86 protein-coding genes, 5 tRNA genes and 1 pseudogene (1 of these 92 running past the window's edge) are annotated in these 115,343 nt (G+C 52.2%); 82 read left to right on the forward strand and 10 right to left on the reverse strand.

The window, feature by feature from the left end; translation table 11 throughout:
* From BR86_RS0108780 to BR86_RS0108975, 35 genes and pseudogenes are all read left to right on the forward strand, one after another.
* A pseudogene (locus BR86_RS0108780) lies at positions 1-238 on the forward strand (group II intron reverse transcriptase/maturase); the annotation flags it as partial.
* Positions 239-469: 231 nt separating this feature from the next.
* The gene (locus tag BR86_RS15980; protein WP_154661374.1) at positions 470-628 is read left to right on the forward strand and encodes a hypothetical protein; all 159 of its coding nucleotides are present in this window, start codon (positions 470-472) and stop codon (positions 626-628) included.
* Positions 629-802: 174 nt separating this feature from the next.
* Positions 803-1,789 carry a diaminopimelate dehydrogenase gene (locus BR86_RS0108795; RefSeq protein ID WP_031473127.1) on the forward strand — a complete coding sequence of 329 codons (987 nt, stop codon included), beginning with the start codon at positions 803-805 and terminating at the stop codon, positions 1,787-1,789.
* A 111-nt stretch (positions 1,790-1,900) separates the two neighbouring features.
* Positions 1,901-2,044: a six-cysteine ranthipeptide SCIFF gene (gene scfA, locus BR86_RS15680; protein WP_074650131.1), complete on the forward strand. Its 144-nt coding sequence runs from the start codon at positions 1,901-1,903 to the stop codon at positions 2,042-2,044.
* A gap of 230 nt (positions 2,045-2,274) precedes the next feature.
* A complete protein-coding gene (gene scfB / locus BR86_RS0108805) occupies positions 2,275-3,660 on the forward strand; it encodes a thioether cross-link-forming SCIFF peptide maturase (protein WP_031473130.1) in 1,386 nt (461 codons plus the stop codon).
* A 241-nt stretch (positions 3,661-3,901) separates the two neighbouring features.
* Positions 3,902-5,413: an aminotransferase class I/II-fold pyridoxal phosphate-dependent enzyme gene (locus BR86_RS0108815; RefSeq protein WP_075034475.1), complete on the forward strand. Its 1,512-nt coding sequence runs from the start codon at positions 3,902-3,904 to the stop codon at positions 5,411-5,413.
* Between the two features lie 158 nt (positions 5,414-5,571).
* Positions 5,572-6,924: a sensor domain-containing diguanylate cyclase gene (locus BR86_RS0108820; protein WP_031473135.1), complete on the forward strand. Its 1,353-nt coding sequence runs from the start codon at positions 5,572-5,574 to the stop codon at positions 6,922-6,924.
* Positions 6,899-8,023 carry a sugar ABC transporter substrate-binding protein gene (locus tag BR86_RS14685; RefSeq protein ID WP_051684702.1) on the forward strand — a complete coding sequence of 375 codons (1,125 nt, stop codon included), beginning with the start codon at positions 6,899-6,901 and terminating at the stop codon, positions 8,021-8,023. The genes BR86_RS0108820 and BR86_RS14685 overlap by 26 nt, the downstream gene beginning before the upstream one ends.
* A gap of 123 nt (positions 8,024-8,146) precedes the next feature.
* Entirely contained in the window at positions 8,147-9,109 is a 963-nt protein-coding gene (locus BR86_RS0108835) for a DUF2232 domain-containing protein (RefSeq protein ID WP_031473141.1), read from the forward strand.
* Between the two features lie 221 nt (positions 9,110-9,330).
* Positions 9,331-9,804, forward strand: coding sequence for a LeuD/DmdB family oxidoreductase small subunit (locus BR86_RS0108840; protein WP_031473143.1), 474 nt, complete (start codon positions 9,331-9,333; stop codon positions 9,802-9,804).
* A 98-nt stretch (positions 9,805-9,902) separates the two neighbouring features.
* Entirely contained in the window at positions 9,903-11,153 is a 1,251-nt protein-coding gene (locus tag BR86_RS0108845) for a 3-isopropylmalate dehydratase large subunit (RefSeq protein WP_031473145.1), read from the forward strand.
* Positions 11,154-11,167: 14 nt separating this feature from the next.
* Entirely contained in the window at positions 11,168-11,662 is a 495-nt protein-coding gene (locus BR86_RS0108850) for a LeuD/DmdB family oxidoreductase small subunit (RefSeq protein WP_031473147.1), read from the forward strand.
* 1 nt (position 11,663) lies between these two features.
* Positions 11,664-12,938, forward strand: a complete 1,275-nt coding sequence (locus tag BR86_RS0108855) for a 3-isopropylmalate dehydratase large subunit (protein ID WP_031473149.1) — start codon at positions 11,664-11,666, stop codon at positions 12,936-12,938.
* 296 nt (positions 12,939-13,234) lie between these two features.
* Entirely contained in the window at positions 13,235-14,041 is an 807-nt protein-coding gene (locus BR86_RS0108860) for a LytTR family transcriptional regulator (protein ID WP_031473151.1), read from the forward strand.
* A gap of 197 nt (positions 14,042-14,238) precedes the next feature.
* Complete coding sequence (locus BR86_RS0108865) at positions 14,239-15,492, forward strand: 6-phosphofructokinase (protein WP_031473153.1); 1,254 nt, start codon at positions 14,239-14,241, stop codon at positions 15,490-15,492.
* A 326-nt stretch (positions 15,493-15,818) separates the two neighbouring features.
* Positions 15,819-16,481 (forward strand): HAD family hydrolase, encoded by a 663-nt coding sequence (locus tag BR86_RS0108870; RefSeq protein ID WP_038288383.1) that lies wholly within the window; start codon positions 15,819-15,821, stop codon positions 16,479-16,481.
* 172 nt (positions 16,482-16,653) lie between these two features.
* Complete coding sequence (locus BR86_RS0108875) at positions 16,654-18,285, forward strand: aldolase catalytic domain-containing protein (protein ID WP_031473157.1); 1,632 nt, start codon at positions 16,654-16,656, stop codon at positions 18,283-18,285.
* A gap of 75 nt (positions 18,286-18,360) precedes the next feature.
* The gene (locus BR86_RS0108880) at positions 18,361-20,280 is read left to right on the forward strand and encodes a thiamine pyrophosphate-binding protein (RefSeq protein ID WP_031473159.1); all 1,920 of its coding nucleotides are present in this window, start codon (positions 18,361-18,363) and stop codon (positions 20,278-20,280) included.
* Positions 20,281-20,445: 165 nt separating this feature from the next.
* A complete protein-coding gene (locus BR86_RS0108885) occupies positions 20,446-21,375 on the forward strand; it encodes an NAD-dependent epimerase/dehydratase family protein (RefSeq protein ID WP_031473160.1) in 930 nt (309 codons plus the stop codon).
* Positions 21,376-21,553: 178 nt separating this feature from the next.
* A complete protein-coding gene (locus BR86_RS0108890) occupies positions 21,554-22,579 on the forward strand; it encodes a glycosyltransferase family 2 protein (protein WP_081844205.1) in 1,026 nt (341 codons plus the stop codon).
* A gap of 81 nt (positions 22,580-22,660) precedes the next feature.
* Complete coding sequence (locus tag BR86_RS0108895; protein ID WP_031473164.1) at positions 22,661-24,847, forward strand: glycosyltransferase family 2 protein; 2,187 nt, start codon at positions 22,661-22,663, stop codon at positions 24,845-24,847.
* 32 nt (positions 24,848-24,879) lie between these two features.
* Positions 24,880-25,944 carry a glycosyltransferase family 2 protein gene (locus BR86_RS0108900; RefSeq protein WP_031473166.1) on the forward strand — a complete coding sequence of 355 codons (1,065 nt, stop codon included), beginning with the start codon at positions 24,880-24,882 and terminating at the stop codon, positions 25,942-25,944.
* Positions 25,941-27,944, forward strand: a complete 2,004-nt coding sequence (locus tag BR86_RS0108905; RefSeq protein ID WP_051684703.1) for an LCP family glycopolymer transferase — start codon at positions 25,941-25,943, stop codon at positions 27,942-27,944. Before BR86_RS0108900 ends, BR86_RS0108905 begins: the two co-directional genes overlap by 4 nt.
* A 28-nt stretch (positions 27,945-27,972) precedes the next feature.
* Entirely contained in the window at positions 27,973-29,379 is a 1,407-nt protein-coding gene (locus BR86_RS0108910) for an undecaprenyl-phosphate glucose phosphotransferase (protein ID WP_031473169.1), read from the forward strand.
* A 12-nt stretch (positions 29,380-29,391) separates the two neighbouring features.
* Complete coding sequence (locus tag BR86_RS15230) at positions 29,392-31,677, forward strand: LCP family glycopolymer transferase (protein ID WP_081844206.1); 2,286 nt, start codon at positions 29,392-29,394, stop codon at positions 31,675-31,677.
* A gap of 21 nt (positions 31,678-31,698) precedes the next feature.
* Positions 31,699-32,691 carry an ornithine carbamoyltransferase gene (gene argF, locus BR86_RS0108925; RefSeq protein WP_031473172.1) on the forward strand — a complete coding sequence of 331 codons (993 nt, stop codon included), beginning with the start codon at positions 31,699-31,701 and terminating at the stop codon, positions 32,689-32,691.
* Positions 32,692-32,718: 27 nt separating this feature from the next.
* On the forward strand, positions 32,719-33,678 hold the full coding sequence (locus BR86_RS16070; RefSeq protein WP_031473174.1) for a hypothetical protein: 960 nt from the start codon (positions 32,719-32,721) through the stop codon (positions 33,676-33,678).
* Between the two features lie 46 nt (positions 33,679-33,724).
* Positions 33,725-34,804, forward strand: coding sequence for a lysozyme inhibitor LprI family protein (locus tag BR86_RS14690; RefSeq protein ID WP_161767302.1), 1,080 nt, complete (start codon positions 33,725-33,727; stop codon positions 34,802-34,804).
* A 388-nt stretch (positions 34,805-35,192) separates the two neighbouring features.
* A complete protein-coding gene (locus BR86_RS0108940; protein ID WP_051684706.1) occupies positions 35,193-36,749 on the forward strand; it encodes a S1C family serine protease in 1,557 nt (518 codons plus the stop codon).
* A 74-nt stretch (positions 36,750-36,823) separates the two neighbouring features.
* The gene (locus BR86_RS0108945; protein WP_031473180.1) at positions 36,824-37,474 is read left to right on the forward strand and encodes an SGNH/GDSL hydrolase family protein; all 651 of its coding nucleotides are present in this window, start codon (positions 36,824-36,826) and stop codon (positions 37,472-37,474) included.
* 248 nt (positions 37,475-37,722) lie between these two features.
* Positions 37,723-38,844: an S-layer homology domain-containing protein gene (locus tag BR86_RS0108950; protein ID WP_031473182.1), complete on the forward strand. Its 1,122-nt coding sequence runs from the start codon at positions 37,723-37,725 to the stop codon at positions 38,842-38,844.
* A 22-nt stretch (positions 38,845-38,866) separates the two neighbouring features.
* Positions 38,867-40,633 (forward strand): efflux RND transporter periplasmic adaptor subunit, encoded by a 1,767-nt coding sequence (locus BR86_RS0108955; protein ID WP_031473184.1) that lies wholly within the window; start codon positions 38,867-38,869, stop codon positions 40,631-40,633.
* A 247-nt stretch (positions 40,634-40,880) separates the two neighbouring features.
* Positions 40,881-41,591: an ABC transporter ATP-binding protein gene (locus BR86_RS0108960; RefSeq protein ID WP_051684717.1), complete on the forward strand. Its 711-nt coding sequence runs from the start codon at positions 40,881-40,883 to the stop codon at positions 41,589-41,591.
* Positions 41,585-42,778 carry an ABC transporter permease gene (locus tag BR86_RS0108965; RefSeq protein WP_031473188.1) on the forward strand — a complete coding sequence of 398 codons (1,194 nt, stop codon included), beginning with the start codon at positions 41,585-41,587 and terminating at the stop codon, positions 42,776-42,778. The genes BR86_RS0108960 and BR86_RS0108965 overlap by 7 nt, the downstream gene beginning before the upstream one ends.
* 210 nt (positions 42,779-42,988) lie before the next feature.
* Positions 42,989-43,504: a signal peptidase II gene (locus BR86_RS0108975; protein ID WP_031473190.1), complete on the forward strand. Its 516-nt coding sequence runs from the start codon at positions 42,989-42,991 to the stop codon at positions 43,502-43,504.
* Here BR86_RS0108975 and BR86_RS0108980 read toward each other — a convergent pair.
* On the reverse strand, positions 43,446-44,327 hold the full coding sequence (locus tag BR86_RS0108980; RefSeq protein WP_051684719.1) for an acetate and sugar kinases/Hsc70/actin family protein: 882 nt from the start codon (positions 44,325-44,327) through the stop codon (positions 43,446-43,448). The two genes, BR86_RS0108975 and BR86_RS0108980, sit on opposite strands and share 59 nt — an antisense overlap.
* Positions 44,328-44,536: 209 nt before the next feature.
* On the opposite strand from BR86_RS0108980, the gene BR86_RS0108985 reads away from it, so the two are divergent.
* The 10 genes from BR86_RS0108985 to BR86_RS15235 all read left to right on the forward strand — a co-directional run bounded on the left by BR86_RS0108985 (position 44,537) and on the right by BR86_RS15235 (position 58,327).
* A complete protein-coding gene (locus BR86_RS0108985) occupies positions 44,537-45,826 on the forward strand; it encodes an HlyC/CorC family transporter (RefSeq protein WP_031473194.1) in 1,290 nt (429 codons plus the stop codon).
* Between the two features lie 406 nt (positions 45,827-46,232).
* Positions 46,233-48,659, forward strand: coding sequence for a protein translocase subunit SecD (gene secD / locus BR86_RS0108990; protein ID WP_081844213.1), 2,427 nt, complete (start codon positions 46,233-46,235; stop codon positions 48,657-48,659).
* A 203-nt stretch (positions 48,660-48,862) separates the two neighbouring features.
* Entirely contained in the window at positions 48,863-49,999 is a 1,137-nt protein-coding gene (gene tgt / locus BR86_RS0108995; RefSeq protein ID WP_031473198.1) for a tRNA guanosine(34) transglycosylase Tgt, read from the forward strand.
* A 39-nt stretch (positions 50,000-50,038) separates the two neighbouring features.
* Positions 50,039-50,314 carry a preprotein translocase subunit YajC gene (gene yajC, locus BR86_RS0109000; protein ID WP_031473200.1) on the forward strand — a complete coding sequence of 92 codons (276 nt, stop codon included), beginning with the start codon at positions 50,039-50,041 and terminating at the stop codon, positions 50,312-50,314.
* 319 nt (positions 50,315-50,633) lie between these two features.
* On the forward strand, positions 50,634-51,722 hold the full coding sequence (leuB, locus tag BR86_RS0109005) for a 3-isopropylmalate dehydrogenase (protein WP_031473202.1): 1,089 nt from the start codon (positions 50,634-50,636) through the stop codon (positions 51,720-51,722).
* Between the two features lie 120 nt (positions 51,723-51,842).
* Positions 51,843-53,510: a dihydroxy-acid dehydratase gene (ilvD, locus tag BR86_RS0109010; RefSeq protein ID WP_031473204.1), complete on the forward strand. Its 1,668-nt coding sequence runs from the start codon at positions 51,843-51,845 to the stop codon at positions 53,508-53,510.
* Between the two features lie 430 nt (positions 53,511-53,940).
* Positions 53,941-55,023: a 3-phosphoserine/phosphohydroxythreonine transaminase gene (serC, locus tag BR86_RS0109015; RefSeq protein ID WP_031473206.1), complete on the forward strand. Its 1,083-nt coding sequence runs from the start codon at positions 53,941-53,943 to the stop codon at positions 55,021-55,023.
* Positions 55,024-55,098: 75 nt separating this feature from the next.
* Complete coding sequence (locus BR86_RS0109020) at positions 55,099-56,271, forward strand: phosphoglycerate dehydrogenase (RefSeq protein ID WP_031473208.1); 1,173 nt, start codon at positions 55,099-55,101, stop codon at positions 56,269-56,271.
* Between the two features lie 132 nt (positions 56,272-56,403).
* The gene (locus tag BR86_RS0109025; protein ID WP_031473210.1) at positions 56,404-57,681 is read left to right on the forward strand and encodes a DUF1015 domain-containing protein; all 1,278 of its coding nucleotides are present in this window, start codon (positions 56,404-56,406) and stop codon (positions 57,679-57,681) included.
* 100 nt (positions 57,682-57,781) lie between these two features.
* Entirely contained in the window at positions 57,782-58,327 is a 546-nt protein-coding gene (locus tag BR86_RS15235; RefSeq protein WP_051684707.1) for an HAAS signaling domain-containing protein, read from the forward strand.
* Between the two features lie 195 nt (positions 58,328-58,522).
* Here BR86_RS15235 and BR86_RS0109040 read toward each other — a convergent pair.
* Positions 58,523-58,595, reverse strand: a tRNA-Gln gene (locus tag BR86_RS0109040).
* 164 nt (positions 58,596-58,759) lie between these two features.
* Here BR86_RS0109040 and BR86_RS0109045 point away from each other — a divergent pair.
* From BR86_RS0109045 to BR86_RS0109075, 7 genes are all read left to right on the forward strand, one after another.
* Entirely contained in the window at positions 58,760-59,476 is a 717-nt protein-coding gene (locus tag BR86_RS0109045; RefSeq protein WP_031473214.1) for an acyl-[acyl-carrier-protein] thioesterase, read from the forward strand.
* A 45-nt stretch (positions 59,477-59,521) separates the two neighbouring features.
* Positions 59,522-60,382, forward strand: coding sequence for a CvfB family protein (locus tag BR86_RS0109050; protein WP_031473216.1), 861 nt, complete (start codon positions 59,522-59,524; stop codon positions 60,380-60,382).
* Positions 60,379-61,467, forward strand: a complete 1,089-nt coding sequence (locus tag BR86_RS0109055) for a PucR family transcriptional regulator (RefSeq protein WP_031473218.1) — start codon at positions 60,379-60,381, stop codon at positions 61,465-61,467. The genes BR86_RS0109050 and BR86_RS0109055 overlap by 4 nt, the downstream gene beginning before the upstream one ends.
* Entirely contained in the window at positions 61,467-62,147 is a 681-nt protein-coding gene (gene ftsE, locus BR86_RS0109060; protein ID WP_031473220.1) for a cell division ATP-binding protein FtsE, read from the forward strand. The genes BR86_RS0109055 and ftsE overlap by 1 nt, the downstream gene beginning before the upstream one ends.
* Positions 62,144-63,052, forward strand: a complete 909-nt coding sequence (ftsX, locus tag BR86_RS0109065; protein WP_031473222.1) for a permease-like cell division protein FtsX — start codon at positions 62,144-62,146, stop codon at positions 63,050-63,052. The genes ftsE and ftsX overlap by 4 nt, the downstream gene beginning before the upstream one ends.
* Positions 63,053-63,064: 12 nt before the next feature.
* Entirely contained in the window at positions 63,065-64,468 is a 1,404-nt protein-coding gene (locus BR86_RS0109070; RefSeq protein ID WP_051684708.1) for a murein hydrolase activator EnvC family protein, read from the forward strand.
* A 263-nt stretch (positions 64,469-64,731) separates the two neighbouring features.
* Positions 64,732-66,165, forward strand: a complete 1,434-nt coding sequence (locus tag BR86_RS0109075) for a S41 family peptidase (protein WP_161767304.1) — start codon at positions 64,732-64,734, stop codon at positions 66,163-66,165.
* A 207-nt stretch (positions 66,166-66,372) separates the two neighbouring features.
* On the opposite strand, the gene BR86_RS0109080 is transcribed toward BR86_RS0109075, so the two are convergent.
* Positions 66,373-67,794 (reverse strand): NAD(P)/FAD-dependent oxidoreductase, encoded by a 1,422-nt coding sequence (locus BR86_RS0109080; protein ID WP_031473228.1) that lies wholly within the window; start codon positions 67,792-67,794, stop codon positions 66,373-66,375.
* Between the two features lie 452 nt (positions 67,795-68,246).
* On the opposite strand from BR86_RS0109080, the gene pth reads away from it, so the two are divergent.
* The 6 genes from pth (at position 68,247) to BR86_RS0109125 (ending at position 77,564) form a co-directional block, all read left to right on the forward strand.
* Complete coding sequence (pth, locus tag BR86_RS0109090; protein ID WP_031473230.1) at positions 68,247-68,858, forward strand: aminoacyl-tRNA hydrolase; 612 nt, start codon at positions 68,247-68,249, stop codon at positions 68,856-68,858.
* Position 68,859: 1 nt separating this feature from the next.
* Positions 68,860-72,504 carry a transcription-repair coupling factor gene (gene mfd / locus BR86_RS0109095; RefSeq protein ID WP_075034477.1) on the forward strand — a complete coding sequence of 1,215 codons (3,645 nt, stop codon included), beginning with the start codon at positions 68,860-68,862 and terminating at the stop codon, positions 72,502-72,504.
* Positions 72,446-73,345 (forward strand): tRNA modification radical SAM protein MnmL/YtqA, encoded by a 900-nt coding sequence (gene mnmL, locus BR86_RS0109100; RefSeq protein ID WP_031473234.1) that lies wholly within the window; start codon positions 72,446-72,448, stop codon positions 73,343-73,345. Before mfd ends, mnmL begins: the two co-directional genes overlap by 59 nt.
* Positions 73,346-73,545: 200 nt before the next feature.
* Positions 73,546-74,142, forward strand: a complete 597-nt coding sequence (locus tag BR86_RS0109105) for a histidine phosphatase family protein (protein WP_031473236.1) — start codon at positions 73,546-73,548, stop codon at positions 74,140-74,142.
* A 624-nt stretch (positions 74,143-74,766) separates the two neighbouring features.
* Positions 74,767-75,987 carry a tyrosine--tRNA ligase gene (tyrS, locus tag BR86_RS0109115; RefSeq protein WP_031473238.1) on the forward strand — a complete coding sequence of 407 codons (1,221 nt, stop codon included), beginning with the start codon at positions 74,767-74,769 and terminating at the stop codon, positions 75,985-75,987.
* Positions 75,988-76,196: 209 nt separating this feature from the next.
* Positions 76,197-77,564 carry an MATE family efflux transporter gene (locus tag BR86_RS0109125; protein ID WP_051684710.1) on the forward strand — a complete coding sequence of 456 codons (1,368 nt, stop codon included), beginning with the start codon at positions 76,197-76,199 and terminating at the stop codon, positions 77,562-77,564.
* Here the strand turns inward: BR86_RS0109125 and BR86_RS0109130 are convergent.
* Complete coding sequence (locus tag BR86_RS0109130) at positions 77,526-78,089, reverse strand: manganese efflux pump MntP (RefSeq protein WP_031473242.1); 564 nt, start codon at positions 78,087-78,089, stop codon at positions 77,526-77,528. The genes BR86_RS0109125 and BR86_RS0109130 overlap by 39 nt on opposite strands.
* Before the next feature lie 204 nt (positions 78,090-78,293).
* Here BR86_RS0109130 and BR86_RS0109135 point away from each other — a divergent pair, with 204 nt between their 5' ends.
* The gene (locus tag BR86_RS0109135; protein WP_031473244.1) at positions 78,294-78,929 is read left to right on the forward strand and encodes a GntR family transcriptional regulator; all 636 of its coding nucleotides are present in this window, start codon (positions 78,294-78,296) and stop codon (positions 78,927-78,929) included.
* Between the two features lie 109 nt (positions 78,930-79,038).
* Here the strand turns inward: BR86_RS0109135 and BR86_RS0109140 are convergent, their stop codons facing one another.
* Positions 79,039-81,414 (reverse strand): STT3 domain-containing protein, encoded by a 2,376-nt coding sequence (locus tag BR86_RS0109140; RefSeq protein ID WP_031473246.1) that lies wholly within the window; start codon positions 81,412-81,414, stop codon positions 79,039-79,041.
* A gap of 198 nt (positions 81,415-81,612) precedes the next feature.
* Here BR86_RS0109140 and BR86_RS0109145 point away from each other — a divergent pair, with 198 nt between their 5' ends.
* Positions 81,613-81,984 (forward strand): VOC family protein, encoded by a 372-nt coding sequence (locus BR86_RS0109145; protein WP_031473248.1) that lies wholly within the window; start codon positions 81,613-81,615, stop codon positions 81,982-81,984.
* 64 nt (positions 81,985-82,048) lie between these two features.
* Here the strand turns inward: BR86_RS0109145 and BR86_RS0109150 are convergent, their stop codons facing one another.
* Entirely contained in the window at positions 82,049-83,872 is a 1,824-nt protein-coding gene (locus BR86_RS0109150) for a CE1 family esterase (RefSeq protein ID WP_031473250.1), read from the reverse strand.
* 458 nt (positions 83,873-84,330) lie between these two features.
* Here BR86_RS0109150 and BR86_RS0109155 point away from each other — a divergent pair, with 458 nt between their 5' ends.
* The 7 genes from BR86_RS0109155 (at position 84,331) to BR86_RS16440 (ending at position 89,769) form a co-directional block, all read left to right on the forward strand.
* Entirely contained in the window at positions 84,331-85,833 is a 1,503-nt protein-coding gene (locus BR86_RS0109155) for a type I restriction-modification system subunit M (protein ID WP_031473252.1), read from the forward strand.
* A 132-nt stretch (positions 85,834-85,965) separates the two neighbouring features.
* Entirely contained in the window at positions 85,966-86,214 is a 249-nt protein-coding gene (locus BR86_RS16680; RefSeq protein ID WP_051684711.1) for a Fic family protein, read from the forward strand.
* Between the two features lie 511 nt (positions 86,215-86,725).
* A complete protein-coding gene (locus BR86_RS0109170; RefSeq protein WP_031473256.1) occupies positions 86,726-87,865 on the forward strand; it encodes a restriction endonuclease subunit S in 1,140 nt (379 codons plus the stop codon).
* Between the two features lie 122 nt (positions 87,866-87,987).
* Entirely contained in the window at positions 87,988-88,095 is a 108-nt protein-coding gene (locus tag BR86_RS16600) for a DUF3791 domain-containing protein (protein ID WP_465244938.1), read from the forward strand.
* On the forward strand, positions 88,092-88,262 hold the full coding sequence (locus BR86_RS15690) for a DUF3990 domain-containing protein (RefSeq protein ID WP_081844209.1): 171 nt from the start codon (positions 88,092-88,094) through the stop codon (positions 88,260-88,262). The genes BR86_RS16600 and BR86_RS15690 overlap by 4 nt, the downstream gene beginning before the upstream one ends.
* 507 nt (positions 88,263-88,769) lie before the next feature.
* Positions 88,770-89,534: a nucleoside phosphorylase gene (locus BR86_RS0109185; RefSeq protein WP_051684712.1), complete on the forward strand. Its 765-nt coding sequence runs from the start codon at positions 88,770-88,772 to the stop codon at positions 89,532-89,534.
* Between the two features lie 109 nt (positions 89,535-89,643).
* Positions 89,644-89,769: a hypothetical protein gene (locus BR86_RS16440; RefSeq protein WP_278245603.1), complete on the forward strand. Its 126-nt coding sequence runs from the start codon at positions 89,644-89,646 to the stop codon at positions 89,767-89,769.
* Between the two features lie 411 nt (positions 89,770-90,180).
* Here BR86_RS16440 and BR86_RS0109200 read toward each other — a convergent pair whose 3' ends face one another.
* Positions 90,181-91,695 carry a leucine-rich repeat domain-containing protein gene (locus BR86_RS0109200; RefSeq protein ID WP_031473264.1) on the reverse strand — a complete coding sequence of 505 codons (1,515 nt, stop codon included), beginning with the start codon at positions 91,693-91,695 and terminating at the stop codon, positions 90,181-90,183.
* 224 nt (positions 91,696-91,919) lie between these two features.
* On the opposite strand from BR86_RS0109200, the gene BR86_RS0109205 reads away from it, so the two are divergent.
* Positions 91,920-95,282, forward strand: coding sequence for a DEAD/DEAH box helicase family protein (locus BR86_RS0109205; protein ID WP_031473266.1), 3,363 nt, complete (start codon positions 91,920-91,922; stop codon positions 95,280-95,282).
* Between the two features lie 179 nt (positions 95,283-95,461).
* Here BR86_RS0109205 and BR86_RS0109210 read toward each other — a convergent pair whose 3' ends face one another.
* On the reverse strand, positions 95,462-97,591 hold the full coding sequence (locus BR86_RS0109210; RefSeq protein WP_031473268.1) for a hypothetical protein: 2,130 nt from the start codon (positions 97,589-97,591) through the stop codon (positions 95,462-95,464).
* Between the two features lie 387 nt (positions 97,592-97,978).
* Here BR86_RS0109210 and BR86_RS0109215 point away from each other — a divergent pair, with 387 nt between their 5' ends.
* The 3 genes from BR86_RS0109215 (at position 97,979) to BR86_RS0109225 (ending at position 102,147) form a co-directional block, all read left to right on the forward strand.
* Positions 97,979-98,857 carry an MBL fold metallo-hydrolase gene (locus BR86_RS0109215; RefSeq protein WP_031473270.1) on the forward strand — a complete coding sequence of 293 codons (879 nt, stop codon included), beginning with the start codon at positions 97,979-97,981 and terminating at the stop codon, positions 98,855-98,857.
* Positions 98,858-99,001: 144 nt separating this feature from the next.
* Entirely contained in the window at positions 99,002-100,324 is a 1,323-nt protein-coding gene (locus BR86_RS0109220) for an L-cysteine desulfidase family protein (RefSeq protein ID WP_031473272.1), read from the forward strand.
* Between the two features lie 362 nt (positions 100,325-100,686).
* Entirely contained in the window at positions 100,687-102,147 is a 1,461-nt protein-coding gene (locus BR86_RS0109225; protein WP_161767307.1) for a sensor domain-containing diguanylate cyclase, read from the forward strand.
* 285 nt (positions 102,148-102,432) lie between these two features.
* Here the strand turns inward: BR86_RS0109225 and BR86_RS15240 are convergent, their stop codons facing one another.
* Positions 102,433-103,380, reverse strand: a complete 948-nt coding sequence (locus BR86_RS15240) for a phosphatase PAP2 family protein (protein WP_051684713.1) — start codon at positions 103,378-103,380, stop codon at positions 102,433-102,435.
* Between the two features lie 49 nt (positions 103,381-103,429).
* Positions 103,430-104,371 carry an alpha/beta fold hydrolase gene (locus tag BR86_RS0109235; RefSeq protein ID WP_031473278.1) on the reverse strand — a complete coding sequence of 314 codons (942 nt, stop codon included), beginning with the start codon at positions 104,369-104,371 and terminating at the stop codon, positions 103,430-103,432.
* A 342-nt stretch (positions 104,372-104,713) separates the two neighbouring features.
* On the opposite strand from BR86_RS0109235, the gene BR86_RS0109240 reads away from it, so the two are divergent.
* From BR86_RS0109240 to BR86_RS15245, 11 genes are all read left to right on the forward strand, one after another.
* A tRNA-Val gene (locus tag BR86_RS0109240) sits at positions 104,714-104,786 on the forward strand.
* Between the two features lie 42 nt (positions 104,787-104,828).
* Positions 104,829-104,902 (forward strand) — tRNA-Met (locus BR86_RS0109245).
* Between the two features lie 293 nt (positions 104,903-105,195).
* Positions 105,196-105,268 (forward strand) — tRNA-Val (locus BR86_RS0109255).
* 50 nt (positions 105,269-105,318) lie between these two features.
* Positions 105,319-105,392 (forward strand) — tRNA-Met (locus BR86_RS0109260).
* 270 nt (positions 105,393-105,662) lie between these two features.
* Positions 105,663-106,121: a COG2426 family protein gene (locus BR86_RS0109265; RefSeq protein ID WP_031473282.1), complete on the forward strand. Its 459-nt coding sequence runs from the start codon at positions 105,663-105,665 to the stop codon at positions 106,119-106,121.
* Positions 106,122-106,466: 345 nt separating this feature from the next.
* The gene (locus BR86_RS0109275) at positions 106,467-107,453 is read left to right on the forward strand and encodes a diacylglycerol/lipid kinase family protein (RefSeq protein WP_031473286.1); all 987 of its coding nucleotides are present in this window, start codon (positions 106,467-106,469) and stop codon (positions 107,451-107,453) included.
* Positions 107,454-107,484: 31 nt separating this feature from the next.
* Positions 107,485-108,054 carry a 2-C-methyl-D-erythritol 2,4-cyclodiphosphate synthase gene (gene ispF / locus BR86_RS0109280; RefSeq protein ID WP_031473288.1) on the forward strand — a complete coding sequence of 190 codons (570 nt, stop codon included), beginning with the start codon at positions 107,485-107,487 and terminating at the stop codon, positions 108,052-108,054.
* A 327-nt stretch (positions 108,055-108,381) separates the two neighbouring features.
* Complete coding sequence (gene cysS, locus BR86_RS0109285; protein ID WP_031473290.1) at positions 108,382-109,797, forward strand: cysteine--tRNA ligase; 1,416 nt, start codon at positions 108,382-108,384, stop codon at positions 109,795-109,797.
* Positions 109,782-110,240, forward strand: a complete 459-nt coding sequence (locus BR86_RS0109290) for a Mini-ribonuclease 3 (RefSeq protein ID WP_031473292.1) — start codon at positions 109,782-109,784, stop codon at positions 110,238-110,240. The genes cysS and BR86_RS0109290 overlap by 16 nt, the downstream gene beginning before the upstream one ends.
* Before the next feature lie 380 nt (positions 110,241-110,620).
* Positions 110,621-111,358, forward strand: a complete 738-nt coding sequence (rlmB, locus tag BR86_RS0109295) for a 23S rRNA (guanosine(2251)-2'-O)-methyltransferase RlmB (RefSeq protein ID WP_031473294.1) — start codon at positions 110,621-110,623, stop codon at positions 111,356-111,358.
* 374 nt (positions 111,359-111,732) lie between these two features.
* Positions 111,733-115,343, forward strand: the 5' portion of a protein-coding gene (locus tag BR86_RS15245) for a chitobiase/beta-hexosaminidase C-terminal domain-containing protein (RefSeq protein ID WP_081844211.1). 763 nt of this gene lie beyond the right edge of the window; 3,611 of the gene's 4,374 nt are visible here — the first part of the coding sequence; it begins with the start codon at positions 111,733-111,735; its stop codon lies off the right edge, out of view.

Here is a 115,343-nt window from a genome sequence, read left to right on the forward strand (position 1 = left end):
TCACAGAATCCGTATGTGTATATGGAAACAATGGAAGAAGCCCAAGACAAAGGTGCGAAATCTGATTAAGATGGGTGTGCCCGAGGACTTGGCGCATATGGCTGGCAACAGTCGGCGTGGATATTGGTTTACCACACATACAGTCGCAGTCAACATGGCGATGACAAAAGAAAGACTGATAAACAGTGGCTTCTATGATTTAGCCACAGCCTATCAGTCTGTGCACGTCAACTATTGAAAGCGCCGTATACCGAACGGTACGTACGGTGCTGTGAGAGGACGGGAGCTAATCACTCCCTCCTACTCAATTTTGTTTCATTGGAAATTTCTCCGAAATTCCCATGAAAAAAAACTCCGCAGAAACAGGAAAAAGAGCGGTGACGGCCTTTTCAGCTCCGGCAGAAAAAACAGTTTGAGAGTTTAGATTCCGACAATCGTTACGATCTGTGCGGTGATCATTATTTCCATTATGAGTATTGCATTTGGAATCCTGTCCAGCCGGATGATCCGGAATATGACACAGGAGCAGCTGAAGACATCTGTCCAGACAAATATTCTGACACTCCAGAAGTATCTGGACGAAATGAACATCTATGCAGAATCTCTCGGAAAAGAGATCAAACTATAATGAAAGATTATTGAAAATGAGAATTCGGTATGACAAGCCGCCGGTTTTTGAAAAAAAATACATAAAAAAAACTTTGTGGGATGACAATCCCGCGGTATAATACTTTGCATGAAAATGTTATGAATCAGATCGCTGTCATAACCATGCAGCGGAACATCAGAGAAAGGAAAAAGCATGAGCATTCGAATTGGTATCATGGGATACGGAAACCTGGGCAGAGGAATCGAGATCGCCGCAAAGGAAGCATCCGATATGGAGATCGCTGCGGTATTTACCAGAAGAGATCCGTCTACCGTTAAGATTCTCACCGAAGGCGTTCCGGTTGTGAGCGTGAATGAGGCGGCAGACTGGAAAGACAGGATCGACGTGATGGTTCTCTGCGGCGGATCCGCAACCGACCTTCCGGTGATGACTCCGCAGTATGCAGAGATGTTCAATGTCATCGACAGCTTTGATACTCACGCGAGAATCCCGGAGCATTTTGCCAATGTTGACGCGGCAGCGAAGAAGGCAGGAAAGATCGCAGTGATCTCCTGCGGATGGGATCCGGGTATGTTCTCTCTGGCCAGAGTATACTCCAACGCCATTCTCCCGGACGGAAAGGATTACACCTTCTGGGGCAAGGGCATTTCTCAGGGACACTCCGACGCGATCCGCCGCATTGAAGGCGTTCAGGACGCGAAGCAGTACACGATTCCGGTGGAGAGCGCACTGGAGGCGGTAAGAAGCGGCTCCCAGCCGGAGCTGACCACCAGACAGAAGCATCTCAGAGAGTGCTTTGTTGTTCTGAAAGAGGGCGCAGATGCGGCAAAGGTGGAAAAAGAGATCAAGGAGATGCCGAACTACTTCGCCGATTATGATACCACCGTTCACTTCATCTCCGAGGAAGAGCTGAAGAAGAATCACGCGGAAATGGCACACGGCGGTTTTGTATTCCGCAGCGGCAGGACCGGCGCAAACAAAGAGCACTCCCACATCATTGAGTACAGCCTGAAGCTCGATTCCAATCCGGAGTTTACCACAAGCGTCATCATCGCATACGCGAGAGCGGCGTATCGTATGCATCAGGAAGGACAGACCGGCTGCAAGACCGTTCTGGATATCGCGCCGGCATATCTTTCCGAGCTGAGCGGTGAAGAGCTGAGAGCGCATCTTCTGTAATTGCGTGTAATTGTGTATTTCCGGGGAACGATTGACACTCGTTCCCCTTTGATGTATCATTATTCAGATAAAATATATTTCCGCTGGGTTACAGCAGAGAGGGGATAGACTATGAAGCACATCATGACATTAGACACACGTGACATGAACAAGAGCATGGAGAACGGCGGCTGCGGCGAGTGCCAGACATCCTGCCAGTCTGCTTGCAAGACAAGCTGCGGTATCGCAAATCAGCAGTGCGAGAAGAAGAACTAAGATATAATTTCGGTCGATAAGACACAGATTATATTATCTCCGGCGGAAGGCGGCGCCCGACGGGGAATGCTTCGCATGAAGATGCGGCGCCGATGAGAACATGGAGCACGAAGTGCGAAATATTCGCTTGCGCAATCGAGCAGGTTTTATCCTGCTCGATTGTTTCGAAACATTCCGCCGGCCGGGGCGTGGTATCACGCCCCGGTCGTTCTGCGTTAAGGAGAAAAAGTATGATTCACCAGTATAAAATGAACGGTTACAACATCGTTCTTGATGTATATAGCGCAAGTATTCACGTGACGGATGATATGGCCTACGATGCCATTCATCTTCTGGACGAGGGAAAGTCTGAGGATGAGGTGAGAAGCGAAATCCGCCGTATGTATCCGGATGCCTCCGAGGAGGATATCCGCGACACCTTTGAGGACATCGAGGAGCTGGTAAAGAACGACAAGCTCTTCACCAAAGATGTCTTCCGCCCGGCAGCGAATTACCTGAAAGACAGGGGGACCGTCGTCAAGGCGCTCTGCCTTCTGGTTGCGCACACCTGCAATCTGAACTGTTCCTACTGCTTTGCATCGCAGGGTAAGTTCCACGGTCAGCAGGGACTCATGAGTTTTGAAACCGGAAAAGCAGCCATTGATTTTCTCGTAAAGAATTCCGGCATGCGCAGAAACCTGGAGGTCGATTTCTTCGGCGGAGAGCCGCTCGTGAACTTTGATGTCTGTAAGAAGATTGTCGAGTACGCGCGCTCGATCGAGAAGGAGCACAACAAGAATTTCCGTTTCACACTGACCACCAACGGCGTCAACGTAACGGACGAGGTCATCGAGTGGGCCAACAAAGAGTGCTATAATGTCGTGCTTTCTCTGGACGGAAGAAAAGAGGTCAATGACCGCTTCCGCGTGGATGCGATGGGCAACGGATCCTATGACAGGATTGTGCCGAACTTCCAGAAGTTTGCGAAGGCCAGAGGCGATCAGAATTATTACATGAGAGGAACATTCTCTCATTTCAACACGGATTTCACAAAGGACATTTTCCATATGGCGGACGATCTCGGCTTTACCGAACTCTCCATGGAGCCGGTTGTGACCGATCCGTCCAGCCCAAGCGCCCTGACCGAGGAAGATCTGCCGGTTCTCTACGAGCAGTATGAGATCCTTGCAAAGGATATGCTTCGCAGAGAGAAAGACGGAAAGCCGATCACGTTCTATCACTATATGATCGATCTGGAGCACGGACCGTGTGTATATAAGCGTGTTTCCGGATGCGGATCCGGCACCGAGTATCTGGCGGTGACTGCATGGGGCGATCTCTATCCGTGTCATCAGTTTGTCAACGATCCGGAGTACAAGATGGGCAATGTCTATGACGGCGTCACCGAGACCAGGCTGGTAAATGAGTTTAAGTCCTGTAACGTCTACTCCCGACCGGAGTGCATGAACTGCTGGGCGAGAATGTACTGTGCCGGCGGCTGCAGCGCGAATGCGCTTCACTCTACCGGGGACATTCACGGAGTATACGAGTACGGCTGCAAACTGTTCCGCAAGCGTATGGAATGTGCGTTGATGATGAAAGTTGCCGAGGCGGAGATGAGAGCAGAAAAAGAATAAAGAAGAACATTTTCCAGTTCAGGATTTTTGGGGCTGCCGTGCGAATGTGCGGCGGCCTCTTTCTCTGCGGCGAAACAGGGGCCGCAGGCAGCGTTCGGGCAACCGGTTCTTTCCGGAATGCCGGGAGATGCGGACGATGGGCATCTCACAGAGGTATGGGAAACCGCGGACGATGGGCAGCCCGCAGAAGTCCGGAACCGTGTTATACTGAAGACAGAAAAACGGAAAGTGGGCGTGAAAAATGATCAATCCGGTAGAATATTCGACTCTGTTCAAACAATTAACTCAATATACAGCGCAGGGACTCTTCCCGTTCCATATGCCGGGACATAAACGGCAGACGGATTCTTCCATCCTTCCGTACGGGATCGATGTGACGGAAGTGCCGGGGACGGATGATCTTCATGATGCGGACGGAATTCTGAAGGAAGCGATGGACCGGACGGCGGAGCTTTGCGGTGCGGACCGGACCTGGTATCTGGTCGGTGGCAGTACGGCCGGAAATCTTGCGGGGCTTTCGGCAATCGCACCGAAGGGAAGCGAAGTGATTCTTGCAAGGAACTGTCACCGCTCGGTTTTTCACGCGGCGCAGCTCCGGGAACTGACGGTGCACTGGGCGGTGCCGGCGATGGAGAAGAATTACGGAATGCAGGGATCGGTGGAGCCGGAAACCATCCGACGTCTTCTGAAAGCGCATCCGGATACCAGGGCCGTTGTTCTGACCAGCCCGACTTATGAGGGGATTGTGTCGGATATTCGGCAGATTGCGGCGATCTGTCACGAAAAAGGAATTCCGCTGATGGTGGACGAGGCTCACGGAGCGCATCTTGGCTTTGGACACGGCTTTCCGGAGAGCAGCGTTCACTGCGGCGCGGATGTCACTGTGCAGAGTTTTCACAAGACGCTTCCGAGCCTGACGCAGACGGCAGTGCTTCATCTTAAGGGGAATCTTGTATCCCCGCAGGCGATCGGACGCTGGCTTGACGTGTATGAGACGTCCAGTCCCTCGTATCCGCTGATGGTATCCATCGACGCGGCCTCCGGGCTGATGCGGGAAAAGGGCGATCAGCTTCTGAAAAAATGGCGCAAACACCTGGAGGAGTTCCGCGAAAGCACGGCGGTCCTTCGGGTTCTGAGGGTTCCCGGAGCAGAGGAACTATCCGGGGCAGCCTGCTTCGGCCTGGATCCGGGGAAAATTGTGATTGACGGAAGAAACGCCGGGCTGACGGGCCGGGAACTGGCAGACCGGCTTCGGGAAAAGTATGGGATCGAGACCGAAATGTCCATGGGATCATACGTTCTTGCGATGACCGGGATGACGGATCCCGAAGAATCCTACCGGAAACTGGCGGCGGCGCTCCGGGAGACCGACCGGTGGGCGGAGGAGACGTTCGCTTTACCGCGGCAGCCGGAGGGAAGCGAGATCAAAAGCGAGGCGGGAAAGGACTGCGATGAGACCGGAATGCCGGACCCGCCGGCATTTCCGGAACCGGGAAAGGCAGTCCTGACCATCGGGGAGGCCGTAGACATCCCGGAATCCCGCTGCGCCGGAATCGAGTTTGTCCGCTCGGCAGGCGCGGTGGCGCAGGAATATGTGTATGCTTATCCGCCGGGGATTCCGTTTGTGATTCCGGGAGAGACAATCACGGAGGACGCGGTCCGGTATGCCCGGTGGCTGAAAAATGCCGGATTCCGGATTCATTTTACCGAATCGGGGGATGATTCGGAGAAAATCCGTGTCGTTCAATCATAAAAAGAGTTAAAATAGAAGTGGATCCTCCGGTATTTTTTTGATACTTGTTTATGTTTCGAAAAACAGGGACGAAAAAAGAAGTGAACGATCGTGCAGTTATGCACTGATTCCGAAATATCAATATAAGAGACCATTCGTTCAATATAATGGAGAAGACTATGAGAGTGACACCGATCGACTCGGAAAAGAAGAAAAAACGTTTCGAGATGAAAACTGCCCTGATAATCCTTCCCCTGATTATTATTCTTTTTATTCTTTTGATTACCGATTTGCTTCTGATCCGGTCCCGGCGGAAGATCGTAAACGAGCAGATCCGCATTTACGCAAATTATCAGATTGCGGACCAGCTGAACAAGCATCTGTTCTTCGGCACGATCTGGGGGACGATCATTGATCAGGACGGAGGGGAAGTAAAACATTTCTCCAAAACCACGGAGCATCTCCTGAAGAACTATGATATCAAGGGGATTGAGAGTATCTCGCTTGCTCAGGCCAATCATGTGGTTTATACCCATTCGCTGAACTCTGCCTATCCGGTGAAACGTGACATCTTTACCGATGCGGATCTGCAGGGTTACGTCATTCGCTCGAAATTCACCGGACTCCAGAGCGTTTCGCATATGTCCCGGATCGAGGGGACGGATCAATACCGTATGTATGTGCTGACGCCGGTTTATGTGAACGGCGATTTCGGAAAGAGAGAGTTCTGGGGCGTGACCCTGATTGCGATGCGGATTCCGGAGATTCTGGAGGGCATTGCACTGGACAAGATGAGCACGGATATTGACTTTAAGCTCAGCGGCGCGGTGGAAGGCTCGGAGGAGCACCAGGCGTTTATTGAGACCAAGCAGGAGGAATTCCGGTCGCCTGAGGTGTATTATTTCCAGGTTCCGAACGGTACCTGGAAACTCGAAGGCGAGTGGAAGGGCGGCTGGATCACGAGAACCGAGATGATTCAGCAGGCGTTGGCGTTTCTGTTTGTCGGTGCCGGTGTCGTGATTCTCCTGTCCATCAATTCGAGAAGAGCGATGCTTGCGAAGATCAGCATGCAGGATGAACTGACCGGAATCAACAACCGGTATTCGCTCCGGATTCATTTCCCGGAATATGTCGGAACAAAGAAGGATATTTTTGTGCTGTTTGTCGATGTCGACCGTTTCAAAGAGGTCAATGACACCTTTGGACACGAGGCGGGAGACCAGGCGCTGCAGGCGGTCGCGGAAAAACTCAGCGAGTTTTTCGGGGCGAAAAACTGCTACCGCTACGGCGGAGACGAGTTCCTTGTGGTGCAGAAGTCGGACAACGGAGAAAAACTGAAGGAAAAGCTCGCTTCATTCCGGACGGAACTGGATCTGACCGACCGGAACGGGCGCGGGATTCACATCACCTTGAGCGCCGGATGCTGCGTCGGAAAAGCGGAGAACGGAGATGCTCTGAGACGGCTGATGAAGGAGGCGGACGAGAAGCTGTATGAGGCGAAGCATAATGGAAAGAACCAGATTGATATGTAAGGCGGCTATCCTCTTCAGCGCGGCAGCGCTTCTGACCGGTGCCGGGTGTTCGGCACCGTCCGGGGCGGAACAGAATGCCGGGACCGGTGCTCCGGCGGCGGTGACTGCGGGGGACGGAACCGGAGCGGAATCCGGCGCGTCCGCGGAAATGCAGACGCCGGGCGGGGAAAAAACACGTCCGCTCTCGATCGATGTGGTGCTGAAGACCAATTCCTCGGAATACTGGGGGTATGTTCAGGTCGGCTGTCTGGCGTACGCAAAGGAGCATCCGGAGATTTCGATTTCGGTAAAGGGTGCTTCCGCCGAGACCGCAATGGAAGAGCAGGAGAACATCGTGCGGACGGACCTCATGGAAGACCGGTTTGACGCGTATGTCATCGCACCGCTGAATCCTGCGGAGATCGCGGAACTTCTGAAAAAGACGGATCGGCCGGTGATTGCACTGGATACACCGATTGATTCTGACCGTGTGCTGGCTTACTGCGGCACGGATAATCATAAGGCTTCCGGGGCCGGTGCCCTGGAGGCGGTGAACATGGCGAAAGAGCGCGGATGGAAGGAAATCCGTGCCGTCAATATTGCCGGTGTGGAAGGCGACCGGGTCAGTGAACTCCGGGCGCAGGGATACCGGGAAAGCATTGAGGCGGAAGGCGGTACCTTCCTGTCGGAGGAGACGGTTTACGCGGAATCTTCTCCCCAAAAAGCCGCGGCGGCCATGCGGGATATCATCAGGAGACATCCGGAAGGGATTGCGATCATCGCCTGCAATAACGATGACATGGCGACAGCCGCGCTGGCGGAATGTCTGAAAGCTCCGGCATACCGGAATACGGTGGTCCTCGGATTTGACGGGATCGGTTCGGCCTGCGAGCGCCTGCTCGAAAACAGCAATTATGAAAACTATGTCACGGTTGCGCAGAATCCGTACGAGATGGGTTATATGGCGGTGGAGGCGGCCGTCAATGCACTCAACGGAAGAGCGATCCGCCAGAGTTCGAACATCGTGGACGGAAGAACGTTTATTGATGTCGGATTTAATGTGATTACGCGCAAAAACGCGTACGGACGCATGGAAATGCTCCAGAAATTCTGGGAATGAGACTTCGGGAGCGGAATGCCGGACGCAATGGAAAAGCAACGGGAAACGTCTGGCATTTCCATGATATAAAACGCTTTGCGGACTTTGTTACAGACCGGACAGGACAGAAAACAGGATAGAAAAATGAACAGAACAACCGATACCATGAAACTGACCACCGGGGCTATGATCGTCGCGATCTTTGGCGTCTTTCTGGTCATCAATCTGCAGACAGGAGGCCTTCTGGCCGGAATTTTCACGTATGTCCTTCCGATTCCGATGGTGGCGTACGGCGCGAAGTACGGTTTGAAGAGCAGTGTTCCGGTGTTTATCTGCATGGCGATTGCCGCATTTCTGATCAGCCCGTTCACCACCTTCTTCTATGCGATCGCCGGCGCTTTCATCGGCCTCGTGTACGGCGCCTGCATTCACCGGAGGATGGACATGACGAAGGCGCTTCTGATCGTGATGGCGATCGCGGCGATCTCGGAACTGGCCGCAACCCTGTGTCTCAGTTCAGTGTCCGGGTATGATCTCGGGCAGCAGGTGACGGAAATGCGGTCCATGATGGATCAGACCTTCGGGTCGGCCGGCGTGGTGATGCCGGAGAATATGATGGAGGGGCATTTCCTTCTTCAGATGATGATCCTTGGCGTGGCGATGATGGGCGTGATGGAGGGATTCATCGTATCCCGTCTGAGTCTGATCGTGCTTCGCCGGCTTCGGATACAGGTTCCGGCGCCGACGCCGATCCGGGATATCTATCCGCCGAAATGGACCGGATATGTCGCGCTTGCCGCGTCCTTCGGATACATGGTGTCCTTTTCCCAGCCGCTCGCGGAAGGTCCGCTACAGGGAATGATCCAGTCTGTCGGCATGGTCGGGTATATGTATCTGATTCTCTTCGGCATGACGGCCATCGGACTTCTGGTACGACGGTATTGGGGAAAGGGAGGACTGCTCACGGTTCTGGCGTGCATGACCGGTCTGATGTTCTTTTCCGCCGGCGTGCTCGTCATGGGATTTTTCTATGTCTCCGCGGGATATCATAAGAATCTGGCAGAGGCAATCCGGAAGAAAGAAGAAGCGCGCGCAAATGAAGGATAATTCAGGGTATTCCTGCAGTGGTATAAGCTGCGGGAATACCTTTTATTTTATTTTTGCGTCAGCGGGAATCTTTCTTTACATTCCGGAACCGGTTGGGTATGATGTGAATAGTATTAGTCTGAGTTATAAATAAACAAGAAGAATATAAATATCAGATATATAAATTCATTCCCGGTATAAACGGTGAGAATCCGGCGAAGACTGGGCGAAGGAGGACAAGCATGGGAAAAGTATTTCTGTTCGGAAAGGATGTGGATACGGACCAGATCATCGCGTCGCAGTATCTGCTGTATCCGACGGTTGAGGAGATGAAGGAGCACACATTTGAGTCTCTGGATACGGAATTTGCAAAGAACGTAAAGCCCGGGGATTTTGTCGCGGCGACCGATAACTTTGGCTGTGGTTCCTCGAGGGAACAGGCGCCGGCGGTGCTGAAAGCGCTGGGCGTCAGGGCGGTGTTTGCGCGGTCATTTGCCCGCATTTTCTACCGGAACTGCATCAATATCGGACTTCCGGCCATTGTCTGTCAGGACCTCTGTGATCATGTAAAGACCGGCGATGAGATCGAACTGGATATGGCGAAGGGAACCGTGACGGCCGGCGGAGTGGCCTATGCCTGCACAAAGCTTCCGGAGCATCTGCAGAATATTCTGAACCAGGGCGGACTGATCGCGTCTTTGGATAAGGACGCATGAATGTGTTAACGGCTGCGAAGCAGGCGTGTCACATATTTTGCAATCCGGGTTATGAAGAATAAAAGGCTGTAACAGATAACACACGAGGAGTGACCATTATGGGAATGACGATAGCGGAGAAGATCGCGGCGAGAGCGGCGAAAACATCGGAGACAAAAGCCGGAGAGATCCACACGGTGGAACTGGATTATCTGATGAGCAATGACGGAACAACGCATCTGACCATCGATATGTACCGGAAACTGAAGCACCCGCGGATTGCGGACAAGGACAAGCTCGTATGGATCGTGGATCACAATGTTCCGTGCGACAGTCCGAAGACGGCGGCATCCCAGAAAAAGATGCGGGATTTCGCGAAAGAAAACGGAATCCGTTTCCACGAGGGAGAGGGAATCTGCCATCAGATCATGATTGAAAAATATGTCTGCCCGGGACAGCTGGTTTTCGGCGCGGACAGCCACACCTGCGCATACGGTGCGGTGGGAGCCTTTGGAACCGGCGTCGGGTGCACGGATTATCTCTACGGTATGGTGACGGGGCAGTCCTGGATCATGGTTCCGGAGACGCTCCGGTTCAATCTTCACGGTAGACTTCGCGACGGAGTGACCGCCCGCGACCTGATCCTCACGATCATCGGAAAAATCGGTGCGAACGGAGCAAATTACAAGGCAATGGAGTTTGCCGGCGACGGCATGAAGAATCTGACGATGAGCGACCGCATCTCGATCTGCAATCTCTGCGTGGAGGCCGGTGCGAAGACGGCGCTGATGGAGACGGATGAGATCACGCTCGAGTATCTGAAAGAGCACGGAGACCGGAAGCCGGCTGCGGCATTTGCCAGCGATCCGGACGCGGTCTTCGCCGGAGTCTATGAGATCGAGCTCGGCGAGATCGTTCCGGTAGTGGCAAAACCGCATTTTGTGGACAATATCGCACCGGCGGGGGAAGTGAAGGGCGTGGCGATCAACGAGGCATTTCTCGGCTCCTGCAACAACGGACGGATCGAGGATCTTCGGCTTGGCGCATCCATTCTCCGCGGCCGGAAGGTTTCCCCGAACGTCCGGTTCCTGGTGGTTCCGGCGAGCCGGGAGGTCTATCTTCAGGCACTCGAAGAAGGACTGCTTTCGGTATTCTCCGAGGCGGGCGCGATCATTATGAATCCGAACTGCAGCGTCTGCTGGGGGAGCTGTCAGGGCGTCATCGGAAAAGGAGAGGTGCTGATCAGCACCGGAACCCGCAACTTTAAGGGAAGAGCGGGAGACAAGGATTCGTTCGTCTATCTCGGATCGGCGGCGACCGTCACGGCATCGGCGGTGAAGGGGGAGATCTGCACGGCAGATCAGCTGTAAAAAAGGAGAAAATGATGGAACAGTTTACAGGAAAAGTGTGGGTCCTCGGTGACGACATCGATACCGATATCATCATGCCGACGGAATATCTGGCTTTAAAGACCATTGACGATATGAAACCGTATGCATTCTCACCGCTCCGCCCGGAACTGGCCGGTCAGATCGCCCCGGGGGACATCATTGTGGCAGGCAAGAATTTCGGTTGCGGCTCTTCGCGCGAGCAGGCGCCGGAGGTCATCAAGGCACTCGGCATCCGCGCGATCATTGCAAAATCCTATGCGCGGATCTTCTTCCGGAATTCCATCAACAACGGCCTTCTTCTGATCGAAAATGACGGGATTCAGAGCGACGTGAAGGAAGGCGATACGCTCACGGTGTCGGTCGGCGAGAAAATCGTCCGCGAAGGGAAGGAATATCCGATCACGGAACTGCCGCAGAATCTTCTGGATATTCTGGAAGCCGGCGGACTGGTCCGGGCGATGCAGAAGCTGAACGGAATCGAGGTGTGAGATGGGCGAGACGTTAATTGAGAAAATTCTTCGGGCGAACACCGGCAGGGAAACGGTGAAAGCGGGCGATATCGTGACCGTGAACGTGGACCGCTTGATGGTTCATGACATATTCATTCCCTTCGTCAAAGAGAAATTTGAGGAGATGGGATTCCGGAAGATCTGGGATCCGGAGAAAATGGTCCTGATCTACGATCATCTGGTGCCGGCGAGTCAGCAGGATGACACGAGACATTTCCATATCGGGGATGCGTTTGCGGAAAAATACGGTCTGACACATGTTCACCGCGCCGACGGCGTATGCCATCAGCTGATGACCGAGGCGGGGTATGTGAAGCCGGGCAATGTGGTCTTCGGCACCGACAGCCACACCACGACCTACGGCAGCGTTGGGGCATTTTCCACCGGAATCGGATATACAGAGATGGCGTCGGTTCTCGGAACCGGAAAACTCTGGATCCGCGTTCCGGAGACAATCCGCGTCAACATCACCGGAACCCTTCCGGGCAATGTCACCTCCAAGGATGTGATCCTGCGGATTCTGGGCGATATCCGCTCGGACGGCGCGACATACCGGTCACTCGAATTCGGCGGTGATACCGTTGATCATATGTCGGTGGCAAGCCGGATGACCATGAGCAACATGGCGGTTGAGGCCGGCGCAAAGTGCGGTCTGTTTGCCCCGGACGAAAAGACCTGCGAATATTGTGAGATACCGTATTCCGAAAAAGAGAAGGCCCTCCGCGCGGATGAAGATGCGGAATACGTGCAGGTCCTGAATTACCGTGCCGAAGAGTTCGTGCCGGTTGCGGCATGTCCGTCTCAGGTGGACAACATACGGAATATTTCCGATCTTGCGGGAATTCCGGTGGATCAGGTCTTCATCGGTTCCTGCACCAACGGACGGTTGGAAGACCTTCGGACGGCGGCGGAAGTCCTGAAGGGAAAGCATATTGCGCCGTTTGTGAAGCTGATCGTGACGCCGGCCAGCCGGAAAATCTATGAGCAGGCGGTGGAAAAAGGTTATATCCGCGCCCTTGTGGAGGCGGGAGCAATGGTTACGGCGGCGGGCTGCGGACTCTGCTGCGGCCGTGCGGGCGGAATCATGACTGACGGCGAGGTCGTGGTGGCGACCAATAACCGTAACTTCCTCGGACGGATGGGCACCTCGAAGGTCAACATTTATCTGGCAAGTCCGAGAACGGCAGCGGCCTGTGCGGCTGCCGGAACGATTGTCGTACCGGAGGAACGTTGTCAGACTCCCGCTCAGGAATAAAGGAGGGCAGTGCCGGCGCGCAAAATCTGCGGGGCTCCCTTTCAGGAATCAGGGGATGCGGGAGCCGGACTCCGCCTGCGGACTTGGTTTATGGGAGAACCGGGAATCGGACCGGTTTGCCGGCGTTTGTTTCATACACGGGAGACCGTGATTCGTCACCCGGAAAACTGTGGTTCATCACCGATGATAACAACAAAATCTTGCGGTACAAGTAAAGATTAGATTATATTAACAAAAGTTGTTATACAATATGAAAAGCGGGATGAATGTTTTTTGACTGAAGCGGGTGAATACAGATGAAGAACGAAGAAGCAGAGAAGATACTGGATCTTTCCAGACAGGTAATACGGACGTTCTGGAGCGGCCAGCCGGAGTTGTATCTGAATCATCTTCATCCGGAAGTGTCTTTTATCGGGCCTGCGGACGGCGTAAACGTGAACGGAAGAGAAGAACTGAAGAAACTGGCTCTGAAGATGAGCCGGTCCATGCCGAAGATCTTCATCAGCAGCGATCGGTATGAGATGCTGCATTATGACAGAGATGCCTGTATTGTGGCGGCGTATTACACGACGCACACGGATCCGAAAAGCCATCAGATTCTTCGGGAAAACAAGCGGTGCACGCTGGTATGGATCCGCGGGGGCGATACCTTTCTTCTGCTTCATGCTCACGTTTCGGACGGACATCATATGCTGCACGGGGATGAGTCTTTCCCGATCGCGGCCGGACAGGAAACGTATAATTACATGATGGAGCTGATGCGTCAGCGCGGTGATTTTGTCAAGATTACGGTGCGGGATACCGAAGGCGTGACGCATGTCATCTCGGAGAATGATATTCTTCTGATTCAGACGGAAGGAAATTACACGACAATCCGTTGTTTTGACCGCAATGTCCGGATCAAGCGTCCATTGAAATACGTGAGAGAACTTCTTCACACGGAGATTTTTGTGGAGGTGAGCCGGAATACGATGATCAACGGAGATTATGTCGAGCGGATCACCGGGGATATCGTGAGTCTGATTGACAAGACCGAGATCCGGATCTCGTCACGAAAGGTAAATTCGGTGCTGAAGGTCATCCGGAATCTGACCAATATCTGATGGGAATCGGACCGGCAATGCACGGTATTTTCTATGCGGGGGGACAGGGGCTGCGGCCGCTGTCCCTTTCTCTGTCCCTTTGTTCTTTTGACAGGGTTTTCTCTCTTGTGTTATTTTATGTCATGGAAATTTCTTTTTACAATCCCATGACATTTCAGGTTTTTTCCATTATGTTCAGCTGTAGGAGGATACGATATATGAAAAATCTGCTTGTAGCACAGTCCGGCGGCCCGACGGCAGCCATCAATGCGACCCTTGCCGGTATTATCGAGGCGGCGGTATGGAGTGATAAGGTCGACCGGATCTTCGGTGCCGATTACGGTATTCAGGGAGTGCTGGAGGAGAAATTCATCGACCTGACCAAAATCGGAAGCAATGAGAAAATTCTCGATCAGCTGAGCACGACTCCGAGTGCGGCACTCGGTTCCTGCCGTTACAAGCTGAAAGATCCGAAAGAGGATCCTTCCGAGTTTCAGAAAATTATCGATATTTTCCACCGGTTTTCCATTGCATATTTTGTATATATCGGCGGAAATGATTCCATGGATACCGTGTGGAAACTTTCCGCGTACATGAAGGCCCACGGCGTCGATGATATTACGGTGGTCGGCGCTCCGAAGACCATCGACAACGACCTTTACGGCATTGATCACTGCCCGGGCTTCGGAAGTGCGGCAAAATACATTGCGACTTCCTGTGCGGAACTGGAGCGGGAGATTCAGGTTTATGATACCCCGTATGTCATCATTGTCGAGATGATGGGACGCAATGCCGGCTGGCTGACTGCGGCCGCGGCGCTGGCGGAAGGTCGAAACGGCGGTGTTCCGTATCTGATCTATCTGGAGGAGAGACCGTTCTCGATTGAACGGATGATCGGCGATATCCGCGAAAAGCTGGAGACAAATCAGGGAATCATTGTGGCGGTCAGCGAGGGAATCCACGACGGGAACGGGAAATTCATCTCCGAACTCGGAACCCAGCATCAGTATCTGGATGCATTTGGACACAGCATTACCTCCGGTGCGGGAAAGGTTCTTGAGGAGGCGGTCAAGGAACACATCGGATGCAAGGTCCGTTCCATCGAACTCAATCTTCTCCAGCGATGCGCGGGTCACCTTCTGAGTGCAACGGACATTGAAGAGTCCAGAAAACTCGGCAGCAATGCCGTGAAGATCGCACTCCGGGGCGGATCGGGACGGATGTCGTCCCTGAAGCGGGAGCCGGGAGAGGAGTACAGCGTCATTTACACGGAAACGCCGATCACCGAGGTGGCAAACCGTGAGAAGAAGGTTCCGCAGAAGTGGATCAATGAAGCCGGAAACGGCGTGAAGAAGGAGATGATCGATTACCTTCTTCCGCTGATCCAGGGCGAGGAGCGGTGCCGTTATGAGGACGGCGTTCCGAAATACGTCATTTTGAAAAATTATGCAAAGACCGGAAGAATGAGCTGAGCTTCCGGCAATCCCGATTGCGGCGCATGGCGGAGACAGAGGATGCAGAAAAGCAGCCCCGGTCTTTTGCTGGGGGAAAAGCGCTGAATGGAAAATGTATAAATATATATTATAAATGTATATTCTGAGCAGACGGGCAGTTCCTTCGGGGACTGCCTGTCCTTATGCCGCCGCTCTGGTGCGGACTTTGTTTCTGTACAAAAGGTATGGAACGTGATAAACTATCCTTTATGGTGTCGTACTGTGCCCAAAAGAGAATGCGGGCTTCAGACGGCATCCGAGATGTACAGACAATACCGTTTGAGATACAGAAACAGGATAATCAGATGATAAAGGCAAAACAATACCGGGCAGTTATTTTTGATCTGGACGGAACACTGTTAAATACGTCCCGCGGCGTATTCTCCAGTGTCCTCTATATGGCGGAGAAGATGGGATATCCGGAACCGGATCCCGGCGTTCTCCGGACGTTCATCGGACCGCCAATTCGGGATTCGGTCAGGCGTGTCTGGGGAGTGGACGATGATGAGGCCGTGAGGGCACATCATTTCTTCCAGGAAGCCTATATCGGCGGCGATGCACTGAAGACGGACCAGTATCCGGGAATGATGAATCTTCTCCGGGCTCTCCGCGACCGGGGGATCCGGATCGGCGTCGCGACGCTGAAACCGGATGAGCAGGCAAGAAGAGTGCTCGGAAACTGCGGCATTGCGCCGTTGATCGACCATATCTGCGGTACGGACATAACCGGAATGGGATCGAAGGAATCCCGGATCCGCAACTGCCTGGAGGCGTTCGGAATTCCGGCAGCGGAGGCCGTGGAGATCGGCGATACGCTTTATGACGCGGAGGGCGCGCATGCGGCCGGAGCGGATTTTCTGGCCGTCCTCTACGGATTCGGACCGGATACCATCGAGGAATGGGAGAGCGCGGGGCCGGTCTTCTGCGCGAAGGACACGGACGAGATCCGGAATTATCTTCTGGGATAAGCGGAATTCTTCTCAGGGATGAGGAGATGGAGACGAAGTCCGCGATCTTCCCTCAGGGATGAGGAGATGGAGACAAAGTCCGCGGACTCACATCAGGGATGAGGAAGTGGGAGCGAAGTCCGCCTGCGGACTTTGTCCCGACAGTATGGAATGACGAAAGAAGGATTTGAAAGTGAGAGAACGAAAGCTTCTGGACTGCACGCTCCGCGACGGCGGATATGTGAATGACTGGGAATTCGGAAAAGAGAATATCGTAAACATTTTTGAACGCCTTGTCGGTGCCGGCGTGGACATCATTGAGGTCGGCTTTCTTGACGACCGGAGAGTCTATGACCCGAACCGCACGATCTTTCCGGACACGGAAAGCCTGAATAAGACATTTTCCAAACTCGATCCGGGAAACAGCATGGTGGTTGCGATGATCGACTACGGCACCTGCGCGATCGATCGGATCCAGCCGCAGAAGGACACCTGCCTTGACGGTATCCGCGTCATTTTCAAGAAGGCGAAGATGAAGGGCGCGATCGAATTCTGCGCGAAGCTGAAAGCGCTGGGTTATAAGGTGTTTGCCAATGCGGTCTCCATCACCAGCTACAACGACCGGGAACTTCTGGACCTGGTGGATCTGGTCAATGACATCGAGCCGTATGCCATGTCGATGGTGGATACTTACGGACTGATGCATGAAGATCACGTGCTGCATTATTTTTCGCTGATTGATTACAACCTGAAGCCGGGAATCATGATCGGCTATCACTCGCACAACAATTTCCAGATGGCGTACAGCAACAGCATTCAGGTGCTGAAGGCGCCGGCGTCCCATTCGGTCAATGTGGACGCGTCGCTCTACGGCATGGGAAAGAGCGCGGGCAATCTTCCGATCGAGCTGATGGCCATGTACATGGATACCAACATGGGCAAGAATTACGGCATGTCCCAGCTGATGGAGACCATCGACCTGAATATCATGCCGTTTTTCAACCGGACGCCATGGGGATACAAGCTGTTCTTCTACATCGCGGCTTCCAATCAGTGCCACCCGAATTACGTCAAGCAGCTCATGGAGAAGCAGACTCTCTCCCTGAGCCAGATCAACGAGCTCCTGCAGATGCTTCAGGGCGAAAAGAAGCTTCTCTATGACAAGGATTATATGGAGAATCTCTATCAGGAGTATCAGGGCCACGACTGCAGCGACGATCAGGCGCTGGCGGAACTCACGGAATACTGGAAGGACAGGGACATTCTCCTCATCGGACCTGGCCGGAATGTGGAAAACCAGAAAGACCGTGTGGACGCATTTGTCAGCGAGCATCATCCGGAGATCATTTCCATCAACTATCTGCCGCTTCATGTGAAGGCAAACTGCATCTTCATCAGCAACTCCAAGCGGTACATGATGCTGAACACTTCACTGGCGGAAATGCAGGAGGAAAACCGGGAGAGCAAGGAGAATTTCCGTGTGATCGCGACCTCCAACGTCACGAAGATGAGCGGACATTTCGATTACACACTCAATTATTCGACATGGATCGACCGCTCGGCGGAGATCGTCGACAACTCCTTTGTCATGCTGTTGCGCGTTCTGGCGAAATGCGGCGTGAAGAAAGTTTTCTGCGCGGGCTTTGACGGCTACAGCGAAGACGGAAAGAACTATTTCAATGCGGGAATGGATTACCGCAATGAGCGTGAAAAGAGAGATATCGAGAAGTCCCTGCGCACCAACCGCTATGTGGATTCCGTTCTGGCGGATCTCGCGGACCGGATGACGGTGGAATTTGTCACCGATTCCCGCTATCACGCATAAGGACGATACTGACAAAAAACGAACCATGAATTGCAACATATACGCCATTCCGGTTGTATATGAGGAGGATATTTCATGAAAATCAAACTTGCGAATTACCTGTCACAGAAACTGACAGAGATGGGAATTACCGAATGCTTTACCATCACCGGCGGCGGTGCCATGCACTTAAACGATGCGCTTGGCCATCAGAAGGGGCTTCACTGCACCTACAACCATCACGAACAGGCCTGCGCGATGGCGGCAGAGGCGTATGCGAGAATTCACAACAGAATTGCCGCAGTCTGCGTGACGACCGGACCGGGAGGAATCAACGCGCTGAACGGCGTTGCCGGAGGTTTTGTGGATTCGATCCCGATGATGATCTTTTCCGGACAGGTTCGCTATGACACCAGTTCCATGTCCACCAATCTTCATCTCCGCGCGATGGGAGATCAGGAATACGATATCGTCAAGTCCGTTGACCGTATGACCAAATATGCCGAGATGATCATTGATCCGATGCGGATCCGTTTCTGCATGGAGAAGATGTTCTTCCTTGCCATGAACGGAAGACCGGGTCCGTGCTGGCTCGACATTCCGCTGAATGTTCAGGCATCCATCATTGAAACCGATGATCTGATCGGTTTCGATGCGGAGGATTACAAGGCGGGCGGCACCGGATGGAGCGCTCCGAGCGGTCATGAGAGGGCGGAAGACTTTGCCGGTCACGGAGAGTACCGCGAGAAGTTTGCGCCGAAGGTGACCAGAGAGCAGGCGAAGGCCGTGATCGACCGGATCCGTTCTTCCGAACGCCCGGTGATCAATGCCGGCAACGGGATCCGCATCGCCGGCGCGCACGACATTTTCATGAAGGTTGTGGATAAGCTCGGCATCCCGGTGGTGACCGGCGCCGATTCCATCGACTGCATCTGGGATGAGCATCCGCTTTCCATCGGAAAAGGCGGAAATGTCGGCGACCGTCCGGGCAACTTTGCCATCCAGAACAGTGATCTGGTTCTGTCTCTCGGAAGCCGTCTGAGCTTCCGCCAGGTCGGCTACCGCTTTGAGACCTGGGCGAGAGCGGCGTATGTCATCTGCAACGATATCGATGCGGAAGAGCTGAAGAAGCCGACCCTTCATGTGGATATGCCGGTGCACGCGGATGTAAAGGATCTTCTGACCGTGATGGATGAGATTCTCACGGAAGAAGGGGACAGCATCCTTTTCGGCGCAAAGAAAGATGCGCAGGACAAATGGCTCCGGACCTGCCAGGAGTGGAAAAAGAAATATCCGGTTGTCACCGAGAAGCATATGAACGGCGGAAATGATCACGAGGCGAATGTGTACGCATTTGCGCATGTGATGAGTTCTCTGCTGGAAGAAGACCAGATCGTGGTGGTCGGCAACGGCTCCGCCAATGTTGTCTGCGGACACGGAAATGTCCTGAAGAAGGGACAGCGGTTTATCTCCAACTCCGGTATGGCATCCATGGGTTACGGACTTCCGGCATCCATCGGCTGCTGCATTGCGGATCACACGAAAGATGTCATCCTGATCACCGGTGACGGCTCCCTGCAGATGAATCTTCAGGAACTTCAGACGGTGATCGGCTATCATCTTCCGATCAAGATCTTTATGATCAACAATCAGGGTTATCACTCCATCCGTCAGACCCAGAAGAATTTCTTCGGGGAGCCGCTGGTCGGAATCGGCAATGATTCCAATGACGTGACCTTCCCGGACATGTCGAAGCTTGCGCCGGCGTACGGCTTCCCGTATGTCGCGATCCACAACAACGCGGAGATTGAGGAGAAGACCAGAGAATTCCTTGCAATCGAGGGACCGGCCTTCTGTGAAGTCTTCGTCACCATCGACCAGAACTTTGAGCCGAAGGCATCCTCCAAGAAGCTTCCGGACGGCTCGATGATGAGCGCGCCGCTGGAGGATCTGGCACCGTTCCTTCCGGAAGAAGAGATGGATGAGATCATGATCATCCCGAGAATCCGCAAGTAACTGCGGGGACAGACCGCGGGGAACAGACCGCCGGAACGGCGAAGAATAAACCGGATACCGGCGGCATTCCCCGGGCTACATGCCGGAGCGGATTACGGCGGAAAAACCGCAGACAGCACGGGTTAGACCGTGAACAAAACAGCAGTAAAGAGGTTACAGAGATACATGAGAATTGCAGCAACAGGCGCGACGAGCTTTGTCGGAATCGCCGCAGTAAAAGAACTCCTCCGCAGAGGTCACGAGGTGACCGCCATCCTGAGAGAGGGATCCGCAAAGAGGGATCTTCTCCGTGTCGACGGGGAATTTCCTGAGAAACTGACGATCCTCGAACTCGATCTGACGAAAGTCTCCGGTCTGCCGGAACTCGTCCGGGAGCCGGTGGATGTATTCCTTCATATGGGATGGCTCGGAGCGGGAAGTGATTCCCGAAAAGATCCGGAGATTCAGAAAAAGAGTGCGGAGATCGCGATGGATGCGGTTCGGGCGGCAGGAAAAATGGGCTGCAGAAGATTTGTCTTTACGGGAAGCCAGGCGGAGTACGGTCTTCATGAGGAGAGGATCACCGAGGAGACCGAGTGCAGTCCGAAATCCCCATACGGCGAGCAGAAGCTCTATGTGAGAGAACATGCGCCGGCTCTCTGCGAGGAACTGGGGATGGATTACGCACACGCCCGCATTTTCAGCACCTATGGACCGGGAGACCACCCGTGGTCGCTGATCTCCGGCTGCATCGACAAGTTCCGGGCAGATGATCTGATGGAAATGACTTCCTGTACACAGACATGGAATTTCCTCTATATCGATGACTGCGGCAGAGCGATCGCGGATCTGTGTGAGTATGAGGGAAGTCTTGCGGAACACGGCTGTGTCTACAATCTCGGCGGTCCGATGGATGAGACCGGCGAGCTTAAGAATTTTGTTAAAATGCTCCGTGACGCGGTCGGAAGCGGAACGGCAGTGTTCGGCATTCATCCGTACAATGCGGAGGGAGTCGTCAATCTGGATCCGGATATTACAAAAATGCGTGAGGTTCTCGGCTGGGAACCGGCGATTCATTTCGAAGAGGGCATCCGCCGCATACTCGGCAGGCGCTGACAGTAAGAAAATCTTATGTTGAATGTGTCTGCCGACCGCGTTAGGATTAGGAAGATAATCAGGGAAGGCCGGTCAGGACACAGGAACGCATGAAAGACTGCGAAAAAGAGTGTTCCCGGTTCGGAGATCCGGTCTGTAAAAATGGTTATTCAAAGATATCGTAAGAGGAGTTATTACAGTGAAGAAAATCAGTGTTCTGATACCATGCTATAACGAGGAGGAGAACGTTCGGCCCATCGCCGAGGCCGTGATCGGGACCATCACAAGGGACTGCCCGGCATACGATTACGAGCTTGTCTTTATCGACAACGATTCCTCGGACAGAACAAGACCGATTCTGAAAGAGCTGTGCACCGAAAATTACCATATCAAGGCGATTCTGAATGCCCGCAATTTCGGTCAGTTCAATTCTCCGTATTACGGTATGCTGCAGTGTACCGGCGACTGCGTCATCAGTATGGTGGCCGATTTCCAGGATCCGGTGGAAATGATCCCGAAATATGTTCACGAGTGGGAACAGGGATATAAGATCGTCATCGGAATCAAAGTCGGAAGCAAAGAGAATCCGGTCATGTACTTCCTGCGCAGCTGCTATTACAAGATGATCCGGAAACTCTCCGACGTGGAACAGATAGAGCATTTTACCGGTTCCGGTCTCTATGACCGGGATTTCATCAATGTTCTCCGCACACTGGAGGACCCGACTCCGTTCCTGCGCGGCATTGTGGCGGAACTGGGATACCGGAGAAAAGAGATTCCGTATATTCAGCCGGAGCGCCGGGCCGGTGTGACGCACAATAATTTCTATCGCCTGTATGATGCGGCGATGCTGTCCGTGACCAGCTACACAAAGGTCGGACTTCGGATTGCGACGATTTTTGGCAGCGTCTGCGCGGCCATCAGCATGCTGATCGCGTTCATTTACCTGATCCTCAAGCTGACTCACTGGAATGATTTTCCGGCCGGCATGGCGCCGATGCTGCTCGGCATGCTTTTCCTCGGAAGTGTGCAGCTGTTCTTCATCGGACTGGTGGGAGAATACATTCTCTCTATCAATTCGAGAGTGATGAAGAGACCGCTTGTCGTGGAAGAGGAGAGGATCAATTTCGGCGATGCGCCGGCGGATCCGTCCCACGGGGTCGCCGGGAGAAAGCTGGAACTCGGAACACCGGAAAAGACGGAGAAATCCGTACAGAACGGCTGACAATGCCGGTGGAACGCACCGGCATCGAACGGAAAACGGTGTGTGTTTCGAAAAAAACGATAAGAAGACCGGAGAGGTTAGATGAAATATAATGTTGATGTAGTGCGCATCCGTGAAAATGAGATCGAGCTCAACGGATGGGCCATCGGCCGTGATCCGTCGGAAGAGATCCGCTATCAGGTGGAAGATGCGGACCACGAGCCGATCGATCACAAGTTTGTGCGCACGCGCCGCGATGATGTGGCGGAGATCTATTTCGGCGAAGCCGTGGAAAAAGAACTTGGATTTGATATCCGCTTCCCTTATGAGAGAGGAAGAGATTATTATCTGGTCATCACCGACGGAAAGCGCAGAACAAGAATCAAATACAATGAAGAACTGATACGGAAGAGATCCAGCGTTGCGCACAAGAAGATGCGCCGTATCATGGATCTCATCAACATGGAGACGGTGAAGGTCTGCCTGGATTATGCGAAGGAAAACGGCATTCGCGCGCTGATTCAGAAATCCAGACACAAACTGGCCGGAATCGACAGCGATTATGATTACCCGGAGTGGTATGAACTGACCCGGCCGACTACTGAAGAACTCGAAGCGCAGCGGAAGGCGGAGTGGAAGATCCGACCGCTGTTTTCCGTGGTGATTCCGGTATACAAGACGCCGAAGAAGTATCTTATCGAGATGCTGGACTCGCTGCGCGACCAGACCTACGATCACTTCGAGGTCTGCATTGCGGACGGAAGCCCGGCGGGTGAGAGCGTGGAGAATGTTCTCCGGGAGTATGCCCGGAAGGACAGCCGGTTCCGCTATACCGTTCTCGGAGAGAACCGCGGTATTGCCGGCAACACCAACGCGGCGCTTGAACTGGCAAAGGGCGATTACATCATTCTGGCGGACCACGACGATACCGTGACGCCGAATGCGCTCTACGAATGTGCGAAGCTGATCAATGAGCATCCGGAGTGCGATATGTTCTATTCGGATGAAGACAAGCTGGACATGGACGGCGGTGCGCTGTTTGACCCGCATTTCAAGCCGGATTTCAATCCGGATCTTCTGTGCAGCGTGAATTACATCTGCCATCTGCTCTGCGTAAAGACAGCGCTTCAGCGAAATGCCGGAGGTTTCCGCGAGGAGTATGACGGCGCTCAGGATTACGATTTCATCTTCCGCTGCAGCGAGCAGGCAAAGGAGATCCGTCACATCCCGAAGGTGCTCTACCACTGGCGCTGCCACAAGGATTCCACCGCGAGCAACCCGGAGAGCAAGATGTATGCCTTCACGGCCGGCGCGCGGGCGATCGAGGCGCACTATGACCGCTGCGGCATTGCTCACGGCAAGGTCGAAAAGGGCGTGGACTTCGGCATTTACCACACGGTTCCGAAGATCACCGGCGATCCGCTGGTATCCGTGATCATCCCGAACAAGGATCACACGGCCGATCTGGACCTCTGCATGAGAGCTATTCTCGAGAGAGGAACCTACCGGAATGTGGAGTTCATCGTGATCGAGAACAACAGCACCGAGAAGGAGACCTGGGATTACTACGAGAAGATTCAGAAAGAATTTTCCTGCGTGCATGTGGTAAAGTGGGAGCGGGAGTTCAACTATTCCGCCATTAACAATTTCGGCGTGACCTTCGCGAAGGGCGAATATCTCCTGTTCCTGAACAATGACACCGAGCTGATCGCAGAGAACTTTATCGAGGAAATGCTGCAGTTCTGTCAGCGGGAGGATGTCGGCGCCGTCGGCGCAAGACTCCTCTACGAGGACAATACGATTCAGCACGCGGGCGTGGTCGTCGGCTTCGGCGGCATCGCGGGCCACACTTTTATCGGCCTTCACAAGTCGGAGAACAGCTATTTCCACCGCGCCATGAGCGGACAGGATTACAGCGCCGTGACGGCGGCGTGCATGATGAGCAAGCGGAGAGTCTTTGATGAGATCGGCGGATTCACTGAGAAACTGGCGGTCGCATTCAATGACATCGATTATTGCATGAAAGTGCGGAAGGCCGGTTATCTGGTGGCTTACGCACCCTATGCGCTTCTCCATCACTACGAGTCAAAATCCAGAGGCCTGGAGGACACGCCGGAGAAGGTGGCGCGGTTTAACCGCGAGATCCGGATTTTCTCGGAGCGCTGGCCGGAGATTCTCCGGGACGGAGATCCGTTCTACAATCCGAATCTGACGCTTCGCAAATCAGACTTCTCTCTGCGGGATCTGAAGAAGGAGAAGATAGGGGAACCTTATAAACTGGAGATCTGACAGGATTTCCGACCATATTGAGAGACGGGACAATGCAGTATACAACAACCATCGTTATTCCAAACTACAACGGACTTCATTTCATGGAGCCGTGCCTGCGGACACTGGAAAGACAGACGTACAAGGCGTTTCGTCTTCTGATCGTAGACAACGGCTCGACGGACGGAAGCGCGGAGTGGCTGAGGGAACATGAGAAAATGTGGGCCGGAGAGGACAGTCCTTTTCCGGGATTCCGGGCGATTCTTCTCCCGGAGAATACCGGATTTTCCGGCGCGGTGAATGTGGGCATCAAAGCGGCGGACACGCCGTATGTGATCCTTCTCAACAATGATATCAAGGCGGATCCGTATTACGTTGCCGAACTGGTGCGCGCGATCTCGAAGAGCGAGCGGATCTTTTCCGTCAGCAGCCGGATGATTCAGATGTATCACCCGGATCTTATGGACGACGCCGGCGATATGTATTCTGTCTTCGGATGGGCTTATCAGAGAGGCGTCGGCCGGAGCGTGAAGAAGTACCGGAGACCGGCGAGAGTGTTCTCGGCCTGTGCCGGTGCGGCGATCTACCGGAGAAAGGTGTTCGAGGAGATCGGATACTTCGACGAGATGCATTTTGCCTATCTCGAAGACCTCGATGTGGGTTACCGCGCCCGGATCTACGGATATGAAAATATCTACTGCCCGGCGGCCAAGGTTCTTCACGTCGGCAGCGGTACCAGCGGATCGAAATACAATCCGTTCAAGGTAAAGCTTGCCGCGAGAAACAATATCTATCTGAACGTCAAAAACATGCCGCTTCCGCAGCTGTTGCTGAACGCATTGCCGATCTTTGCGGGAATGTGCGTGAAGTATGCATTTTTTAAAAAGAGAGGATTCGGCAGAGAATTCCTCAGCGGGGTATGGGAAGGGTTCCGTACCGCGAAAAAATGCCGGAAGGTTCCCTGTCTTCCGGAGCACCTGAAAAACTATCTCATGATCGAAGCGGAACTGATCTACGGAGCGGTTCTCTACACTTATGAGTTTGCAGTACGCCATCTGGAAAATGCTTTTCGCGGAAAAGCGGATGCCGATGGCGTGGAAGGGAAACATAACGCATGAATTATGATGACGACGAGCTGCAGCGCATGCGCGCCCGCAGACAGGAGAGAAGAAGAATTTCGGAGTCTACGGACCGCATGTCGGGAAGTTCCCGGTATTCCTACGGTTCGGATTCCCGCGGCAGATCCGGATCTTCCGGCAAAAGCTACGGGACCGGAAGCGGATACGGTTCGAACGGATATCGGAGCGGATCTTCCTCTTACGGCTCGGGCCGAAGCGGAAGTACGGGCGCAGGAAACGGCCGCGGTTACGAAACCGGCAGCCATTCCGCAGGTTCCGGACGCAATCCGGCATGGAAGACCGGCGGTTCCTCACCGGCCGGCAACGGACGGAAAAAGGGAGATTACAGCTATCACAGCCGGAAAAAGAAAAAGAGAAGAGTATGGCTGATCGTGATCGAAGTGATCGTTGTTCTCAGCCTTCTGATCGGAGCGGCGGCATGGTATCTGTATTCGAGAACCTTCGGATCGCTTCAGAAGCTGGAATTTGATGAGAGCAAGGTTGTCAACCTGGATCTGACCGAAGAGCAGGTCGAGGAGATGCAGAAGGGCTACTTCAACATGGTTGCCTTCGGCGTCGACTCCCGAAGTGAAGGCGGAAAGCTGAATGTCGGCAAGGGAACCAACTCCGACGTCAACATGATCGTCAGCGCAAACCTGGAAACCGGAGAGATCCGTATCGTATCCCTGTTCCGCGATACCTATCTGAACATTTCGGACAAGAACAGCTACAACAAGTTCAATGCGGCGTATGCGATGGGCGGTCCGGAGCAGGCGGTCAAGGCGCTGAACAAGAACCTCGATCTGAACATCACCCAGTATGCGACATTTAACTGGTCAACGGTTGCGCAGGTCATCAATATCCTTGGCGGCGTTGACGTGGATCTGAGCGAGGCGGAGTTCTCCTGGATCAATGCGTTTATCACGGAGACCGTTAAGGAAACCAAGATGGGAACCACGCAGCTGACTCATGCGGGTCACGTTCATCTGGACGGAATCCAGGCCGTTGCATATGCCAGAATCCGTTACAGTGATACGGACTATGCGCGTACCGAGCGTCAGAGACTCGTTGTTCAGAAGTGCTTTGAGAAGGCAAAGAAGGCAAGCTGGGCGCAGCTGAACAATATTATGGTTACGGTATTCCCGCAGCTTGCGACGAATATCGAGGCGTCCGATATTATCCCGTTGATGCGCTCCATCAACAAGTTCACCATTGCCGGAACCCAGGGATTCCCGGCGGCAAGAGGTGAGAAGAATATCGGAACGATGGACTGCGTTATCCCACAGACGCTGGAGTATAACGTACAGGATCTCCACAAGTTCCTGTTCGGCAAGGACAACTATCAGGTTTCCAAAAAGGTTGCCTCGATCAGCGAGCATATCGCCGAGACGACCGGTCTGACCAAGAATGCGAAGCTGATCTATTCGGTTCCGACCGATAAGGGAATTACCGCTCAGCGCTTCCGCCAGCTGATGGGCTACGGTTCTTCGAGCAAGAAGAAGGAAGACATCGTGGAGGAGGATCTGAACCCGGCAAAGAAAGCCGTGGAGGAGGAAGAGAAGAAGACCGGAAAGCTGGAGACCGATTCGGAGGGCAATATCATTTATCCGACCGATGAGGACGGCAATATTGTCTATCCGACCAAGTCGGACGGCAGCGCGGTTCTCCCGACCAATTCCAAGGGTAAGCCGTACCTCGCGACCGATGAGAGCGGAAAACATGTCTATCCGACCGATTCGAGCGGCAATGTCATCGATCCGCCGGAGGATCTTGACGAGGAGGATGAGGACGACGACGCGCAGGGCCCGGGCAATCATACGACCGCAGCGAAGACGTCTGAGGCTCCGACCAAGTCTTCGCACACGGAACCAACCGAAAAGACGACCGAGGCGCAGACCGCGCGGCCGGTTGAAAACGGACCGGGCGGTTCTGTGACGGACAATTCCTCTAACAGCGGACCGGGCGGTTCTGACGATGCGCAGGGACCGGGAGCGAATTAAAACAATCCGGAAGAAACGGTGAGACAACATGATTAAAGACAACCAGGAGCGGCTGAATCATCTTCACGTCCTGCTGGACGGCGTGGTCATTCTTTTCTCCTACGCGCTGGCATGGCTGATCGTGATCGGCAGCTCATCTACCGCAGGAAATGCCATGACCGATGTCTATCTCTTTACGGGGATAGCCATCGTGCCGGCATTTCTGCTGCTGAATGCATTTTTCCAGCTGTACGCTCCGAAGCGAGTGCAGACGGCCCGCGCCGAACTGGCCAATATCCTGAAGGCCAACACGATCGGCATCTTCGGAATTGCGCTGATCCTGTTTTTGGGCGGCAAAAACCCGTATTTCTATCACTTCTCCCGTAAGATGGTGATCTATTTCTATGTGATCAACGTCATCGCGGAAGTGATCATGCGAAACTGTCTGAAGTATGCCCTCCGTTCCATGCGAACGAAGGGCTACAATCAGAAGCATATCCTGCTGGTCGGATACAGCCGCGCGTCGGAAAGCTTCATCGACCGCGTGACGGCCAATCCGGACTGGGGCTATAAGATTCGAGGGATCCTGGACGACCGGGAAGACTGGGGCACCGAATACAAAGGTGTCCGTGTCATCGGTAAGATCGAGGATCTTTCTGACATTCTGAAATTAAATACACTGGATGAGATCGCGATCACCCTCGGAATCGGCGAGTACGCGAACCTTGAGGGAATTGTGGCGGCCTGTGAGAAATCCGGTGTTCACACCAAATTCGTACCGGATTATTTCAAATTCATTCCGACGAGACCGTACATGGAAGACCTGAACGGACTTCCGGTGATCAACATTCGCCATGTGCCGCTGACCGATCCGCTGAATGCGTCGATGAAGCGCGCGGTGGATATCTTCGGCGCCATTGTGGCCATAATTCTCTTTTCTCCGTTTATGCTCGGAGCGGCGATCGCCGTGAAGCTGACTTCTCCGGGTGAGCTGATCTTCAAGCAGGAGAGAGTGGGACTTCACAACAAACCGTTCAAGATGTACAAATTCCGTTCCATGACGGTGCAGGCACCGGATAAAGAGCGGAAAGAGTGGACGACCAAGGGCGATGCGAGAGTCACCGCGGTTGGGCGGTTTATCCGGAAAACCAGTATTGATGAGATGCCGCAGTTCTTCAACGTGCTCAAGGGGGACATGAGTCTTGTCGGGCCAAGACCGGAACGGCCTTTCTTTGTGGAAAAATTTCGTGAGGAGATCCCGCGTTACATGATCAAGCACCAGGTACGGCCGGGTATGACCGGATGGGCACAGGTCAACGGTTATCGCGGAGACACCTCGATTACAAAACGGATCGAGCACGACCTGTATTACATCGAGAACTGGACGATGGGATTCGATTTTAAGATTCTTTTTCTGACATTTTTCAAGGGATTTATCAACAAAAACGCATATTAATCGGAGTGCCAAATGAGTGAGAAGGATATCCGCCGGCGTCCGCGCAGAATGCGGGGAACGCAGTTATACGATCTGAAAGAAGAAGCTGCACCCGAACAGAAGCTGGACCTGATGACGGACAATTTTTCGGGAAGAAAGCGCGTATCTTCCGCGGCGGGAAGCGCGAAGCGGCCGGAGCGGCCGGCCCGGCGGAGAGAGGAAGTGTCGGTGGACCTTCCGGCGTCGAGAAAGCCGGCGAGAAGTGAGCGGCCGGCCCGGCAAAGAGAGGGAGTGTCGGTGGACCTTCCGGCATCGAGAAAGCCGGTGAGAAGCGAGCGGCCGGCCCGGCGGAGAGAGGAAGTGTCGGTGGACCTTCCGGCATCGAGAAAGCCGGTGAGAAGCGAGCGGCCGGTCCGCCGGAGAGAGGAGACAGAGCTTTCCATTGATCTTCCGGTGAGAAGAAGAGCGTGGAAGGATGAGGTCTATCCGCCGGAGGCGGCACAGGAAACACGTTCCGGAAAGAAGAAAATGATCCGCGATGCGTCTGCGAAGACGAAGAATCACCGCAGGGATGCTGAACCGGTCCGAAAGACTGCAGCGGAAAGAAAACCCGCCGGGAAAGTGTCGGCCGGGAAAACTTCTGCGGAAAAAATGTCAGCGGGAAAAGTGCCGGTGGATGAGGAAACATTTGACCGCAGTACAAAGAACACCGGGGAATCGGTTCGGCCGGCAGACGGTTTGCAGGTTTCCGTTTCTCCGAAGCATTCTCCATCAAGGGGGGATGCCGGCAAACGCCCCGCATTTGACGGTGAGCGGGAGAAGAAAGACGCGGACCGCAGGATGGCGCAGGCTGCGCAGGAGCGCATTCGCCGGAAAAAGAAGAAGGGAGGATTTTTCGGAATCCTTCTCGGCCTGTTTCTCTTTGTCTCCGTGATCTTTGCGGCGGGCTATGTCTACACGCAGGGGAAACTGGATCTGATCCAGCGCCTTCCGTGGAACCGAAACAATATTGCCAATACCGGCCTGAGCGCGGACACCATGGCCCGCATGAAGGGATACTGGACCGTGGCGGTATTCGGCGTGGACAGCCGTGACAGCAATCTCGGAAAAGGCACCAATGCGGATGTCAACATGATTGTCAGCATCAACCATGACACCGGAGATATCCGGCTGGTTTCCGTCTACCGCGACACATACATGAAGGTGTCGGACAAGGTGTATAACAAGCTTAATGCGGCCTATCAGAGCGGAGGACCGGAGAGTTCGGTGTGGGCTCTGAACCGGAATCTGGATGTGAACATCGACGATTATGTAACCTTCAATTGGAAGGCAGTCGCACAGGCGATCAACATTCTCGGCGGAATTGATGTGGAAATCACAAAGGACGAGTTCTTCTACATCAACGCGTTTATCTCGGAGACGGTGGAAGCGACCGGAATCGGATCGCATCAGCTGAAAGAGGCGGGAATGAATCACCTTGACGGCGTGCAGGCGGTGGCATACGGCCGGCTTCGTCTGATGGACAGCGATTTCAAGCGCACCGAGCGCCAGAGGACCGTCATCCAGCTTGCGCTGGAGAAAATGAAGAAGGCGGATCTTTCCACCCTGAATTCGCTGGTTGAAACGGTATTTCCGGAAGTGGCGACCAGCGCGGATGTGAGCGATGCGCTTCGCATGGCGGCCAATGTCGGTCACTATCACATCGCGGGAAGCTATGGCTTCCCGGAAAACAACAAGCTTTCGAGAGTGAAGGGAAGAGGTTCGGTGGTTGCTCCGGCGACACTTGCCTCCAACGTCACGCTTCTCCATAAATTCCTGTTTGATGTGGATGATTACGCGCCGTCCGAGACGGTTCAGGCAATCAGCAAACATGTCTCCGAGGTGACCAACGTCGCGGAGATGAAGGAGAAACCGAAAGAGGAAGCGAAAACTGCAGGGGAGAATGCGGAGATCGTCTCAGACAGGAACGCTGCCGTACAGGAAACGTCAGCGGCAAAAACTGCAGAGACGAATCAGACGACCGCGAAGACTGCATCGGCTGCAAAGCAGACAGCGCAGAAGACCGCGTCGACCGCAAAGCAGACAGCGCAGAAGACCGCGTCATCTGCAAAGCAGACGGCGCAGAAGACGGCGTCGACCGCAAAGCAGACGGCGCAGAAGACCGCGTCGACCGCAAAGCAAACGGCGCAGAAGACGGCGTCATCCGCAAAGAAGACGGCGCAGAAGACGGCGTCATCCTCGAAATCCACGGCAAAGAAAGCCGCTTCCGGGACACAGCAGAATGCGAAAAAAGCGAAGTCTGCAAAGAAAACAGCATAATTTTGAAAAAGGAGAGTCACTATGGGCGTAAATGTCAGAGGCAGAAACTTTTTGAAACTTCTCGATTACACACCGGCGGAAATTCGCTATCTGCTCGATACAGCGGCAGAGTTTAAGCGGATGAAGCGCAACGGTGTTCCCCACCGGTACCTTGAGGGAAAGAACATCGTCCTTCTCTTCGAGAAGACCTCGACGCGCACCAGATGCTCTTTTGAGGTGGCAGGCCATGATCTCGGACTCGGGGTAACCTACCTTGATCCGGGCAGCAGCCAGATGGGAAAAAAGGAGAGTATTGCCGATACGGCCCGTGTTCTCGGACGGATGTATGACGGCATTGAATACCGCGGTTTTGATCAGAAGATTGTGGAAGAACTGGCGGCATATGCCGGCGTTCCGGTCTGGAACGGACTGACTGATCAGTTCCATCCGACACAGATGCTGGCGGATATGCTGACGATTGAGGAGAAATTCGGCCATCTGAAGGGTCTGAACCTGACTCTGATGGGCGACTGCAGAAACAATACCTGCAATTCCCTGATGATTGTGTGCGCGAAAATGGGACTCCATTTCACCGCCTGCGGACCGAAGGCTCTCTGGCCGGAGGAAGCTCTGGTGAATACAGCGAACGAGATCGCGGCTGCTTCCGGCGGATCGATCCGTCTGACGGAGAGTGTGGATGAGGGAACCAGGGATGCCGACATCATTTACACCGATATCTGGGTTTCCATGGGCGAGCCGGATTCCGTGTGGGAAGAGCGGATCCGTCTGCTCACGCCATATCAGGTAAACCGGAAAGCAATGGACAATGCGAAAGAAGGAGCGGTATTCATGCACTGCCTTCCGTCCTTCCATGACACCAGAACCGTGATAGGCGCACAGATCGCCGAAAAGTTCGGAATTACTGAGATGGAAGTGACGGACGAGGTCTTTGAGTCTGACCGATCCATCGTGTTCGATGAGGCCGAAAACCGTATGCATACGATCAAGGCTGTGATCTATGCGACACTCTGCTGACAACACATATTGGGGGAGAATGGGAAAATGGTGGAGTATGTGCTGCAGTTTTTGGTGGGTATCGGAGATGCGGTGCTCAAGTTATATCCGGCGCCGCTCAACAATGCGCTGTGTGATGCGCCGGATCTGATCTATTTTCTGACCATGCAGGAGGAAATTGTCGGCTTGGAAGTGTGCCTGATGGCCCTGATTCTGATCCGGAAGATCATCAAAAAGGTTTGGGACAGAGGATCCGTCGCCCACATGTCGAATACCCGGAAAATGGAAAGATCGCTTTCGGCGGCGGGGGCATCCGCGGGCGGAGGAACTTTGACTTCCGCAGCGGGGGCATCCGCAGACGGCGCAGCGGAGAAATCTGTCCGGCATACCGCAGCGTCGACGATCTCCGCTGCCGTTTCTTCCGCATCCCCGGAGAGGAAAAAAGAAGAGAAAACGGATTCGGCCGGAGATGAGAGTTGCTCCATCAGCAAAAACAGGTTCTGTCTGACCGTTCTGAACATGCATATGACCATGACCAGGATTTTCCTGGAAATTCAGATGGTCGGAGGCGTAGATGCGGCGCCGGAGAAAGTGAGAGAACTCTATAATGAGATACCGGTGCTGCGCCTTCAGATCGGTTTCCGCATGCTTGTGGAACTTATGGAGAAATACGGACCGGATAAGGATCTTCTGGAGGCGAGAGACCGTCTCAGGGAAATGAGGGATGCACTGTATCCGGAGCCGAAAAAGCCGGAGAAGGAAGAGAAAGAGGAACAGACCGTGGATTACGATGATTCCTGGTCGGATTACTCTTTCGGTTCTTACGATGACTTCGATCGGGGAGCCCGATATGACGATGATGATTCCGGAGGCTATTATGAGCCGGAACCGGACCCGGAGCCGCCGGTTTATCACAACTGGTATGCGGACCGCGGTGAAGTGGTGGAGGATTCGCAGGGAAACACAACAGATTATACCGGGCGTTCCTATTCGGATTACCGGTATTGACCGATCCCGGCTCGCGACGGCTGCCGGAAGGAAGAGAGGCATGGACATGAAGCGTGAAAGAAACAGAGAGAGAAGGTCCGGAACAAGGGTACGGAGCATTCTGACGTGTGGTGTTCTGACCGGAGTAATGGTTCTTTCCGCATGCGGGGCAGCGGCCGGAACGGCAGCATCCTCTGCGGCGGCACAGACACCGGCAGAGAAAACGGCGGATGAAACCGTCAGCACGGCGGAAGTGGAAAGTGACGCGGAAGCGTCTTTGGTATCGGATAATGATAAGACATCGGAATCGGCACAGCTCTCCGGTGACAGCGAGGGGGCTTCCGGGAGTGTTTCTTCGGAAGAGGAAGATAGCACCGGTGAAACATCGGCGGAACTGGATCTCTCACATGATTATTCCGGCGAAATAAAGTCAAAAGTCGCCTCCACAGCAACCCATTCTGCCACGCTGCAGGAAGAACTCCGGAAGATTCAGAAGCTCTCCGAACAGTATGACGAAGTGTTCTCTGCCGCGCAGGCTCAGGTCGAACTCAATTTTGTCGCGGAGTGGTCCTATGAACTGTGGGATGACGAGCTGAACAGTCTTTGGGGAAGGTTCCGTGAGAGTGCACCCCAGAGTACGGTTGATCGGGTTCTGAAAGAGCAGAGAAACTGGAATGCCATGAAGAAAGAGGCGGTCATTCTGAATATCGGTCCGGCGGAGGACGGCGGCAGTATGTATCCGATGCTGGAATCCGGTTATCTGAAAGGCATCACGAAAAACAGAGTCTATCTGCTTGCGGAGGAACTGGCGGCGGTTCGGAATGAAAGATTCACAATGCCGGAAAAGGACATCTACGGGACCTATGTGGACAATCAGGGAACCGGAGAGATCTACAGCTCCCTTGTACTTCGTCAGGGCTGGGAAAATGACAATGAAGCATTGATTTCAATTCATCGGACCGGAAGTCTCTGCGGAACCTTTTCCGAGCGCGGAAAGGGAACGCTTGCATTTGTCTCCGATGACAAAAAGACAGAAGGTATCATCACAATTGACGGATGGAAGGGTGCTTCTTTTGAAGTGACGAAGGCGGAAGCCGGAAACGGATTCCAGCCGGGAGATACATTCCGGTTTGAATTTGTGCTCTGATGAAAGCAGGTGTGAGGCCGCTGCCCCGGGATGGGGCGGCGGCTTCGTTTTTTTTGCGCGGCTGATTTGCCAAAGCTCACGCCTTAGTGAGTCTTTGGTGACGGCTGCTAAACGCTCGAAACTTGCGAAGTGTGTTTCGACTCGTTTCACAGGAAAATGCTCCTCATTTCCCTTGAAACAAAACGATCCTCGAGGATGCGCACGCCGCTGAGTGGAAGATGTCACCTTGCGGTGATCAGCGGCGGTGCGCAAAGTTCGCAGGTTCCTCTCAGGAGTGAGGGGATGGGGGAGACGATGTCGCCTTGCGGACTTTGTTCGTGATAAACACATTTTGGACACAAAGATGCGCTATAATGAGGACAAAATAATAAAACGGGAGGAGTGCGCGATGACGGATCAGAGAGACGAATTCGAAAAAGATAGAGACGAATACGAAACAGATATGGATAACCTGGAAAATATGGAAAATACGGAACATGACGCCGGCGCACCGGATAACGCGGTTTCCGGGGGGACAGCGCCGGAAAAAAGCGCAGGGGGCGGTTCCTGGAACAGCAGCGAACAGGGAACACAGTTCGGCGGATTTGCCAATTCCCGCTACATTGGCCATCCCATCAATGATTTTGAGAGTCAGACCGGATGGCAGGACGGACCGGTTCCGCAGCCGCCGGTTGTTCAGCAGACCAATACCGGAAAAAAAGTGCTTGGAATCCTTGTTTCCGGAATTCTTTTCGGTGTTGTCGCCGGCGGAACGATGTTCGGTGTCAACCAGGCGGCGAAGCGGGTATTTTCCTCCGGTGACACAAGAGAGACATCGGCTCCGCTGATTTTGGAAGAGGCAGCGCCGGAGACGGAGGAAAAGGCGGATTCCACGGTGGGAGGTGCCATCGGTTCGGTGGAGAGCGGAACCGTGACCGATCTCTATGATGTATCGGAGATTGTGGAAAATGCGATTCCGTCGGTGGTGGCGATCAATACTCAGACGACCATCACGCAGAATGACTGGTTCTTCGGTCCGCAGACCTATCGCGCGAGCGGTTCGGGATCCGGTATCATTGCGGCAGAGAACGACAGTGAACTGCTTCTGATCAGCAACAATCATGTTGTGGCGGACAGTCAGAAACTGACCGTGACCTTCCACGACGGAACTTCTGTGGAGGCGGCGGTCAAGGGAACAGACCCGAATACCGATCTCGCGGTGATTGCGGTTGCGATGGAGGATATTCCGGAAGAAACAAAAGGAAAAATTAAGGTTGCGGTCATGGGTGATTCGGATTCGCTGAAACTCGGCGAGCGTGTCATTGCGATCGGAAATGCACTTGGTCAGGGACAGTCGGTGACCAGCGGTGTTGTCAGCGTGCTGAACAAGAAGATCCCGATGCAGAACGGGACAACCCGAACGCTGATCCAGGTGGATGCGGCCATCAATCCGGGAAACTCCGGCGGTGCGCTGCTGAACCGGAAGGGCGAACTGATCGGAATCAATTCGGCAAAGTATTCCCGCACGGATGTGGAGGGCGTCGGTTTTGCGATTCCGATCTCTCAGGCCAAGACCATCATCGATGATCTGATGACCAAGAAGACGAAAGTGCCGGTTCCGGAGGATCAGAGAGCATACATCGGAATCCAGATGTCCAATATCGATGCGGTCACCGCACGGAATTATAATCTTCCGGAGGGCGTGTATGTCTACCGCATTATCCCGGGTTTCGCCGCGGAGCAGTCGGACCTGAAGGAGCGGGACGTCATCGTAAAATTCGGCGGCGAGACGGTTCGAACAGGGGAGGATCTGCAGAAGCTGGTTAGTTATTATCACGGCGGCGAGACGGTCAAGGTGACCATTATGCGTGAGGATGAGAACCGTGTTTATCAGGAAAAGGAAGTGGAGATCACTCTCAGCTACCGGAAGAACGCGGAGAACGCGAAAAAGAACGGGCAGCCGTAAGAAATCAGGCCGCTGAATACGGCTGTTCGGACCGAATTCATTCTTTTGGAAATGTGCGACAGGTGGAATGAGCAATGAAAACAGTTCTTTGTTATGGAGATTCCAACACGTATGGATATGTGCCGGAAACCGGAATGCGTTATCCCAAAAGCGTCCGGTATCCGGGACGCCTTCAGCTGCTTCTCGGAGATGAGTATGCGGTGATTGAAGAAGGATGCAATGGGCGGACCACCATTCACGATGACCCGATCGACGGATGGAAGAATGGGCTGGATTATCTGAAACCCTGTCTGAATTCCCATAAGCCGGTGGATATCGTGATCCTGATGCTTGGCAGCAATGATCTCAAGGAAACGTTTCACCTGACAGCCCGGGAAATTGCGGACGGCGCAGGGACTCTGGTCGATGTGATCCGGAGTTTTACTGCGGAAAAACAGGGATTTGTGCCGACGATTATTCTGGTATCGCCGCCGGAGATCGGAACAGGGATACGGCGATCTCCGTTCTTCGGAGCGTTCAGTGAAACCGCCGTGGCAGAGTCCGGAAAGTTTCCGGAATGCTATCAGAGAGTTGCCGACCGGAAGGGCTGTGTGTTTTTCAATGCGGCAAAGTATGTCACTCCTTCGGAGTTTGATTCCCTTCACCTGACGCCCGAAGGGCATCGTGTGCTGGCGGAGGAACTCTGTAAGGTTATCCGGTGTGAGGAGAAAAAAAGGCCGCGATAAAATGCCGGAATTGATCGGACTGACGCCTGTGACTTTCGTCACGGGATGCGGTCCGATCTTTTTTGTTCTCGAAAAGATATTTCACAAAATTTCCACATTTTGCCCCGATTTTGAACACATTTCACCGATAGAATCATTACATCTTCGTAAGAAAGATAAACGGAAAGATATACAGAAAGATAGACAGAAAAATGATTGCGGGTCCGAAAACTCTCGGACGGATTGGAATCAGAAAAGGGGTATTCATTATGAGAAATGCAATTCGATATACAGCCGGAGCTCTGGGGATGGTGACCGTTGTCGGAATTATGAATCCGCTCACCGTGCTGGCGTCCTCCAACTACGCGATGCAGAAGAAAGTGGTCATGGCCGCAGGCATTCTCACGAGAACCTCCAATGAGACGGGAACCATCACGAGAGGGGAGTTTGCCAAAATGCTGGTGCAGGCGTCGTCCTATCACGATTCCATCGGAACCGAGACCGGCATCGCGCTGTACGCCGATGTCGCGGCAGATCATCCCTACTGCAATTATATCCGCGTGGCAGCGGAAAAAGGCTGGATGACCGGATATCTCGGCGGAAATTTCAAGCCGGATGAGCCGGTGAAAATGCTCGACGCCGCAAAGGCACTCATGACGCTGCTGGGATACACCAACGACGATTTCACGGGCAATGTCACCATGAACCGGATGACAAAATTTAACGCCATTGGACTCAATGACGATGTCGGAAAAGGGATTTCCGATACGCTGACCTGGTCCGACTGCGTGCATCTGTTCTACAATCTTCTGGATACCAATACCAAGGATAATGAAAATAAAACAAAGACAAGCTCGACGGTCTACGCGCAGGTGCTCGGCTACAAGCTGACCGATGACGGAGAGATCAATCTTCTTGAGTCCCTCAAGAGCGATCTCAAAGGACCGTATACCCTGAGCGATGGAGAACATATCAGCGGGATCGTGCCGTTCTCGGTATCGGATGCATCGTTCTATCTCAACGGCGAGCCGAGCACGAAGTCCCAGATCGAGGATGCGGCCGATGACGGCGTCTGCCTGATCTACTACAACACAAAGAGTAAGATGGTTTATGCATACTCGGAGGAAGGAACCACCGGAGAAGACGGGGAAACGCAGATGGGCGCGGCTCACGGAAATCTGGATGCGATCTATTACGGATCGACAGACATCATGGTTCCGACGTCCATTTCGCTGGACGGAGAGATCTATTACATCGACAGCAGCGATATGCAGTTTGCGTTCTCGGTATACGGAAGTCTGGAGATCGACGACAACATTTCCATTGTCTGGAAGTCCGAGACCGACAGTGACGGAAATGAGAAGAAATATGTCATAAGTTATGCGGACTGAGCGGACGGGGAGCAGGATGGCAATGAAATTTACATTTTTTAAAAATGCAGCAGAACGTCTGAAACGAATCAAACACCGGAAAACGGCGATCGCGCTTGCCGTCCTGATTGCGGCCGGCTCCGTCGGCGGTGCACTCTATGCGGCAAACAGCAAAAAAGCAGGAAGCGGATCAAAGAGCGTCAAGACTTCCGCTGTCTCACGGCAGAACATTCAGAAGACACTTTCCTCCTCCGGAACCATTTCACCGAAGGATACGTATTCCATCACTTCGCTGGCGGAAGGCGAGGTGATCGAGTGCACGTTTGAAGTCGGAGATACCGTGGAAAAGGGAGATGTGCTCTATCGGATCGATGCATCCTCGATGGATTCCCAGCTGAGCAGTGCGAACAATACGCTGAATCGGTCCAACAAGAGTTACAGCCGGGCGGTCAGTGACCTGGCGAAAGCGCAGTCGAAGTACAGCGGCAATACCTACAAGGCCACGAAATCCGGATATATCAAGGAATTAAAGATTTCGGACGGAGACAAGGTTGGCAGCAATTCGACGATCGCGACAATTTACAACGATAACAATATGTCGATCCGTCTGCCGTTCCTGAATGTGGAGGCAATGCAGATCTCGGTCGGCCAGAGCGCGGTCCTCACTCTGAGCGATACGCTGGAGGAGATCAGCGGAACCGTGACGGCGGTCAGTTCCCGGGATGAAACCCTGGACGGCGGCAGACTTGTCCGCTATGTCGAGATCTCGGTGGAGAACCCGGGAGGACTGACCGAGACGACGGCGGCGACGGCGGTGGTCGGCGATTATGCTTCCAGCGGCGACGGCACCTTTACCGCGGATTCCGATTCGGACATGAGCGCGGATCTGGATTCCAGCGTAGTCTGCAGCAAGGTTCTCGTCCATGTCGGCGATTATGTTACCGTCGGAACGCCGATCTTTTCCATCGATGCGGAGGATGTGAAAGAAATCCTTGAGAAGTATGAAGACTCGGTGGACAGCGCCCAGTCGTCCGTGGAGAGTGCCCAGAGCAAACTGGATTCCACACAGGACAGTTATGATAATTATACCATCACCGCGCCGATTTCCGGCAAGGTCATCACCAAGAACACAAAAGTCGGTGATAAGATCAAGGGCAGCAGCAACAGCACCACGACGCTGGCGGTGATCTATGATCTCTCCACGGTGACTTTTGAGATGAGCATTGATGAGGTGGATATCACCAATGTCAAAGTCGGACAGAAGGTGGAAGTGACCGCGGATGCGTTTGAGGGTCAGACCTTTGAAGGCGAGGTCACCAATGTCAGCATGGTGGGTTCCACCAGCAACGGTGTAACCAACTATCCGGTTACCGTCACGATGACCGAGTACGGAGACCTCCTTCCGGGAATGAACGTCGAGGGCGTGATCATTCTGGATTCGGTGGATAATGCGCTGGCGGTTCCGGTGGATGCCCTGCAGAGAGGCAATGCGGTCTATGTGAAGGATGATTCCGTGACGGAAGCGAAGGGCAATGTCCCGGCAGGATTCCGGAAAGTGGAAGTTCAGACAGGCCTTACCAGTGATGATTATGTGGAGATTAAAGAAGGTGATCTGCAGGAAGGCGACGAGATCTACATCACCCAGAGTTCGGTAGGGTCGTCCAATGAGATGACAGGAATGCCGGGAATGGGCGGCGCGCCGGGCGGAGGCTTCGGCGGCGGCTCCGGCGGCCCGTCCGGTGGCGGTTCCGGCTCCGGCGGCGGTTCAAGAAGCGGAGGATCAGGCCGCAGCGGCGGTCCGATGGGATAAACCGGAAAAACGCGGCATCTGACAGGACAGAGAAGAACACGGCGGGACAGACGCGGCAGGCGATAAGACAGCGGACATATCCCGCCGGATCATAAAAATTCGCTGACAATAAGACAAACACAGAAGCGGAGGTTTGAACATGTTCGGTTTTGGAAAAAAGAAAACGGCTCCGGAAAACGCGAACGGAGCCGGGCGGGAACTCAATGCGCCGCTGATCGAACTTCGGGATATCTATAAGATTTACAGGATGGGCGACGAAGAAATCCATGCCTCCGACGGGGTCTCGTTAAAGATCCGGAAGGGAGAGTTTGTCGCCATCGTCGGAAAATCCGGAAGCGGAAAATCCACACTCATGAACATCATCGGAGCGCTGGATGTGCCGACGAGAGGCCAGTATCTCATCAACGGTCAGGATGTCAGCCATATGTCGGATGACGAGCTGGCCGAGATCCGGAATAAGACCATCGGCTTCATTTTCCAGCAGTACAACCTTCTTCCCAGAGATAATCTTCTGGGCAATGTGGAACTCCCGCTTCTCTATGCGGGGATCGCCCCGGAGGAACGGAAAGCGCGCGCGATGGCTTCGCTGGAGCGGGTCGGTCTTGCCGACAAATGGATGAATCATCCCTCCCAGCTCTCCGGAGGTCAGCAGCAGCGTGTCTCCATCGCCCGGGCACTGGCCGGTGATCCGTCGCTGATTCTGGCGGATGAGCCGACGGGCGCTCTGGATTCCAGAACAAGCCGGGAGGTGCTGGGATTTCTGCAGAAACTGAACGAAGAGGGCAACACAATCGTCATGATCACCCATGACAACTCCATCGCGGTGCAAGCCAAGAGAGTGGTGCGCGTGATGGACGGAAAAATCACTTTTGACGGAACTTCCGCGGAATACGCGGCTCTTCTGGAAGATGAGAGCACCCGCGTGAAAACGGCAGAAACGGGAGAAATCGCATGTTAGTACAGTCTTTTCTGCTGGCCATCCGGAGTATATGGAGCAATAAGATGCGTTCGTTCCTGACGATGCTCGGAATCATCATCGGCGTGGCAGCGGTGATCATTCTGGTTGGTCTGGTCAACGGTCAGATGTCTTATATGACGGAACAGTTCGCGAGTATGGGAACGAACCGGATCAATGTCAGCATCACAAATCTGCGGACGCGGTCGGTTGACGTCGACCGGATGTATGAGTTTTATGAGGACAATGAGGCATATTTTGACGGGATGTCGCCGTCGGTGCCCATCTCCGGCGGTACGGTAAAGATCGGAAATGAGTCGCTGGACTCGACTTCCGTCACGGGTATCAGCGAGGATTATCTGGATATCATCGGGAAAAATCTGGAGGCGGGACGGTTTATCCAGTATGCGGATATCACCTCCCGGTCAAAGGTCTGCGTAATCGGCTACTACCTTGCGACAGAGTATTTTAAGACGCCGTCGGCAGCCACCGGCGAGGACATCCGGATCAACGGTGAGAGTTACACGATCGTCGGCGTGGTGGAACGTCAGACCAGCGAGAGCGATGAGCTGGAGGAGGGCGGAAGCGATGATTTTGTTTACCTTCCGTATACAGCGGCACTGAAACTGTCCCGGAACGGCACCGTCGGCAGCTACGTGTTTACCATGCGCGATACGTCGCAGACGGATCTGGTGAAGACGCTGATCGGGGATTTCCTGTATCCGATCATGAAAAACGAAGATCTCTATAAGATAACCGCCATGTCGGAAATGCTGGATTCCATGAATTCCATGATCAGCATGATGTCGCTTCTTCTCGGCGGCATCGCCGGAATCTCCCTTCTGGTCGCCGGTGTGGGTGTGATGAATATCATGCTGGTGTCCGTCACGGAGAGAACAAGGGAGATCGGTATCCGCAAATCTCTCGGCGCAAAGCGGGGAACCATTCTGCAGCAGTTTGTCATTGAGGCGGCGGTGACCAGTATGATGGGCGGACTGATCGGAATTACCCTCGGCTGCATTCTGACCAAAATTGTCGGGAAAGCGGTGATGGACATCGATGCCTCGGCGACACCGGGCTCGATTCTGGTATCCTTCGGCGTTTCAGTCGGAATCGGACTTCTGTTCGGATATATGCCGGCGGCAAGAGCGTCCAGACTGAACCCCATCGATGCACTGCGGAGCGATTGAACGCGGAGACATAGCGAAAAATCATTTTCCATACACGGCGAGGCCGGATTTCCGGGAGGGGATCCGGCCTCAAATGGACTCCGATCGGAAATCGAAAAGAACGATGCGGCCGTCAGGAGGACAAAAGTATGATACAATGAATGATGTCATACGGATCGTGCGAATCCGGAACACGGGCGTGGCTGCGGGGCCGGAGATCGGAGGAAAGACATGAAATGTTGGAAATACGTGCTGTTGGGTGCAGGACTGTTCGGCGCGGATCAGATTATGAAACAGATGGTGGAGCGGGATGATCCGGAGCGGTATCCGCGTAACGTCCGGCACACCGGGGATCTAATAAAACTCTACCGGAATCACAACGACGGATTCCCCTTTGGTTTTCTCCGGAATTATCCGCAGATCGTAAAGATGATTCCGCTGGTGATGACCAGCGCCGCCGCCGGAATTCTGGCGCGCGTCATGAGTGAAAAACATTCGACGGCGGCAGACCGGACGGCATGGACGCTGATCACGGCGGGCGGACTCAGCAATCTTCTGGACCGCCTGCGGAAAGGCTATGTGGTGGATTATCTCTCCATCGACCGGAAGATCGCGGACAGGGTGGTCTTCAATCTGGGCGATGTCGGCGTATTACTCGGAAACATTCTGGTGACCGTTCTGGTGTTTGTCAGAGACGGCCGGAAAACGGATCATTCAGCATCCGAGGATCAAGCAGCGCTCCGATGACGGGAGCAAAGGCGGCGTGATCCGGAAGGATGAAGCGCGTGCGGAAGATGTCCGGCATGCGGTTAAAGACGTCAAAAGCGCTTTGCGCCTGCGGAAGTTCGGCGAGGGAACCGGTGATCACGACATCCCGGATGGTGTCGCCGGAGAGGGCAAAGACCGAGAAGACGCCGGTGTTCTCGTAGATCAGGTGAAAGAGTGCGGCAGCGATATCGTCGTCGCCGGCATCGTCCCGGATCTTTCCGAAGTTGGCCGCGGTGAGATCTCCGCTGAGCGGCGCGCCGTCGCCGTCCTGCAGATCGGAGACCATGAGGTCCGCCCGCCGGTAGTCGCCGCGCTGTGCCATCTGGTTGAGGGTATCAAAACTTCTCACCTGAAGCATACGGCCGGCCAGTCCCATCAGGGTTCCGCCGCCGAGGGCGCTGCCGCCGATGTGACGAAAGATGTCCTTCTCATCGTTGGATTCGACGGTGCGGTCGCCGCGCACAAAAGCGGTGCCGGTTCCCATGCTCACCACAAGAGCACGGCTGAGCTTCGCCAGATGAAGACCTCCGCGGCCGACGGAGAGAAGTTCATCGCTGTGAATGGTCGGAATTCCGTAGATATCGTCGTGAAAAAAGGTCGCCCGCTGTCCGGTAAGTGCGATCTTTCTGACCTGATTTAGTTTCATGCCGTACCTGCTGAGAAAATGTCCCAGCGCGCCGTAGGCGGTGGTGATCGGGTCGGATCCGCTGACCTGAAGGGTTCCGAGGAGTGCCTGCGACTCATCCATAGCGGCGATCTTGGTTGTGGAACCGCCGATATCAATTCCGATGGTGATATTCATAAAAAATCCTTTCGTTTCCTGGCTGAAGCCGGAAAGCTGTTTTCCCGGCTCAATTGACAGCCGGAATATGAGTGAAGAATAATCCGGCCCGTGTCCGGGACCGGAGAAGATAACGGTGTGATCCGCGAGCGGATTTGACACGGTAATACGAATATTATATATTGTTTCCGGCGTGATTCCAACGACAATTCACAGGAGGAAATCGATCATTGAGTACAGAAGATATCACTCGATTGTGTGTGCTGGCGGTACTGCTTTTTCTGTCGGCATTTTTTTCATCCGCGGAGACCGCGCTGACTACGGTGAACCGGATCCGTATCCGCAATCTTGCGGACGCGGGTGACCGCAGGGCAAAACGGGTGCTCCGGATTCTGGAAATGCCGGACCGGATGCTCAGCGCGATTCTGATCGGCAATAATATTGTCAATATGTATGCCTCCGCGCTGGCAGCCATGCTGGCGGCGGATTTCTGGGGGAGCAGGGCGGTCGGAGCGGCGACCGGAATTCTGACGCTGATGGTGCTGGTGTTCGGCGAGATCGCGCCGAAGACGGCGTCCACCTTTGCGGCCGAAGACATTTCCCTCCATGTGGCCGGGGTGATTCATGTCCTGATGATTGTACTGCGGCCGCTGATCTATATCGTGAACCGGCTGGCAAAGATCGTCCTCACGCTCATGAATGTGGATACGAACCGGAAAGGAGATACCATCACCGAGGATGAGCTGCGCACGATGGTCGAGGTGAGCCATCAGGAAGGTGAGATCGAGGAAGACGAGAAAACCATGATCAACAACGTGTTCGACTTCGGCGACGCGGTGGTAAGAGATGTCATGGTTCCGAGAGTCGATATGACGGCGATTGATGTTGAAATCGGATACGGGGATCTGATGGAGATCTTCCGGGAGGAGAAATACACCCGTTTTCCGGTCTATGAGGATGCGATCGACAATGTCATCGGTATTCTGAATATCAAGGACATTTTTCTCAGGGGAGCGGACCGGTTGAAGCCGGAAACGTTTGAACTCCGGCAGTATCTGCGAAAACCCGCCTACACCTTTGAGCAGAAGAATATCTCGGATCTGATGCTGGAGATGCGCCGGAAGAATATCAATATCGTGATCGTTCTGGATGAATACGGAATTACCAGCGGAATGATCACGATGGAGGACATTCTGGAGGAGATCGTCGGTGAGATCCATGACGAGTATGACGCGGATGAAGACGATAATCTCCGCAAAGTCGGCCGGAGAGAGTATCTGATCGAGGGTTCCATGAATCTCGACGACATCGATGACCGGCTGAAACTGAGCCTGCAGTCGGAAGACTACGATTCCATCGGCGGACTGATGATCGGAATTCTCGGTCATCTTCCGAAGCAGGACGAGACGGTCGTGGTGGACGGCATCCGGATTGTCGCCGATCGGGTGAGAGGAAACCGGATTGACCGGGTGCGGCTTTTCCTTCCGGAACACATTGCCGCAAAGTTGCAGGAAGATTAGATTTTCTTGCAGTTGACAGGGGTCTATGCTATAATTTTATGATGTCGGAGCAGGAGGCGGAAGCCGCTTCCTGCTCTATTTGTGCAGAGCACTTAGCGAGGTTTTTTCGAGCTTAGTGCGAGCCATGCATCGAAACTTAGCGAGGTATTTTACGAGCTTAGTTGAGATGTTGTGCAGAGCACTTAGCGACACATATTTCACTTGGCAGCTGCGCTGCCTTAGTGAAATAGCGTGCTGAGGCAGGTTTTTTCGAGCTTAGTGCGAGCCATGCATCGAAACTTAGCGACACATATTTCACTTGACAGCAGTGCTGCCTTAGTGAAATAGCGTGCTGAGGCAGGGGGCCGAGCTTGGCTGAGATGCACACAGTATGAAGAAAAAAACGAAGGAGAACAAGGGACAAGACATGAAAAAGAGCAGAGCAAGAAGTTTTATTGAGCTGTTTCTGACACTTGCCGTCATCTGTCTGTTTGGGTATTTCGGCTACACGACGATGACCGGCAGCGGAATCAAGCTTGGTCTGGATCTGGCCGGCGGTGTATCCATCACCTATCAGGCTAAGGGAGAAACCGCACCGTCTGCGGAGAATATGGCAGATACCGTGTATAAGCTCCAGCAGCGAGTTCAGAACTACAGTACGGAGGCACAGGTATATCAGGAAGGCGACGACCGGATTAACATTGATATTCCGGGTGTGTCCGATGCAAACGCAATTCTGGAAGAGCTTGGCAAACCGGGATCCCTGGTATTCCTTGACAGTGAGGGCAATAAAGTTCTGGACGGAACACAGGTCACCAGCGCTCAGGCCGGAATCGATGATTCCAACGGCAAGACGGATTACGTCGTTGCGCTGACGTTTGACGAGGCCGGAACCAAGGCATTTGCCGATGAGACGGCAAAGAGCATCGGAAAGCCGATCTACATTGTATATGATGAAAGCATCGTATCTTCTCCGATCGTTCAGACGGAGATCACCGGCGGACACTGCTCCATCACCGGAATGGAGAGCTATGAGAAGGCGCAGAATCTTGCTTCGACCATCCGTATCGGTTCTCTGAGCGTGGAACTGGAAGAGCTCCGCTCCAATGTGGTGGGTGCCCAGCTCGGACAGAACGCGATCCGCACCTCTCTTCTTGCCGGTGCAATCGGTTTTGCGGCTGTTGCGCTGTTCATGATCGCATTTTACTGGATTCCGGGTCTTGCGGCATCTCTGGCTCTGTGCCTGTATGTTGCCGTTACCATCGTTCTTCTTTCTGCATTTGAGATTACGATGACACTTCCGGGTATTGCCGGTATCATCCTTTCCATCGGTATGGCGGTTGATGCAAACTGCATTATCTTCACCCGTATCCGCGAGGAGATCGGTCTCGGCCATCCGGTAGCCGCTGCGATCAAGGAAGGTTTCCGCAAGGCACTTTCCGCGATCATTGACGGAAACATCACAACGCTGATCGCTTCTGCCGTTCTCTATAAGCTGGGTTCCGGAAGCGTCAAGGGATTTGCAACGACACTTGCACTCGGTATCCTGGTATCCATGATCACTGCTCTGTTCGTAACCCGCTTTATTCTGTGGGCATTCTACGGACTTGGTTTCCAGGATGCAAAGTGGTTCGGCGTCAAGAAAGAGCGTGAACCGATTCACTTTATCCAGCACAGAAAGACATTCCTTGCCGTATCCGCCGCACTCATCGTGGCAGGATTCGCATTTATGGGATACAACCATACACAGGGCAGAAACGCGCTGAACTACAGCATGGAGTTCCTTGGCGGAACATCCACCAATGTTGCCTTCAACGAAGACATGACACTGGAACAGCTCGATGAGAAGGTTCAGCCGGTGGTTCAGGAAGTGACCGGCGATGCCAACATTCAGATGCAGAAGGTGGCAGGAACCAACGAGGTCATCATCAAGACCAGAACCCTGAACGGTGAAGAGCGTGAAAAACTGAACACAAAGCTGGCGGACAGCTTCGGCGTGGACAAGGAGAAGATCACAGCGGAGAGTATCTCCGGAACCGTATCCAGCGAGATGCGCCGCGATGCGGTCGTAGCGACCGTGGTGGCGACGGTTCTGATGCTGATCTACATCTGGGTGAGATTCAAGAACATCACCTTTGCGGCGAGCTCCGTTCTCTGCCTGATTCACGATGTTCTGATCACATTGGCGGCATATGCCGCACTCCGTTGGTCTGTCGGCAACACCTTTATCGCCTGCATGCTGACCATAGTCGGTTATTCCATCAATGCGACCATCGTTATCTTTGACCGTATCCGTGAGAATAAGAAACTCGGCACAAGAGGAATGACGATCGAGTACATGATCAATAAGTCTGTGACGCAGACATTGTCCCGAAGCATCAATACTTCCCTGACAACCTTCGCCATGGTCCTGATCCTGTATCTCCTCGGCGTATCTTCGATCCGTGAGTTTTCGGCACCTCTGATGGTCGGTATCGTCAGCGGTACCTGGTCTTCGGTTCTCATCGCGAGTGCTCTCTGGTACATTTTCAACCAGAAGAAGGCGGTGAAGGACGAGGAGTTCCTGACCGAAGTCCGTGAAGAGACACCGCAGGCTCCGATCACAACCGGAAAGAAAAAGGCTGCGAAGAAGTCCGCGGAGGAGAAAGCGGCTCAGTCTCAGGCTGCTCTCGAGAGAGGAAAAGCGCTCAAGGCGGAGCGTGCAAGAATCCTTGAGGAGGCAAAGGCGGAGGAAGAAGAGGAGAAGCGCGCGGAGATGCAGGCGCTGATCCAGAAGACCATGCAGATCTCGGCAATGAAGGAAGCCGGTCAGGATCCGTTCGCGGCGAAGAATGACACACCGGATGCGGAGTGATCCGGATACCGGAAGCGGTCATCCGAAACAAAATATAAGCCCTGTGGCATAGGAAATATGGCATAGGATAAAAGACAGACAACATAAGGCATAAGATGAAAGACATAAGAATGCGGGCCCCGGCGGTCCGCATTCTTTTCACCGGCATCCGCTTACGGTGACCGGCGGAGGACTTTATTTATTCTGAGCCTGGAGGACAAATTATGGAATACAAGATTCTTGCGACAGAGGGCCGCGCGAAAAGAGCCCGCATGAAGACAGTGCACGGTACCATCGAGACACCGGTATTCATGAACGTGGGAACCGTTGCGGCGATCAAGGGTGCCGTATCCACCGATGATCTTCGGGGGATCGACACACAGGTCATGCTCTGCAATACCTATCACCTTCACGTCCGTACCGGCGATCCGCTCATTCATGAGCTCGGCGGTCTTCACAGTTTCACAAACTGGAATAAGCCGATTCTGACCGATTCGGGCGGTTTTCAGGTATTTTCCCTGGCGGGACTGCGAAAGATTAAGGAAGAGGGCGTAACGTTCCGTTCCCACATCGACGGACATAAGATCTTTATGGGACCGGAAGAGAGTATGCAGATTCAGTCCAATCTGGCGTCCACCATCGCGATGGCGTTCGATGAGTGCCCGCCGGCGCTGGCGGACCGCGAGTATGTGGAGCGGTCTGTGGCGAGAACCGTTCGCTGGCTGAAGCGCTGCAAGACGGAGATGGACCGCCTGAATTCTCTCCCGGAAACCATCAACAAAGAGCAGCTTCTCTTTGGTATCAATCAGGGAGGCATCATCGATGACATCCGTATCCGCAACGCGGAGGAGATCTCTGAACTGAATCTGGACGGATATGCGGTCGGCGGTCTGGCAGTCGGTGAGTCCCATGAGCAGATGTATCATGTTCTGGATGAGGTGGTTCCGCATCTTCCGAAAGAGAAACCGACCTATCTGATGGGCGTGGGCACACCGGCCAATATTCTCGAAGGCGTTGAGCGGGGCATCGATTTCTTCGACTGTGTATACCCGTCTCGCAACGGCCGTCACGCAAATGTGTACACGAATCACGGCAAGATGAACCTGATGAATTCGAAATACGCAAAGGATCTCCGGCCGATGGAAGAAGGCTGCCAGTGTCCGGCATGCCGTTCCTACACCAGAGCATACATTCATCACCTTTTCAAGGCGAAAGAGATGCTCGGTATGAGACTGTGCGTATTGCATAATCTGTACTTTTATAATAAAATGATGGAAGAAATTCGGGATGCCATTGATTCACAGCGGTTTGCCGAGTATAAGAAAGCCAAGCTGGAAAGCATGGCAGCCGGTGAACAGTAAGTCACGGCAGCACGAATATTTATTCAGGAGGAAAGAGGAATGAACAGTGTATTTTGGGTAGGATACCTTGTTGTCATCATTGGTCTGATGTATTTCATTGCGATCCGTCCGCAGTCCAAGGAGAAGAAGAGACGTGAAGAACTGATGGCCAGCATTGCGGTAGGCGACAGCGTTCTCACGACAAGCGGCTTTTACGGCGTGATCATCGATATGTCCGATGACACCGTGATCGTTGAGTTCGGAAGCAACAAGAACTGCCGCATCCCGATGAAGAAGGATGCCATCGTTCAGGTAGAGAAGCCGAATCAGGCATAAGACTCCGTTTCCTCCGAGAGGGAGAACGATAAAGAAGACTGAGACCGGTCCCGTGGGGGCCGGTCTTTTTATTTTTCACAGGAAAGTGCTCCGCTTTTCCTGCGAAACAAGAAACGCTCCGCGGACTTTGTTCTGTTTCGCAGAGTGCGAATCTCTCAGATATAAAACGGATTCATGACAGTTATTCGAAATTGTACGATTCCCGTTCGCCGGTTGAAAAAACGGTCTGGATTCTATATAGTGAGATCATTGAAATATAACTATACGCAATAAACGAGTGAATAATCCATAAGAATTGTGCATATAAGGAGGAAGGATCATGAAGTGCAATATCGTAACCATCCCGGGAGACGGAATCGGACCGGAGATCGTCCGCGAGGCGTGTCTTGTTCTTGAAAAGACCGGAGAAATATTCGGACATGAATTCCATTTTCAGCCGATCCTGATGGGAGGCTGTTCCATCGACAAGTACGGGGTTCCGCTGACGGACGAAGCGCTGGAGACGGCAAAGAAGGCCGATGCGGTTCTTCTCGGCGCGGTCGGCGGAAAAGTCGGCAACTCCAGATGGTATGATATTGCGCCGAATCTCCGCCCGGAGGCTGGCCTCCTTGCCATCCGCAAGGGACTCGGACTTTTTGCAAATCTCCGCCCCGCTTATCTCTATCAGGAACTCGCAATGGCATGCCCGCTGAAGCCGGAGCTGATCGGCGATGGATTTGACATGATTATTGTCCGCGAGCTCACCGGCGGCCTCTATTTCGGAGAACGCCATACGGACATGGTGGACGGTGTGGAGACAGCAGTCGATACGCTGACCTACAATGAGAGAGAAATCCGCCGTATCGCGGTCAAGGCGTTTGAAATTGCGAGGAAGCGCAGAAAGAAAGTGACCAGCGTCGACAAGGCAAATGTTCTCGATTCGTCGAGACTCTGGAGAAAAGTGACCGAGGAGGTCGCAAAAGACTATCCGGAAGTGGAACTCGAGCATATGCTCGTAGACAACTGCGCGATGCAGCTTGTCATGAATCCGCGTCAGTTTGATGTCATCCTGACCGAGAATATGTTCGGCGATATTCTCTCCGATGAAGCAAGCATGATCACCGGTTCCATCGGAATGCTGAGCTCCGCATCCCTGAACGAGACAAAATTCGGCCTCTATGAGCCGAGCCACGGATCGGCTCCGGACATTGCGGGACAGGATCTTGCAAATCCGATTGCGACGATCCTCTCGGCCGCAATGATGCTCAGCTATTCCTTTGATCTTGACCGGGAAGCCCAGGCGATCCGCGATGCGGTTCAGAAGGTTCTGACCGAAGGATACCGGACCGCGGACATTTACCAGGAAGGTTTCACCAGAGTCGGCTGCGTGAAGATGGGCGAGCTGATCCGCGACCGGATCGTGAAGTGAGATGATATCGTGCGATCTTGAAGGTGCGAGGTAGCGTGCAGAATGGCGAAAAAAACTGAGTGCAAAATCATTCAAGATGATGTATAATCACTTTCAATACATCAAGGAGGTATCATAACCATGAATAGTGATTCTGTAAAATCCGGTATGGAACGTGCTCCGCACCGTTCTCTGTTTAATGCGCTCGGCTTCACGGAAGAAGAGATGCATAAGCCGCTGGTCGGCATTGTCAGCTCCTACAATGAGATTGTTCCGGGCCATATGAATCTGGATAAGATCGTCAACGCGGTCAAGCTCGGCGTTGCGGAAGCGGGCGGCATGCCGGTGGTATTTCCGGCGATTGCGGTCTGTGACGGGATTGCGATGGGACACGTCGGCATGAAATATTCTCTTGTCACCAGAGATCTGATTGCGGATTCCACCGAGTGCATGGCGAAGGCCCACGGGTTTGACGCACTGGTCATGGTACCGAACTGCGATAAAAATGTTCCCGGTCTTCTGATGGCGGCGGCCAGAGTAAATGTTCCGACTGTTTTCGTGTCCGGCGGACCGATGCTTGCCGGACATGTCAACGGAAAGAAGAGAAGCCTGTCCTCCATGTTTGAGGCGGTCGGCTCCTACGACGCCGGAAAGATGACGGAAGAGGAAGTCCGCAACTTTGAGCGCAACGTATGTCCGACCTGCGGTTCCTGTTCTGGCATGTATACCGCGAACAGTATGAATTGCCTGACGGAAGTCATCGGTATGGGACTTCAGGGCAACGGTACGATCCCGGCCGTATATTCCGCAAGACTGGCGCTTGCGAAGAAGGCCGGCTATGCGGTCATGGATATGCTGAGGAAGAATATCCGGCCGAGAGACATCATGACAAAAGAGGCGTTTGAAAATGCCATGACAATGGACATGGCGCTCGGATGTTCCACCAACACCATGCTTCACCTTCCGGCGATCGCTCACGAGGCCGGAGTGGAGATCAACATGGAATATGCGGACAGAATCTCAGCGAAAACCCCGAACCTCTGTCATCTGGCACCGGCAGGTCCGACGTATATGGAGGACCTGAATGAAGCCGGCGGCATCTATGCGGTCATGAACGAGCTGACGAAAAAGAATCTTCTCCATCTCGACTGCATGACGGTGACCGGAAAGACGGTCGGCGAGAATATTAAGAACTGCGTCAACAAAGATCCGGAGGTTATCCGGCCGATTGACAATCCGTTCATGGCAGAGGGCGGCATTGCCGTTCTGAAGGGAAATATTGCCCCGGATACCGGCATCGTAAAGCAGTCCGCGGTGGCTCCGGAAATGATGAAGCACGAGGGACCGGCGAGAGTATTCGATTCGGAAGAGGATGCGATTGCGGCGATTTCCGGCGGAAAGATTCATCCGGGCGATGTGGTTGTCATCCGCTATGAGGGACCGAAGGGCGGTCCGGGTATGCGTGAGATGCTCAGCCCGACGTCGGCGATCATGGGCATGGGCCTCGGCTCGACGGTGGCGCTTCTGACGGACGGAAGATTCTCCGGCGCGTCCCGCGGAGCGTCCATCGGACACATTTCCCCGGAGGCGGCAGTCGGCGGACCGATCGCGCTGATTCATGAGGGGGATATCATCTCCATCGACATCCCGAACCGTCAGCTGAATGTCAAAGTTTCGGATGAGGAGCTGGCAGAGAGACGGAAGAACTGGAAACCGAAAGAGCAGCATCTGGAGGGATATCATGCCAGATACGCGAAGCTCGTGACGAGCGGCAATCGCGGAGCGGTTCTCGAGGTTCCGAAAGACTGAGGTTCCGAAAGGCTGAGGTTTTGAAAGACTGAGACACTGAAAGACTGAGGCACCGAAAGACAGAGGTCTCGAAAGACTGTTTTTGGGAGAGATTGCGTTCCAAAAGGTGATCTTAAAAGACTGACAACAATAAAAATATTCAGAAAACAATGGCCGGGCGGCGAGCGCTCTCCGGGGGCAGAACGGAGGATGCGGGATACCGTTTCCGGCCGTTTGCACGCAGACAATACTGGTAATATTACTGGGAATATCAATAGGATTATCACTGTTATTCCATTTATTCACGAAATGGGATGAAAAAAAGTGCACAGTAAATTCAAATTTTGTATTGTTAAATCCGGATAACTGGATATATAATAGGACAATCAATTTCGAAAGAGATTGATAAATTTATAGCATATTGAAGAAAGACAGAAAAGGAGATTGTGTTATGAGCAGAGTGTACAATTTTTCCGCAGGACCGGCGGTCCTTCCGGAGGAGGTATTGAGAGAAGCTGCTGACGAAATGCTTGATTACAAGGGCTGTGGCATGTCTGTAATGGAGATGAGTCATCGATCATCAGACTTCGAAAGTATCCTCCACGAAGCTGAAGCAGATCTCCGTGATCTGATGAATATTCCGGACAACTACAAAGTCCTCTTCATTCAGGGCGGTGGCCACGTTCAGTTTGCGATGGTTCCGATGAACCTGATGAAGAATAAGAAGGCAGACTACATCATTACCGGTAACTGGGCGAAGAAGGCAGCACAGGAGGCAAAGCTCTACGGCGAGGTCAACATCATCGCTTCCAGTGAGGATAAGAACTTCACCTACATTCCGGATTGCTCCGATCTTCCGGTGGATGAGGACGCGGATTATGTTTACATCTGCATGAACAACACCATTTACGGCACCGAGTTCAACGAGCTTCCGAATACCAAGGGCAAGATTCTGGTTGCGGATGTCTCTTCCGATTTCCTCTCCAGACCGATCGATGTCTCCAAATTCGGCATCATCTGGGGCGGCGTTCAGAAGAATGTCGGACCGGCCGGAATGGCGATTGCCATCGTAAGAGAAGATCTCATTACGGAGGATTATCTTCCGTTTACACCGACCATGCTCCGCTATAAGACTTACGCGGACAAGGATTCCCTTTACAACACACCGCCGTGCTACAACATTTACATGTGCGGAAAGGTATTCAAGTGGATCAAGAAGATCGGCGGACTCGAAGCAATGCACAAGAGAAATGCCGAGAAGGCAAAGATTCTGTATGATTTCCTCGACAGCAGCAAACTCTTCAAGGGTACGGTCGAGAAGAAGGACCGCTCTCTGATGAACGTTCCGTTTGTCACCGGCGACAAGGATATGGATGCAAAGTTTGTCGCAGAAGCGAAGGCAGCAGGATTCGTCAACCTGAAGGGACACCGCACCGTAGGCGGCATGAGAGCCAGCATCTACAATGCGATGCCGAAGGAAGGCGTGGAAAAGCTGGTTGCGTTTATGAAGGAATTTGAGGAGAAGAATGCCTGATTTTCGTCAGAACCGGCATAAAAATATCATGGCCGGGTCAGTGTGAACGGGAATCATCCGAGGAAAGGAAATATCATGAAAAAGCAGAGAAAGATCGCATGCCTGAACGCGATCTCCCAGAAGGGTCTGGACCTTCTTACCGATAATTACAGCATTACGGACAATGCCGACGAGGCGCATGGAATTCTGGTTCGCAGCGCAAAGATGCATGACATGCAGTTCGGAAAAGGACTCCGCTGCATCGCCAGAGCCGGCGCCGGTGTCAACAATATTCCGTTAGACCGCTGCGCGGAGGAGGGAATCGTTGTATTCAATACTCCGGGCGCAAACGCAAACGCCGTAAAGGAAAATGTTCTCGCGGGACTTCTTCTCGCGGCCCGCGATATCAAGGGCGGCATGGAGTGGTGTGATTCCCAGAAGGACAATGACAACGTCGGAAAAGACATGGAGAAGGCAAAGAAGAATTTTGCCGGACATGAGATCTTCGGCAAAAAGCTCGGTGTCATCGGACTCGGCGCGGTCGGAGCGGAAGTCGCAAACGCAGCCGAGGCGCTCGGCATGGATGTTTACGGATACGATCCGTTCATCTCCGTCAAGAGTGCATGGGGACTTCGCCGCAACATCCGTCACATCGATAACGTCGAAGAGATCTATAAAGAATGTGATTACATCACCGTCCATGTGCCGGCGCTCGACAGCACCCGGGGTATGATCAACAGGGATGCGCTTGCGATGATGAAGGACGGCGTGGTCATCCTCAATTTTGCGAGGGACCTTCTGGTCAATGATGACGATATGGCGGAGGCACTTGCTTCCGGCAAGGTTGCAAAATATGTAACCGATTTCCCGAATGCGAAAGTCAACAAGATGGTCAATGTCATCGCAACGCCGCATCTGGGCGCTTCCACCGAGGAGGCGGAAGACAACTGTGCAGAGGCAGCCGTTCAGGAGATGATGGACTATCTGGAGAATGGAAACATTCGAAATTCCGTCAACTTCCCGATGGTTGACATGGGAAAATGTGAGAATGCGCAGAGAATTGCGCTGCTCCATCAGAATGTGCCGAACATGATCGGACAGATTACGGCGATTCTTTCCGGAAAGGGACTGAACATTGCCAACATGCTGAATAAGAGCCGCGGAAAGTATGCATACACGCTGGTTGACCTGGAAGAGGCGGCAGACGAGGCAACGCTGGATCAGCTGAGAAAAATTTCAGGGGTGGCAAGATTACGCCATATACAGTAAAATAGATAATACAATTGCATAGAATTTCCCCGGATTTTACCGTCCGGGGAATTTGCGTATCCAAAAGCAAAAAATTAGAGTGCGGCCCGGGCAGACAAGTGGGATTGTCCGTCCGGGTCTGGAGGAAAAAGTATGGCTGAAATTAGAGCGTTTCGGGCAATCCGTCCGGTCAGAGAATACGTGTCGAGGGTTGCGGCCCGGCCGTATGATGTGGTGAGCCGGGAAGAGGCAGAAGATCTGGTGAAAAAGAAACCGCTGTCCTTCCTTCATGTGGACCGCCCGGAGACCTGGTTCGATCACAGTGTTGCCTTTGATGATCCGAGAGTGTATGTCAAGGCGAAGGAAACCATCGCGGATATGCGGGAAAAGGGGATCATGCTCACGGAAGAGAATCCGTGTTACTACCTCTACGAGCTGACACTGGACGGACACGTTCAGACCGGAATCGTTGCCTGCGCGTCGGTTGACGACTATATCAACGGAGCGATCCGCAAACATGAGAACACCACGGTGGCCAAAGAACAGGACCGCATTAATCATATCGATGTCACCAATATGCAGACCGGTCCGATCTTCCTGGCGTTCCGCGATCAGATCAACCTCAAGCTCATGATGAGACGGATCAAGGAACAGGACAGAGCACTGTATGATTTCACCGAAGACGACGGTGTGCGCCATCGGATCTTCCGCATAGCAGATCAGAAGAGAATCGATCAGATTACCGACGGAATCCGCAGAGTCGGTCCGGCTTACATCGCAGACGGACATCACCGCTGTGCATCCGCGGTAAAGGTGGCGTTAAAGAGAAGAGAACAGCATCCGGGATATACCGGAGACGAAGAGTTCAACTACTTCCTGTCGGTGTTCTTCCCGGCGGATGAGCTGAAGATTCTTCGCTATGACCGCGTGGTAAAAGATCTGAACGGAAAGACTCCGGAGGAATTCCTGAAGGAGGTCGGTCAGAATTTTGAGGTGATTCCGGGACGTTCGATTAAGGAATACGACGGAAGAAAGGAATTTCCGGGAGACGGAAGAGTCCCGCAGAAAAAAGCGGAGTTCGGAATGCTTTTAGGGGACCGCTGGTATACGGTCCGCGCAAAGAGCGGGATCCGGAGCGCTGATCCGGTCGACGGGCTGGATGTCTCCATCCTGCAGGACCATCTTCTCGGACCGGTTCTCGGTATTGACGATCCGCGCACGAATGACAGAATTCGCTTTGTCGGCGGAATCCGCGGCGTGAAGGAACTGGAAAAGTATGTCAGTGAGGGCGATGCGGTCGCATTTTCCTGTTATCCGACATCCATGGATGAGCTTTTGGCTGTGGCGGATGCGGGAAGACTCATGCCGCCGAAATCCACCTGGTTTGAGCCGAAACTGCGCAGCGGAATTTTCCTTCACGATCTCGGCTGAGCCGGATTCTCCGGTGAACCGTTGACGGCTGATGGCGGAAAGGGTATCATCAGAGCAGAGTCGTAAGACAATTTCAGCAAGAGAAAGATAACAGAAACCTATGAGAGAAGAACAGTTTTTCAGAGATTTGGAGGAGGCACTTCGCGGCGAGATCATAGATTCCGCGATTGCGGACAACCTCAGATACTATCGGGATTACATTAAAGGAGAAAAAGCGAAGGGGAGAAGCGCGGACGAGATTCTGGACGAGCTCGGCGATGCCCGCCTGATCGCCCGCACGATTGTGGAGAGCGCGGCGTCAGGGGCCGATTCCTCGCCGAACGGATATGATTCCACGCCGGGAGATATCGGTTATACCGGCTTCGGAAAAGATAAATCGCAGGAGCGGACGGCCGCAGGCGAAGAGAGCTACCGCCGGGAGACGGCGTATGAACCGGAGAATCCGTATGCCCGCCAGAACCCGAACATGCATTATGTTGATTTAAGCAAGTGGTATGTGAAGGCAATCTTTATCGCCGTTCTGGTGCTGATTCTTTTCCTGATCATCGCACTCTTTGCGGGAGTGACGAGCTTTGTGTTCTATTATTTCTGGCCGATCGTCGGGATCTACTGCATCTGGTATATTATCCGGCATATCGGAAGATAGAATTCGGAAGAAACGGAACGGGGAAACCGGGGGAAAGAGGAAGAAGAACCCGGATGAAAAATGAAGAAAACCTGAAAGAAAAAACGGGCGGAATCCGGAGACGGATTCCACTCGTTTTTTTTGATTTACACGGCGTCGAAAGTGCAAACATATGTACAAAATAAAAAAAGAGATCCTCACAGGATCTCTTGAAAACTGGGCTAGAAGGATTCGAACCTTCACAATGACGGAGTCAGAGTCCGCTGCCTTACCATTTGGCTATAGCCCAACGACTCGTTAACTATATCATTGACGGCCGCTTTCGTCAAGATGAAAAATAATCATTTAAACTTTTTGTGAATTTTGCCGATACATAGATAGACATCATAAAAAGAATCCATTATAATAAGCTGTGTGTTTGTAGCTTTTTGCACAGAAGAGGACGGTTGATCAATGTACGGTTTTGACAGCAGAGTACGATACAGTGAGACGGATGAAGACGGCATTCTTTCCATTGAGGGAATGATGAATTATCTTCAGGACTGTTCCACATTTCAGTCGGAGGACATCGGCGTCGGTCTTTCCTATATGAGAGGAAAAAAAGCGGCGTGGTGGGTGTACAACTGGAATATTGAGATCATCCGTATGCCGAAACTCGGAGACACGATCCGGATCGAGACCTGGCCCCACGGATTCCGCGGAATCTTCGGATACCGCAATTTTGTGATCCGCGATGAAAAGGGAGAGATCCTGGTTCAGGCCGATTCCGCCTGGTTTTATTACGATCTGGAGAGCATGATGCCGTCCAGACCGCCGCAGGAGGACATCGACGCGTACGGATCCGAAGAGCGGCTGGAAATGTCGCAGGTTCCGCGGCGGATGAGCATTCCGGCAGGCGGAACAGAGCTCTCACCGGTGACCGTTACCAGACATCATCTGGACACAAACCATCATGTAAACAATGCACAGTACATTGAGATTGCGAGGGAGTGTCTTCCGGAGAAGACGAAAATACGCCGGATCTGGGCGGAATACCGGAAGGCGGCGGTTCTCGGCGATGTGATGGTTCCGTACCGGGTTCATTCGGAAGAAGGCGACGCAGAGATCATTTCGCTCCGCGATACCGAAGGACAGGTATATGCGAGCGTTTATCTGTATCTGGATGAGTAAGAATTTTAATATATTTCCGGAAGGAGATTACGGAAAGGATAACCTATGATAAAAATTGGAGAGAAACAGGAGCTGACGGTAGTCAGACAGAAGGATTTTGGTGTTTTTCTCGCAGAGAATGAAGGAGCGGAGGAATCGGTTCTTCTTCCGATCAAGCAGGTTCCGGAGGGGACCGGGATCGGAAGCCGGATTCGTGTCTTTCTTTATAAGGATTCCAAGGACCGTCTTATTGCGACGACCAACGAGCCGAAAATCCTTTTGGGTGAGACGAAGACCCTTCGTGTGACCGATGTCACGAAGATCGGCGCTTTTGTGGATATGGGACTGGAGAAGGAGGTTCTCCTGCCGTTCCATGAACAGAACCACCCGGTCCGAAAGGGCGAGGAGGTTCTCGTTGCACTCTATGTGGACAAGAGCGGCCGTCTGGCAGCGACCATGAAAGTATATCCGTATCTGTCCGCGGAGTCTCCGTACAAGAAGGAGGACCGCGTGGAGTGTACGGTCTATGAGATCAATGACCGCATCGGAGTGTTTACCGCGGTTGATGATAAATATTTCGGCATGATACCGAAATCAGAAGTTTACAGAGAATTCCGGCTCGGTGAGCGCATCGTGGCGAGGGTCATGCGTGTCCGTGAAGACGGAAAGCTGGATCTGAGCACCCGGGAAAAAGCATATCTTCAGATGAATCAGGATGCGGATATGGTTTTGAAGGTGATCGATGAGTTTGCGGGCGTACTGCCGTTTAATGACAAAGCCCGTCCGGAGACCATTCAGCGGACCTTCGGACTCAGCAAGAATGCCTTTAAGCGGGCAGTCGGACTCCTTCTGAAAGAGGGCGCGATCGAGATTACGGAAAACAGTATCCGAAGAACATTTGAGAAAAAAGGAGAGAGTAAAGCATGATTTCGAATCAGATACTTCAGACGAATCTGGATGGACTGAAAGAGATCACCAGAGTCGATTTCTGCATCTGCGATACCGAGGGCAAGACGCTTGCCTCCACATTTGCGGGGACAGAGGAATACGAAAAGAGCATTCTGGCGTTTGTGGAATCCGAGGCGGACAGCCAGATTGTACAGGGATATCAGTTCTTTAAGGTTTTTGACGATCATCAGCTGGAGTACATTCTTCTGGCAAGAGGCGAGAAGGATGACGCGTATATGGTCGGCAAGATGGCAGTGTTCCAGATTCAGAATCTTCTGATCGCATACAAGGAGAGATTCGACCGCGATAACTTCATCAAGAATCTTCTTCTGGACAACCTTCTTCTTGTGGACATCTATAACCGCGCGAAGAAGCTTCACATTGACACCAACGTCAGACGCTGTACCTTCATAATTGAGACCCATCAGGATAAGGATCTCAATGCGCTGGAGACCGTCCGCAACTTCTTCAATGCGAAGAGCCATGATTTTATCACAGCGGTCGATGAGAAGAACATTATTCTTGTCCGTGAGCTGAAGCCGGAAGAGACGTATGATGATCTCGAGAAGGTGGCGGAAACCATCGTTGACATGCTCAGCCCGGAGGAGGGAGAGCGGGTCAATGTTGCCTTCGGTACGGTTGTCGGTGAGATCCGCGACGTATCCCGCTCCTACAAGGAAGCGAAGATGGCACTCGATGTCGGCAAGATCTTCTTCCGTGAGAAGAATGTGGTCGGCTATTCCAGACTCGGAATCGGCCGTCTGATTTTCCAGCTTCCGATGCCGCTCTGCCGTATGTTCATCCGCGAGATCTTCGAAGGAAAGTCCCCGGATGAGTTCGACGAGGAGACACTGACCACCATCAACAAGTTCTTCGAGAACAATCTGAATGTATCGGAGACATCCCGTCAGCTGTACATTCACAGAAATACGCTGGTTTACCGTCTGGACAAACTTCAGAAGCAGACCGGTCTGGATCTCCGCGTTTTTGAGGATGCCATTACCTTCAAGATCGCACTGATGGTTGTCAAGTACATGAAATATATGGAGAATCAGGACTACTAATGATACTTCTGGATAATGTCAGCAAGATATACCGTAACGGGGCGAAAGCCCTCCGCGGTGTGGATATCCGCATCGAAGACGGTGAATTTGTATTTATCATGGGGCCCAGCGGATCCGGCAAATCCACGCTGATCCGCCTTCTGCTCCACGAAACGGAGCCCACGGGGGGAACCATCCGGGTCGGAGATGTGGAGGTGACGGAGCTTCACCGCCGTCACATTCCGCAGTACCGCCGGGAGCTGGGCGTCGTTTTTCAGGATTTCCGCCTGCTGAAAGAGCGCAATGTCTATGAGAATGTTGCTTTCGCGCAGCGCGTGATCGGTGTGCCGACGAAGGAGATCCGGGAAAATGTTCCCCGTATGCTTCAGATGGTCGGGCTTTCCGCAAAATATAAAGCATTCCCATCCGAACTCTCCGGCGGAGAACAGCAGAGAGTGGCCATTGCGAGAGCACTCATCAATTCACCGAAAGTTCTGCTCGCCGATGAGCCGACCGGCAATCTGGATGCAGACAATTCCATGGGAATCATGAAGCTTCTTGAGGACATCAACCGCCGCGGCACCACCGTGATCGTTGTGACACACAGCCGGGAGATTGTCCGCTCGATGCAGAAACGCGTGATTATGCTGGAAAAGGGATTTGTCGTGCGGGATATCGAAGAGGGAAGCTATAATTTATGAGAATCAGAACCTTTTTTTACTGTTTGGCGCAGGGATTGAAAAATATAGGCAGAAATATCTGGGTGGCGCTCGTATCGGTCGCCAGCATTTCCGCCTGTATTTTTCTTTTCTGCACCTTTTTTGTTATGATCTGCAATATCCGGCATATGGTCCGCAACGCGGAGGAGGCGGTCGGCGTGACGGCATTTTTCGACAGCGGAATCTCGGAAAAGGAGATCCGGGAGATCGGTGAGGAGATCACGGGCCGGCCGGAAGTCAAGGATGTCACGTACATTTCGGCAGAAGAAGCGTGGAAGAGCTTTCAGGAGGATTATTTCCGGGACAATGAACACCTTGCGGAGGGGTTTGCCAATGACAATCCCCTTGCGGAGTCTGCGTCCTACGAGATTCATCTGAACAGCATCGAACAGCAGGACAGCTTTGTGAACTGGCTGAAAGATGTTCCGGGCGTCCGGAAAGTCAACTATTCCGTTGATGCGGCGTCGGGACTCATCCGGCTGAATCGGCTGGTCAGCGTGGTCTCTTCCGTGATCATTGCAATTCTTCTGACGGTTTCGGTCTTCCTGATCAGCAATACGATCTCCACGGCGGCGGCATTTCACCGGGAAGAGTACCGTATCATGCGGCTGATCGGAGCGACGAACTTCATGATCCGTGCGCCGTTTGTGTTTGAGGGAATCCTGATCGGATTTGCCGGAGCGCTGATTCCGCTCGGAATTGTGACGCTTCTCTACCGTCACGGCGTCAGGATTGTGATGGAAAAAGCGGCGATCCTGTCGTCGGTGATTAACTTTCTGCCGCTTCGGGAGATTCTGCCGGTGATGTCTCTGATTGCGCTCGCGCTCGGTGTCGGCATCGGTTTTGTCGGAAGTTTCTTCACGATTCGGAAGACGCTCCGTGTCTGAGGGAGGTACAGGATGTTCATGCGGAATCATGTGCCGAACGGCGGTAGCGGTGAATGGAAGAAACGGGCGGGGATCATTCTTGCAGTTACGGCTGCCTCTGCGGCGCTGACGTTCAGCCATGTCAGCGGAACGCTTCTGGTCAATGCGGCCAAAGAGAATGCTCTTGCGGACGCGGAGGCCAGAAAACGTGCCATGGAAGCCGAAAAGAAAAAGACGGATCAGAAGATCCGGCAGCTCGAAGGTCTCCGGGGCAACACGGAGCAGTATGTGAAAGAACTGGATACCCAGACATCTCAGATTGCGGACGAGATGGACCGGCTGGACCGGGAGGTACAGGAAAAGCAGGCGGAGATCGATGAGATCAGCGTGGAGCTGGCGGCCGCGGAGGAAGTTGAGAAAGAGCAGTACACGGCGATGAAGCTTCGAATCCGGTATATGTATGAGAAGGGGGATTCCAGTTTTCTGGAGATTCTTCTCTCGTCGGATTCCATCTCGGATCTTTTGAACAGAGCCGAGTATATCGAGCAGATCTCGAAATATGACCGGGATCAGTTGGAGGAATATGAGGCGACAACCAGACGGATCGCCGAGGATAAGGAAAAGCTCGAAAAAGATCTGACGGAGATCGTGGATATGCGAAATGAGACTGCGGCAAAGCAGACCTCGATCAAGACCCTGATGGAGACCAAGAAGAACGAACTGACGAATCTGGCTGCGCAGCTCGGGGAGCAGAGAGACGCTTCCAAGGGTATGGCATCCGATATCGCAGCGCAGCAGGCAGAGATCGACAGGATTCAGGAAGAGATCCGTCAGGCAGCCATCGCCGCGGAAAAAGCGGCGCAGGAGGCGGCGAGACGTCAGGCAGAGGCGGAAGAAGCCGCGCGGAAAAAACAGGAGCAGCAGGCGAAGAACGCCGCGAAATCCGTTGATGCTCCGACGGAGTCCGACGGCAGTAAGTCGGAAACCAAGGTGGAGACAAAAGGCGGAAAGACCTCTTCCAAAGGTTCGATGACCAAGGGGAGCGGAAGCCTTTCCTGGCCGCTTGCATCCTCCGGAAGGATCACGTCCACATTTGGACAGCGTGAGTCACCGACGGCGGGCGCATCCACGAACCATAAGGGCGTGGACATTGCTGTCTCCAGCGGAACGCCGATCAAGGCGGCTGACGGCGGTACCGTTGTGACCGCAACCTACAGCAGCTCGGCGGGAAATTATGTGGTGATCAGTCACGGCAACGGTACGTCGACGGTATACATGCACTGTCAATCGCTGGATGTATCGGCAGGCGATACCGTTTCCAAGGGAGAGACCATTGCGAAAGTCGGTTCCACCGGTTATTCCACGGGACCGCATCTTCACTTCGGCGTGCTCAAGAACGGACAGTATGTGGATCCGATGGATTACGTCAGCCAGTAAGGACGGCATAAAAATCGCGGAAAACCGAAAAAAAAAACGAAAAAACGAAAAAACAAAAAAACAAAAAAACGAAAAAACAGAACAGTTTATCGGGACAGAGTCCGCAGGGCGATCCGTCCTCCCACATGAGGGAACCGGAAAACGGAAAGATGCCTGCGGACTTTGTTTTTTTCAAAATAGTACAGGACAGAGAACGGCGCGCGCGGTATAATACGGAGAAGACGTGCCGGGATCAGCCCGGCGATGGAAAAGAGGATACATCATTGGAACATTTGGAAGACAGAAATACGGATCCGGTAACCGGGGAACCGGAAACATCCGGAAAGAAGCCGAAGAAAAAGCACCCGGTGATCCGGGGCATTGTGATCGGCGTCTGCGGAACCCTGTGCGTGCTGACGGCCGCAGTCGGAATCTTTCTCTATAACGGCTATCGCCGGATGCAGGAACAGTACAGTCAGATTGCGCCGACGAAGGATGACGGAAAAGAAGCGCTGAACCTGGACCGCGTGAAGGAAAAGGTTGCTCTTCTCAACTATTTTGTAAACAAGCAGTTCCTTTTTCAGGAGAACATCGATGCGCAGACTCAGGAGAATTATCTGTATTACGGTTATGTCGCATCGCTGGGAGATCCGTATGCCAGCTATTATTCGGCAAATGATTTCCGGAAACTGATGGAACATCAGGACGGCGTTTTTATCGGTATCGGTGCGACGGTTCAGACCAATCCGAGTACCGGAAATGTCGAAGTGGTCTCTCTGACGCCGGGAGGCCCGGCCGAGAGGAACGGCATGCTTCCGGGAGATATTTTCTATAAAGTGGATGACCAGTATGTCACCGGAAAGGATCTGGATCTTCTGATTGCGGAGAACATCCGGGGAAAAGAAGGCACTCCGCTCACCGTAACGGTTTACCGATCGTCGGAGAAGAAATACATTCCCCTTGAAATGACAAGAGAGAAGATCGTCAAGGAGACGATCAAGGCGTCCATGAAAGACGACATCGGACTGATCCGTCTGACCGAGTTTGATGAGGTGACACCGGAACAGTTTAAGAATGCGGCGGATAAGCTTCTCGGACAGGGGGCGAAGAAACTGATCATTGATCTCCGGAACAATCCGGGAGGAAGTCTGACTGCGGTTCTGCCCTGCATGGATTATATCCTTCCGGACGGCGGACTGATGCTGAAATTCAAGGGTCTCGGCGATGAGCACGAGGAGTTCAAGTGTGAAGACGGTCACGAACTTTCGGTTCCGATGGCAGTTCTGGTCAATGAAAACACTGCGAGTGCGGCGGAAGCATTCAGCGGCGCCATGCAGGATTACGGAAAAGCGGTTCTCGTCGGAACCAAGACCTTTGGAAAAGGAATTGTCCAGAGCACATTCCCTCTCGGAGATGGAAGCGCAGTGAAGTTTACCACACAGCGGTATTACACGCCGAAGGATCAGGATATTCACGGAAACGGTCTGATGCCGGACGTGGAGTGCGAGCTGGCGGAAGGTCTGATCGCGGGGACACAGATTCCGGAGGATCAGGACAATCAGCTGCAGAAAGCCGTGGAGGTTGTGAATCAGAAAGCGGCCGCGCAGGCTATGCAGGAGAGTGCAGCGGAGGCCTCCGCTGTGCAGACGGCGGAAGCGCAGACGGAAGCGGAACCGGAATCCGAAACCGGAGCGACGCAGACAACTGCCGCGAATTGATACGGAATATATGTAATAAACACAGCGAGTCGAAACACGCTTTGAGAGCTTCGACTCGCTATGTTTAACGGCAGTCGTCAGGGTTTCACCGGAGCGTGGGCTTTGGCGAGTCAGCCGCATAAAAAATCGAGCGGGGATCACCCGCTCGATTTTTTCAGTCCGCTTGCGAACGTTGCACTATGAACTTTACGTTACTCCGGTAAGGGATCAGACTCTTCCGGCCTTCAGAATGCTTCTTGCAACCGACAGTCCGTTTGCGCTTGCCTGCTGAAGACCGCGGGTTACGGATGCGCCGTCGCCGATGGCGCGAAGCGCCTTGATGCTGGTCTCAAAATCACGGTCAACCATGACTTTGTTGGAGTAGAACTTAACCTCCACGCCGTAGAGGAGTGTCTCATCGCTGGCGATACCCGGCGTTACCTTGTCGAGGGCCTGGAGCATTTCCTCGATATCCACCAGAATCCGGTGAGGAAGGACGAGGGAGAGATCGCCCGGAACGGCATCCTTCAGGGTCGGGATGAGGTTGTTGCGGTAAAGTCTCTCCTCGGTGGTGCGGCGTCCGCGGCGCAGGTCGCCGTACCGCTGTACAAGAATGCGGCCGTCACACAGCATATTGCTCAGATGGGCGACGTACTTTCCGTACTCGATCGGTGTGTGGAACGGCTTGGTGAAATTCTTGGAGACAAGAAGCGCAAAGTTTGTGTTGCGTGTCTTGAATTCCTTGGACTTATACGCATGGCCGTTGACCACCGCCAGATTGTCGTCATAATATTCGGTTGCGACCTCGCCGGACGGGTTGGTGCAGAAGGTGCGTACCTTGTCGTCGAAGGTCGGTGTGTAATATACGAGCTTTGCCTCGTAGAGGTTTTCATTCAGGAATTTCATGACCTCATCGCGGACTTCGACGCGGACGCCGATATCCACGGTGCCGACCTTTGTCTCGATGTTGTGTTCCTCACAGATGTGGGAGAACCAGTCGGAGCCGTCACGGCCGATGGCGGACACGATCTCTTTTCCGTAGAAGATCTCGTCCTTGTCGGTGATGACACCGACGGCCTGTCCGTTATCCACAATGATGTTTTTGACGCTCGTCTGGAAGATCATCTCCACGCCGATCTTCGCGAGGTGTTCCTGCATGCGGGAATAGATTTTGTATCCCTCCTCGGTTCCGAGGTGGCGGATCGGACATTCGATGAGTTTTAAGTCGGCAATGATGGCGCGGCGGCGGATCTCATCGATCTCCTCCTGCTTGTCAATGCCGTAGATGCCCGGATCGGCACCGAATTCGAGGTAGATCTCGTCGGACTCGTGAATGAGTTTGGCCGCTTCCTCATAGCCGAGGATTTCCGGCAGATTGCCGCCGACATCCGGGGAGAGGGAAAGCTTGCCGTCGGAAAATGCTCCTGCGCCGGAAAATCCTGTGGTAATGGAACACGGCAGACAGTGCGCGCAGACACCGGTTTTTCTCTTCGGACAGATTCTCTTTTCAATGGAACGTCCTTTTTCAATCATGACGATGGAGAGGTCCGGGCGCTGTTTCTTGAGTTCGTAAGCGCAGAAGATACCGGAAGGACCGGCACCGATAATGATGACGTCGGCGCGGCGGGATGCATTTTCGGAATTGTTCATATTATGTACCTCTTTCGGAAAGGGTAAAAAGCGTATACGAATACATAGGGATAATCCCCAAAAAAAGTATAGTATTACCCTTAAAATAAGTCAATTTGATGAAAAAATTGTGTGGCACACAAACTTCCACAATATATCATGCGAATATTGATTTGTCAACAGGAAAATGATCGGTCCGGCTATGAGTCTGAAACAGCCGCCCGACACGGCTCCGGACACGGTCCGAATCAGAGGAAATCCGTTTGCAAGTTTCCCGGTCATGAAGTAGAATACCTACATGTAAATATTGAAATGGCAGGCGGCGGATTTCCGGAAGACGGGGATTCGGCGCATAAAGTCGTGCCCTGGAACAGGTGCGCGAAGAGGGATGAAACGTGAATTTACTGCGAAAGCTCTTCGGGTTGACCGATGAAAAGGAACGTTCAGAAGATACAGATTGGAGAAATGTAAATATGTACATTATCGCAGGACTCGGAAATCCGGGAAGAGAATACGAACATACCAGACACAACGTGGGATTCGACACCATTGACCAGCTGGCGGACCGTCTGGGGATTACGCTGAATGAGAGCAAATTCAAGGGAATCTTCGGGAAGGGGATGATCGAAGGAGAAAAAGTGATTCTGGTCAAACCCCTGACTTTTATGAACAACAGCGGCGAGTGCATCCGCCCGCTGATGGATTACTATAAGGTTGAACCGGATCATTTTATCGTCATCTATGACGATATCTCCCTGGAGCCGGGTATGATCCGTGTCCGCGGAAAGGGCAGCGCCGGCGGTCACAACGGAATCAAGAGCCTGATCCAGCACCTCGGAACGCAGGATTTTCCGAGAGTCCGGATCGGAATCGGCATGAAACCGAGTCAGATGGATCTGGCCGATTATGTTCTTGGACATTTTGACCAGGTAACCCGGAAAGTGATGGAAGAAGCATACCGGGATGGAGCGGAGGCGGCCTGCGCCGTGATCACGGACGGCATCCAGAAAGCGATGAGCGGTTTTAACGGCGCGGCGAGGAAGGATAACAGCGAAAAGAACGGAAAACACATTCCGAAGGAGTGATATGGGAGCAATCTTTGAAAATCCGCTGCATGAGCTGGCGGAGTACGAAGCACTGCGGGAGGCACTGGAGAAGGGAAAAGGCCCGGTCATGGTCTCCGGAACCGTCGAGTCACAGAAGGTTCATCTGGCGGCGGAACTGGCAACGGAACGGAAAGACGAGGGCTGGACACTGATCATCGCGGAGGACGAGCTGAAGGCAAAATCCATCGCGGAAGATTTCCGCTGTTTTCGCCGGGATGTGATGATCTACCCGGCCCGCGATCTTCTGTTCTATAACTCGGACATCCACGGGAACCTTCTGACCCGGCAGCGGATCCGGGTGCTGGAGGCGCTGTCTTCCAAAAAGAGCGGCATCGTGGTGACGACCGTCGATGCGCTGATGGAACATTTGCTTCCGCTGGAGATGCTGGCATCCCGCGCGATCACGATCCGGGGAGCCATACAACTCGATCTTGCGGATATGGCAAAAAAACTCTCGGCGCTCGGATACGAGAGGACGGCGGAGGTGGACGGCACCGGTCAGTTTTCCGTGCGCGGCGGCATTTTGGACGTGTTCCCGCTGACGGCGGAGGTGCCGTACCGGATTGAGCTTTGGGGCGACGAGATCGACTCCATCCGCACTTTTGACCCGGAGACACAGCGGTCGGTGGATACCGTGTCCGAAGCCTACATTTTCCCGGCGACCGAGATTGTTCTCGGCGATGAGATGATCGAAAAGGGTCTGGGGAAAATCGAAAAAGAGCGGGATAAGAACGTGAAGGCGTTCCGGGACCAGATGAAAAATGAAGAAGCCTTCCGCCTCACCCAGAGTGTGGGCGAGGTAGTAGAGAGCCTCCGGGAGAAAATGTCCGTTCACGGCCTTGCCAGCTTCATCCGGTATTTCACAAAGGATACGGTGTCATTTCTGGATTATTTCCCGGAGAATACGGACGTCTTTCTCGATGAGCCGCAGCATCTGAAGGAGCGGGCGGAAGTCGTGGAGCAGGAATTTGCCGACAGTATGCAGCAGCGGATCCTGATGGGGGCGATTCTTCCGGGGCAGGCGGATTTCCTCTTCAGCGCGAAAAAGACGATGGCGATGATGAGCGGAGCCCGCACTGTGATGATGATGTCCATCGAGCAGAAAGTCACCGGGATGGCGCCGAAGACAAAGGTCTCGCTGACCACCCGGAGCGTGCAGTCCTATCAGAATAATTTTCCTCTTCTTATTGAAGATCTGAAGAAATGGCAGAGCCGGAATTACCGCATGGTTCTTGTGGCCGGCTCGACGGCGAGAGCGCAGCGTCTGGCTGCGGATCTCCGGGATTACGAATTCCGGGCGTTCAGTCCGGAGAGCGCGGAGCACCGGGTAAATCCCGGCGAGATCATGGTAGTGGCGGGCAATCTCCACCGCGGCTTTGAATATCCGATGATCCGTTTTGTGGTTATTACGGAAAATGATATCTTCGGGGCGAACCGGCAGAAGCGGAAAAAGCCGCAGAAGAAATACAGCGGCCGGTCCATCCAGAGTTTTACCGAACTCTCGGTGGGAGACTATGTCGTTCACGAGACCTACGGACTCGGCATTTACCGCGGAATCGAGAAGATCCGCTCCAACGGCACGGAAAAGGACTATATCAAAATCGATTACCGCGACACGGATGTTCTCTACGTTCCGGCGACGATGCTCGACAAGATTCAGAAATACGCGGGCGGCGACGCGGAGAAAGTGCCGAAGCTGTCCAAACTCGGCGGTACGGAGTGGAAGAAGACCAAGACAAAGGTCAAGAAGGAAGTCGAGGAGGTCGCAAAGGACCTTGTGGCGCTCTATGCCAAGCGCCAGAACGGGGCCGGATATGCCTTCGGGCCGGACACCGTATGGCAGCATGAGTTTGAGGATTCTTTCCCGTTCGAGGAGACCGACGATCAGCTCGCGGCCATCGAGGACACCAAGCGGGACATGGAGAGCACGAAAATCATGGACCGCCTGATCTGCGGCGACGTGGGCTTCGGAAAGACGGAGATCGCGATTCGCGCGGCATTTAAGGCCGTTCAGGAAGAACGTCAGGTGGCGGTCCTCGTGCCGACGACGATCCTCGCCCAGCAGCATTACAACACGTTTATCCAGCGAATGAAGGATTTTCCGGTCAACATCGAGCTGATGAGCCGGTTCCGCACACCGTCCGAGATGAAGAAGACGGTGGAAGGGCTGAAAAAGGGCACGGTGGACATCGTGATCGGGACGCACCGCATTCTCTCGAAAGATGTGAAGTTCAAGAACCTCGGCCTTCTCGTCGTCGATGAGGAGCAGCGGTTCGGCGTAAAGCATAAAGAGAGTATCAAGAAGCTACGGGAAAATGTCGACGTTCTGACGCTGTCCGCAACGCCGATTCCGCGGACTCTCCACATGTCGCTGGCCGGAATCCGTGACATGAGTGTTCTGGAAGAGGCTCCGGTGGACCGTCTGCCGATTCAGACCTATGTCATGGAGTACAGCGACGAGATTATCCGCGAGGCAATCCGGAGAGAAATGGCGCGCCACGGTCAGGTCTACTATGTCCACAACCGGGTCGGCGATATCGATGAGATCACGACAAAGATTCAGGCGCTGGTGCCGGAAGCGCGGGTGGTCTATGCGCATGGTCAGATGAAAGAGCACGAGCTGGAAAACATCATGATGGATTTTGTGAACGGCGAGATCGACGTTCTGGTCTGCACGACCATCATTGAGACCGGATTGGACATTCCGAACGCCAACACGATCATCATTCACGATGCCGATAAGATGGGACTTTCCCAGCTGTATCAGCTGCGGGGAAGAGTCGGAAGAACGAACCGTACCTCCTTTGCCTTCCTGATGTACCGGAGAAACATGATCCTGAAAGAGGTGGCGGAAAAGCGCCTTGCCGCGATCCGCGATTTCACGGAGCTCGGCTCGGGAATCCGAGTCGCAATGCGCGATCTGGAGATCCGCGGAGCGGGAAATGTCCTCGGCGCGAAGCAGTCCGGCCATATGCAGGAAGTTGGCTATGACCTGTACTGCAAGCTCCTGAATGAGGCGGTTCTTCTTCTGAAGGGAGAGAAGGTCGAAGACGATGAATTTATCACGGAGATCAAATGCGACATCAGCGCCTTCATTCCGCCGAAGTACATTCCGAATGAGTTCCAGAAACTGGATATCTACAAGCGGATCTCGGCATTTGCGGATGATGAGGACTGCTCAGATATGCAGGACGAGCTGATCGACCGGTACGGCGATATCCCGACGCCGGTGGATAACCTTCTGAAGGTTTCGCTTCTTCGCGCTCATGCGCACAGGGCGGGAATGTCCCTGATCGAAATCCGGAATCAGGAGATCGTCATTACGATGTACCCGAAAGCGGACCTTGATCCGTCGGGAATCCCGGAATTTGTCGCAAAATATGCGAAGAAGCTTCACATGGTCGGCGCAGGCGTGCCGCAGTTTATCTATGAGGAAAAGGGAAAACGGTATCCGGACTGCACGGCGATGTTTGAGAAGACCAAAGAGCTCGTGGATGAGTTCTACCGTCTGACGGCGGTGAAAGATAAGGCAGAGGAAGACGCACAAGGCGAAGGAATGACACGGCATGAAATACAGGACACTGTCGGACGCCCTGAAGGAGCAGTTCGGCACAAAAGTTTATAAGCTCTCCCTCTCGGCAGGGGTTACCTGTCCGAACCGGGACGGAACCCTCGGTTACGGCGGCTGTACCTTCTGCTCGGAAGGCGGCTCCGGAGACTTTGCCACGGCAGGCGGGTCGGTCACCGAACAGATCCGTCAGGCGAGAGCGCGGGTGGACGGCAAGATCTCCGCGAAGATTCCGCTGGAAGAGCGGAAGTACATTGCTTATTTTCAGTCCTTTACATCGACTTACGGCGATACGGATACGCTTCTCGGGAAATTTCGGGAGGCGATGGAGCAGCCGCAGGTCTGCGCCGTCTCGATCGGGACCAGACCGGACTGTCTCAGTAATGATATGGTGGAGGGACTGTCTCAATTAAACCGGAAAAAACCGGTGTGGGTGGAGCTGGGACTGCAGACAATCCACGAAAAGACCGCAAAAAGGGTACACAGAGGATATTCTCTGAATGTGTTTGAAGACGCCTACCGCCGCCTGAAGGCGGCCGGTTTCACCGTGATCGTTCATGTGATTCTGGGACTTCCGGGCGAAACGGTGGATGATATGCTGGAGACGGTCCGGTATCTGGCTTCACTCTCTCCGGTGCTGGACGGGATTAAACTTCAGCTTCTCCATGTTCTGGAGGGGACACAGCTCGCCGAAGAATACCGGAAGGATCCGTTTCCGGTTTTTTCACTGGAAGAATACTGTGATGTTGTGGTCCGGTGCCTGAAACTTCTTCCGGACGAGACCGTTGTCCACCGGATCACCGGGGACGGGCCGAAGAAGCTTCTGATTGCCCCGCTCTGGAGCGGTGATAAGAAGCGGGTCATGAATACACTGCGGAAAGCGATCGAGGAAGCCTGAGGATAGAAAGCAGCGGGAAGGACGCCCCGTAAAGTGCGGATGAATCGCAGATTGAGCGCACCGACGCGGCGGACACAGGAAGGATAAAACTGCAGGAAGGACAACGAAACTGCAGGAAGTCCCGCCCTGCGTAAAGAGCGGCGTCGCAGGCTGACGGAAAGCCGCAAAAACGATCATCAGATAAAGAAAGGAATGCATACATGGGATTTCTCTATTTTACAAGACACGGGCAGACCATCTGGAACGCGGAAGATAAGATCTGCGGCGCAACGGACATCGCGCTGACGGAGCTCGGCAAAAAGCAGGCAGCGGAGCTGGGAAGGACGATTCGTGCCATGATGGAAACGGGCGAGATTCATATCGACCGGATCCTCGCGTCCCCGCTCTCGAGGGCAAGCGATACCGCGGAGATCATCTCGAAGGAAACCGGCATTCCGTGGGCGAAAGAGGAGCGGCTGACAGAGCAGAATTTCGGCCGGTTTGAGTCCACATCGCCGAGAAACGGGGCCGAGTTCCGCGCGGCAAAGCAGAACTTCATCCATTCCTTTGACGGCGGCGAGACCATGCTGCATCTCTCTCACCGGATCTACAGCGTCATCGACGAGATCGAACAGGATACAAAAGAGACGGGACGGACGACGCTGATCGTCGCGCATAACGGCATTTCGCGCGTCGTGCGGTCGTACTTTGAAGATATGACAAATGAAGAATTCAGCAGTTTCGGCATCCGAAACTGTCAGCTTGTCCGTTTTGAATTCCCGGAAAAGCGGGATATCTACGGAAGACCGGAAAAATAATCCGTTTTCTTGACTTTGCTGTTTTCATCCCCTATAATCGCAGAGAAAAGGCTTTGAAGGAAACAAGTACTTTCTGAAAGACACAAAGAGAGCTGCCGGATGGTGAGAGGCGCGTGAAACTGCAGGAAGGAATACATTCCGGAGCTCTGCACCGAAGGGGATGCGGCAAGGACGGCGGAAGAACCGTGAAACGGGGATCGGATATTCGAGTGATCGAAGTAGATTCGGTTTCCAGACGGGACGACGACCGGGTCCGGTGAGCCCAGAACATAGGCTGCAGCGTGAGCGCGCGTTAGAGCGCAGAGGTTTGAGGCATTGCCGGCCGGATCCTCAGTCATGAATGATTAAGGATGAAACCATATATGAACCGTGGATGGTCAGGAATGCAAAGAACCCGCTGAGGCGGTCCGTGTGAGCGGATCGTGAATAAAGGTGGTAACACGAAGTGATATGCTCCGTCCTTTATGCCGAACGGCATAGAGGACGGAGTTTTTTGGTGGAGCACTTAGCGAGGTGTTTTCGAGCTTAGTGCGTACCATGGAAAACCACTTGGCGAGGTGTTTTCGAGCCTAGTGGTTTTGCAATTATAATTATTAAAAAGATATCAATAAAAGGAGAATCAACATGCAGATCTACGAGGAACTTCAGGCAAGAGGACTTCTGGCACAGGTAACCGACGAGGACAAGATCCGCGATCTCGTCAACAACGGAAAGGCAACATTCTACATCGGCTTCGACCCGACTGCAGACAGTCTTCATGTCGGACACTTCATGGCACTGACCCTGATGAAGAGACTTCAGCTTGCCGGCAACAAGCCGATTGCGCTGGTGGGCGGCGGTACCGCAATGATCGGTGATCCATCCGGAAGAACCGACATGCGTTCCATGATGACCATCGAGACCATTGACCATAACGTTGAGTGCTTCAAGAAGCAGATGAGCCGCTTCATCGAGTTCGGTGAGGGAAAGGCAAGAATCGTCAACAACGCGGACTGGCTGAGAAATCTGAATTTCCTCGATTTCATGAGAGAGATCGGACCGTGTTTCTCCGTCAACGAGATGCTCCGCGCAAGATGCTATGTAAACCGTCTGGAGAAGGGGCTTTCCTTCCTGGAGTTCAGCTACATGCTGATGCAGAGCTACGATTTCCTTCGTCTCTATGAGGATTACGGCTGCAACATGGAATTCGGCGGCGATGACCAGTGGTCCAATATGCTGGGCGGAACCGACCTGATCCGCAGAAAACTCGGAAAAGACGCATTTGCCATGACCATTGCGCTTCTTCTCAAGCATGACGGCACCAAGATGGGTAAGACGGCCGGCGGCGCGGTATGGCTGGATGCCAACAAGACCACACCGTATGAGTTCTATCAGTACTGGCGCAATGTCGACGATGCCGATGTTCTGAACTTCCTGCGCAAGATGACCTTCCTTCCGCTGGAGCAGATTGAAGAAATGGACAAGTGGGAGGGAAGCCAGCTGAATGAGGCAAAGAGAATCCTTGCCCATGAGCTGACCACCATGGTTCACGGCGAGGAAGAGACCGAAAAGGCAGAAGCAGCGGCAAAAGCCCTCTTTGGCGGCGGCGCCGATGCGGAGATCCCGACCACAGAGCTGACCGAGGCGGATTTTGAGGGAGACACCATCGATATCCTGGGCGTTCTCGTAAAGGCAGGTCTCTGCGCAACCCGTTCCGAGGCGAGAAGAAATGTAACCCAGGGCGGTGTATCGGTAGAAGGAACACAGGTAACCGACTTTAAGGCCACCTTCACCAAGGCAGATCTGGCAGAGGGCAAGGTATTCAAGAGAGGTAAGAAGAACTTCCGCAAAGTGATTCTGAAATAAGTTCAGGACAATTCCTTCTGCGATCCTGCAGTCCTGAAGTGAATTGGAAGGGATCGCGGAAGGAATCAGGATATTACTATCTGGACTGGGAGCAGAACGCGGATGCGGACTGCTCCCAGTTCTGAATCCGGATTCTGTCAATGTCAATGGAATTATTCCGCAATTATTCCTGCGGCATCTGCACGTTATTCTTACGAAAGAGGACAGATATGCAGCTTGATTTGACCAGTGGAAACATATTTCAAAAGATGTTCCGGTTTGCAGTTCCGTACCTGACCGCCTGTTTTCTGCAGTCATTTTACGGGATGGCGGATCTTTTTATCGCCGGACGCTTTAACGGGGCGGCAGTGGTTTCCGCTGTCTCCATCGGCAGTCAGGTGATGCATTTTCTGACGGTGGTGATTGTGGGCGCTGCGATGGGAACCACGATTATGATGAGTCATGCGATCGGCGGTAAGGACAAAGAGGCGGCCGCGAAGGCGATCGGCGGGTCGGTGCTGGTCTTCTCGGTGATTGCGGTGCTTCTCACCGCAGTGCTGATTCTGACGGCCGACGGTGCACTGGCGGTTCTAAAGACGCCTCCGGAGGCATTCCGGCCGGCCCGGGATTATCTTCGGATCTGCATTTTCGGCGTTCCGTTTATCACGGCCTATAATGTGATCAGCGGTATTTTCCGCGGCGTAGGCGACACAAAAAGTCCGATGTTTTTTGTCGCGCTGGCGGGAATCATCAATATCGGTGCGGATTACATTTTGATCGGGCTGTTTGGAATGGGGGCGGCCGGCGCGGCTGCGGCGACGGTGGGCGCGCAGGTCTTCTCCGTCCTGTTTGCACTGGCGGCAATGGCGCGGAGAGGAATCGGAATCCGGATGTCGGGGAAACATTTCCGGCCGGATCGCAGCGTGATCCGAAGAATTCTCGGAATCGGTCTTCCGATTTCCTGTCAGGAAGGTTTTATTCAGATATCGTTTCTCGTGATCACCGCCATCGCCAACAGCCGCGGCGTTCATGTGGCGGCCGCGGTGGGAATCGTCGAGAAGATTATCAGTTTTCTGTTTCTGGTTCCGGGAGCCATGCTCTCGACGGTATCGGCGATGGCGGCCCAGAACGCAGGTGCGGGATTCCACGACCGGGCAAACAGGACCCTTGCCGGCGGCATCCGTGTCTGCGTGATCTATGGCCTTGCAGTTTTTGTCATCGCACAGCTTGCCGCGGAACCGATTGTGGGGATGTTTGTATCCGGTGAGCCGGAGGTTGTTCTCCTTGGGGGACAGTATTTCCGGACGTATGCCATTGACTGTATGATCGCGGGAATTCATTTCTGCTTCAGCGGGTATTTCAGCGCGTATGGGCGATCCGTCTATTCTTTTGTCCACAATGTGGTCTCCATTGTGACAATCCGCATTCCGGGAGCATGGCTGGCATCCGTCCTGTGGCCGGAGACGCTCTATGCCCTCGGTATCGCGGCGCCGCTGGGATCTGCGCTGTCGGTGGTTTTGTGTATTTATTTTTATCAGAAAATCCGGAAAAACAAAACATCAGCCGCCGAAGAACAGGTGCTCCAGAAGAATCTTTAAACCGATGGCGACAAGGATCACGCCGCCGAAGATTTCGGCGCGCTGTTCATACTTCTTACCGAAGAGGTGGCCCACCGCAACGCCGCCGGTGGCGATGACAAAGGTCGTGACACCGATGAGACAGACTGCCGGAGCGATCCGGACATTTAGAAACGCATAAGTGATGCCGACGGCCAGCGCATCGATGGAGGTGGCAACGGCAAGGATAAACATGGTCTTTACGTCCACCGCATCGCTGGCCTCCTCGTCTTCACCGGAAAGAGCCTCCCGGATCATGTTTCCGCCGATCAGGGCCAGAAGAACAAAGGCGATCCAGTGATCGATGCTCTGGATCACACCCTGAAAGCGAAAGCCGAGCATGAAACCGGCCAGCGGCATTAACGCCTGAAAGATGCCGAACCACAGTCCGCAGGTCAGCGCGGTTGCTTTGTTAAATGTTTTCATTGACAGACCCTTGCCGATGGAGACGGCAAAGGCGTCCATGGACAGACCGACACCGGTCAGAAATATTTCAAACCATGACATAGTATAACCTCCGAAAGTGAAGAAGGATGATTGGAACAGCCCATATAATTTATCGCCAAAGAGGCGGTTCGTCAAGGAGGTTTGAGCGTTCTTCGCCAATCTGTCACCAGAGGTTTTGTCAGACAAAAAACAGTGGATAGAACCGGGGCAGAATGCTAAAATAGCGGAAAAGCACATGGAACAAACGACGATGAGGAAGAAAATATGGAACAGAAGAGTCTGAAAGAGCAGGTATACAGCTCAATTCTTGAAGATATCATTTCCCTGGAGTATCGTCCGGGACAGATCCTGAATGAAAAACAGCTGATTGAAAAATATGACTGCAGTAAATCACCGGTCCGTGAGGCGCTGATGGCGCTCTGTGCCGAGGGTGTGCTCCGCAGCATACCGCGGTACGGATATGAGGTGATTCGTCTCACCAAAGATGATATTTACGAGATGATTCATTTCCGCTGTATTCTGGAAGGTGGCTTTCTCCATGAGATCTGCGGCCGGATCACCGAGCAGCAGATCCAGCATCTGGAGAAACTGGATGAAAAATGCCGCGCGGCGAACCGCGATGTCTGGGAGCATTGGGAATACAACACGGAGTTCCATATGTCGCTTCTGGGATATGCGGGAAATACGTATGCATCCGAAGAACTGGAGCGGTGCATGTCCCGGATGAAGCGTGCCTATGCGCAGGCATACTGGGATAAGACCGATCCGGAGCTGGCCTTTGATACAAGACATCATGCCCAGATCATCGCGGCAATCCGGAAAAAAGACGCGGAAGAGGCGAGAAAACTTCTGGTGGACGATCTCTATGATTTTGGAGGGGAGAATTTCCTGACGAGATAAGAGTGATAACGGAATTGTACATAATAAAGACAAATGAAAGAAAACTCCCGACATCGGTAATATGATGTGGGGAGTTTTTTTCTCCGCTGTATCAGCATGAAAAACCGCTCTATCCGAGTATCCGGTATACCAGAACCTCATTTGAGAGATCCGGCTCGGCCTTATAGCGGGAGAGGCCTTCTCCGCCGAGATAAACCAGCTTTCCGAAGACCGAGTCGGCAAGGTCGGAGGCCACCATGGAAAACAGGGTATCATTCCCGTTGTCAGAAAGGATGACCGTCCAGCGAGGTTCCGCTTCTTTATCCCGATTGGGAGTTTCTGTCAGCGCGGATTTTTCGGCCTGATCAGGAGTTTGGGCCAGAGCGGGAGTTTCTGCCGGAACAGGAGGTTTCTCCAAAAGATCCTGCTCCTGCGCATATTCTCTGCATCCGTTACGTCCCGCGCAGATCACCCGTTCCACACGCTTCGGCTGTTCCACGGAAGGTTCTTCCGAAAGAGAAGTGCGGACAGACCAGCCGCGTTCGCTCTTTTCAAGGATCACATAATATCCGTTCCCACTGTCAATGACGGTGCGTCCGCTTTCGGAAAGGTGAATCGGCATTCGATTCACTTCCCAGGCAAAACTTACGGATTCTTTGGCCTTTTCCGTCATGGTCCTTCCGAAAATGGGGAACCAGTGGGAGATCCACGGCATATCGCCGGTGATGACGCATTCCGTAAGCGGCGGATTCTCCGGAAAAAGAAGAGCTGTGATCTCGTCGGCCTGAGCCTCAGAAACGTCTCGGTTCAGGAGTTTTTTCCGGGCATCCGGCTTGCTGCCGGAGAGCAGATCATCCATGAAGAGAAGCGTTTCCTCCGTTTCGCCGAAGGCGGAGAACATCCGGCTGTAGCCCGCGTCTCCGCTGCCGGAAAGCATGCGGAAGATATTTGCCGACAGGACCTCATTTTCCGTGGAAAAAGCTCTGGAAATGAAGAAGGTGCGCTGGCCGGTCTGGCTTCCTCCGTCAAAAAGGGTTCTTCTTTTGCCCTTGTCTTCCAGAAAGTATCCGTAATCCCACCAGGTTGCCAGAACGGTATCCTCCGGCGTATTCTCTCTGATTTTCAGAAGGCAGTCCTCCACCGTCCTGTGTGACCAGACATCTTCTGCGGGGACAGAGCAGATATACCGGTATACGCCGCATACGCCACCAAGTGCCGGAATCAGCAGAAGCACCGGGATCACCCTCGGACAAAATGACCGGAACTTCCGCTTCTGCCGGTCTGTCCGGCCGCAGACGGTTACGGTCAGGTTTCCTGCCAGAATCGCCGCGGGACCGGAATAGAGCATGATAAAGCGTTTTCCCTTAAAAGAGAGTACCAGCGTGATTCCATACCAGAGGAGAAGCAGAAGGTACTCGAACCGGACGTCTTTCCGGATGATCCGCCGGATGAGGATTGTGCTGCAAGCGAAAGCGGAACAAAAGGAGAGGATTCCGCCCGAGAGGCTGATGATGCCGGCGGTTTCCGAGAACGTGTTCAGGCAGAACAGATCGGAAACCGTTCCGTCCCAGAGGAGCGGGGGCTGCAGCTCGTTGATGGAGGAAAAGACGTTCGGGAACAGGCCGCCGCTTTCTTCTCCGGAAAAGATCCGGCCAACGATCGAGCGAACGTTTGTGAAAAGATTCCTCTCCGGAATCAGGAGTATGCCCAAAATCCCTGCGGAGAGCAGGAGCGGGGCAAAAGAGAACGGCCGCTTTCCGCGGTCACTTTTCCATGTGAGAAGCGTGAAAAGGAGAAGTGCTCCGGCAAAGATCACCGGGAACATATAATAGACATACCAGCTTTGCGAAAGAGCGATAAAGCTCACAAAGAATGCGAGACCGTATACGATCACGGTCTTACGGTTCTCTGTCTGCCAGCCGTTTACAAGCTTCACCCCGAAATAAAAGAAGAAACAGGACAACCAGATGATTACGCAGTCGGTATCATAGAATCCGGGTACCGTATTGTACAGATAACTTAAATTCAGGGCGGACAATACGGATGCCGCGATGGCTCCGAACATCCCGCTCATCTCAAAGGTGAGGAGGAAGACCGGGATCACCACCAGTACAGAAAGGAAGGGACTCAGCCAGTAAGCCGTCTGCTCCAGACTCTGGGAAGCAAAAATGGAGATCAGGCGGTTGGCGGCAATCGCAAGGTATCCCATCAGGGGCTTGTAGTCGGAAGCGTCTCTTCCTTCGGGAGCATAGCTGAAACTGTCCCAGGGCACGCCGTCTTTTACCGTATCTCCCGGATGCCCGTATAACGCAAGATCTCTTGTCATCCGCAGGTGGTAATAGCAGTCCATGTCTTCGAGATACGGCAGGCCGGTCTCTCTGTCCAGGAGAACATCACTCTGGGACGCGATCTCGCGGTAGAAAGCCAGACGGGGCAAGACGGAAAGAAGCATGAGACAAAGGATCACGGCTGATATCATTAAGGCGCGTCCGATGCTGCTTTTCATGACGGGTCAATCCCCCTTTCTGTGTTTATGGACCGGGGTATTCCGGTGTTTTCTTACTATGATCCTATTATAACACGACGGCATTTGCTGTCCTTTTTGTTTCTGACTTGAATCTGTCACGGGAGTTGGTGTATCTTTAAGATAAAGAACATTATTTTTATGAAATTTTCGAATTTGTGCAGATTAGGAGGAACACTTATGAAAATCACATCATTCAGTCCGCTAATTGTAACAACTGATCCTGAAAATACCATAAAACTGTTTGAAGAACTTGGCTTTGAGAAGCGTCATAAAAAAGATGAGCTTGATGGACGTGAAGACATCGTCGGAGTGCGTATGAAGGACGCAAACGGCTTTTGTGTGGACATCGTTAAAAGCGGAAAAACAAAACAGGATATGATGACAATCCGCATGAATGTTGATGATTTTGATGAGGCAAGGGAAATGCTGGAGAGCCGTGGCTTCAAACCTTCGCCGGCCGGAATTGTCACGGATTCTTCTTCAAAGTCTATCGGTATGTATTCTCCGTCTGGTTTTTCGTTTAGTCTGGTTCAGCATATCAAGGATTGAATGAAACCGCTCAGCATTACGTGGCTGGGCGGTTTTTTCAATATTTTTCAAAAAGCAAAAGCTTCTATTCGCGGAAGACCCGTTTTCCGTTCGCATCCTTGGACCACTTGCTGAACCATTTCTCCCAGATCATACGCGGTTCTGCCGGAATGCAGTTATGGTTGCGGCCGCCGGTAACGGTAAATACATACATCGGAACGCCGTTTGCGTCCTTCCAGGTGCTGGTGGTGTAACGGCCTTCTTTCGTGATCGTCTCCTCACCGATCCCGCCAAGACCGTTGCGCTTGAGGAAGTATTCCACAGTCGCTTTCAGGTTAAATCCTTCCGTCGCATCCACCGTATAATCGGATTTGTAGATGTCATGTTCACCGCAATACTGCCATACCGGAACCGGAGTTTTTCCTGCGGAGTCATCAATCTCAAAACTGATCAGACCGGAAGTGGAGCCAAATGCGGCAAACGGTTTGTCATTATAAAGAGCGCACCAGTTGGTCCACATGGAACCGAAGGACTGTCCGGTCATGTACTGACGGCTTGCGTCGATCGGATAGTTTGCCGAAACTTCTTTCATGATGGATTTCAGGAAGGCTACATCGTCTGCGGTGGCGGTGTCAGAACCCTGCTGATAACCGGTGATGTTCCACGTCAGGTCAACTGCTGTGTTGAACTGCTCGGACGGCATGACAACCATGAATCCATAATCATCCGCAACCTGCCACCAATCGGTGCAGTCAAAGAATACGCGCGGAGTCTGAGTGTTGCCGGCCATGACGTACACAACCGGGATGTCCTTGGCCGGAGCCGATTTCGGAACATACACCAGATATTCGCGGGCATATCCGTCCTGATCGAAGGGAACGAACTTTACTCCCATTTTCTCGTAATCGGGGCGAAGCATCAGGGCATTTCCTTCCGCCCACTTATTTTCATACTTGGTGTATTGAGTCATAAAATCAATGAACGAATCGGTATAGTCAGCCGGTACAGCGCCCTCTTTTTTGTCAGAAACAATCACTTTTGACGTTACTCCCTTGGTATAAGAAGTCTGCTGGCATTCTTCGGTCTGCGTGTAAACGCTGTCCCCGTTCTTTTCTTCACTTTTTCCGGCGCAGTGGTTTGCCGCCAGCCAGTAATTCACGACGTCATCATTTCCGCCGACCTCCCATACGGGCATCGGGATCGAACCGCGTTGGATCTCCGTCTGTTCATCATTGACCTCTTTTGCGTTTGCAGACATAAACTCGGACGAAATGCCGTCCGCAGCGTCGACAAAGCCACCGGCGATAAATGCCGTCGGATGAAGCATCGCGAATTGCTGCAGGGCAGCGCCGCCCTTGCCGTATCCGACGATATACGATTCGGAGTAGTTGGAGTACCACTTGCGAGTGTTGTAGGCTTCAAACGCGGCGTTCAGATATTCTGCTTCCTCATCAGGGGATCCCCAGCCGCCTTCTCCCGGCTCTAACAGGAAGATGCCTTCTTTCTTTTCATCCGCATAATCCGCCCAACCGGTCTCCTTCAGGAATTCATAGGGATCGGTATTATCCGGAACATTGACCCATGTCATGTAGCAGCGAACCGGTGCGTCCTTTCCAATGTATAGCTTCACGGTTCGCGTGGTATTCCCGACCTTGATCTCCTGGGACAGATAGCCGTTCAGCGGAAGGATCATTCCGCGGGTCTTATCCACCTGAGGGATATTTTCCTCCGTAAGTGCTATGGCTTTTGAATCTTCTTTCGGCGTCCCGGGTTCCGTTTCATTGGACGGAGCATTGGTTTCCGCAGCACCGGTGACAGGTACAGTTCCCGATGTGCCGGCCGGTGAGCTGCAGGCGAGGGCAGATGCCGTTAACAGCGTGACGGCAGCCAGAGTGATTGACTTTTTCATGTTTTGCCTCCTTTTCGTGTCAGTCGTATAACATTATCGTAATCAATCCCGGAGGTATCTTACAGACAAAGATTTTTTGCACTTAGCGTTTTTTTGAAAAAATCGAAAAAATGTTAAACGAGTGAAAGAATTGTTCATCTCTCCTTTCCGTATTGGATGGTTGGGATATTCCATTGTTTTCTTACTATGATCCTGTCATAGCACTGCGGTATTCGCTTTTGGATGCCGCATGTCAGTTGATCCGGTTTGAAAAAATGGATTCTTTTGACGAGAAAAATTAAATAGAGTAGAATCAAAGAGGTTTTATCTCATTTTGTCAATCCAATCGGGTTCGATTGATTCTGTGATGAGGTAATGGCAGGCGAGAGTATGATCACAATTTGCTGAAACAGGGTGAAATTCGGAAGATCGGCGGTGGCCGGTATACGAAATATACTTGGAATACGGGGGAGTAACAAATGATCACCGGTGAATTAAAAAATAAAATTGACGGAATATGGGATATCTTTGCAGCAGGCGGTCTGGCGAATCCTCTGGAAGTCATTGAGCAGATTACCTATCTCATGTTTATCCGGGATCTGGATGATTCCGACAACAAGCGGGAGAAAGAGTGCGCAATGCTTGGTCTTCCGTATCAGAGCATTTTTCCCGATGAAGTGACCATCGGAGCGCAGACCATCGACGGAAAACAGCTCAAATGGTCCGTCTTCCGTGACTTTCCCGCAGGAAGAATGTTCACGGTCATGCAGGAATGGGTTTTTCCGTTCATTAAGAATCTTCATGACGATAAGAACAGCGCCTATTCCAAGTATATGGATGAGGCGATCTTTAAGCTTCCGACGCCGCTGATTCTGTCCAAGGTGGTCGATGCCCTGGATGAAATCTACGATCTTATGAACAGTACGCAATCGGTTGATGTGCGAGGAGATGTATACGAGTATTTCCTGAACAAGATTTCTGCAGCCGGTGCAATCGGCATGTTCCGCACGCCGAGACACATCATTCGGATGATGGTTGAAATGGTAGATCCGAAGGCAGATGACACGATCTGCGATCCTGCCTGCGGTACATCGGGATTCCTTGTTATGGCGGCAGAGTATCTGAAGGACGTTAGAAAAGAAGAGATCTTCTTTGACAAGAATAAAAAAGAGCATTTTAAAACTACCATGTTCACCGGATATGATGTGGGAAGAACCATGCTTCGCATCGGCGCCATGAACATGATGACCCATGGCATCGAGAATCCGGTGATCGAGTACCGCGACAGCCTTTCGGAACAGAATCCGGATCAGGAGATGTATTCGCTGATTCTGGCCAATCCGCCCTTTAAGGGAAGTCTGGATGCCGATGCGGTATCAGCGGATCTTCTCCGCGTCTGCAAGACCAAGAAGACGGAGCTTTTGTTCCTGGCATTGTTCCTCCGTATGCTGAAAGTTGGCGGACGCTGCGCCTGCATCGTTCCGGACGGCGTTCTCTTTGGCTCTTCGAAGGCTCACAAAGATATCCGGAAAAAGATTGTGGAGGATAACCGTCTGGAAGCCGTCATTTCCATGCCGTCCGGCGTATTTAAACCGTATGCCGGGGTATCGACGGCAATTCTGATCTTTACCAAGACCGGACACGGCGGAACGGATCAGGTATGGTTCTATGATATGACAGCAGACGGTTTCAGTCTGGATGATAAGCGAACTCCGGTGGATGAAACGGACATTCCGGATATCATCGAACGGTTTAAACATCTGGATCAGGAAAAAGACCGGAAACGCACAGAAAAGTCTTTCATGGTTTCGAAAGAAGAGATTCAGGAAAATGATTACGACCTGTCCATCAACAAGTATAAAGAAGTTGAATATCAGAAAGTTGAGTATCCGCCGACATCCGAGATCATGGCCAATATCCGCGAACTGGAGAGCCAGATCGAAAAAGAGATGGATGAGCTGGAGAAGCTGCTGAATCTGTGAGTTTGAGTTTGGAGGCGGTATGAGGGTAAAACGGCTGAAGCTGGTCTTCCAGAGCCAGAATATAGTCAGTCAGAGTTCATGCTGTATGCTACGCTCAAAAATAAAAACTGGGGGAAGGATGATGCATCATGGATGGTGCCCATACAAGATAGCATACAAGATAGCATACAAGATGGTATACAGGATGATGCCTTGGTCGAGTTTTGCTCTGTTCCGAGAAGCAGGAAAGAAATGATGGCTTATCTAAAACTTGAGAATAGGAAGAGTTTCACAGATTACCATTTAAGACCTTTGCTTGAAAAGGGAAAAATTGTAATGACGATCCCTGAAAAACCTAATAGTAAGAACCAAAAATATGTAAAAAATAAAGCATGGAAGTAGGGTAAGTGGACGTTGGGAATTTTCGAATTTTTATCAAGTAATTAAATTGAGATTTGTAGAGGAAACGAGGAGTGCGCATGGGGCACTCAAAGTAATTCTATATTACAACTGAATATTTGTTTGACGATAATAAGCGGTGATGATAAAATTGTATTAATTAAAGGTGCTACCGGTAGACGGTTAGCCCTGGATCATATTAAGCAATTATAAAATAACCGCTCAGTCTGGCAGGACAATGGGCGGTTATTTTTGTGTCTTGGAATCATGCTTGCCAAACATGTAACCAAGACTAAAGAAAGTTCCACACAGTGCAAGCACTGCAATAAGGTCACTGATGGTGAGCATAAGCAAATACCTCCGACAAAGATTTCTCAATTGAGATTTCTATGATGAACAGAGGCCACAGTCCTCTGGAAAAGGACTAACCGCCTACCGTGATTACTGGTAGCACTGAAAATATTATACCAAACAAATGTTCTTGAATCAAAAGAAAGATTTGTAGGGATGATAGATGGAATATAGATTGGGTCAAATATGTAAATTTCAGTCTGGAGGAACTCCAGCAAAGGGGAATTCTGAGTACTTCAATGGGAATATTCCTTGGATAACTACAACTGCATTAAATGGTTCAGAGATAAACGATCATGATGCAGTGGACTGGATAACAGAAAAGGCAATTAACGAGAGTGCAGCCAAGATTGTACCAGCAAATTCTATTATGGTTGGTACACGTGTTGGAGTTGGAAAAGTAGCAATAAATAAAGTGCCCATGTCAACAAGCCAAGATATTATTTCTTTGTTAGATATAGCTGAAGATAAGTGGGACAAGGATTATCTTTGCAAACTAATACAGGCAAACTATGCATTTCTTAATTCACAAGCACGTGGTGCAACGATTAAGGGAATAAAAATAGATGTACTTGCAGCCTTGAAAGTGCCAGAAATACCGCTAGAGAAACAACGTAAAGTATCTGATGTGATTAATAAGACTAGGGGTATAATTGATCAACGACGGAAAGAATTAGAAAGATTAGATGAACTTATCAAAGCCCGATTTGTTGAGCTCTTTGGATATCACGCTGACAATAATATGACACTTGAAGAGTGTTGTTCGAATATTACAGGCGGTGGAACTCCTTCAATGCAACATCCCGAGTTTTATGGTGGTAATATCCCATTTATTAAGTCAGGAGATGTGAAAGGTACGCAGGTCACGGAAGGAGCACTATGGCTAACAGAAGAGGCATTAAATAGAGGTAAGACAAAACTAATACCCAAAGGATCTATAGTAGTTGTTGTAAGAAGTGCAGCTCTGCTTCATAAATTTAGCATTGCAGTAAGTGCCAATGATTTGGTAATAAATCAAGACTTAAAGGCATTAACGCCTTCTAAAGACTTCCTACCGGAGTTTCTAATGTGGTCCATTAAATCTCAAGAACAGATTCTTCTTGGGAAAGTACAGACTATGCTTACGAGCCACATTCGAATAGAAGACCTTTTGGGATTAAAAGTACATAAAGCTTCTATGGGGGAGCAAATAGCTTTCGTTGATTTTCTTCGACAAGTCGACAAATCAAAAGTTGCCGTCCAGAAGTCCTTGGAAGAAACACAAAAACTGTTTGATAGCCTGATGCAAGAATATTTTGGATAACGGAGAAGACTTCGTATGAACGAAGAATCATTTTCTTTTGTGGTATATATGCTTCATGCCTGTGCAATAAATGGGGAAAGAGACCGTCGGAAGTATATAGCCTCCTGAGCAGCGGAGATTGTATAAACAGCCTTTTAGTGGAACATTACGAGATTCTCCATACACAGGGGACGGACTTTATCGTTCAGGACATCACTGATTATTTGAAGAACAGAGGAATACGGATATGATCGTATACCATGGAAGCATTGATGTTGTGCAGAATCCGGATGTGAATCATTCATTTCGTCCGCTTGACTTCGGTATGGGATTTTATGTAACAACCGTCAAGATTGCGTTTATCACGCAGAAGGCAATTGATCAGTTGTTGACATTTGACTCCTATTATGAGGTGTGAGCATGGATGAAAAGGTTTTGGAACAGGTATATCAGGAAAATCTGGAAGAAAGATTGATTGCATACTTCGCGAAAAAAACGGTCTCTCGCTCGAAAAGGCGATGGAAATCTATTATAAAAGCAGACTTTCCAACCTGATTTACGACGGTGTCAATGATATTCAGTATCTTGACTACAAAGTTTTAGCAGAATATCTGCAGAGGGAAAGCACAGAACTTTTGAAATAAGACGATTATGGCTGAAGGATGTTGGTACACAGGAGCGTGTGAAAGTTTTTCTGTAAATGAGATATCCTAAGATAATTAACAAGCTGGATAATGGCAAATCCATTGTTCAGCTTGTTTTGACTCTACGTAATCCCGTTGCTTTTGTAAAGAATTATGTTAGAATACATCTTATATTGGAAGTTAAATGACTAATCAAATCGGGATTTGGCGAGATGGTATAGCAGTATATGGCAAGTGACATATTCCTGAAATACAGCAGATAACGGAGAAAGGAGAAGCCGATGATTACAGATTCGTTTGATGATAAATCCCCTGCCAAGATCAATATAAAGAAAAACGAGAATGCCATTCAGGTTGATGCGGTCATTTACACATTTTCTGAGGAAATTGAAAAATATGTGATTGCTCACTATGACTGCGAGAAAGTCGGAGAATACGCATTGGCGTGCGGAGCAACTTCGGTATATCTGCTCAGGCACCACGGGAAGAAAATCGGGTTTTTCAGAACCTGGGTAGGAGCGCCTGCCTGTATCTGCCCGATTGAAGAATTGTCAACTGTCCTGAATACGAAAAAGATCATCCACTATGGCGGAGCAGGATGCCTTGACAAGGAAATTGCCAGAGGCAAGGTCATGATTCCGACAGAAGCCTACAGAGATGAAGGAACCTCCTATCATTATGCGCTTGCATCTGACTATATCCGGATCAAAAACCATGATATCGTAAAAGCTTTTATGGAAGAAAACCGGATCCCATATGTTTTGGGTAAAACCTGGACTACAGACGCTTTCTATCGGGAAACCGTCAATAACTTTGAAAAGCACAAGGCGGACGGCTGCATTTCGGTTGAAATGGAAGGTTCTGCTGTTCAGGCAGTCTGTGATTTCCGCGGGCTGGAAGTGTACATGTTCTTTACAAGCGGAGATCTGCTGGATGCACCAGAATGGACTGACAGAAAAAAGAAAGGGCAAATCGAACACACGCAACATGATCCGGGACATTTTGACATAGCACTTGCGCTCGCCGAATATGTGGTTGATCTATAGCAGCAACTTCAAAGTTGCCGTCCAGAAGTCTCTGGAAGAAACACAGACACTATTTGACAGATTGATTTCATACTTCGCAGAGAAAAATAGTATTTCACTCGAAAAGGCGATGGAAATCTATTATACCAGAAGACTGTCCAATCTGATCTACGACGGTGCCAATGATATCCAGTATCTTGACTACAAGGTTTTGGCGGAATTTCTGCAACAGGAAAACACTGAGCGTTTGAAATAAGCCAATTATGGCTGTAAGATATGTGCAAACGTTGTGGAAGAAATGCAGTGAGTTCTTCTACGAAAATGAGGTTTGACTATTTTACAATTATTGTTATAATTGGGTTAGGCAAAGAAACGTAAATAGTATGTCCAAGACTGCGAAAAAGCTAGGAGTTGCAGCTCCTAGCTTTTTCTATTCCGTTATGGTCAAGGTGGCTTAATCCTTAGGCTCATTGCCATCTTCATCTCTGTCGAACCATTTGCAAATGTAATAGGCTGTTACACTTGCCAAAACAGAGATTAGAAACGAAATGAGTATATCCAAAACTGCACCCCCTTCCTGTGCCTGTCTAGGGGTGGCAACATAGATGAAAAAGCCCCAAGAGTTGCCGCTCTTGGGGCTTTTCATAGTCGCTATTCGTTAATCTTTTTATTTTCCGGGAAAGGGCGTGTTGCAGATCACTTCTGTGTCGCCGAGATTGCGCGAACCTTTCTCGATAAAGGCGTCCCAATCCTCCTGCGATCCCTCATAATAGACGGTCATCTTGTCATGATGTGTCCACAGGTAGACCACGGGATTTGCTTCCGGTTCCCGCTTCTCCGGTGGAGTGTACACGTAGTCTTCGGAGAAGTCCATTCGGGATTCTGTAGTAATAGAGTAAAGGATCGAGTCCCCGATCTCCGCGTTGACAAAATCCTTTGCGAGATAGATCTCTCCGTTGGTGAAACCGAACGCACATCGATCCACTTTTTTCACGGTTCCGGGGATATACAGTTTTTTCGTCTTATCACAGAAGTCGAAGCAGTACCGGTCGATGGTTTCCACACTGGCGGGAACGGTGTATTCCTCGGCTTCCTTTTTGCGCGGATAATCATAAAGCATCTTCATATCTTTGGAATACAGGACGCCGTCCACGGATTTCAGAACCGGACAGTTTTCGTCCACGGTGTATTCCTCCATAAAGGGGAACTCCAGGAAAAGGCGGTCACCGACTTCCGACACGGATGCCGGGATGTGGATGGTCTTAAGGAAATAGTTCTGTTCAAATGCGCCTTCTGCGATTCGTGTCACGGTCTGTGGAATATCGTAATGTTTTTCCTCTTTGTAGATCGGATAGCAGAACAGCACCGACAGGTCTTTGCTGAACAGGACGCCGTCCTTCGCCGTATAATTCGGGTTGCCCTCTGCAATGGTGAAATCATGCAAAGAGAGGCTGTTATAGAAGGCGGTTTCCGCGATATAGTAGGCAGACGCCGGGATGCTGATGTTGTCGTAGAAGTCGTTGGAGTTGAACGCGTGCTTGCCGATGATCTCGATCCCTTCCGGGATCACCAGTGCCTTGTGAAGTTTTACTTCACCAAATGCGTAGTCTCCGATCTCACGAAGGCCCTTTGGGAATGGCATCTCTTCCAGAGAGGAGTCATTCATAAAGGCGTAGTCGCCGATATATTCCACACTGTCCGGAAGCCGCGCGTTCTCACACCACATCATGTTGTAAAAAGCATAGGCACCGATCGTGGTGATGCCGTCGCCCACAACGATCCGGGTTACGGAATCTACATAATCCTTCGCCGGAGAGGGATCGTCCTTACTGTAGTCTTTCATCGGCCCCTGTCCGGTGACGGTCAGGGTGCCGGAAGCGGCGTCGAAGGACCAGTTCAGACTGTCTTCCGTGACTTTTGTGTGGTGCGTCAGCGTACCGAGTTTTTCAACGATCGCTTTGTCTTCAGCACTGAGTTTTGGTTCCCATTTGCTGATGGACTCTTCGGTTGCCTGCGTCTCGCCCTCGGCTGATGTGGAAGCTGCCTCTGCGGCTGCCTGGGACTCTGTTGTGGCAGGAACAGCCGTGGTCGCTGTAGCCGACGAGCCGGAACAGCTGCAGACGGAAATGATTATGGATAATACAATGGTAAGACTAAGATACTTCTTCAAACGTTTTCTCATAAGAGCCTCCTTGGTTACAAATGATATCTTTGTGAAAGCCTGAAGAATGATGATCCGGGTGTCTGTTGTAATCAGTATAACATGAATTATGCTGATTCAATTCCGCTTTTAACTAAAACTATCCGACATTTAAAAGTAAAACAACAAGAAATCAGAATACCGACCTGTTTGACGATTTTAAGCCGCAATGTTAGTATGAACATAAGAGAGAGGCGACTATTATTATGAAAACAAATTTTGATTATCTGAAGAAAGAACCAAAATTTAACAGTTTTTCTGATGTAGCGATCTCGGCGGAAAGGATCGTTCTCATGGACCCGGAGGCAAGTATTATCAATTGCCGCCGCGCGATGGAGTTTGCCCTGAAATGGATGTATTCCGTGGATGATGGACTGGAGATGCCGTATCAGGATAATCTCAAAACGCTGATGGATGCGGAAGACTATCGTCAGATCATCGGACCGGACCTGTGGAACCGGATGGATTTCATCCGGCGCTGCGGAAACAATGTGGCGCACAGCAGAAAGAAACTGGGCCGTGATGAGGCGATGCTCTGTCTGGAGAACCTCTTTATCTATCTCGATTTCATTGCTTACTGCTATGCGGATGTCTACGAAGAACGGAGCTATGACCGGGGACTCATTCGGGAAAGAATCCGAAGCATGAAGGAGAACCGGGAAAGAGCGGAAGCAGTACAGAATGAGCTTCAAAAAGAGATTGAGAACTCGGCCAGAAAAGAGCTGGATTTACAAAAACTCCGGGAAGAAAATGAGGCGCTGAAGAAAGAATTATCCGAGCGCCGTCAGGAAAAACAGGAGACGTACGTTTCCAAACCCATCGATCTCTCAGAATACAAGACGAGAAAAATCTATATCGACTCCCTTCTTATTGATGCCGGATGGACCGAAGGAAAAGACTGGCTCAATGAAGTCGAACTTCCGGGAATGCCGAATAAATCGGAAGTGGGATATGCGGATTACGTTCTCTATGACGATTCCCATAAGCCGCTGGCGGTGATCGAGGCAAAGAAAACCTGCTTTGATCCGGGAAAAGGACGGCAGCAGGCGAAGCATTACGCGGATATTCTGGAAAAGCAGTACGGGCGGCGACCGGTGACATTTCTCACCAATGGATTCGATACGAGGATCATCGATAATCAGTATCCGGAACGGAAAGTCGCCGGCATTTATTCCAAACGGGATCTGGAAAAACTTTTCAATCTGCAGCGGATGAGGACCAGTCTGAAACATGTGACAGTCGATAAGAAGATCGCCGGGCGCTATTATCAGGAAGGCGCTATCAAGGCGGTCTGTGACAGCTTTGACGAGAAAAATCGCCGCAAAGCGCTTCTTGTCATGGCGACAGGGTCGGGAAAGACCAGAACCGTGATCGCACTCTGCAAGGTCCTTCTGGAAGCCGGATGGGTGAAGAATATTCTGTTCCTCGCGGACCGGAATTCTCTTGTGACACAGGCGAAACGGAATTTCACCAATCTTCTGCAAGACCTGTCCTGCACGAATCTCTGTGAGGATAAGGAGCGGGTGAACTCCCACTGTATTTTTTCTACCTATCAGACGATGATCGGATGTATTGATACGCTCAAGGATGAAAAGGGGAAACTCTTTACCTGCGGACATTTCGACCTTGTCATCTGTGATGAGGCCCACCGCTCGATCTATAACAAGTACAAGGATATCTTTACCTACTTTGACGCGCCGTTAGTCGGACTGACGGCAACGCCGAAAGATGAGATCGATAAGAATACTTATTCCATTTTTGAACTGGAAAACGGCGTTCCGACCTATGGCTATGATCTCGCTCAGGCGGTAAAGGACGGGTATCTGGTGGATTATATGTCGGTGGAGACGAAGCTGAAATTCATCGAGCAGGGAATCACCTACGCGGAACTCTCGGAAGAAGAGAAGGCCGCCTACGAGGACACCTTTGAAGATGAAAACGGGGAAATGCCGGAGAAAATCAGTTCCTCCGCTCTCAATACCTGGCTTTTCAATGATGACACCATTCGCCAGGTCCTTCATATCGTCATGCGTGACGGATTAAAGGTGCATTACGGCGAGAAGATCGGAAAGACGATTATTTTTGCCAAAAACCACTCTCATGCGGAGAAGATCCTCGAAGTCTTCAACAAGGAATATCCAAATCTGGCGAAGGGCGCAAATGGTCAGCCCTATGCGAAGGTCATTGATAACTATATGACTTATGCCCAGAGTGCCATCGATGAGTTCTCTGAAGCCGATAAACTCCCGCAGATCGCGATTTCGGTGGATATGCTGGATACCGGTATCGACGTTCCGGAAGTGCTGAATCTTGTGTTTTTCAAGAAGGTGATGAGTAAGGCAAAGTTTTGGCAGATGATCGGACGCGGAACGAGACTTTGCCCCGGTCTCATGGATGGCGAGGATAAGTCGAAATTCTATATTTTTGATTTCTGCGGAAACTTTGAATTCTTCCGGATGGAGAAGGGACGCCCGACGTCGAACATCCTGCCTCTGCAGGGGGCGATCTTTCATCTGGAGTTCCAGATTGCCTTTAAATTGCAGGATATTCAGTATCAGGTGGACCGCCTGATCGCCTATCGAAAGCAGCTGGTAGAACATATGGCGGGCAAGGTCCGGGAACTGGAACGGGAAAATTTTGCTGTCAGACAGCACATCCGGTATGTAGATCAGTTCTCATCGGAAGAGAATTATCAGGCACTTTCCTTTGAGGACACGATTCTGGTGAAGACGGAGGTCGCGCCGCTGATCCAGCCGGACAGCGATGAGGCATCGGCAGTCCGGTTTGATGCGCTGATCTATGGGCTGGAACTGGCGAAGCTGGCCGGTAAGAACTTTGGCCGGCTGAAGACGGACCTTTTGAGCAAGGTTGCCGGCATTGCATCTGTTGCCAATATACCGGAGATTTCGGAGCAGAAAGACCTCATCAACCGGATTCTTCAGACCGACTATGTGGATCGGGCGGGAGTGGATGACTTTGAGTTTATCCGCGATAAACTCCGGAATCTGATGAAGTACATGCCAAAGCATAAAATGCGGTACGACACGGATTTTACGGATGATATTCTGGATACACAGTGGAATGAATCGGAACTGGAAAATGACGAGCTGAAGGATTATCGAGCGGCCGCAGAGTTTTACATTCGCCAGCACCAGGACAATCTCGTCATCGTGAAGCTCCGTACCAATAAGCCGCTGACACATATGGATATCGAATCACTGGAAGCGATTCTGTGGAATGAGATTGGAACGAAGGAAGATTATGAAAGAGAGTACGGCCAGAAGCCGCTCGGAGAGTTTGTCCGCAGTATCGTCGGTCTTGACATGAATGCGGCGAAGGAAGCATTTTCAGCGTTTTTGGACGGAGCGAAAATGGACAGCCGGCAGATTTATTTTGTGAATCAGATTGTCGAGTACATTGTCCATAATGGAATGATGACCGATCTGTCGGTCCTTCAGGATTCTCCGTTTACCGATCGCGGAAGCGTGGTGGATATCTTTACGGATCTGTCGGTATGGGGATCCATCCGGAAAGTGATTGACTCGATCAATGCCAATGCGACGGCGTAAAAACTGATTACGAAAGACAGATTTCGAAAACAGAATACTAAGCGCGTAATGTTCGCTGGATGAAAACGATGTCTGAACAACAAATCCCGCCCGGCCCGGATTATTCCGGAATGGGCGGGATTTGCTGCATTATGGAAAGATTCTATCTCAGTTTCGCTCAGTCCCCTCTCAGGCACACCTCAGTCGCCCAGGACGCAATCCCACGAGATTCCTCCGGACACAACTTTATCATTGCTGATTACGTTGATGCCGCTCATGGTCATGTGAGTGCTGTCGGTAAGTGTGATGGTGATGGGGCCTTTGTTGGTCGGCGCGTCGATGATCAGCACACTGCTGCTTTTCTCGGAAACGGTGCCGGGGTAGGACTTGCCGTTCGCCCCTTTTCCAAAGGCAACCAGGTTGTAGGAGTTGGCTCCGGTCTGGTCAATCTGAAAACCAAAGGCGGTCGGTTCACCGCTTTTGCCGACGATGTACCATTTGCCGGCAAAGGTATCCTTATCGTCGATGACTATTTCCGTCGTCGGATAGTCGAAACGGAACATTGCGCTTGTGACTGGTTCGTCGTTGTCGATATCGGCGTTCGGCTCATAGACATTCAGACGATCGGGCAGACCTGCCATAATATAGCCGATCACCGTTGCTTCGGTCTTGATGGAACCGTCCGCGCTCAGTTTTCCGGTCCAGCTCTTGACGGCTTTCTCTGATTTCGCCGCAGGGCTGAGTTCTGCAAAGCGGATCCGATAGTCACGGAAGGACGGATCGGCCTTATTTTCCATGTTTTCGTGAATGTCAAAAGTGATCGTACGGTTCAGTTCCGCTTTCACTTCGTTCATGCTGTTCAGAAGGAGCTGTTCCGTCCTGCGCTGGTAATCCTTCTGCATCTCTTTCAGGATGGCGCTGGACAGACGCTGGTACATACGCTCCTTGTACTGCTTGACGAGCACTTCCTCCTGATCTTTTGTGATCGTTCCGACGCGGCCTCCGGAGAAGTGTTCCGCAAAGTCGGTCTGCAGCTGCCATACGACGTTATCGCTCTCTTTAAAGAACTTGCGGGCATAGGAATCGATCTCATCCTCGAGGTATTGTTTGAACTGTTTTTCGTCTCCCTCAGAGTCAGCGACCGCTTTGGCGACAATATCCCGCCATTCTTTGGTTTTTCTGGCCACGTGGCTGGTCCCGTAGTCCCTGCCGCCGGGGAATTTATCATTGTAATAGAGATACAGGTTGTTGATTCGCTCGACCTTGTATCCCTGCGCGGCCTGCGCAAATTCCGTGATAGACCGGTCGATCATGCTGACGCCCACCAGACTGATGCCGAGAGCGGTATTCGCGCCGGCGCTGAGGGCAAACATGCCGGCATCCTTGTAGATCGTGAGGATGTCATCGCGGGTTTTTTCATCTTTGAGGATTTCAATTCCAAGGTTGACTGCGCTGAAGGCAAAGCCGACATTTCCCATCTTATCCCAGAAGCCCTCGTTGAGTTTTGCATATTTTTCCGTGAAGAAGAAAAGGTCGGAGAGCTGCATGGCTGTGCCGGCGTCATTTACCTTCGCGAAAGAGTTGTTGATATCCGTGAAGAAGTCGGTCATGGCGACTTCGCCGAGTTTGAAACATTTCTCACTGGACGCGCCGTTTGCCGCATATTCCGCAAGCGCCGCAGCAGATTCATCCAGATGGCCTCCGTAGAGTGACTCATAGAGCCCTTCGGAATCGATGGACGAGATATAGGCTTTGCGAAGCCCCGCATTTTTCACTTCGAAGCAGCCGTATTTGGACAGATGATCCGTGTGGATGACGACTTCTCCGGCTTCCGCGTCCACGTCAAAGAGCACATCCTCCCATTTGCCTGTCGATTCATTGAAATATTTGGCTCCGACACATTTCGCAGGGTCTTCCCCCGGATCGCAGAATTTTCCGTCATAGGGGATGCGGATGTCGATCCAGGTGTCCAGATCGTGCGTATCCCCGATATTGATTTCATACGTCGTTGCCTGCCAGTCTCCGTTTTCCGCGGTCTCCGTGCCGGCGGGCCGGATGCTGACATCCACCTCGTCTTCCGGATAATCGAACAGAAGAGGAGATAATTCCAGTTTCACCCCTGTTTTGCTGTCTGCGGTAAGGTTCTCAGAGGAGACTGTGACGGTCTCAGCGGGTTCCGGTTCCGCCTGCCGGTCGGCAATGCTCCCGGAAGCGCCGGTATTCTCTGCACTGTCTGGTTTTGATGCATTGTTGCCGGAACCGCCGCAGGCGGTGATAAGCAGGGAAAACACTACGGTAAGACTCAGATACTTCATCGAACGTTTTCTCATAAGATCCTCCTTTATACGATATTTTTTTAAAACCATAAAAACAATATCCGGATGTCCGAAAGCACAGTTGTCTATGATACGCCCAAAGGAACAATAACCGCAGAATTCAACGGAAGAAAAGGGAAATAATATTCAGTTTTGGTTATTTTAAGTATAACATGAACTGTCTTCGTAAAAAAAACATTCTTCGGAAAATAATGCGATGTATCGGCAGGAAATGAGGACAATTCAGGAAGGTTTCCCGGGATATTCCCTGGCGCTTATGCGCAGGCGGAAAGATGGCCTTTGTCTCTCTTGCATTCCGGACAAAAGGAGACTATAACAGGTGGTTAGAGCTAACTAATTTTGACTGATCAAAAAATGATCTGTTTGTGGGAGGAATGAGCGATGTCCAGAAGAGCATCTAATTTTCAGCGCGTAGTCATGTCATGGGGATATCGGGGGAAAGAGATCTTTAAGCCGTTGAACACCGGAAGAATCGACGAGCATGTGTCCTGTGTCCGGGAATGGATCGCGAATATTTTCTTTTATTCGAAGAACGGAACGACCGTCATGATCGATGCCGGATACAATTATGAACGGCTGGCGGAAAAATTGAAATGGGTCGATGTGGATCCGGCCTCCATTCAGCATATTCTGCTGACGCATCAGGATACCGATCACGTCGGTGCCGTGGAGCGCGACAGTGACGGACTCTTTCGCAGGGCAAAAGTCTATCTCAGTGAAACAGAAAACAGATATCTGACGGGAGAGGTGCGCCGGAAGGTATGCTTTGGCCTTTATAAGCTCCCGATGGTGGTGAGCGATAATGAGCGGAGGCTCTTAAAAGACGGCGAGATATTTTATATTGGAGACATCCGGGTGGAGGCGATCCTGGTTCCGGGACACACCTGGGGACACATGGTCTATCTGATCGATGACCGGTATCTGTTTACCGGAGATACGATCTGGTTTGGACCGGACGGCGGTTACAGTTTTATCGGAGGTCTTGCCGAAGACAATCGTCTGTCGGTACAGTCCCTTGCGGCACTGGAGCGAAATCTCCGCGGAAGAGACATTTTTCCAAAGGTGATCACCGGACACACCGGATGGTCGGACGATCCGGATTTTGTCTTTGCGCATACCGATCTTGTGTGCAACGGGCTGAAAAAGCAGAAACCGCATGATCCGAATGCGCCGTATGACGGTTATGATGAGAGGGATGATACGGAAGCGCGGGCAAGGAGTGGGATGCTGAAGAGAGTGGAGCCGGTGGTGGTTTCCTGAAGGATAATCCCGGACCGAAAGAGTGTCATCCTTTCCTGAAAATAATGAAGCCGGAGTACATTGTATTTGGGGAGAAACAGTGATATTATCAGTAATAATACTACTGATAATATCAGACGTTTTCTGGAAGAAGGGAGCTGTACAATGGCATTATCGAGAGAATTGATGGAGAACTATACACAGATTCTGAAGGAGGAGCTGATTCCGGCGATGGGCTGCACCGAGCCGATTGCGATCGCTTATGCAGCGGCGGTTGCGCGGAAGATCCTGGGGGAGGATCCGGTTCGCGTGGAAGTCAACTGCTCCGGCAACATGATCAAGAACGTGAAGGGCGTGACGGTGCCGAATTCCGGGGGGCTCAAGGGAATCGACGCAGCGGCGCTGCTCGGTATCGTAGGCGGCGATCCGGAGAAGGCACTGGAGGTGATCGCGAAGGTGACGGACGCTGAGCGGGCGAAGACGGCAGAGATTGTCAAAAAACATATCTGCGACGTCTCTCTGGTGGAAAATGTTCCGAACCTCTATATCCAGATTCTTCTCACCGGTGAGCATCATACATCCGAGGTTGTCATCAGCAAACGCCATACCAATCTTGCGGTCATGAAGCGGGACGGAAAAGACTGCGGAAACTGTCAGGAAGGCGAGGCGTCCCACAGTCTGGATCAGGCGAAGGAAGAGAAGGAGGACAATGAGCGCCGGAAAATGACGCTGATGGATCTGCTCGAGTATGCGGATACCGTTGATCTGGACGATGTGAGAGAGGTGCTGGAGCGGCAGATTGCATTTAACAGCGCGATTGCACAGGAGGGACTCGACAATGCCTGGGGAGCCGGCGTCGGAAAAACGATCGTGGAACATTGGGGCGGAAATGTCAAAGAACTCGCCTGCGCCATGGCGGCAGCCGGGTCGGATGCGCGGATGAGCGGATGTCCTCTGCCGGTTGTGATCAACTCCGGAAGCGGAAACCAGGGAATCACCGTGACCATGCCGGTGGTGGTCTATGCGAAGGAGTGGCACGTATCCCACGACAAGATGCTGCGTTCTCTTCTGGTCAGCAATCTGGTATCCATCTATATCAAGCATTATATCGGTGCGCTCAGCGCATTCTGCGGCGCGGTCAGCGCGGCCTGCGGTGCCGGCGCGGCGGTTACCTATATGTCCGGCGGTGATTATTCCCACATCGGCAAGACGATCACGAATGCGCTGTGCAATGTCGGCGGTATTGTCTGTGATGGCGCAAAGCCCAGCTGTGCGGCAAAGATCGCGGCGTCGGTTCATGCGGCGCTCCTCGGCCATTACATGAGTATGGGCGGCCGTCAGTTTGAGGCCGGAGAGGGCCTGGTGGAAGAAGACGTCGAGCAGACGATTAAGAATATGGGATATGTCGGAAAAGTCGGCATGAAGGGAACGGATCACGAGATCCTGAATGTCATGATCGACAAGGTGGATGTCGATTCCAGCCTGTGAAAAAATAGAATAAAACAGACAATTGGCGGAAATGATAAAGTTTGAAAGTAAACTTTCAAACTTTGATTGACGGCTCAAATAGACAAGCAAGCTTGTCTGCTTGAGCCTGGAGGACAAAAATATGGAAGGTAACATCATAAGGATAAGGAAAGAAAAAGAAATTATAACATTTTAACCTGAAAACTGTTACAATATTATGGAAGTATACAAAAATTAAATTGCATTTTATGGCATGAAACGGCAATTGGCAGTGGATGGAGAGAAGCACGCCGGTATTTTTTGAGAACAGAAGGCGGATGATCGGGCGCAGTGCGGCTTCGGAAAATCCGGAAAGCAGCATTTTCCAAAAAGCAGGAGCAGATATGTACAGCAAAACAGTAGCAGAAAGTCTTGAAAATGGAGTGGGGAAGTTTGAAACGGAGCTGCCGATTGACGTTGAGGATGCGTCTCCGTTATTTGATCTGTCCGCCTATCCGGAAAATCAGCATGATCTTCTTAGAGAATGCAACCGCAGAATTGCAGAGGCAAACAGCAAATACCGTATTGCCCGGTTTCGGGAGGAAATGTTTGCCAAGGGATTGAAAGCGGGGATGTTTTTCTGCACCTTTGACCGGGACGAGAATCTGCTCAGCTTTGAGTTCAATGATGAAACCCGGAAGATGCTGGGGTATGACGGGGTGGAGGATCTTCCCGATGAATTTGACAGTTGGGTGAAGACGCTTGTCCCGGAGGAAAGAGATGCGATCGTGAAGCTTTTCTGGGATTCCATTCATGTTCACCGGGAGCTTCCGGAGATTACGCACGCCACCTATCGGATGCTGAAAAAAGACGGCACCATTATTTGGATTACCGGAGCCGGTCGTTTCATTCGGCGTCCGGATGACGGATCGCTGGAGATCTATATGGGCTGCTATCGGGATATCACCGCGCAGCAGGAACTGAAGGAACATATAAAGATCATTGAGGCGATCGGTAAAGTGTTCAATTTTTCCCTGTTTATCGATGTACGGGATATGAGTTACCGTGTGATCAGCACCAATGAATATGTGGAGATGGCTCCGAAGGATCCGGATGCCTTTCAGTTTCTCAGAAACAATATTGACACAACCGTGGCGGAGCATTTCCGAAAGAGCATGCATGAGTGGCTGAACCTGAAAATGATTCTTTCAGCCATCGAGGAGAACGGTTCAACCAGTATGGAGTTTTACAGTGAGAGCGCTCACCGCTGGTTTGAGGGAATTTTTATGGTCGGCGACCGGGATGAAGAGGGCAAGATCACACATATCGTATACGGCTGTCTCGATACCACGGACGTAAAACTGCAGAAACTCGCCCAGCAGAAGAAGATTTCCGATTTCGAGGCGGAGATTTATTTCGACTCCCTGTTCCGAGTGCGGAACCGGAGATTCCTGGATGAGAAAGTGATCGGTAAACCGTGTCATGCCGTGGTTATGGCTGATATCGACCTGTTCAAACAGATCAATGACACGGCCGGCCATCAGCGCGGCGACGAAGTCATCCAAAAGGTTGCAGAGCTTCTTTCCCGGTCGGTACGGAAAGAAGATGTCGTTCTCCGCTACGGCGGCGACGAGTTCATGATGGTATTTTTTGATATCACCAGGAAAGATCTGGAGGCGAAACTCTCGTATCTGCTGTCTGAAGTGAAGAAGATCACGTTTGATAATGGGCCGGAAACCAGAATCTCGATGAGTTTCGGCGGAGCATTTGGAATCGATATGGTATATAATCTGATCGGAATTGCCGACAAGGCGTTATATGAATCCAAAAAGAAGCGTGATAGTTATACGGTGATTGAGACATAAAGAGATCCATGAGAGCCGAAGCGTGAGAAATGAGAATTGTGAGGATTGTGACGGAGTTCGGATGAACTTTGAATCTGTGATCACGAGCGAGAGCCCCGGGCCGGATGGCCCGGGGCTTTTGCGGTGTGTCAGATCACACAGAAAACGGTGCGCTACGCCGTCCGGCTGTGGTCCGGCGTTATCCGGCAAACGAACACTGCGCCGTCCGGCTGTGGTCCGGCGTTATCCGGCAAACGAACACTGCGCCGTCCGGCTGTGGTCCGGCGTTATCCGGCAAACGAAGCATTATGCCGCCGGCTTGTGTTCCAGATGTTTTATACAGAACGGAACGAGGAAGGTTACATAGAACATCTGGACGAAGCAGGTCAGGAGTGTTCCGCCTGCTCCCGGAATCCCGCTTTTGAACAACGGCAGCAGGATCAGGCTGACGGCATAATATCCGAGAAGTCCTGCCGTGAGTCTGGTCATCCGCGTCATCATCGGGATATCGGTTGAAAAACCGACATATCGTCTTTCCAACACCCAGCCGAGCAGGAAGCCGATGCACCAGCCGACACCCTTGAAGGTGTCGTTGGCCATTTTGGCACCGTCCACCAGCAGTTTTCCCGCTGCGTCATAATCAACCGGATAAGATTTTAGAGCCGCGTATGCGGCAACTGCGACGGAGATACCGATACCGGCACACATCACCGCGATATCTTTTTCCGGATGCCGATTGATCCATGCAAGAAGCTTTGCCGTCAGCCACATGACAAGAACGCCTGCCGCCAGACCGACCAGAATATCCTGCGGGGTGTGTACGCCGAGGAAATTCCGGCTTAACGCGATGAGTACGGCAATCAATCCAAGGACAACCCGAAGAAGTCGGGGGAGTTCCCGGCGGATCGCGCCTCCTCCGAAGAGAGAGGCGGCATTCATGCTGTGTCCGCTGGGAAATGAATAACCGGTCGCCGACGCGAGGGCATCGCTGTCGGGAATAATCCGCGGATCCCGGATCCAGGGACGGTATACGCAGGCGCTCACCTTTAAAAGGCCGTTGACGATCCGGTTGCCGCTCCAGCCCATCAGAAGATAGGTGCCGAAGTTTTTGCTGACGCACCAGTAGATCAGGGCGGTGAAAATCAGGACCGTGTTCATTTCTCCGATGTAACTCATCTTGGTCATAAAGGCGGTCAGACAGGAACCGACTCCGTTCCGGAATTCCTGAAAACCCAACAGTATATTGATATCCATGACTTATCCTTCCTGTTATGGCAAAACTGAAATTTAGATTTTATCAAGTTCACTCTTCTTCTTTGGTCAGATGCTCGTCCATGAAATCCAGAATTCCGTCTTCCACGATCTCTTTGAGATCCCGGTAATTGTGAATCTCATGGCGATAGCCCGGATAGAGCATGGTTTCCACATCGTGTCCAGTATCGATCAGCCAGTTGGTCGTCTGCATGACGCCGGTTCCGAACTGACCGACCGGATCCTGATCCCCCGCGATATTGTAGATCGGAAGCCCGGCCGGAACCTTCTTTGCCCATTCTTCGCCGGTGATATATTCCATCATCTGACCGAAGTAATAGAAGGACTGATTCAGACACGGTCTGCTGAATGCGTCAAACGGGTCGGCGGCGTGATCCTTCTGAACGAACGGATCCGCGCAGATCCATTCATTGCCGATGGAGGCGCCTTCCGGGCATCGGCGGAACATCCAGCCCATCATTTTTGCCGGAACCAGCGGATCCGCTTCTTTCCCTTTTCCTTCATCCATCAGTTTCTGAAGATAGCCCAGATTCTCTTTCAGATCCGGCCATACGCCGAGGGTTCCGCAGATGGTTACACCTGCAAGCTCATCGCCGTATTTTGTGATGTAATCGCGGACGATGAACGATCCCATGCTGTGACCGAAGAGGAAATACGGCAGATCCGGGTACATTTTGACCGTCAGGTCATGGAGCCGGTGTTCATCCTCCATCATCGTATGGAATCCTTTGTCACCCCAGTCACCCCAGGTGTTGTTTTCCAGCGCGGTCTTTCCATGACCGACGTGATCGTCGGCGGCCACGATATAACCTTCTTCGACAAACGTTGAAATCATATGAAGATACCGGCGGGAGTGTTCCCCGAAACCATGGATCAGCTGTACAATGCCCTTGGGCTCGGCAGCCGGGACGTAGATCCATCCGTATACGGTATCTCTTTCATTGAATGACGGGAAATTGACTTCGTGCAGCATAAGACGCCTCCTCTGTTTGATGGATTCGGACCGTGTCCGCGAAATCCAAAGAGGCGGTGTTCCTTACCCGTTCGGATTGGGCGAAAACAGACCGAAATGTGCAGAAAATACAGTGTGAATAGATGGAATAATCCACAAATAGAGTATAACATGAAAAAATACTTATACCAGAGCGGAATTGTGGGAAGCACACGGCAGGAAACGTGAAAATGTTGAACGGTAAATTGTGGATGGAATAATGTGAAGGGAAAATAAAAAAAATAAAAAATTCAGAATAAATCGTTGACAAATGAAACATGATTTGGTAGACTATCAAAGTCGCGTGAGCGACAGCAAGGATGTGGGGTGTTAGCTCAGCTGGGAGAGCATCTGCCTTACAAGCAGGGGGTCATAGGTTCGAGCCCTATACGCCCCATCCGATCGGTTCAGGTGAAAGCCTGAACCGAATCTTAAATATGGCGAGGTAGCTCAGCTGGCTAGAGCACACGGTTCATACCCGTGGTGTCGAGGGTTCAAGTCCCCCTCTCGCTATGATCGATTCCGGAAGCAGAGATGCTTCCGGTTTTTTTGTTGCACAGGAAATTTCTTCGGAATTCCTGTGCAACAAAACTGCTCTGCGGGGATGCGCGCTGCTGAGCGGAAGAGGGCATTCTGGGGGCAGCAGCGCTGGCCGGCGGCGACCGCCGCGTTCCGCGTTCTTTCTGCCCGAATTCGTGTCTTCAAGGGAGTTTTAAAAACAATTCGAAAAAATCGAAAAATAATGTTGACATATCACCCCAGGTCTGCTATTATGATGAAGTCGCGTGAGCGACACAAAAGGATGTGGGGTGTTAGCTCAGCTGGGAGAGCATCTGCCTTACAAGCAGGGGGTCATAGGTTCGAGCCCTATACGCCCCATCCAATCGGTTCAGACCTGATCGTCTGAACCGATGATTTTTTCTTAATATGGCGAGGTAGCTCAGCTGGCTAGAGCACGCGGTTCATACCCGCGGTGTCGAGGGTTCAAGTCCCCCTCTCGCTATGATAACCGACTCCGGAAGCAGCGATGTTTCCGGAGTTTTTTACGCAAGCGGCGAGCCAAAGCCTGTGGTTGCACGAGGCCCTGGCGATTGCCGCGAAACGTTCGAAAACCGCGAAACGTGTTTCGTCTCGTTGAAGTAACAGGCCCGCCGGCGGCTGCGAAACGTTTAACGTGCGCGAAGCATCTTTCGTGGGCTGTCGGCCGAAAGAACACGGAGCGTGAGTGTGATTGGGCGGAAGCCGTGCGACTGGCTTGCCGTGAGGTGAAAAGATGGATTTTTTAAAGATATTTCTGGTTTCTATGGTTCCGATGGTTGAACTGCGAGGCGCAATCCCGTTTTCTCAGTATCTCGGGCTTCCGCTCATCCCGTCATATCTGATCTGTATCGTGGGCAATATGCTTCCGGTTCCGTTTATCCATCTGTTCGCCAGAAAAGTTCTGGTGGCCGGGAAAAACTGGCCGGTCGTCGGGAATATGTTTGAGTGGATTCTGGACCGTGGAGAAAAGGCGGGAAAAAAGCTGACGGCGAAGGCTGGACGCGGAACCTTTCTTGCGCTTCTCCTTTTTGTCGGAATTCCGCTCCCGGGAACCGGGGCATGGACCGGGACACTGGCGGCCAGCATTCTGGATATGAAGTTTCGGGAGACCGTTGCGGCGGTTATGCTGGGAGTTCTTCTCGCCGGTGTGATCATGATGACCGCAAGTGTGCTCGGTTTCCGTCTGGTATAAGAAATGGCGTAAAAGCACCGGAAAAGGCGCAGGAAACAGCACCGGAAAAACGCAGGAAACAGCGCCGGAAAAGCGTAAAAACATCAGAAAAAAGCATAAGAAAAAACATCAGAAAAACATCAGAGGAAACATAAGAAAAAAGCTGCTTTATGGCGCCGCCGCGCGGACCGTTCGTCGGACAGAGACGGGACTTCCGCAGGGGCGCCATTGTTTATATTTTTTTTATCCATTCGTCACAGGCGATATGCTATACTGATTACTAATCGAGAAGACGAAAAACGATCACGGGTATCGGCAGAGTCTGGAACGGCCGGTATCGGAAATCGCTTGTTGACGGAGGCGGAGATGTACTATTTTATCGTCAATCCCAATTCAGGAAGCGGAAGAGGCTTGAAAGTCTGGCAGACAATCGAGCGTATCATCGCCCGAAAGCACATCGAATATGAGGCATATCTGACGGAGGGACCGGAGCAGGCGGGAGAGTACGCTGCGGCGATCACGGAATCCCTCCGCAAACAATATGAAAGCACGTCGGAAGAAGAATCCACAGAAGAGACGGAAACAGCAGACGAACATGTGATGGTCATTGTCGGCGGAGACGGGACATTCAGTGAAGTCCTGAACGGGATGGACACGGATGCACCGGTCACCGTTGGCTATGTTCCCGTGGGAGTGGGCAATGATCTTGCCCGGAGTCTTCGCCTGTCGCGGAGCGTGAATTCCCGCATCCGCAGAATTCTGCGGGCGAAGAAGTACCGCAACCTTGATTACGGCATTATGACAGTGGACGGATCGGACGGAGAAGCCTGCCACCGGCGTTTTATCGTCAGCAGCGGGATCGGACTCGATGCGGATATCTGCCACCGGGAAGATTCCATGATGCTGAAAATTCTCTTCGGAAAACTGCGGCTGGACCGGCTTTCCCGTTTTTTTGCGCGGTATCACAGCTGCCGGTCGGCGATTCCGAGCAAAGGATATATTGTCCTCAACGGAGAGCGGCGAGTGGAGTTCAACAACATTTTTTTTGTGAGCGCCATGCTTCTTCCGTATGAATGCGGCGGTATGAAGATCGGACGGGATGCGGGACGTGGAAACGGGGAACTCTCGATCTGCGTTTATTCGAACAGCAGCCGGACGGAACTGATGAATGCGATGCGGTGCGCGGCGGGCGGACGAAGGAAGATCCGCGGACTCCGGACGTATTCCTGCAAGGAGGCGAAGATTCACACCGAGATTCCGTTTCTTGTCCATGCGGACGGCGAGAGCAGCGGAAACGCGATGACGGATATTCAGGTTTCCTGTGTAAAGGGAAAGATTCGGATGATTATCTGATTTTTATTGGGGAAAGGTAAGAAAGAAACAGATGAGGATAGGACAGGGTTACGATGTACACAAACTGACGGAGGGACGGGAACTGATTCTCGGAGGGGTGAAAATCCCGTATGAAAAGGGGCTTCTCGGCCACTCCGACGCGGACGTTCTGCTCCATGCCATCATGGATGCGCTTCTCGGCGCGGCGGCGCTCGGTGACATCGGACAGCATTTTCCGGATACCGATCCGAGGTATGAGGGCGCGGACAGCATGATGCTTCTGCGGGAAGTCGGAAAGATTCTGGAAGAGCACAATTATATCATTGAGAACATTGATTCGACGATCATTGCACAGAAGCCGAAACTCGCGGATTACCGGCCGAAGATGGCGCAGAATATCGCCGATGCGCTCGGGCTGGATGTCGATCAGGTCAGCGTGAAGGCGACGACGGAAGAGCATCTCGGATTTACCGGGCGGGGCGAGGGCATTTCCGCACAGGCGGTAGCGCTTCTTTCGACGGTGGACAATTTCATCTACTACGATCAGACAATGCCAAATGGCGGATGTGCGGGCGGCCGATGCGCCGGATGCGCGGGATGCCTGAAAAATCAGCCGGAGTGATGCATCTGTGAGTTGCGGTGGCACAGAATATTGTTTTGTGATAGAATGGAGGACAGACTATAGCGTTCTGTCTTCCTTTTGTTTAGGCGAGCAAAGAGCCAAAGCTCACGCTTGCGTGAGGCCCTGGCGACTGACGCGAAACGCTCGAAACTTGTGAAGCGTGTTACGACTCGTTTATGCGGGCAGGGAGTCAATGTCCATGCCGGCACAGGGGACATTTGCCCGGATGGTGAGCCGACCTGCGAAGAGCGTCTTATGCCGGGAAAGACAGAATAGAGTAAGATCGTGAACATAAGATCGTGAAAGAATGGAAAAGGGGAAAGTTCGATGAAAATCTTCAACACACTCAGCAGAACAAAAGAAGAGTTCAAGCCGCTTCAGGACGGACAGGTCAGCATGTATGTCTGCGGTCCGACGGTTTATAACTTTATTCATATCGGAAATGCGCGCCCGATGATCGTGTTTGACACCGTGCGCCGGTATTTTGAGTACAAGGGATATAAAGTCAATTACGTATCGAATTTTACGGATGTGGATGACAAGATTATCAAGGCGGCCAACGAAGAGGGCGTGGAGTCTTCGGTTATCTCCGAGCGCTTTATCAGAGAGTGCCTGACCGACATGAAGGGGATGAATATCATGCCGGCGACGAAGAATCCGAAGGCGACAGAAGAGATCGACGGCATGATCGAGATGGTTCAGACGCTGATCGACAAGGGACATGCCTATGTCGCAAAGGACGGAACGGTCTATTTCCGTGTGAAGAGCGACCCGAATTACGGAAAGCTTTCCCATAAGAATATGGATGATCTGGAGTCCGCATTTACCGAGAGAACACTGAAAGTCAGCGGTGAGGACCAGAAAGAAGATCCGAATGATTTCGTTCTCTGGAAACCGAAGAAAGAGGGCGAGCCGTTCTGGGTATCCCCGTGGTGCGAGGGAAGACCGGGCTGGCACATCGAGTGCTCGGTGATGTCCAAAAAATATCTTGGAACCACCATTGACATTCATGCGGGCGGCGAAGATCTCGTGTTCCCGCACCATGAAAATGAGATCGCGCAGAGTGAGTGCGCGAACGGCGAGCCGTTTGCCAAATACTGGATGCACAACGCATTCCTGAATATCGACGGAACCAAGATGTCCAAGTCTCTCGGTAACTTCCGTACCGTCCGCGAGATCAGCGAGCATTATGATCTTCAGGTTCTCCGCCTGTTCATGCTGAGCGCGCAGTACCGCAGCCCGCTGAACTTCAGCGCTGACATGATGGAGTCTGCCAAGACTTCTCTGGAGCGTATCCGCACCGCGTCCGAGAACCAGAGAACGGTGATGGAAAATGGTGCAGAGGGCGCAATGACGGAAGAGGAGACAAAGAATGCGGCTCTTCTGAAGGATTACATCGCAAAGTTTGAGTCGGCGATGGATGATGATTTTAATACCGCGGATGCGGTATCGGCGGTATTTGAGCTGGTTCGTTTCTCCAACTCCACAGTAAAGGCGGATTCCACAAAGGAATATGCAAAGACCGTATTTGACGTTATGGAAAAACTCTGCGGTGTTCTGGGTATCATCACCGAGACAAAAAAGGAGATGCTGGACAGCGATATCGAGGCGATGATTCAGGCGCGTCAGGATGCGAGAAAAGCAAAGAATTTTGCCGAGGCTGACCGGATCCGCAACGAACTGCTGGAAAAAGGGATTATTCTGGAAGACACCAGAGAGGGCGTAAAATGGAAGAGAGCCTGAAGACGATCCTCGAAAACTTCCGGACAGCATTCCGGATCAAAGGACATGAGATCGGAGAGTACTCCGGTCTTCAGCTCGCCTACATCGGCGATGCAGCGTATGAGATGGTGATCCGGACCTATGTGATGGATCAGGGAAACATGCAGGTGGAAAAAATGCATAAGCACACCACTTCTCTGGTCAGAGCGGGGGCACAGGCGGCGATGTACCACGCCATGAATGACGCGGACATCCTGACGGCGGAGGAGATCCGCGCCTATAAGCTCGGAAGAAATTCCAAGTCTTATACCAAAGCGAAGAATGCCACGATGACGGATTACCGGACCGCAACCGGATTTGAAGCGCTGATGGGCTGGCTCTATATGTCCGGCCGTTACAGCCGAATGATCGAACTGATCGCGTTTGGCCTGCGGGCGATCGGGGAACTGAAGGAGAATGAATGAGCGAGAAATTCAACAACAGAGCCGGGAAAAGACCGGATAAAAGACCGATGGAGGGACGGAATCTGCGTCCCCTTGGCACCATTTCCCGACCGGAGAGAAATGAGGATGCGGCAGACGTTTCGGCGAGAGGAAGCCGTGGAGAGACCGGCCGAAGGACGGCTGACCGGGCTGAATCCGGGAAACAGGGAGGTTTCGGAAAGCAGACGACCGGGCAGGGATATACCGGAAGAACAAAGAGCGATGAACGCAGAAAAGTGTTTGGAAAAAGCGATCGGAAAGGCTCCGAAAGAAAGTATGCATCCTACCGCCTGAATCCGTCCCGTACATCCCGGGCGCAGGATGAGTACAGGGAGACCGTTTCGGAGGCGGAGACGGAGGGGATCGAGTCGACCCATATCGAGGGAAGGAATGCTGTTCTGGAGGCATTCCGTTCCGGAAAAACCATCGAAAAGCTGTTTGTTCAGGACGCGTGCAAAGATGGTCCGATCCAGACCATCGTCCGGGAGGCGAAGAAGAATCCGGATACGATTCTGAACTTTGTCAGCCGCGAGCGCCTGGACGAGCTTTCCGAGACCGGACACCATCAGGGCGTCATCGCCTATGCTGCGGCGTATGCCTATTCCGAGGTGTCGGATATGCTGGCCAAGGCAAAGGAAAAGGGAGAGGATCCGTTCCTGATCCTTCTGGACGGAATTGAAGATCCGCACAATCTCGGGGCGATCATCCGTACGGCGAATCAGGCCGGTGCGCACGGTGTGATTATCACCAAACACAGAGCCTGCGGTCTGACGGCGACGGTGGCAAAGTCCTCCGCCGGCGCGCTGAATTATACGCCGGTCGCCCGGGTGACGAATCTGGGCCAGACCATCGAGGAACTGAAGAAGGAAGGTCTGTGGTTTGCCTGTGCCGATATGGGCGATACGCCGGTCTATAAGCAGAACCTGAAAGGCCCCATCGGTCTGGTGATCGGTAACGAGGGAGACGGCGTCAGCCGTCTGGTGAAGGAGAAATGCGATCTGGTTGCATCCATTCCGATGAAGGGGGATATCGACTCCCTGAACGCATCGGTGGCGGCCGGTATTCTCGCATTTGAGATCGTGCGTCAGCGGATGGGCTGAGAGATGTTTTTCCCAAAATGACGGCTGAGAGAGGATCGACAGGGACGTCATTGGGTGTCAGATGCCGTGCGGGCTTCAGAATCTGGAGACGATGGTTGGAATGTCAGGAAGACAATAATAATAGAATATCATACAGAGAAGGTCTGTGGAATTGCGGAAAAGCAGTTTCACAGGCCTTTTCTGTTATTTTTGTAACCGAAATTGTGCTTTCTGTTACAATAAATATTGTTATTATTGCAGAAAGATGTGCGTTCTGATAGTATATGTATCGAATAAACACCTGATAGTAGTCGTATCGGGTCGGAAAGATAGAGTGACAAAGGAGATGTCTGCTGTTACCGGTATACATCAGAGAAATAAGAGGGAGAATCAGGATGAAACGATCAATATGGAAAAATCTGGCACAAAGAATAAAAAAGGCGGCTGCCATTGTGACGGCGTTATCCCTTGGATTGTCGCTTGCAATGGCACAGCCGGTGTATGCCGGAACAGGGGTTTCGAAAATTTCGATTAAAATGCCAATGCCAATAAAAGGGAATGACAAACATCAGGTAGTCATTCCGAAAGGCGAGAAAACCACATTTGTTGTAAAACTGACCGGGTATAGCGGCAAGCCGCTGTATCAGTCAGATTGCAAAACAGTTTTTACGTCAAGCAGTAAGACGAAAGCAACGATCTCGGATCCGGATTACAAAAAAAAGAATTCCAACGTATATTGGGCGGATGTACAGGTGAAACCAAATGCACCCGGTAAATTTGAACTTAAGGCTAAAGTCAAGAAAAAAAATCTTTATGTGTATTGGACAGTCTGTGTCTCTACACCGATTGATCGGATTGCAATCAACAAGGAGGTGGGAGATGATATATACGAAAGTGGAAACGGACCGATCATGGTCGGAGATAAGCTGATTGCGAAAGGCGTGGATCCGGACGACTTAGTGCTGACCACGGCACTGGTAAATTTTAAATGGTATGTGATCGGGGACGATGGTACCCGGACGGAAGTTCCCAAAGGAGTGCGGGATGAAGAGCTGGTTGTTACGGAGGAGATGGTCGGACACAGACTCATGGTGGAAGCAAGACCGTCCAGTTATCTGACAGGAAGCGCGTCCTACGAGACGAGTGAAGCCGTTATCGAGTACCGTGAACGACTGGAAGAACCGGACGCCCCGAAAAACCTGGAGGAGCAGAAATGTTCTGCGAAGGGTAAGAAGGACGGTAAAATAACCGGTGTAACGACTGCGATGGAGTATCAGTTGGAAGGGGCCAAGATTTGGACCCCCGTCACCGGAGATGAGATTACCGGTCTTGCCGAAGGCACATATTATGTGCGATACATGGCGACCGATAAGGCACTGGCATCCAAAAAAACGAAAGTTCGTGTGGGCGCGGTGGCGACGGTTTCTGCACCGAAATTCAGTCCGATGGGTGGAAGTTTTCCGGAACCGGTGGATGTTGCGATCTCCAGTGAGACAAAAGGGGCAGATATCTACTATACTCTGGATGACAGTGAGCCGACCGTGGATAGTGAAAAGTATTCCGGACCGATTCATATCGCAGAGACCACTACCGTCAGGGCGATTGCGGTGAAGGAGGGAAGTAATAACAGCTCCGTGGTTTCGGCAAACTATGAGGTGATCAAAGCAGAAGAAGGTCCGAAGATCACGAAGGATCCGGAGGGAATTTCGGAACTGATGTATGACGGGGAGGAGCATGCTCTGATTACCCCGGGCGAAGTGAAGGACGGGGAACTGTATTATGCGGTGCAGAAAGCCGTAGACGACGAAAATGAGGATGAGAATGCGGATACGCTGCAGTACCGCAAAGAAATTCCGACTGCGGCAGAGCCCGGAAGCTACTATGTCTGGTATAAGGCGGTTGACACGGAAAAGAAGATCGAAAGTGAGCCGGAGCTTATCATTGTTACGATTTATGACCGGATCCGGATTCATTTCCACGCAAACGGCGGAACCGGGAAAATGGATGACCAGAATGTGACCACGGAGGAAGAGGTAAAGCTGAATGCGAATACATTTTCCAGAGAAGGCTTCCGGTTCACCGGATGGAATACGAAGGCGAATGGCGACGGAGACTCGTATGAGGACGGGGGAGAAGCGGAATTTACCGAAGAAACGGACCTGTATGCGCAGTGGGAGAAGGTGATGGATCATAACCATCTTCCTCTGACAAAGGTGGAAGCGCAGGAGCCGGGATGCGAGAGCGAAGGGAACAAGCAGTATTATGTATGCGAACACTGCGGAAAGATTTATGAAGATCCGGAAGGACAGCTGGAACTCGACAAAACGGCGGTCATCGTTGCGGCGACCGGACACCGGTGGGACGAGGGAACGGTGATTCAGGAACCGACGCACGAGGAGGAGGGAATTCGCCGTTATACCTGCCTGAATGATTCTTCTCATACCAAAGAAGAAAAAATTCCGAAAAAGACAAAACCGGCTGCTCCTTCGACCGTTGTGGCCGGCAACTGCACGACGGCGGACAACAACGATGGAAGACTGATTGGCGTAACGACTGCGATGGAATATAAGAAGGCCGATGCCACAGGCTGGACTGCCGGAACAGGAGAGGACATCACAGGCCTTGTTCCCGGAACCTATTATGTCCGCTTAAAGGAAACCGATACGACTTGTGCATCAGACAATCAGGAACTGACGATTTCGGAATATGTTGTGCCGGCCTATGACGTGATCTACAGGGTTGTGGGCGGAACCTGGGCGGATGGTAGTACGGCGGATCGGACAGAAACCGTACAAAGCGGATCGAAGCCGGCCGGCGTGCCTACCGGCATGAAAGCCTCCGAGGGTTTCGAGGACGGATCGTGGGATACAGATCCGGCGGATGCGGAAATCACGGGAGAGAAGACATTTACTTATACTTTCACGGCGAAGCGTATAGCAGCGGTTACCGAAGCGCCCACAGCAAAGAATCTGATTTATAACGGACAGGCTCAGGAACTTGTGACCGCAGGTGAGGCGGAAAACGGCACTATGTTTTACGCTGTGACCGGGGAAGATGATCCGGAACCAGACGCATCTCTTTACACCTCATCCATCCCGGCAAAAACCGGCGCAGGAACTTACCATGTCTGGTATAAAGCGTGTGACACGGAAAAGAATAACGAAAGCGAGCCGGAGTACGTCTCCGTTACGATCCATGACCGAATTGTGATTCATTTCCACGCGAACGGCGGAACCGGAAAAATGGATGATCAGAATGCGGTCACGGGTGATGAGACAAAGCTGAATGCGAATACATTTTCCAGAGAAGGCTTCCGGTTCACCGGATGGAATACGAAGGCGAATGGCAACGGAGATTCGTATGAGGACGGGGAAGAAGCGGAATTTGACGACGAAACGGACCTCTACGCGCAGTGGGAGAAGGTGATGGATCACAACCATCTTCCGCTGACGAAAGTGGAAGCGTGCGATCCGGGATGCGAGAGCGAAGGAAATAAACAGTATTACGAATGCGAGCACTGCGGGAAGATTTATGAGGATCCGGCAGGGCAGGTGGAACTCGACAAAAAGGCGGTCATCCGTGCGGCGACCGGACACCGGTGGGACGAGGGAACGGTGATTCAGGAACCGACGTATGAGGAGGAGGGAATTCGCCTTTATACCTGCCTGAATGATTCGTCTCATACCAAAGAAGAAAAAATTCCGAAGAAGACAAAACCGGATCCGGTGATCGATGATTCCGGCGAACCGGGAAGCGGAGAATCCGGAAACGGTGGCAACAGCGACGGCGGCGAGGACGACAACGGCGGCGAGGACGACAACGGCGGCGAGGATGACCACGGCGGCGAGGACGACAACGGCGGCGAGGACGACAACGGCGGCGAGGACGACAACGGCGGCGAGGATGACAACGGCGGCGAGGACGACAACGGCGGCGAGGATGACCACGGCGGCGAGGACGACAACGGCGGCGAGGACGACAACGGCGGCGAGGACGACAACGGCGG

The sequence above is a fragment of the [Clostridium] aminophilum DSM 10710 genome (assembly GCF_000711825.1).
Taxonomy (GTDB): Bacteria; Bacillota; Clostridia; order Lachnospirales; family Lachnospiraceae; genus Clostridium_R; species Clostridium_R aminophilum.

Coding starts and splice junctions, on each gene's coding strand:
- BR86_RS15980 (WP_154661374.1), top strand. CDS start 470: ATGAGTATTGCATTTGGAATCCTGTCCAGCCGGATGATCCGGAATATG.
- BR86_RS0108795 (WP_031473127.1), top strand. CDS start 803: ATGAGCATTCGAATTGGTATCATGGGATACGGAAACCTGGGCAGAGGA.
- scfA (WP_074650131.1), top strand. CDS start 1,901: ATGAAGCACATCATGACATTAGACACACGTGACATGAACAAGAGCATG.
- scfB (WP_031473130.1), top strand. CDS start 2,275: ATGATTCACCAGTATAAAATGAACGGTTACAACATCGTTCTTGATGTA.
- BR86_RS0108815 (WP_075034475.1), top strand. CDS start 3,902: ATGATCAATCCGGTAGAATATTCGACTCTGTTCAAACAATTAACTCAA.
- BR86_RS0108820 (WP_031473135.1), top strand. CDS start 5,572: ATGAGAGTGACACCGATCGACTCGGAAAAGAAGAAAAAACGTTTCGAG.
- BR86_RS14685 (WP_051684702.1), top strand. CDS start 6,899: ATGGAAAGAACCAGATTGATATGTAAGGCGGCTATCCTCTTCAGCGCG.
- BR86_RS0108835 (WP_031473141.1), top strand. CDS start 8,147: ATGAACAGAACAACCGATACCATGAAACTGACCACCGGGGCTATGATC.
- BR86_RS0108840 (WP_031473143.1), top strand. CDS start 9,331: ATGGGAAAAGTATTTCTGTTCGGAAAGGATGTGGATACGGACCAGATC.
- BR86_RS0108845 (WP_031473145.1), top strand. CDS start 9,903: ATGGGAATGACGATAGCGGAGAAGATCGCGGCGAGAGCGGCGAAAACA.
- BR86_RS0108850 (WP_031473147.1), top strand. CDS start 11,168: ATGGAACAGTTTACAGGAAAAGTGTGGGTCCTCGGTGACGACATCGAT.
- BR86_RS0108855 (WP_031473149.1), top strand. CDS start 11,664: ATGGGCGAGACGTTAATTGAGAAAATTCTTCGGGCGAACACCGGCAGG.
- BR86_RS0108860 (WP_031473151.1), top strand. CDS start 13,235: ATGAAGAACGAAGAAGCAGAGAAGATACTGGATCTTTCCAGACAGGTA.
- BR86_RS0108865 (WP_031473153.1), top strand. CDS start 14,239: ATGAAAAATCTGCTTGTAGCACAGTCCGGCGGCCCGACGGCAGCCATC.
- BR86_RS0108870 (WP_038288383.1), top strand. CDS start 15,819: ATGATAAAGGCAAAACAATACCGGGCAGTTATTTTTGATCTGGACGGA.
- BR86_RS0108880 (WP_031473159.1), top strand. CDS start 18,361: ATGAAAATCAAACTTGCGAATTACCTGTCACAGAAACTGACAGAGATG.
- BR86_RS0108885 (WP_031473160.1), top strand. CDS start 20,446: ATGAGAATTGCAGCAACAGGCGCGACGAGCTTTGTCGGAATCGCCGCA.
- BR86_RS0108895 (WP_031473164.1), top strand. CDS start 22,661: ATGAAATATAATGTTGATGTAGTGCGCATCCGTGAAAATGAGATCGAG.
- BR86_RS0108900 (WP_031473166.1), top strand. CDS start 24,880: ATGCAGTATACAACAACCATCGTTATTCCAAACTACAACGGACTTCAT.
- BR86_RS0108905 (WP_051684703.1), top strand. CDS start 25,941: ATGAATTATGATGACGACGAGCTGCAGCGCATGCGCGCCCGCAGACAG.
- BR86_RS0108910 (WP_031473169.1), top strand. CDS start 27,973: ATGATTAAAGACAACCAGGAGCGGCTGAATCATCTTCACGTCCTGCTG.
- BR86_RS15230 (WP_081844206.1), top strand. CDS start 29,392: ATGAGTGAGAAGGATATCCGCCGGCGTCCGCGCAGAATGCGGGGAACG.
- argF (WP_031473172.1), top strand. CDS start 31,699: ATGGGCGTAAATGTCAGAGGCAGAAACTTTTTGAAACTTCTCGATTAC.
- BR86_RS16070 (WP_031473174.1), top strand. CDS start 32,719: ATGGTGGAGTATGTGCTGCAGTTTTTGGTGGGTATCGGAGATGCGGTG.
- BR86_RS14690 (WP_161767302.1), top strand. CDS start 33,725: ATGAAGCGTGAAAGAAACAGAGAGAGAAGGTCCGGAACAAGGGTACGG.
- BR86_RS0108940 (WP_051684706.1), top strand. CDS start 35,193: ATGACGGATCAGAGAGACGAATTCGAAAAAGATAGAGACGAATACGAA.
- BR86_RS0108945 (WP_031473180.1), top strand. CDS start 36,824: ATGAAAACAGTTCTTTGTTATGGAGATTCCAACACGTATGGATATGTG.
- BR86_RS0108950 (WP_031473182.1), top strand. CDS start 37,723: ATGAGAAATGCAATTCGATATACAGCCGGAGCTCTGGGGATGGTGACC.
- BR86_RS0108955 (WP_031473184.1), top strand. CDS start 38,867: ATGAAATTTACATTTTTTAAAAATGCAGCAGAACGTCTGAAACGAATC.
- BR86_RS0108960 (WP_051684717.1), top strand. CDS start 40,881: ATGGGCGACGAAGAAATCCATGCCTCCGACGGGGTCTCGTTAAAGATC.
- BR86_RS0108965 (WP_031473188.1), top strand. CDS start 41,585: ATGTTAGTACAGTCTTTTCTGCTGGCCATCCGGAGTATATGGAGCAAT.
- BR86_RS0108975 (WP_031473190.1), top strand. CDS start 42,989: ATGAAATGTTGGAAATACGTGCTGTTGGGTGCAGGACTGTTCGGCGCG.
- BR86_RS0108980 (WP_051684719.1), bottom strand. CDS start 44,327: ATGAATATCACCATCGGAATTGATATCGGCGGTTCCACAACCAAGATC.
- secD (WP_081844213.1), top strand. CDS start 46,233: ATGAAAAAGAGCAGAGCAAGAAGTTTTATTGAGCTGTTTCTGACACTT.
- tgt (WP_031473198.1), top strand. CDS start 48,863: ATGGAATACAAGATTCTTGCGACAGAGGGCCGCGCGAAAAGAGCCCGC.
- yajC (WP_031473200.1), top strand. CDS start 50,039: ATGAACAGTGTATTTTGGGTAGGATACCTTGTTGTCATCATTGGTCTG.
- leuB (WP_031473202.1), top strand. CDS start 50,634: ATGAAGTGCAATATCGTAACCATCCCGGGAGACGGAATCGGACCGGAG.
- ilvD (WP_031473204.1), top strand. CDS start 51,843: ATGAATAGTGATTCTGTAAAATCCGGTATGGAACGTGCTCCGCACCGT.
- serC (WP_031473206.1), top strand. CDS start 53,941: ATGAGCAGAGTGTACAATTTTTCCGCAGGACCGGCGGTCCTTCCGGAG.
- BR86_RS0109020 (WP_031473208.1), top strand. CDS start 55,099: ATGAAAAAGCAGAGAAAGATCGCATGCCTGAACGCGATCTCCCAGAAG.
- BR86_RS0109025 (WP_031473210.1), top strand. CDS start 56,404: ATGGCTGAAATTAGAGCGTTTCGGGCAATCCGTCCGGTCAGAGAATAC.
- BR86_RS15235 (WP_051684707.1), top strand. CDS start 57,782: ATGAGAGAAGAACAGTTTTTCAGAGATTTGGAGGAGGCACTTCGCGGC.
- BR86_RS0109045 (WP_031473214.1), top strand. CDS start 58,760: ATGTACGGTTTTGACAGCAGAGTACGATACAGTGAGACGGATGAAGAC.
- BR86_RS0109050 (WP_031473216.1), top strand. CDS start 59,522: ATGATAAAAATTGGAGAGAAACAGGAGCTGACGGTAGTCAGACAGAAG.
- BR86_RS0109055 (WP_031473218.1), top strand. CDS start 60,379: ATGATTTCGAATCAGATACTTCAGACGAATCTGGATGGACTGAAAGAG.
- ftsE (WP_031473220.1), top strand. CDS start 61,467: ATGATACTTCTGGATAATGTCAGCAAGATATACCGTAACGGGGCGAAA.
- ftsX (WP_031473222.1), top strand. CDS start 62,144: ATGAGAATCAGAACCTTTTTTTACTGTTTGGCGCAGGGATTGAAAAAT.
- BR86_RS0109070 (WP_051684708.1), top strand. CDS start 63,065: ATGTTCATGCGGAATCATGTGCCGAACGGCGGTAGCGGTGAATGGAAG.
- BR86_RS0109080 (WP_031473228.1), bottom strand. CDS start 67,794: ATGAACAATTCCGAAAATGCATCCCGCCGCGCCGACGTCATCATTATC.
- pth (WP_031473230.1), top strand. CDS start 68,247: ATGTACATTATCGCAGGACTCGGAAATCCGGGAAGAGAATACGAACAT.
- mfd (WP_075034477.1), top strand. CDS start 68,860: ATGGGAGCAATCTTTGAAAATCCGCTGCATGAGCTGGCGGAGTACGAA.
- mnmL (WP_031473234.1), top strand. CDS start 72,446: ATGAAATACAGGACACTGTCGGACGCCCTGAAGGAGCAGTTCGGCACA.
- BR86_RS0109105 (WP_031473236.1), top strand. CDS start 73,546: ATGGGATTTCTCTATTTTACAAGACACGGGCAGACCATCTGGAACGCG.
- tyrS (WP_031473238.1), top strand. CDS start 74,767: ATGCAGATCTACGAGGAACTTCAGGCAAGAGGACTTCTGGCACAGGTA.
- BR86_RS0109125 (WP_051684710.1), top strand. CDS start 76,197: ATGCAGCTTGATTTGACCAGTGGAAACATATTTCAAAAGATGTTCCGG.
- BR86_RS0109130 (WP_031473242.1), bottom strand. CDS start 78,089: ATGTCATGGTTTGAAATATTTCTGACCGGTGTCGGTCTGTCCATGGAC.
- BR86_RS0109135 (WP_031473244.1), top strand. CDS start 78,294: ATGGAACAGAAGAGTCTGAAAGAGCAGGTATACAGCTCAATTCTTGAA.
- BR86_RS0109140 (WP_031473246.1), bottom strand. CDS start 81,414: ATGAAAAGCAGCATCGGACGCGCCTTAATGATATCAGCCGTGATCCTT.
- BR86_RS0109145 (WP_031473248.1), top strand. CDS start 81,613: ATGAAAATCACATCATTCAGTCCGCTAATTGTAACAACTGATCCTGAA.
- BR86_RS0109150 (WP_031473250.1), bottom strand. CDS start 83,872: ATGAAAAAGTCAATCACTCTGGCTGCCGTCACGCTGTTAACGGCATCT.
- BR86_RS0109155 (WP_031473252.1), top strand. CDS start 84,331: ATGATCACCGGTGAATTAAAAAATAAAATTGACGGAATATGGGATATC.
- BR86_RS16680 (WP_051684711.1), top strand. CDS start 85,966: ATGGTGCCCATACAAGATAGCATACAAGATAGCATACAAGATGGTATA.
- BR86_RS0109170 (WP_031473256.1), top strand. CDS start 86,726: ATGGAATATAGATTGGGTCAAATATGTAAATTTCAGTCTGGAGGAACT.
- BR86_RS15690 (WP_081844209.1), top strand. CDS start 88,092: ATGATCGTATACCATGGAAGCATTGATGTTGTGCAGAATCCGGATGTG.
- BR86_RS0109185 (WP_051684712.1), top strand. CDS start 88,770: ATGATTACAGATTCGTTTGATGATAAATCCCCTGCCAAGATCAATATA.
- BR86_RS16440 (WP_278245603.1), top strand. CDS start 89,644: ATGGAAATCTATTATACCAGAAGACTGTCCAATCTGATCTACGACGGT.
- BR86_RS0109200 (WP_031473264.1), bottom strand. CDS start 91,695: ATGAGAAAACGTTTGAAGAAGTATCTTAGTCTTACCATTGTATTATCC.
- BR86_RS0109205 (WP_031473266.1), top strand. CDS start 91,920: ATGAAAACAAATTTTGATTATCTGAAGAAAGAACCAAAATTTAACAGT.
- BR86_RS0109210 (WP_031473268.1), bottom strand. CDS start 97,591: ATGAGAAAACGTTCGATGAAGTATCTGAGTCTTACCGTAGTGTTTTCC.
- BR86_RS0109215 (WP_031473270.1), top strand. CDS start 97,979: ATGTCCAGAAGAGCATCTAATTTTCAGCGCGTAGTCATGTCATGGGGA.
- BR86_RS0109220 (WP_031473272.1), top strand. CDS start 99,002: ATGGCATTATCGAGAGAATTGATGGAGAACTATACACAGATTCTGAAG.
- BR86_RS0109225 (WP_161767307.1), top strand. CDS start 100,687: ATGTACAGCAAAACAGTAGCAGAAAGTCTTGAAAATGGAGTGGGGAAG.
- BR86_RS15240 (WP_051684713.1), bottom strand. CDS start 103,380: ATGGATATCAATATACTGTTGGGTTTTCAGGAATTCCGGAACGGAGTC.
- BR86_RS0109235 (WP_031473278.1), bottom strand. CDS start 104,371: ATGCTGCACGAAGTCAATTTCCCGTCATTCAATGAAAGAGATACCGTA.
- BR86_RS0109265 (WP_031473282.1), top strand. CDS start 105,663: ATGGATTTTTTAAAGATATTTCTGGTTTCTATGGTTCCGATGGTTGAA.
- BR86_RS0109275 (WP_031473286.1), top strand. CDS start 106,467: ATGTACTATTTTATCGTCAATCCCAATTCAGGAAGCGGAAGAGGCTTG.
- ispF (WP_031473288.1), top strand. CDS start 107,485: ATGAGGATAGGACAGGGTTACGATGTACACAAACTGACGGAGGGACGG.
- cysS (WP_031473290.1), top strand. CDS start 108,382: ATGAAAATCTTCAACACACTCAGCAGAACAAAAGAAGAGTTCAAGCCG.
- BR86_RS0109290 (WP_031473292.1), top strand. CDS start 109,782: ATGGAAGAGAGCCTGAAGACGATCCTCGAAAACTTCCGGACAGCATTC.